We start from the raw sequence: 115,343 nt of genomic DNA, 5'->3' as shown, positions 1-115,343 counted from the left end.
CTCCACTGGTCGTTGATCGGCGGGCACTTCGGCCTCCCGGTCGCCGAACTCGCCGACGCCGGCGGGGAACGACTGCTGCCCGCCTTCACCCGCGCCCGGCTCACCGCGGCCGACTCCCTCCGCTTCTTCACCGAGCACGACGAGGGAGAACTGTCCGGCACGCTCGCCCGACTCGACGAGCACGCCTTCGTCAGCGACATCCGCTTCGCCACGCCCACGACGTCGGTCGACGTCCGGCTCCTGACCTCATTCGTCCGCAGGGGCCCCGGCAACTGGCTCGTCCCCGGCACCCCGCGGCACGCAGGCCGCGGTCCCGTGGCCGACGCGAGCGAGGAACACCATGATTTCCAGGGCGAGTTCCGGGCCCTGACCCGACTGGAGCCCGACGGCGCCACCGGCCTCTACACCGACACGTACGAACTGAACCCTTTCGCGGACGTGAACGCGGCGGGCCTGCTCTACTTCGCCTCGTACCCGCACATCAACGACCGCGGCGAGCGCAAGTACGTACGGTCGGTGGTGCCCGGCGGCGAGTGGGCCGTCGACGCCGTCACCGTCAGCCGGGACATCGTCTATCTCGGCAACTGCGGCCTGGCCGACGCCGTGCGCTACCGCCTGGACGGGTGTCGGCGGGAGTCGGAGGACCGGGTGGTCCTCACCTCCTCCCTCCTGCGGGAACGCGACGGCCGGACGCTCGCCCGCCTGGAGACGGTCAAGCGGCTCGTCCGTCCCGAGGCCTTCACGGCCCTCCCGGGCGACGGGGCGGCCCCGGTCGCGACCGGCTCCGCCCCTCCTGCTCCTGCCGCCACTCCTTCCCAGTCGCCGCGCGCCTCTCTGCCCGAAGACCTCGAAAGTCGGCTCCTGGCGCTGCTGGAGACCGTGCTCGGGGAGCCCGTCGGCTCGCTGACCGCGGACGACGACCTGCGCCCGCGCGGACTGGACAGCCTCGCCCTGTCGGAGGCCGCCGTACGCGCCGAGGACGAGATCGGCTGCGAGATCGACCCCAGCACCCTGTTCCAGGCGTTCACGGTCACCGCCATGGCCCGCGTCCTGCGCGGTGAACGCCCGGACCCGGCCGCGGCCGTGCCGTCGGCGGCTCCGGCGGCCGTACCGCCGTCGGCTAGTGGCACCGCCATGCCCATCGCCGTGATCGGCATGGCCGGCCGGTTCCCCGGCGCGGGGAGCGTGTCCGAACTGTGGGACCTCCTCGGCCGCGACGAGGACGCCGTCCGCGACGTTCCCGCGGACCGCTGGAACGCCGCCGACCATCCCGGTCTGATCGGCAAGGCGGCCCTGCTCGACGACATACGCGGCTTCGACCACGAGTTCTTCTCCATCAGCCCCCGTGAAGCCGCCTTGATGGACCCCCAGCAGCGGCTGATGCTGGAGACCGTGTGGGCGACCGCCGAGGACGCCGGATGCGATCCGGTCTCGCTCGCCGGCAGCCGAACCGGCGTCTACGCGGGCGTGTGCCACTGCGACTACGCCGGGCTGATCGCCCGGCATGCCGGGCGGGACGAGCCGCACCTGAGTGTCGCGGTCTCACCCTCCCTGGTGGCCAACCGCGTCTCGTACGCCCTCGGCCTGCGCGGGCCCAGCGTCGCCGTGGACACCCTGTGCTCCTCGTCCCTGGTCGCCGTCGCACAGGCCGTCGCCGCGCTGCGCGCCGGAGCCTGCGACCAGGCGTTCGCGGGCGGCGTCAACATCCTGTGCGACCCCGCCCGGCAACACGCCTACCAGCGCACCGGCGTACTGAGTCCGCGCGGCCGCTGCCATACCTTCGACGAGGACGCGGACGGATACGTCCGGGGCGAGGGCGTCGCCGCCCTGCTGCTCAAGCCGCTGGACCGGGCACTGGCCGACGGCGACCGCGTACACGCGGTGATCCGCGGCGCGGCCGTCAACCACGGCGGGCAGGCCCGGTCCTTCACCGCCCCCAACCCGGACGCGCAGGCCGACCTGCTCGTCGCCGCCTACAACGAGGCGGGCGTCGACCCGCGCACCGTCGGCTACATCGAGGCGCACGGCACCGGCACGCGCCTGGGGGACCCGATCGAAGTCTCCGGCATGGTCGCCGCGTTCGAGCGGCTCTACGCGCAGTGGGGCCACGCTCGGCCCGCCGCCCCGCACTGCGCGGTCGGGTCGGTCAAGACGAGCATCGGCCACCTGGAGGCGGCTGCCGGAATCGCCGGCATGGTCAAGGTGATCCTGGCCATGCGGCACCGTACGCTGCCGGCCGCGCGCAACCTGAACCGCCCGAACCGGATGATCAGGATCGACGGTACGCCGCTGCGACTCCAACGTGACCGCAGCGCATGGGAGTCGCCCGTGGGCGGCGGCCCGCTGAGGGCCGGAGTCAGCTCCTTCGGGATGGGCGGCACCAACGCCCACGTGGTCCTGGAGGAAGGCCCCCGCGCTGCGGCGGCCCCCGCCACGGCCGCTCCGGTGGTCGTGCCCGTCTCCGCCCGGACCCCGCAGGCCTTGCGGGAGGCCGTGGCCCGGCTGCTGGAGGCGGTCCGCTCACCGGACGCCCCGCCCCTCGCGTCCATCGCGCGGACCCTGTGCACCGGGCGCACGGCACTGCCGTACCGCGTCGCCGTCGAGGCGTCGGACCTCGGCGAACTCGCCGCCCGGCTCGCCTCGGTACTCGACGACCCGCCGAACGCACCCCTGAACGGGCAGTCCGAAGGAGCGGGACCGGCCTGGACGGTCCCCGACGCACCGCCCGTATCCCTGCCGACCTACCCCTTCAGCCGCGACCAGCACTGGGTGGCACCCGTCGCGGGCGCGGAACTCCTCACCACCGAGTGGGCGGACGCACCCGCGCCGGCCACCGGCGACACCGGCCGGCTGCTGGTGGTCACCACCGACCCGGAACTGGCCCGCACGGTGCTCGGGGAACGCGCCGTCGTGCACGTCCCCGGGGGTGCCTTACCCGATCTGGCCGGCCTCGGCGGGATCGTCGACCTCGTCGACTGGTCCGCCCCCGGCACCCTCGTCACCGAGCGCATCGCGCTGCTGCAGCGGACGCTCACCTCGAACCCCCGCGTCGGGCTGCACTGCGTACACGTCAGCGGCGCCGAACGCTCCGCGCTCGCCGGCTTCTACCGATCCCTGCCCGGCGAGTTCCAGGCCCTGCACGGCCGCACCGTCCGCGTCGACGGCGACGCCGCCGAACTCGCCGCCGCCGTCCGCATCGAGACCGCTGCCGTCGACCGGGAGACGGAGATCCGGTACGAGGGCACGCGCCGCCGCCGGCCCGTGGCCGCCTTCGCCCCGGCACGGGCCGCCGAGGACCTGCTCGCCGGCGTGGATCGCGGCGCCGTGCTCATCACCGGCGGCCTCGGCGGCATCGGCCTGCGCCTCGCCGCCCACCTGGCCGACCGGGGAGCCCGCCACATCGTGCTCATCGGCCGTTCCCGCGTGCCGGTCCGCAACCAGTGGGCCGCCCTCGTCGCCGCACCCGCGACGGACCCTGCACTGCGCGCCCGCCTCACCGCGCTGCTCGCCCTCGTCGAGCGCGGGGTGACGCTGACCGTACGGACCGACGCCCTGGAGGACGTCGCCTCCCTGCGCCGGCTGATCGGCCGGGTCAGGAAGCAGGCCGGCGGGATCGACGCCGTCTTCCACTGCGCGGGGGTGATGGACCCGCCCACGTCCTTCCTGTCCCGTACGCCCGAGGAGATCTCCAAGGTGCTGGGGCCCAAGACCGACGGGCTGCAGGTGCTGTGGTCGGCCTTCGGGGCCACACCGCCCCGGCTCATGGTGCTGTTCTCCTCCGTGGCCGGAGCGCTGCCGTCCCTCGCCGCGGGCCACCTGGACTACGCGGCGGCGAACGGCGTGCTCGACGACTTCGCCGCCGCCCACGACACCGGTGCCTCCGGGTGCGTGGTGCGCGCCCTGCGCTGGCCCCTGTGGCGGGGCGTGGGCATGGGGCTGGAGCGTACGAGCGCGAGCGGCGGGCTCGGCATCCCCGACCTCGCTGCCGACGACGCCCTGGAACTGCTCGACCTCGCCCTGCGGGTGCCCGGCGACCCCGTGTCCCTGCCCTGCCGGGTGGAGCGCGCCGCCGTGGCCGCCGACGAGCTGTTCCTGGCACCGCGGCGCACCGCGCAGCCGCGCCCCAGGCAGACCTCCGCCGAGGCCGTCGCCGGTCCGGGCACCGTCGTTGCGGGCCCGGCGCTGTCGGCCGGGACCGCGCAGGCCCCTGCAGTACGGACCGCGACCACACCGGCCGCGACCGCACCGTACGGGGAGTCCGCCACGGCGGCGGCGCCGGACTGGCTGTACGCCGTCGTGGCCCGCACCACCAAGGTCGACCCCGGCCTGCTGGGTACCGACACGCTGCTCGGTGACATCGGCGTGGACTCGCTGCTCATGGCCGAACTGGTGCGCGACCTCGAGGAAATCCTCGGCCACCCGGTCGATCCGAGCCTCCTCCAGGAGCACCCGACGCTCGGCGGCCTCGCCGCCGCGCTCGGCGCACCCCCTGCGGACCTCGTACCCGAGCACGCCGGGCCGCCCGTCCCGGCGGCGCCGACGCAGCCGTCCCCGGCCCAGGCCGGGCCCCGGGCGCGGACGCAGCCCCGGACCCCGTCCCCGGACGGGCCGCCGACGCCCATCGCCGTGATCGGGATGGGCTGCCGCCTGCCGGGCGCAGCCGACCCGGCGCAGTTCTGGGAGGCACTGCTGGCGGGCCGCGACCTCGTCACCGAGGTGCCGGCCGACCGCTGGGACGTGGCCTCCTTCTACAGCCCGGACGGCGGACCGGGACGCAGCCAGAGCAAATGGGGCGGATTCCTGGACGACGCCGCCCTGTTCGACCCGGAGTTCTTCGGCTTCGATGCCGAGGCGGCACGTCACCTGGACCCGCTGGCGCGCAAGGCTCTGGAGGTGTCCGTGGAATGCCTGCGGGACGCCGGTTACCGCGAGGACGAGGTACGGGGAGGGGCGGTCGGCGTCTTCGTCGGCACGCGCACGGGCAACCACCGCGCGCACCTGCAACCCCCTGAGCGGCCCTACATCGCCGGCGTCAACCAGAACTTCGTCGCCGCCCACATCTCACACTTCCTGGACCTGACGGGGCCGAACCTCGTGGTCGACAGCGCGTGTTCCTCGTCGCTGGTGACCATTCACCTGGCCGCCCGGAGCCTGGCGGCGGGAGAGTCGTCGATGGCCCTGGCCGGAGGGGTGGACCTGCTGTTCGACGAGGAGCCCTACCTCATGCTCAGCGCCGGCAAGGCGCTGTCGCCCACCGGCCGTTGCCGTACCTTCGACGAATCCGCCGACGGCCTCGTGCCGGGTGAGGGCGCCGGGATGGTGCTGCTCAAGCGCCTCGACGACGCCCTGCGCGACGGGGACCGGGTGCTGGCCGTGATCGAGTCCTCGGGCGTCAACAACGACGGCCGGACCATGGGGCACACCACGCCGAGCGGCCGCGCCCAACGCGCTTTGATCTCCGACGTATTGTCGCGCGCCGGGGCGGACGCCCGCACCGTCGGCTACGTCGAGGCCCACGGCACCGGCACGATGATCGGCGATCCGATCGAGCTCCAGGCCCTGACCGCCGTGCACCGGACCTACACCGAGGACCGAGGCTACTGCGGCATCGGCAGCGTCAAGAGCTCGATGGGACACCTGCTCAGCGCCGCGGGCGTCGCCGGATTCATCAAGGGGGTACAGATCCTGCGGCACGGCCGGCTCGTGCCCACGCTGCACTGCGACCGGCCGAACCCTCGCTTCGCGTTCGCCGACTCCCCCTTCTTTCCCGTCACCCGGGTCACGGACCTGCCGGCCGGAAGCCGGGTGGGCGTCAGCGCCTTCGGCTTCGGAGGCACCAACGCCCACGTCCTGCTGGGCCCCGGCACCCCCGGGGAACCCGGACGGCCGGCGCTGCCCAAGCCCGCCTACCGGCGCAGCAGATTCTGGCGGCTGCCCGCCGCGCCCGGACCGACCGCTGCGCCGGTCCGCTCGGCCCGGCTCGACCTGACCTTCCCGTAACCCGGCGCGGCCGGGCCCGATCACGCCCCCGCATCGCCGACCACCAGGAGAGAACACGTGGACCGAAGGTCCGTTCGTTGTGCCCTGCACCTGAAGCGGGACAACCCGATCGTCGACGACCACCGGGTGCACGGGGTGCGAACCCTGCCGGGTGTCACCTTCCTCGACATCGTCTACCGGCTGCTCGCCGCCCGCGACGTTCCCCTGGACCGCACCGAGTTGAGCGATGTGCTGTTCGTCGAGCCGGTGGTCACCACGGACTCGTTCGACCGTGAGCTGACCGTCGACGTCGCACCCGACGGCGCCGTCTTCCGGGTGACGGCGACCAGCCGCCGGATCCGCGACGGGCTGCCCGTCGACGACAGCGTGACCACCCACCTCCAGGCCACCCTGCGCACCGACCTGCCCCCGCTCACCGGCGCCCCCGGACCTCAACCGTCCGCAACCCCGCGCGACGTCGGCGAGGTCTACGCCACCGGCCGGTCGGCCGGCATCGAGCACCGGGCGTTCATGCGCTGCGCGGGAACCCTGCGGGCCACGGCGGACCGGGTGCGTGCCGACATCACGCTCGGTGACGAGGCGCGGAGCACGGTGGGGGACTTCCTGCTGCACCCCGCCCTGCTCGACGGCTCGACCATGCAGTCGTACGCGCTTGCCTTCGACGGGGCGGACGCGGACGGACGCCCCCTCATCCCCCTGCACATCGGCTCCTTCCGCGCCGCCCGCACCCTCGGCGACGCCTGCACCGTCGACCTGCGCATGCACCCGGCGGGGGCGGGTGCCGGAGACGACGTGGTGAAGGCCGACATCGAACTGCGCGACGGAGCGGGCACGCTCGCCGCCCGGTTCACGGACCTGACCTTCAAACGCGTCCGCTCCGCCGCGGCGATCACCCGGCTCGCCGCCGAGCGGACGGAGCCGGCCCCGCGCGCCGCGGCCCCGGCCGTTCCCGCGCAACCGGAAGGCCCCGCCGACCCGGTTCGCGCCGACGGCGGACCGGTGGACATCCGGGCCGAGGTGGTCGAGTTGGTCCGCCGGGCGGTCGCCGACCCCGCACTGGTGGTGGAGGGCGACCGGGGCTTCTACGACCTCGGTCTGGACTCCTCCCAGCTCCTCACGCTGGTGCGGCTGTTCGAGGAGCACTGGGACATCGCGCTCTACCCGACCCTGCTGTTCGAATACCCGACCGTCGACGCGGTCGCCGCTCACCTCGCCGGACTGCTGCCCGCCGAACGGGCCGCCCGCCCCGCCCCCGCCGCCCCGGCGGCGGACACCCCTGCCCGGACCCACTGCCTGACCGGCCTGTGGCAGGCGTCGCCGCGCCCCCTCGCCTCGGTCGCCGCCCCTCTCCTGGTCATCGGCGACCAGCGGGTACGGACCGACCAGATCACCGTTCGGCGCGGTCCCGCCTTCCGCCGGGTCGCCCCCGACACCTACGAGCTGCGCCCCGCCGAGGCCGGGGACCTGAGGCTGCTCCTCGCCGACCTCGCCGGGCTCGGCACGGCACCCGAAGCGGTCCTGCACGTCGCGAACCGGGACACCGCCGACCTCCCCGGGGCCGTACGGTCCGCCTGCGGTGAGGTGCTCGCCCTGGCCCAGGTCCTCGCCGACCGCCCGGTCCCCGTCGTGCACGTGGGCCCGCCCCCCGTCGCCGCCGCCGTGGCCGGACTGGCCCGCACGGTACGCCTGGAGCAGCCGCGCCTCGCGATCACCGCCGTCGAGTGCGAGGGCCCCGCCGACCCGGACGCCCTGCTCGCGGAGCTCGCGGACCACGGGGAGACCTGGGTACGGCACACCCCAGGCGGCCGCCACGTCCGCCGCTACCGCGACGCCGACCCCGCCGCCGCCCCGGAGGTCCCCCTCCGGCCCGGCGGCGTCTACCTGATCACCGGCGGCGCCGGCGGCATCGGCCGAGAACTCGCCGCCCGGATGACCACGCGCGGAGCCACGGCCGTTCTCGTGGGTCGCACACCGCGCCCGGGACCGGACCACTCCTACGTCCGCGCCGACATCACGGTGCCCGCCGAGGTCGACGCCCTCATCAGCGGCATTCTCGAACGGCACGGCCGGCTGGACGGTGTCGTTCACGCGGCCGGCGTCCTGCGCGACGGCCTGTTCACCACCAAGCCCGCCACGGACCTCGCAGCGGTCCTCGCCCCCAAGGTGCGCGGAGCCGTGCTGCTGGACGAGGCGACCCGCCACCTGGACCTCGACTTCTTCGCCCTCTTCTCCTCGGTGACCGGCGTCGCGGGCAACGCGGGGCAGAGCGACTACGCGGCCGCGAACGCGTTCCTGGACGCCTACGCCCGCGACCGCGGCCTGCTCTCCTTCGCCTGGCCGCTGTGGGCCGACGGCGGCATGCGCACGGACGCCGCCGCCGAAGCCCTGTTCGCCCGGCAGGGCCAGGCCCCGCTGCCGACCACGGCGGGCCTGGACGTGTTCGAGCGGGCCCTCGCCCTGTCCGGCACCGAGCTGGTCGTGCTCCACGGCGATCCGGAACGGGCCCGCGAAGCCCTGGGCCTCACCCCCGCCGACGCCGTCTCCACCGGCCCCACCCTCACAGCGACCCCCCGGCCCGGGGAGAACCACGGCACACCGGAGGCCGACGACCGGGACGTGGCGGTGATCGGCGTCGCCGGCCGCTACCCCATGGCCGAGGACCTCGACCGGTTCTGGAGCAACCTCAGCGCCGGGCGGGACTGCGTCACCGAGATCCCGGCGGACCGCTGGACCTCGGACGGGTTCTACCGGCCCGACCGCGCACCCGGCCACTCGTACAGCAAGTGGGGCGGATTCCTGGAGGGCATCGACGAGTTCGACCCCGGCTTCTTCCGGATCACCCCGCGCGAGGCCGCGGGGATGGACCCGCAGGAGCGGCTGTTCCTCCAGACCTCCTGGCACGCCCTGGAGTCCGCGGGGCTCACCCGCGCCGACGTGGCCGGCCGCATGGTGGGCGTCTTCGCCGGAGTGATGTTCAACCAGTACCAGATGCTCGGCCTGGGCGCCGAGGACCGGCTGCCCGTACTGCCGACGTCCTTCTCCTCCGCCGTGGCCAACCGCGTCTCCGCGTTCCTCGACCTGCGCGGCCCCAGCCTGGCCCTGGACACCATGTGCTCCTCGTCCCTGACCGCGCTGCACCTCGCCTGTGAGAGCCTGCGCTCCGGGGACAGCGAGCTGGCGTTGGCGGGCGGTGTGAACCTGATCGTCCACCCGTACAAGTACCTGCACCTGAGCCAGGTCGGCTTCGTCTCCTCCGACGGCCGGTGCCGCGCCTTCGGCGCGGGCGGGGACGGCTACGTACCCGGCGAAGGCGTCGGGGTCGTCGTGCTCAAGCCGCTCGCCCGCGCCCTGGAGGACGGCGACCGGGTCCTCGCGGTGATCAAGGGCAGCGCCGTCAACCACGGCGGGCGCGCCGGAGGCTTCTTCGTACCGAACCCCGCCGCGCAGGCCGACGTGGTGCGCCGGGCCCTCGGCAAGGCGGGCGTGGATCCCGCCTCCGTCGGCTACATCGAGGCGCACGGCACGGGCACCTCCCTCGGCGACCCCATCGAGATCACAGCCCTCTCCCAGGCCTACGGCGACGCGCGGAGCCGGCTCGGATCGGTGAAGTCGGGCATCGGCCACCTGGAGTCGGCCGCGGGCATCGCCGGGCTGACCAAGATCCTCCTCCAGCTGCGCCACCGCACCCTGGTCCCCTCCCTGCACGCCGACCCGGCCAACACGAGCATCGACTGGGACTCCGCGGGCCTGCGCGTCCAGCGCCAGTGCGAGCCGTGGCCCGCCGGAGCCGGCGGTGGCCCGCGCCGCGCCGGAATCAGCGCGTTCGGAGCCGGCGGTTCCAATGCCCACGTCATCGTCGAGGAGTTCCAGCAGCAGACGCCGGCCACCGAGGGCGCCACCACCCGCGGACCGCAGGTGGTGCTGCTCTCCGCCCGCACCCCGCAGGCGCTGCGCGAGCTCGCCGAGCGGTACGCGGAGCCGACGGCGGGCGACCCGCTCGACGAGGTGGCCGCCGTAGCCGAAGCGGTCGGCCTTGCCGGCGCCGACCCGGAGGCCGAGCTCGACGAACTCGGCCTGGACGTCGCCGACCTGCGCAGGCTCGCACGGGTCCTCGCCGACCGGTTCCCGGGACGGGCCCCGCACGTCGACGCCCGTTCCACCCTCGCCGGTCTCGCCGGGGCCGTCTCGGCGGGCGCCGGACGGGAGGCGGCGCTGGCCGACATCGCGTACACGACGCAGATCGGCCGGGAACCGCTGGAGGAGCGGCTCGCCGTGGTCGCCTCCGACACGGCCGGACTCCGTACCGCCCTCCACGCCTTCCTCGCCGGTGCGCCCGCGCCCGGCCTCCACCGGGGCACCGTCACCGGGCAGCGCCCCGCCGGAGACCCGCTTGCGGCCGGCCCGCTTCCGGCCGACCCGTCCGCCTGGGCGCGCAGCTGGGCGGACGGCGCCGCACCCGACTGGCGCGCCCTGCACCGCGACCGGCAGCCGCGCAAGGTCGAGCTCCCGCAGTACCCGTTCGCGCGTGTGCGGTGCTGGGTCGACGTACCGGCCCCGCGGTCGGCGGCCCTTGCGTCCGCCGGGGCCGCCGAGCCCCGCGTCGAGACGCTTCCACTGGACGTCCCCACCTGGGAGGCCGTCCCGGCGCCCACCGCTACGCCGACGCCGGACGGCGCCGTCGTGGTGCTCCACGCCCCCGCCCGGGCGGGCCTGGCCCGCGAGCTGGCCGCCCGTCACGAGGGCGCCGTCTTGGCCGAACTGGGCACACCGCTCCGGGTGACACCCCGTCTGGTCTACGTCCTGACCGGGCCCACCGACACCACCGGCCCTCTCGCGGACGAGACCGGGCGGGTCGCGCGCGCCGAGGCCGCGGGCGTCAAGGCCCTCGCCCCGTACGCCCGGGCCTGGTGCCGCGAGCACACCCTCGACTGGGTGATCGTCACCACCGGCGCCGCCGCCCCGCCCGGCCGCTCCGTCACCGACCCCTACGCCGCCGGGATCACCGGCTTCGCCCGGGTCATGGAGAACGAGCACCGGGGCTGGTCCGTCGCCTGCGTCGACCTCGATCCCGCCCACGCGTCCGCCGCGCTCCTGGCGCCCGCGCCCCGGGGAACGCGCGTCGCGTACACCGGAACCGTCCGCCACGCCCAGGTCCTGCGGCCCGCCCCGGCCGCCGACGGGCCCGTCCCGCTGCGCCGGGGCGGCACGTACGTGATCGTCGGAGGCGTCCGGGGCATCGGCCTGGCCATCGCCCGCCGCCTCGTCGAGGACTGGGACGCCCACGTGGTGCTCGTCGGCCGCAGCGAGCTCGCCGACCCCGGCTTCGGGGACCGGATCCGCTACGCCCGCGCCGATGCCACCGACCCGGGCAGGCTGGCGGCCGTATTCGACGAGGCGGGCCCGGTGCACGGCGTCGTCCACGCGGCGCTGGTGCGGCGCGACCGACTGGTGCGCGACCTCACGGACACGGACCTCGCGCAGAGTCTGGCGGCCAAGTCCGGCGTCGCCGCGGCCCTGGCCGACGCCCTGCGCGGACGGAACCCGGACTTCCTGGTGTTCTTCTCCTCCGCCCAGTCCTTCCTCGGCGACCCCGGCCTGGCCAACTACGCCGCCGGCTCCACCTTCCTCGACGCCTACGCCCACGCGCTCGACGCCCGCCTGCCCTACCCGGTGCGCGCCGTCGACTGGGGCTTCTGGGGCACCGTCGGGGCAGTGGCCGACGACACCCACCGGGACCGCCTGACCGCGGCCGGCTTCCGGTCCATCACTCCCCGGGCGGGCTTCGCCGCGCTCGTCGAGACGCTCCGGCGGCCGGCGCCCCAGAGCGTCGTCGTGCCCGGCACCGAGGCCCTGCGCGAGCGCATGGCAGCGAACAGGAAAACGGAGAGCACCGACGTGACGCCCACCAGCGGGCGGCCGAACGCCGCCGACCTGCGCGTGGTGGAGGACTTCCACGCGCTCGACCGACAGATGACCCGCATCGCGGGCGTGGCCCTGCTCGCCCTGCTCGACGACCTGGGAACCTGGCACGGGCCCGACCCCGACGCGGACGAGGTCCTGCGCCGGGTGGGTGTCACCCCCCGGTACGAACGCCTCCTGCGCACCGTGCTCGACGCACTCGTGGGCGACGGCCTTCTCACCTCCGACGCCGGGCGGCTGCGCCCGGCCCCGGACGCCTTGGCCGGCGCCCGTGCGGGCGGACACCTCGGGCAGCTCGCCGCCCTCGCCGACGCGCACCCCGAGTCCGCCGTCTTCGTACGGCTGCTGGCCCTGTGCCTGGAGCGCTACCCGGAGCTGCTCCGGGGCGAACTCCTCGCCACCGACCTCCTGTTCCCCTCCTCCGGCACCTCGCTCATGGAACGCGTGTACCGCGGGAATCCCATCAGCGACCTCTACAACGACCTGCTCACCCACCGCCTCGTCGCGCATGTGCAGGAACGCCTCGCCGGCCTGCCCGCCGACGCCACCGTCCGCATCCTGGAGGTCGGATCGGGCACCGGCGGCACCTCCGCCGGACTCCTGCGCGCCCTCGCCCCGTACGGCGGCCGGCTCGAGTACTGGTACACCGACCTGTCGGTGACCTTCCTCGCCCACGGCAGGCAGGAGTTCGGCGCCCGGTACCCCTTCCTGCGGTTCAAGCGCCTCGACCTGGACACCGACCCCGTCGTCCAGGGTTTCGACGAGGGCGGCTTCGACCTCGTGGTCGGCGCCAACGTCCTGCACGCCACCTCGGACGTCGGCCGTGCCCTGCGCCACCTGCGGAGGGTCCTGCGCAGCGGGGGCGAACTGCTGCTCAACGAGCTGACGACGGTCACCCTGTCCGGCACGCTCACCTACGGGCTGTTCGACGGCTGGTGGGCCCACGGTGACACCGGCCTGCGCCTGCCGGGTTCCCCGCTGCTGGACGTTCCCGGCTGGACCGGAGTGCTCGGCGAGGCCGGCTACGAGGCGGTGACGGCCTCCCCGGACCCCGCCCGCACCACCCGCAACTTCCAGCACGTCCTGGTGGCCAGGGCGGCGGCCGTCGCCACCGCACCCGCCGGCACTGGGGCGACGGGGACCACTCCGGCCACCGGATCCACCCAGGTCACAGGAACCGGACAGGCCACAGGGGCCGCCACGGCCGCCTTCACCGACACGCTGCTGGACCTGACCTCGGACGCCTCCGGCATCCCCGTCGGCGAACTCGACCTCGACCGGCAGATCGGGGACTACGGTTTCGACTCGGTCAGTTACAACCTCCTCGCCAGCCGGCTCAACGAGGTCCTCGACCTGGACGTGACGCCCGCGCTCTTCTACGAGACCCCCACCCTGCGGGCCCTCGCCCACCGTCTCGCACGCGACCACCGCACGGCGCTGCCCGCCACCGCGTTCCCCGCCGCGCAGCCGCCCGCGGCCCGTGCCCCCGAGGACCGGCCCGCCACGGGTTCGGCCGCGCGCCCCGTCGACCCGGAGGCGATAGCCGTCATCGGCATGAGCGGACGGATGCCCGGCAGCGCCGACCTCGGCGAGTTCTGGGACCACCTGGTGGACGGGGACGACCTGGTCACCGACGTCCCCGCGGAACGCTGGGACCGCCACGCGCTCCCGGAGGGCGTACACGCGAGCCACGGCGGTTTCATCCACGACGTCGACCGCTTCGACCCCCTCTTTTTCGGCATCTCCCCGCACGAGGCCGAGGGTATGGACCCCCAGCAGCGATTGGTGCTGGAAGGGGTCTGGACGGCCCTGGAGGACGCCGGCCTGGCGCCGGGCAGCCTCGCGGGAGCCGACGTCGGACTGTTCGTCGGGGCGGGATCGAGCGACTACGACGAGATCCGCAAGACCGCCGGCCTGGCGGTCGACGCGCACGCCGCCACCGCCACCGCGCACTCCATCCTGGTCAACCGGGTCTCCTACCAGCTCGACCTGCACGGGCCGAGCGAACCGGTCAACACCGGCTGCTCCAGCTCCCTGGTCGCCATCCACCGGGCCGCCGAGTCCATCCGCTCGGGCGAATGCGACATCGCGGTAGCCGGCGGGGTCAACCTGGTGCTGTCCCCGTACAACCACGTCCTCCTCAGCAGCACAGGCATGCTGAGCCCGACCGGACGGTGCCGGACCTTCGACGCCGGCGCGGACGGCTTCGTACGCGGCGAGGGCTACGGCTTCGTGGTGCTGGCCCGCGCCGAGCGGGCCGAGGGCCGGCAGGTCCGGGCCTGGCTGCGCGGCAGCGCCGTCAACCACGGGGGCCGGGCCCGGTCCCTGACCGCGCCCAACCCGGCCGCCCAGGCGGCGATGATCGTACGGGCCCACGAGCGTGCCGGAACCGACCCGGCCACCCTGGGCTACCTCGAGACGCACGGCACCGGCACGGAGCTCGGCGACCCCGTGGAGATCAACGGCCTGCGGATGGCCTTCGACGAACTGCTGAGCCGCCGGGGCACGCCCCCGCCGGCCGAGCCGTACTGTGCACTCGGAGCGGTCAAGGCCAACATCGGCCACCTGGAATCCGCTGCCGGCGCCGCCGGAGTGATCAAGGTGCTCCTCGCGATGGAGCACGGCGTGCAGCCGCCCCTGGCCGGACTGCGGGAACCGAACCCGCACCTGCGCCTCGACGGCAGCCCCTTCCAGTTGCTCCGTTCGGCGCGGGCCTGGCCGCTGCCGGCCGCCGGGCCGCGCCGCGCGGGCGTCAGCTCCTTCGGCTACGGGGGCGTCAACGCCCACGTCGTCCTGGAGGAGGCCGGAGCCGCGCCCGAGGTACGGCGGCCGCACGGCCCCTGGGTGTTCCCGCTGTCCGCGCGCACCCCGCACGCCCTGCGCCGGTACGCGGCCGCACTGCTTGCTGCCGTCGAAACGGCGGACCGGACACCGGAACTGGCCGACGTGGCACACACCCTCCAGCACGGCCGCGACGCCATGGCGGAGCGGCTCGCGGTCACCGCCGCCGACCGGGCCACGCTCGCCGCCGCCCTGAAGGCCGCCGCCGGCGGCGCGGACCACCCCGCGCTGGCCCGGCCCGCGGGCGGGACGGACGCCGACCGCTGGGTGGCCGGAGACGCGGTCGACTGGCCGACGGGCGGGGTCTCGATCCCGCTGCCCACCTACCCGTTCGAACGCCGCCGGTGCTGGGCCGACCCCGTGGCGACCCCCCGTCCGGAGGCGGACGCCGCCCCCGCGGCAGCGGTCCCGTTCCCGGTGAGCACGGCCCCGGCGTCGGCGCCCCCGGTCCGGGCAGGTGTCTACGCCCCGCGCCGGCAGCCCGTCGCCGACGTGGCCCTGCGCGGGCCGGTCACCGGCCCGGTCTGGGTGCTCGGCCCCGCGGAGCTGCCGGGGGCCGAGATCCACCGGATCGGCGCGGCGCCGCTGGAGTCCCTGCCGACCCCCGTCGCGGTCCACGCCGTGATCGAGGGCGAGCGCGGGGTCCTCGACCTCTTCCGGATCGTCCACCACCTCCAGGCACGCCCCGGAGCGGGCGGCGAACTCGCGCTGACCGTCGTGACCCGCGCCGCGACCGACCCGGCGTCCGCCGCGGCACTGGGCCTCGCCCGGTCGGTGCGGAGCGAGTGCGAGCGCTGGCGGGTGGCCACCGTCGACATCGGCCCCGAGGACCCGACGGCGCTCCCCGTCGCCGCCCCCGGCGACTACGCACTGCAGGCCGGCCGCTGGTACCGGGAGGTGCTCCAGCCCGTCGACGCGACGGCCGGGGCCGCGCCCGTCCTGCGCGAGGGCGGTACGTACGTGATCGTCGGCGGGACCGGCGACGTCGGTCTGGACATCGCCGAGCAGCTCGTACGGCGTCACCGCGCCCGGGTCGTCCTCGTCGGGCGTTCCGCGCCGGACGAGGACCGGGCGGCCCGGATCAGGGCCCTCGACCCCTCGGGCACCCGGGTGGAGGTCCACCGGGCGGACGCCTCGGAACCGGGTCACATCCGCGCCGTGCTCGACCGGGTGGGCGTCGTCCACGGGGTCCTGCACTCGGTGACCGTGCCCAGCGACCGGTCGCTGGCGGCCATGGACGAGGAGTGGTTCCTGCGGGGCATGGCGGCGAAGAGCCGCACCACCGAGGCCCTCGCCGATGCACTGGGCGACCGGCGGCCGGACTTCCTGGCGTTGTTCTCCTCGGTGCAGTCCTTCCTCGGCAACCCCGGCCAGGCGGCCTACGCGGCCGGGTGCACCGCCCAGGACGCCATCGGCCGCGCGCTCGCCGCGCGGCTTCCCTACCCCGTCCGCGTCGTGAACTGGGGGGCCTGGTCGGGCTCCGCCCTCACCGAGCGCCACCTGGGCCGGCTGACCGCGGCAGGGGTCCACCCGCTCTCGCCGGAGGCGGGATTCGAAGCGCTGAGCCGGGTGCTCGGCCGACAGGAGGTTCAGGTGGCAGTGGTCTCGGGCACGGACGAGTTCCTCGGCCGGATCGGTGTTCCGGCGGCCGGTGCGGACGTACGGCAGCAGCCTGCCGCCGCGGCCACGCCCGAGGCCGGGTCTTCCTGGCGCGCCGCGGCGGCCGACGAGATGCTGGCCGTCCTGCGCGAGGTGGCCGGCATCCGGCCCGGGGAACTCGCGCCGGACGACCTGCTCAGCCGGTTCGGCTTCGACTCGATCACGTACACGAGGCTGAGCTCCCGGATGAACGCGCGCTGGGACCTCGACCTGACCCCGGCCACGTTCTTCGGCGTGGCCACCGCCGACGACCTGATCGGCAAGATCCTCCAGCACCACGGAGCGGCTCTCGCGCGGCACTGGAGCGACGACGCACCCGCCGGGGCCCCGGTGTCCGACGGGACCGCGGCATCCGACGGCACCCCGGCGCCCGGCCCGGCTCCGGCAGCCGAACCGGCCCCCGGACCCGAACCGGCCCCCGGACCCGCACGGGCCCGCGGGCAGGCCGTGGCCGTGGAGGACTTCCCGGCAGCCTCCGTCCGCGCCGCCGCTCCGGTGCCCGTCACCGGCGGCCCCGTCGCCGTCGCCATCGTCGGCATGGCCGGAATGCTCCCCGGCTCGGACGACCTGGACGCGTTCTGGGCGCACCTGACGGCGGGCGACGACCTCGTCGGCGAGATCCCGGCCGACCGCTGGGACTGGCGCCGCCTGCACGGGGAGCCGACCCCCGGCGAGTTCCGCACGACGGCGAAGTGGGGAGGGTTCCTGCCCCGGGTCGACCTGTTCGACCCGCAGTTCTTCGGCATCTCCCCCCACGAGGCCGTGGCGATGGACCCGCAGCACCGGCTCGTGCTGGAGGCGGCCTGGAGTGCGATCGAGAACGCCGGCATCCGGCCGTCCGCGCTCGCCGGCACCGACACGGGCGTCTTCATCGGCAGCAGCACCTACGACTACTTCGAGCTCCAGCACGCCCTCGGCGTCCCGCTCGACGGCTACAGCACGGTGGGCAGGGCCCACGCGATCATGTCCAACCGGGTCTCGTACCTGCTGGACCTGCACGGCCCCAGCGAGACCATCGACACCGCCTGCTCCTCCTCGCTCGTCGCCGTGCACCGGGCGGCCGAGGCGATCCGCGCCGGCGACTGCGAGGTCGCGCTGGCGGGCGGCGTGAACGTCATCGCCTCGCCGACGCTGTTCGTGGACATGAGCCAGGCCGACATGCTGAGCCCGGACGGCCGCTGCCGTACCTTCGACGCGCGCGCCAACGGCATCGTCCGTGCCGAGGGTGTGGGCGTGGTGGTGCTCAAGCGCCTCGACGCGGCGATCGCCGACGGCGACGTCATCCACGCGGTCCTGCGGGGCAGCGCCGTCAACCACGGCGGCCGCACCAACTCGCTGACCGCCCCGAACCCGGACGCGCAGGCCGCCTGCATCGTCAAGGCGCACCGCCGCGCCGGTGTGGACCCGCGGACCGTCGGCTACGTGGAGACCCACGGCACCGGCACCGAACTCGGCGACCCCGTCGAGGTCGAGGGCCTGAAGTCGGCCTTCGCAGAGCTGTACGCCGATCACGGCGCGGCACCGGGGCGGCCGCACGTGGTGCTGGGCGCGGTGAAGACCAACACCGGCCACCTGGAGGCGGCCGCGGGCGTCACGGGCCTGATCAAGGCCCTGCTCGCGATGCGCCACGGTTCGATCCCCGGCAACATCCACCTGGAGAAGCTCAACCCGCACCTGCGTCTCGACGGCAGCCCGCTGCTCCTGCCGTCCGGGAACGAGCCCTGGAACCGGGTCCGCACGGCCGACGGCGCCGAGGCACCGCTGAGGGCGGGAGTGAGCTCCTTCGGCCTCGGCGGGGTCAACGCGCACCTGGTGGTGGAGGAGTTCCGGGAGGCGTCCGTCCTTCCGGCGGCGGGGGAGCGGCTGTTCGTCCTGTCGGCGAAGACCCCGGAGCGGCTGCGCGACTACGCGATGCGCCTGGCCCGTTGGGCCGCGGACCACCAGGACGTGGACCCGGCGGCCCTGGCCCACACCCTGGGCACCGGCCGGGAGGCCTTCCCGGAGCGTCTCGCGGTCGTCGCCGACTCGACCCGTGCGCTGGTGGCCGCACTGGAGGCGTGGCAGGCCGGCAAAGCGGCCCCCGGCGTCTTCGCGGGGGACGGCAACGACGCCACCACCGCCCTGCTGCTGGACGGCCCCGAGGGCAGCCGGTACCTGCGGGCCGTGGTGGACGCGGGCCGACTGGACAAGGTCGCCCGGCTGTGGGTCGGGGGCGCCCCGATCGACTGGGCGGAGCTTTGGCCGGGGACGGCGCCCCGGCGGGTGCCCGCACCCACCTACCCCTTCGCCCGGGAGAGCTACTGGCTCACGCCCGGAGCCCGCTTCGACGCCCACCAGGCGGCCCAAGCCGGCCTGGTCGCCGACACCGCGGTCGAGGCGGATGCGGACACCGCGGTGGCGGATGCGGCCACCGACACCGAGGTCGGACCGCATACCCGTGCCGGATCGGAGACCGCGACCGGCGTCGTGGCCCCGGCGCGGACACCTGCCGTCGTGGAGACGCCCGTGCCCGCGCGGTCGGCCGGGGCCGGGACTCCCGCCGGAGACGACGCCGAGGGCGCCGTCCGCACGCACGTACGCGGGCTCCTCGCGGCCCACTTGGGCATGCGGCCCGAACGCCTGCCCCTGGACCGGGCGCTGTCGGACGCGGGAGTGGATTCGCTGGGCCTGCGCCGGCTGAGCCGTCGCCTCGGCGCGGACTACCAGGTGGAGGTGCCCACCCGGATGTTCGGGGTGGCCCAGACGGTACGGGCGGTGGCCCGAGCCGTGTTCGAGGCGTACGGGCCACTGCCCGTGCCACAAGAGCAGACGCAGACGCAGGAGCAGGAGCAGGAGCTGGGCCCCGCCCCCGCCGCCGCACCCGCGGCGGACCAGGTGGCCGCTCTGCTGGCCGGTCTGCGCGACGGAACCGTCCGCGTGGACGACGCGCTGGCCGTACTCGAAGGAGGGGCGGGCCGATGAGCACCGACCTGCGTGAACTGCTGGCCGCGATCGCCGCCGGCAAGCTGTCCGACGAAGTGGCCGAACTGCTGGTACGGGGCCTGGTCGACACGACCGCACCGGCCGCGGCCCCCGCACCGGCCCTGCCGGCGGCCACCGTCATGAAGGCGCCTTCCGGGCCGTACCCGCTCAGCCGCGGGCAGGCAGCGCTGTGGGCCCTGCACGCCGACGACCCGCAGACCGTCTCCTACAACCTGCCGCTGGGCCTGTGGCTCGGGCAGGACGTGGAGGAGGACCGGCTCGTCGAGGCACTGGCCGCGATGGTGCGCCGGCACCCGGAACTGGGCGTCTCCGTACGCCTGGACGCCACCGGGCCCGTACAGGAGGTTACCGGCCGCGTCCCGGAGGTGACCCGACTGGACCTCGGCCACGTGACGGACGGGGAGTTCGCCACCCGCGTGCGCAACCTGGTGCGCCGCCCGTTCGACCTGGAGCAGGACCCGCTGTACCGGATGTGGCTCGTCACCGCCCCCGGCGGCGCCACCCTGCTGCTCCTGGTGTTCCACCACCTGATCACCGACGGGGTCTCCAGCCACCTCCTGCTGCGCGACATCGTCGCCTGCCACGACGCGCTCGCCCAGGGCCGTGAGCTGCCGCCGGTCGAAGACGCCGCCCCCTACGCCGAGTTCGTGGAATGGCAGCGGACCATGCTCGCCGCCCCGGAGACGCAGGAGCACCGGCGCTGGTGGCTCGACCGGCTGACCGGTGCCTCCACGGGGCCGGTCCTGGACGCGCTCGCAGATCGCCGGCGCACCGGATCCGCCTCGCACACCGGCGGCGAGATGGTGCAGCTGCGGCTCCCGCATTCCACCTGGGCGGCCGTCCAGGACACCGCCCGTGCGGGCGGACTGACGTCCTTCAGCGTCGTGCTCGGCGCGTTCCTCGCCCTGCTGCACCGCCACTCGGGACACCGCGACCTCAGCGTGATGGTGCCCACCGACGGCCGTCCCGCACAGCGCTTCGACCGCACCGTCGGCTACCTGATCAACCCGGTGGTCCTGCGCGTGGACTGCGACCCCGACCACAGCTTCGGCGAGCTCACGGCCGCGGTCGGGGCCCGGATGGCGGAGGCCGAGGAGCACAGTGCGTACCCCTTCGCCTCCGTCGTCGACGACCTGCGCCGCACGGCCGGCACCGCGGCCGGCTTCGACATCGGCTTCTACATGCAGCAGGGAGTCGGCGGAGACCAGGACATGGCGGCCGGGCAGACCGTCTTCCGCGACGCGCTCGACCTGACCCAGGAGGGCGAGAACGACCTCGTCGTCGAGGTGGTCGTGCGCGACACCGGGGTGCTCCTCTACCTCAAGTACGACCCGGAGCGCTTCGACCGCTCCACCGTCGAACGGCTGGCCGAGCACTATCGGCTGCTGCTGGACACGGTGACGGCCGACCCCTCCGTCCGCCTCGGGGACCTCGATCCCGCCACCCCTGCCGAACGGCGCACCGTGGAACGGGCCAACGCCACGCGCGCCGAACGGCCGCGCGACGTCACCGCCGCCGACCTGGTCCTCGCCCGCGCCCGGCGCGGCCCCGGGCGCACCGCCCTCGTCGACGCGACGGGCTCGTTGACCTATGGAGAACTCGCCGGGCAGGTACACGCCCTCACCCGGATCCTCACGGAGCACGGCGTGCGCCCGGGCGACGTCGTGGGCGTCCTCGTCGCCCGCCGGGCCGCGCTGGTCGTGGCCCTGCTCGCGGTCCAGGCCGCCGGGGCCGCCTACGTCCCCCTCGACCCGGAGTTCCCGGCGGCCCGGCTCGCCCACATCACCGCCGACGCGGCACCGGTCGCCGTGATCGTCGATCCGCACCTGGCCGAACGGCTGCCCGAGGACGCACCCGGCGTGCGCGTGCCCCTGACCGGCCTGGAGCCCGAGGCACAGACCGTGGCCCCGGTCGCCCGCCGTGACGACGACCTCGCGTACGTCCTGTACACCTCCGGATCCACCGGCGAGCCCAAGGGTGTCGAGGTCTGCCACGGCAACCTGGTCAACCTGCTGGTCGCGACGGCCGAGCGGCCCGGCTGCTCCGAGGACGACACCCTGCTGGCGGTGACCACCGCCGGGTTCGACATCTCGGGTCTGGAACTGCTGCTCCCGCTGACCCGGGGCGCCACCGTCCACATCGCGTCCGAGGACGTGGTCCGGGACGGGTTCGCCCTGGCCGACCTCATCGGCGCCGCCGGCGCGACGGTCGTCCAGGCCACCCCGGCCACCTGGGAGATGCTGCTGCACGCCGGCTGGACCGGACGCGTGCGCCGGCTGCTGTGCGGCGGGGAGGCGCTCACCGCCGACCTCGCGGGCCGGTTGCTGGACCGGTGCGACGAGCTGTGGAACATGTACGGGCCGACCGAGACGACCATCTGGTCCTCCGCCCAGCGGATCCGGCGGGGCGGACCCGTCACCGTCGGTACCCCGCTCGGCAACACCACCTTCCGCACCGCCGGTCCCGACGGCGCCCCCGTGCCCTTCGGCGCGGTCGGCGAACTGCTCATCGGCGGCGACGGCGTCGCCCGCGGTTACCGCGGCAAGCCGGAGCTGACCGCCGAACGCTTCGTGCACGACCCGGCGACCGGGGAACGTCTCTACCGCACCGGCGATCTCGCACGCTGGTCGGCCGACGGGGACATGGTGCTGCTCGGGCGCGCCGACCGTCAGGTCAAGCTGCGCGGCCACCGCATCGAACTGGGCGAGATCGAGGCCGCCGTCCGGCGCGCCGGAGCGGCGGGCGACGGCGAGGGCATCGGCGACGTCCGGGTGGCCGTACGCGAGGACCTGCCCGGGCAACCGCGGCTGGTGGCCTTCGTACGGGCCGCCCCGGAGGCCGCGGAGGCCGCGGTCGACCGGATCCGGGCCTGGCTGCCCGCGTACATGGTCCCCTCCCGCACGGTCGCCCTGGCGCGCTTCCCCCTGACCCCCAACGCGAAGGTGGACAACGGTCCGCTGACGCGCCTGCCGATCGAGGAACTCGTACGCCGCTTCGGACACGAGGACCGCTCCGGTGAACGGCAGGGGGAACCCGGTCGGCGGCCCCGGCCGGCCGGCCACGGGGACCTGGCGGAGCGGCTGCGCCAGAGCGCGGCGGCCGTCGCCGGGCTGCCCGAGGAGGAGGTCCCCCTCGACCGGCCGCTGGGCGAGGTCGGGTTCGATTCGATCGGCTTCACCCGCCTCGCGGTGGCGCTGCGCGAGCGGTTCGGCGTCACGGTGCGCCCGACTGTCTTCTACGCACGTCCGGACCTCACCTCGCTTGCCGCCCACCTGAGTGCGGCCCACCCCGAGGCGTTCACCACGACGGACCGCCGGGCCGCCCCCCGGACCACGTCCGAGCCGGTGGTCGCGGCGGCCGCCGCGCAGAGCGGGTTCGCGCCGGTGGCCGTCGTGGGCATCGGCGGACGACTGCCCTCCTCCTGCGGCCTGGAGGAGTTCTGGCAGCACCTGGCCGCCGGACGCGACCTCACCCGGCCGTACCCCATGGAGCGGGGCTTCTCCGCGCGGGTGTTCCCGCAGGGCCTGCGCGGCTCCTTCGTCGAGGACGTGGACGCCTTCGACGCCGCGCTCTTCCGCATCTCCCCCCGGGAAGCGGCACAGATGGACCCCCAGCAGCGTCTGCTGCTGCACGCCGCGCACGAGGCGGTGCTCGATTCCGGCCAGGTCCCGGACGCGCTCACCGGCAGCCGCACGGGGGTGTTCGTCGGACTCAGCGGCACGGACTACCTGAGCCTGCTCGGCCCGGGCTCGCCGGAGATGGGCGACCACTTCCTGATCGGCAACGTCCCCTCGATCGCGGCCAACCGCATCTCCTACGTGTTCGACCTGCACGGCCCCAGCGCCGTCTTCGACACGGCCTGCTCCAGCTCGCTCGTGGCCGTGCACCGCGCGGCCCGCGCCCTCCAGCAGGGGGACTGCGACATGGCCCTGGCCGGCGGAGCCAACCTCCTGTTGTCCCCGCACGGGTTCACCGGCCTGCGGCGCGCCGGAATGCTCAGCCCCGACGGCCGCTGCAAGACCTTCGACGAGCGCGCGGACGGCTACGGCAGGGGTGAGGGCGTCGTGCTCCTCGCCCTCAAACTGCTCGACCGGGCCCTGGCCGACGGAGACCCGGTGCACGGAGTGCTGATCGGCTCGGCGGAGAACCACGGCGGGCACACCCATTCGCTCACGGTCCCTAACCCGCAGGCGCAGCGCGACGTCGTGCTCGCCGCACACCGGTCGGCCGGGGTCGCGCCCGACACGATCGACTACATCGAGGCACACGGCACGGGGACCCCGCTCGGCGACCCGATCGAGATCGACGCCCTCAAGGAGGCGTTCGGCCGCCTGTACGCCGACTGGGGGATCCCGGTGGTCGCGGGACGCACCGGCCTCGGGTCGGTCAAGACGAACATCGGCCATCTGGAGGCCGCGGCGGGCGTCGCCGGCGTCGTGAAGGTCCTGTTGGCGATGCGTCACCGCACGCTCCCCGGCCTGGTGGACCTGCGGACGCCGAATCCGATGCTCGACCTCGACGGCAGTCCGTTCCGGATCCAGGCCGCAGCACAGACATGGGAAACACGCGAGGGGACGCCGGCCCGGGTCGGCGTCAGCTCGTTCGGCATGGGAGGCAGCAACGTGCACGTGGTAGTCGAAGAGGCGGGACAGCGTTGATGAGCGGCACCACCGAGGACAGGACCGCCCGACTGGTCCTCCTGTCCGCCGACGGCCCCGAACAGCTCGACCGGTACCGGGCCGAGCTGTGCACCTGGCTGGACGAGCACCCGTCGGCGTCCCTGGACGGCATCGCGTACACCCTGCGCGTCGGCCGGGAACCCCTGCGGGAGCGCATCGCCCTCGTCGTCGGGAGCGTCGCCGAGCTGGCGGCGCGCCTGCGCGACGGGGAAGGTCTCGTGACCGGCACCGCGCCGGCCGACGCCACCGCGGCCTCCGGCGGCGGGGCCGGGCCGGTGGCCACCGACGATCCGGCCGAGGCCGCCCGCCTCTGGGTCGGCGGCCGGGACATCGTCCTGCCCGAGCCCTCCGGCGACCGTCCGGCCCGGCTCTCCCTGCCCCTGCCGCCCCGGCCGACCCGCCGTTACTGGATCAAGCCGCCCGCCGGTCTGGCCGACGGCCCCGGCGAACGGCTGCTGACCGGCGAAGAGTTCTACTTGCGCGACCACGCCCTGGGCCGGATCCGGATCCTGCCCGCCGTGGCGGCCCTGGAGTTCGCGGTGGCCGCGGCCGAACAGCAGGGTCACGGCCGCGCCACCGGCATCGTCAACGTGCTGTGGGCCCGCCCCGTGGTCGTCGAGGACGAGCCGGCCCGCGTGCGCCTGCACCTCGCGCCCACGGCCGACGGGGTCTCGTACGAGGTCCGGCTCACCGACGGCAGCGCCGAAGGCGCGCTCTGCTCCGCCGGCACCCTCCGCTTCGGCGCCCGGCCCGAGGCACCGCGCCTCGACCTGCACGCGATCCGGACCCGGCTGCCCCGTACCGCCACCGCCGAGGAGTGCTACGAGGTCTTCGGCGCCCTCGGCGGCGGCTACGGGCCCAGCCTCCAGGGGTTGCGCTCGGTGCGGTCCGCGCCGGGCGAGGTCCTCGCGCACGTCGCCGTACCCGGCGCGGCGGACCTCCCCTTCTCGGATTTCGTCCTCCACCCCTCCCTGCTCGACGCGATGCTCCAGGCCTGCCTGTGGACCGACGAGGCCCCCTCGGCCCCGCGCGCCCGGGAACTGCCCTTCTCCCTGGACGCGGTCGAGATCTTCGGACCGCTCCCCGAACAGGGCCACGTGCACGCCGTGCGGACACCGGCCGGCCACGACATCGCCCTCGCCGACGACCAGGGCCGGGTCCGCGTGCGGCTGCGCGCCGTCGTCACCAGGCCGGTCGACGGCTCCGCCCGCCTGGACGGCACCATCGGCGCCCACCTGCTCGCACAGCGCTGGCAGGACGCCCCCGCGCCGGCCGCCGGCCGGACCGTGCGCACCCTCCTGCTCGGCGAGGAGACCTTCACCGGAGCCGCACGCACCACCGAGGACTCCGTCTTCCCCCACGACGGGGAACTCCTCCTCGTGCACACCTCGGACGGCGACCCGCTGCCCGCGCTCACCGGGCTGTACCGGTCCTGGGCGGCCCAGCCGACCCGCCACCCGGTGCGCGTCCTGCACGTGTTCCGCACGTCCGGCGGGATCGAGGACGCACGCGCCGAGGCCCTGGACGGGTTCGCGCGGGCCCTCGCCAACGAGGACCCGCAGTTCCTCGTGTCCGCGGTCGACGCGGGCACGACGGGCCTCACCGCCACCGTCGACTCCGAGGGGCGCGCCGCCCACGAGTTCCGGGTCCGGTACACGGCCGCCGGCCGGCAGGTGCCGCGCTGGGAGCCCGTCGCCCCCGACCCGGCACCGCTCGCCCCGCGCGGCACCGTGCTGGTCACCGGCGGCGCGGGCGCCCTCGGCCGCCGGCTCGTCGCCCACTTGGGAGGGGACGCCCGCTACGTCCTGACGGGCCGTTCGGCGCAGGCCGACCTCAGTGAACTGCGCTCCGCCGGTCTCGACGTCCACTACATACCGGCCGACCTGGGCGCTCCCGGCGCCGCCGGGGACCTCGTCGAGCGGATCCACGGCTCCTTCGGGCCGCTCCACGGGGTCCTGCACCTCGCCGGAACCACCCGGGACGCGCTGCTGATCGGCAAGACCGACGAGCAGAGCGCGGCCGTGCTCGGCCCGAAGGTCCGGGGCACCGTGGAGCTGGACCGGGCCACCGCCGGCGACCCGCTGGACTTCTTCATCGCCTTCTCCTCCATGTCGGGGGCCGCGGGAAGCCCCGGTCAGACCGACTACGCGTACGCGAACCGCTTCCTCGACGCGTTCACGGCATGGCGCCGGGGCAGCGGACGGCCGGGCCGCAGCCTCTCCGTGCTGTGGTCGCTGTGGGCCGACGGGGGAATACGCGTCGACGCCGACGAGGCCGCGGCGGCCCGGATGGCCCGTCAGGTCGGCCTGGTGGCCATGCCCACCGACGCCGGACTGGAGGCCTTCGACCGGGCGCTGGGCCACGACGGCGACCACGTCCTGGTCGCGCACGGCAATCTGGCGCGCCTGCGCGAGGTGGTGAACGCACCTGCGCCCTCGGCCCCGTCGGCCCCCGCCGTGCCCGTCCCGCGCGCACTTCCGTCGGTCCCGTCGGTCCCGTCCCCGTCCGGGGAGCCGGCGGCGCCGTCCGCCGACGCGGCCGAGGAGTTCCTGCGCGGGGTGCTCGCCGAGGTCTTCGAGATCCCCGCCGAGGAGATGGAAGCCGACGCGCCGTTCGAGCGGTTCGGCATCGACTCCCTGCTGATCATGGACCTGACCCGTCGCCTGGAGGACCACTTCGGATCCCTGCCGAAGACCCTGTTCTTCGAGTACCAGGATCTGCGCTCCCTCGCCGGCTGGTTCACCGAGCACCACGCCTCCCGCCTCGCGGAACTGGCGCCCGCGCCCGAACCGGCGCCCGCGCAGGCACCCGGGGGGGACGGGATCCCGCAGCCGGCGGCCGCCGCCCCGGCCGTACTGCCGGGTGCCACCGCGTCCCCCGCCCACGCCTCCTCGGGGCCCATGCCGATCGCCATCGTCGGCATCGCCGCCCGCTTCGCCGAATCGGACACCCTCGACCAGTTCTGGGACCACCTCCAGGCGGGCCGGGACCTGATCACCGAAATCCCGGCGGACCGGTGGGACTGGCGGGACTACGACCAGGCCACTCCCGCCGACCGGGCGGCCCGCTACAGCCGCTGGGGCAGCTTCCTGCGCGGCATCGACATGTTCGACCCGCTCTTCTTCGGCGTCTCGCCCCGCGAGGCGGAGATCGTCGACCCCCAGGAACGGCTCTTCCTCCAGACCGCCTGGCACGCGATGGAGAACGCCGGACGAACCCGCGCGGACCTGCGCTCCCACCGCGTCGGCGTGTACGTCGGCGCGATGTACGGGCTCTACCAGCTGCACGAGGCCGAGGACGGCCGGATCGGCGCCTCCTCGCACGCCTCCATCGCCAACCGCGTCTCCTACACCCTCGGCCTCACCGGCCCCAGCCTGGGCGTGGACACGATGTGCTCCTCCTCGCTGACGGCCATTCACCTGGCCGTGCGCGACCTGCGCGCCGGGGACACCGACATGGCTGTCGCGGGCGGGGTCAACCTGCATGTCCACCCGTACAAGTACCGCTTCCTCGGCCAGGGCAGCTTCACCTCCAGCGACGGCCGCTGCCGCAGCTTCGGCGCGGACGGCGACGGCTACGTCCCCGGCGAGGGCGTCGGCGCGGTGCTGCTCCGGCCGCTCGCGGACGCCGTCCGGGACGGCGACCACATCCACGGCGTCATCCTCGGGACCAGCGTCAACCACGGCGGGCGCACCAACGGCTTCACCGTGCCCAACCCCGTCGCCCAGGGCGACCTCGTCGCCCAGGCGCTCGGCGAGGCGGGCGTGGATCCGGCCACCCTTGGCTACCTTGAGGCGCACGGCACCGGCACCGCCCTCGGCGACCCCGTCGAGATCCGCGGACTCGCCCGCGCCCTGGCCGAAGCCGGGCTGCCCCCGCGCAGCCTTCCGATCGGCTCGGTCAAGTCCAACGTCGGCCACCTCGAATCGGCCTCCGGCATGGCCGGGCTGTGCAAGGTGCTGCTCCAGATGCGGCACGGCCGGCTCGTGCCCTCGCTGCACGCGGACCCGATCAACCCGAACATCGATTTCGACTCGACCCCGCTGCACGTGCAGCGCGACCTCGCCCCGTGGCCCCGGCCCGCCGGCGCGCCCCGGCGCGCAGGTATCAGTTCCTTCGGCGCCGGCGGGGCCAACGCCCACCTCGTCGTGGAGGAGTACGTCGCCCCGCCGGCGGCCGGGCAGGAGGCCGGACCGTACCTGTTCCCGCTCTCGACCCGGGTGCCCGAACAGCTCCCGGTCCTCGCCGCCGAACTGGCGGACACCCTGGAGCGCGGCCTGGCGGACGGGTCGTCACCCCGCCTCGCGGACGTGGCGTTCACCCTCCAGCAGGGGCGCGAGGAGTGGGCGGACCGCATGGTCGTCCTGGCCTCCACCGTCACCGAGCTGGTGGCCCGGCTGCGCGGGCAGGACCCGACGGGAGTCTGGACCGGCAGCGCCCGCGGCCGCGCCGCCTCCCGCGGCGCCGCCCCCACGAGCAGCGATCCGGCATCGATCGGCGCCGCCTGGGCCGCCGGAGCCCCGGTCACGTGGCCGGCCGGGAACGGCAGCCGGGTGCCGCTGCCGGGCTACCCCTTCGAGGAACTCCGCTGCTGGCTCACCGACACCATCTGGTCGCCGCCCCTCCCGGCCGCACCGGCCGCCGAGCGGACCGCAGCGGGTCCGGTGCACCCGCTGCTCGACGCGATCGACCCGGCCGAGAGCCTGGACGGCCTGACCTACCGGACCGCCTTCGACCCCGAGCACCCCTACATCGGCGGCCACCGGCTCGGTGAGACCCGCCTGCTGCCCGCCGCCGCGGTCCTGGAGATGGCCCGCGCCGCCGCCGAGGCGGCCGGGGCGGGAAAGCGGCTGCGGCTGTCGAACGTCCGCTGGCTGCGTCCCTTCGTCGTGGCCGGCGCCGAGCGCACGGCCAGGACACGGCTGCGCCGGGGCGAGACCGGCACGCGGTTCGACCTGCGCGACGACACCGGCGAACTCCTCGCCGAAGGCAGGGTGGAGCCCCTGTCCGCGCCCGCCGGGGAGACCCTGGACATCGACGCCGTACGGGTCCGGCTCGGCGGCCGCCACGAAGGCGCCGGACTCTACGCCGACCTCACGGCGGCCGGACTGTTCTACGGCCCCGCCCTGCGGGCCGTCGAATGGATCGCCGCGGGCGACGGAGAGGCGCTCGTACGCCTGCGGATCCCCGCCGAAGCCGCCCGCTTCGCCGGCTTGGCCCTGCACCCCTCGGTGGTCGACGGCGCCCTGCACGCCTTCGCCGTCCTCCGGGACCGGGACAACGGCCCCGCGATGGTGCCGTACGCCCTCACCGCCGCCGAGGTCCACGCCCCGGTGACGGACCTCGGATACGCCCACGTCCGCACCGTCGGCACCGACCGCTACGACCTCACCCTGACCGACTCCGAGGGGAACGTCCGCGTGCGACTGCGCGACCTGTCTCTGCGGCCCGCGCCCGGCGTCGCCCAGGCCCGGCCGACCGGAACCCCCGCCACTGCGGGATCCCCCGGCGCAGCCGCCGTCTCCGCCGCGGCGGCGGCCGCCGCGGACGACCTGATGTTCGTACCGCGCTGGACCGAGCTGCCCGGCCGTTCCCCGCAACCGCTTCCGGACGCGGCCGCCACGTGGCTCGTGCGCGGACCGGACTCGGCGCCGCTGGCAGCCGCCCTGCGCACCCGCCTCGGCGGCGCCGTCGTCGAACTGGACCACGACCGCGTCGCCACCGCGACCGGCAAACCCGACCACGTGATCCTCCTCGCCCCCCGCGCCGGGGGCGGCACCGACGACACCGCCGCGCTCGAAGCGGCCCAGGAACGCGGTGTCCTCGCCCTGTTCCGGCTCGCCAAGGTCCTCCAGCGGACCCGCTCGGCCGTCCGCCTCACCGTGGTCACCGAGGACGCCCTCACCACGGCGGGCGAACCCGTCGCCAACCCGTACGCGGCCGGCCTGCACGGCCTGGCCCTGTCGCTGGCTCAGGAGCACCCCCGCTGGCAGGTCGCCGTCGTCGACCGCTCCTCCGCCGACGCGCCCTCGGCGGACGTCCTGGACGCCCCCGCCGGCGGCCCCTACGCACTGCGCCGCGGCGTGCTCCACCACCGCCGGCTCGCCCCGGTCGCCGTCACGCCCCCGAAGGAGCGGATCCGCCGGGACGGCACCTACCTGATCCTGGGCGGGGCCGGGGGCATCGGCCTGGAACTCACCGAATGGCTGGTGCGCGGCTACCGGGCGAAGGTCGTCCTCCTCGGCCGCAGCGAACTGGACGCCGACCGCCGCGCACGGCTGCGCGCCATCGACCCGGACGGCACCCTGGTCTCCTACCGCCGGGCCGACGCGACCGACCCCGCCGCTCTGCGGGAAGCCGTCGAGTGGACCAGAAGCGCCCACGGCGCTCTGCACGGGGTCTTCCACGCCACGATCGTCCTGCGCGACCAGACCGTCGCCACGATGACGGAGGAGACCTTCCGCTCCGTCCTCGACGCCAAGGCGCACACCTCGGTCGCCTTGCACGCCGCCCTGAGAGGCGTGGGCGGCCTGGACTTCGTCCTCTTCTTCTCCTCGGCGGTCGCCCTGTCAGGCAGCGCCGGCCAGAGCAACTACGCGGCCGGATCCACCTTCGAGGACTCCTTCGCCCACCACCTCGACTGGATGCTTGAGGCCCGGGTCGCCGTCATCAACTGGGGCTACTGGGGAACCGTCGGCATCGTCGCCGACGAGCGCTACCGCGAGCGGCTCGCCGCCACCGGAATCCATTCGATCACCCCGCAGGAGGGGATGGCCGCCGTGCACGCCGTGCTCGGACGTGAGGACCGGCAGGTCGTCGTGGTCAAGGCAGACGCGGCCGCACTCGCCGCGGTCGGCGCCGAGCCGCGTCGGGCCGCCGGACACCCGGTCGGCCCGGGGACGACGCCGACCCATCCGGCGACGCCCTCCGACGACGTGACCCTTGTGCCGTCGCTGTCCCAGCTCCCCCCGGTCGCCCGGCTGCTCACCGAGGCCGACGACGCCCGCCTGACCGAGGTCATGTGCGACTGGCTGTGGACGCTCTTGCGGCGCGAAGGCGTGTACCTGGGCGACGCCGAGAGCTGGCAGCCCGCCGCGCTCGCCGAGCGGCTGGGCGTCGTACCCGCGCAGCGCAGGCTCTTCTCCGAGCTCCTTCGCCAGCTGACCGAGGGCGGCTTCCTCGAAGACCGGGGCGGAGCACTCGTCCCCGCCGGACGCCGGGCCGCGCAGGACCCCGAGGCAGACCTGGTCGAGCTGTGCGAGCGCAAGCCCGCGCTCAACCGCTTCGACCGGCTGCTGCGCCCCTGCATGCAGAACCTCTTCGGCGTGCTGCGTGGCAGCGTCCGCGCCACCGACGTGATGTTCCCGGGCGGCTCCAGCGCCCTCGTCGAAGGCGCCTACCGGGGCAGCCCGGTCGTCGACCGCGCCAACGAACTCGTCGTGGGCGCCGTCCAGGACCTGCTGTCCCGCCACGAGGGCCCGCTCACCGTCATCGAGATCGGCGCGGGCACCGGCGGCACCACCGCGAGCGTCCTCCCCGCCCTCGCCGCGTCGGGCACCGAGGTGACGTACGTCTACACCGACATCTCCCGCGCCTTCCTGCGGCACGGTGAGCAGCGGTTCGCCGAGGCGCACCCGTACGTCCGCTTCCAGCGGCTCGACATCTCCGCGGACCCCGAGACCCAGGGCTTCACCCCGGGCAGCGCCGACCTGGTCGTGGCGGCCAACGTCCTGCACGCGACCGCCGACCTGCTCGCCACCCTGCGCGCGGTGACCCGGCTGCTCAAGCCCGGCGGACGGCTGGTCCTCAACGAGGCCAGCAGCAACGTCCTCACCGCCACCCTCACCTTCGGCCTGCTCGACGGCTGGTGGCTGCACGAGGACGCCGAACTGCGCCTTCCCGGCTCCCCGCTGCTCTCCGCGCCCGGATGGCGCAAGGCCCTCGCCCTCGCCGGCTTCACCCGAAGCCGGGCCGTGCCGGCGGACGAGGGGCTGAGCCAGCACGTGGTGGTCGCGGAGACGGCACCGGGCGGCACGACGCCCACCGCCGTCGCCGCGGCGCCCGCCGCGCCGCCGCGCACCGCCGAGCCCGCGCTCCCGTCGTCCGGACCCTCCGGCACGGAGACGGAGGGCGAAGCGTTGCTGGAGGCCGCGCGGGAGTACGTGAAGGACGCCTTCGCGCAGATCCTCCAGGTGCCGCGCGAACGGCTCTGGCTGGACGAGACGTACGAGAACTTCGGCGTCGACTCGCTGACGGTGCCCCTCATCGTGGACGTCCTCGCCGAGGGCATGGGTGAGCTGCCGGTGTCCCTGCTGTTCGAGTACCCGACCGTCCGCGAGGTCGCCGATTACCTGGTCGAGCGGCACCCCGAGCGGGTGCGCGCGCTCCTTCCCGAGCCCGCCGCCGAGCCCGCCCCGGCGCCGGTCGCCGTTCCCGCCCCCGCGCCGGTCGTCGTCCCGGCCGTCCGCACGCCCGATGCCGACGTACGTCCGGCCGCGCGCCCGGCGCAGTCCAGGCCGGCCGCCGACCACCGCGTCGCGATCGTCGGCGTCGCCGGCCGCTACCCCCAGGCCGAGGACCTCGACGCCTTCTGGGCCAATCTCCGGTCCGGCCGCGACTGCGTGGGCCGGGTGCCCGCCGACCGCTGGGACCACCGGGCTCCCGCCGACGCGGACGGCCAGCCGGTGAGCCGCTGGGGCGGATTCCTGGACGGGATCGACGAATTCGACCCCCGCTTCTTCCAGATGTCCCTGCGCGAAGCCGAACTGACCGACCCTCAGGAACGCTTGTTCCTCCAGACCTCCTGGCACGCGCTGGAGGACGCCGGCTACACCCGGGCCCGCCTGCGGGGCAGCCGCGTCGGCGTCTACGTGGGCGTCATGTACGGGCACTACCAGCTGTTCGAGGACGAGCGGGGCCTCGCCGGCGGCATGGGCTACGCGTCCATCGCCAACCGGGTCTCGTACTTCTTCGACTTCCACGGGCCGAGCCTGGCCGTCGACACCATGTGCTCCTCCTCCCTCACCGCCATTCACCTCGCCTGCGAGGCCCTGGCGACCGGTCAGGCGGACTACGCGCTCGCCGGCGGCGTCAACCTCGCCCCGCACCCGCGCAAGTACCGCCAGCTGGCGGCCGGCGGGTTCACCGGCGAGAGCGGGCGGTGCCGCAGCTTCGCGGCGGACGGCGACGGCATGGTGCCCGGTGAGGGCGTAGGCGCCGTCCTGCTGAAGCCGCTGGCGGCGGCCGAGCGGGACGGGGACCGCATCCTCGGCGTGATCCTCGGCAGCTCCGTCAACCACGGCGGAAAGACGGGCGGATTCGCCGTGCCCAGCCCCGGCGCCCAGGGCGAGGTCATCGCCCAGGCCCTGCGCACGGCCGGAGTGCCGGCCGACGGGATCTCGTACGTCGAGGCGCACGGCACCGGGACCGCGCTGGGAGACCCGGCCGAAATCGCCGGACTCGTACGGGCCTTCGGAGACCTGCCGGCCGGCTCGGTCGCGCTGGGCTCCGTCAAGTCCTCCGTCGGCCACCTGGAGTCGGCCGCGGGCATCGCGGCGCTCACGAAGGTCCTGCTCCAGATGAAGGCCCGTGAACTGGCGCCCTCCTTGCACGCGGACGCCCTCAACCCGGCCGTCGACTGGAACACCGTGCCCTTCCGGGTGCAGCGCGAACTCGCCCCCTGGACGGGCTCCGGGCCCCTGCGCGCGGGCGTCAGCGCCTTCGGCGCGGGCGGCTCCAACGCCCACCTCGTGGTCGAGGAGCACCGGACACCGGACCTGCGGCCCGACGGCGCGGCGGGAGCGGACGTCTTCCCCTTCTCCGCGCGGGACGCGGAGGGACTGCGTCGCGTCGTCGCGGGCATGCGGACCTGGCTGGGCTCGACAGGTACCGGCGCCGATCCCCGGGACATCGCGGCCGCGGCAGGCGTTCCCGTCACGGCGGTGGACGAACCCCTCGACGAACTGGGCCTGGACCCGGCCACCATGGTGCGGCTGATCGGCCTCGGCGACTCGGTCGGAGCGGGTTCTGTGCACGGCGGCACGACCCTGCGCGAACTCGCGGGCCGCGCCGGGGGCGGCGCCGGCGTCGACCTCGTCAGGCTCGCCCGCACCCTCCAGAGCGGCCGCGAGGCCATGGCCCACCGGTTCGCCGTCGTCGCACGGTCGGCGGAAGAACTCGCCGAGGGCCTCGACTCGTTCCTCGACGGGCGTCCCGGCGGCCATACCGGTGTGGCGACGGCCGAGCCGGGTGCCGCTTCCCTCCCCTCCGCGGAGGATCCGCACGGCACGGCCCGCCGCTGGGCCGCAGGAGAGGTCTTCGACTGGGACGCCGGCCGGCCCGGTCCGGTACCGGCCCTGTCCCTGCCCGGATACCCCTTCGCGCGAACCCGCTGCTGGATCGACGCCGTCACCCCGGCCGTCCCCCCCGCTGCGCCGGTGGCCTCCGCGGCCCCTTCGGCATCCGGGACCGCGGGCGCCCCCGCCCAGGGCACCCGGCTCCGGGACGCCGTACTTGCCCTGCTGGGCACGGCCAGCGGTTTCGCCCCGGCCGACCTCGACCCGGCGGGCTCCTTCCACGAGCACGGCCTGGACTCCCTCGGCCTGATCCGGCTCGCCGACGAGGTCTCCAACACCTTCGGCGTGCCCGTCGGCCCCGACCAACTGCTCGCCACCCCCACCCCCTCCGCGCTCGCCGAGTGGCTGGAGAACGAGCACCCGAACGCCGCGCCGCCCCTGCCGGCCGAGCCCGCGCGTGACCGGCCGGCCGACGACGACCCCGTCGTGATCGTCGGGATGGCGGGCGCCCTGCCGGGCGCACGGAACCTCGACGAGTTCTGGGCGGCCCTCCAGAAGGGCGGAGACCTCTTCTCCGAAGTGCCCGCCGACCGCTGGGACAGCCGCGCCCACTACGGGGACCCGGCCCTGCACCCCGACCGGACCCGGATCACCCGGGGCGGCTTCATGCCGGACATCGACCGCTTCGACCCGCTGTTCTTCGGCATCTCGCCCCGCGAGGCCCGCTGGATGGACCCCCGCCAGCGGCTGCTCCTGCGCACGGTGTGGTCTGCGCTGGAGGACGCGGGCATCGACCCGACCCGCCTCGCCGGCACCGACACCGGCCTGTTCGTCGGCGTCGGGTCGTCCGAGTACGCCGAGCTCGTGCAGCGCTCGGACACGGCCACCGACGCCTACTCCTCGACCGGCCTGACCCCCTCCATGCTGGCCAACCGCATCTCGTACCACCTCGACCTGCGCGGCCCCAGCGAACCCGTGGACACCGCCTGCTCCAGCTCGCTCGTGGCCCTGCACCGCGCGGCGGAGGCCCTGCGGCTCGGACACTGCGACACCGTCATCGCGGGCGGCATCAGCCTCATGCTGTCCCCGGTCACCTTCGCCTCCCTCGAACGGGCCGGCATGCTCAGCCCCGACGGCGTGGGCCGGGCCTTCGACAAGGACGCCGCGGGGTACGTGCGCGGCGAGGGCGTCGGAGCCGTCGTGCTCAAGCGGCTCAGCCGCGCCCGCGCCGACGGCAACCCGGTGCTCGCCGTCCTGCGCGGCACCGCCGTCAACCACGGCGGCCGCTCCAACTCGCTGACCGCGCCCAACCCGCGCGGCCAGGCCGAGGTGATCGTGAAGGCCCACCGCGAGGCGGGCGTGGACCCGGCGACCATCGGGTACGTCGAAACCCACGGCACCGGCACGGTCATCGGCGACCCCGCCGAGACCAACGGCCTCCGGCAGGCCTTCGCCGAGCTCTACCGCGACTGGGGCCACCCCGCTCCGGCCGTCCCCCACTGCGCTCTGGGGGCCCTGAAGAACACCATCGGCCACCTGGAGCCGGCCGCCGGCATAGCCGCCGTGCTACGCGTCCTGCTGTCGATGCGCCACGGGCGGATCACCGGGGATCCGCACGGCCCGGAACTCAACCCCCACCTGGCGCTGGAGGGCACGGCCTGCGAGATCGCGGTGGAGGCACGTGACTGGACGCCCGTGGCGCCCGGTGTCCCGCGCCGCGCCGGGGTCAGCTCCTTCGGCTACGGCGGGGTCAACGCCCATGTCGTGCTGGAGGAGTACCCGGCCCACGAACCGGCGCCGTCCGACCGTCCGGCCGTGTTCGTCCTCTCCGCCCGCGACCCGGAGCGGCTCCGGGCCACCGCCCGCTCCCTCGTCGAAACCAGGGACGGCTGGGAGCACGACCTCGCCGGAACCGCCCGTACCCTCCAGTCCGGCCGCACCGAACACGCCGAACGCCTGGCGTTCGTCGCGGAGTCGGGCGAGCAGGCGGTGGACACCCTGCGCCGCTACCTCGCCGGGAACTTCGCCGGCATCCACCAGGGGCGCGTGGAACGCCACGCCGACCGCGCGCCGTTCGACGGGCGGGGCGACGAGGAGACCGCCGCCGCGTGGGTGCGCGGCGCGACGGTCGACTGGTCCGCCCGGTGGGAGGCGACGCCGCAGCTGCGTTCACTGCCGCCGTACCCCTTCGCCTCGGACCCGTACTGGTTCACCGACGGAGCCCCCGCGGCGACTGTCGCGCCGGTGTCCGTCCCGGCGACGGCGACGGCGTCCGTGTCCGTCCCGGCGACGGCCACCGCGTCCGTGTCCGTCCCGGCGACGGCCACCGCGCCCCTCCCGGCGACCGATCCGAAAACCGCCACCGGGTCCGTCGCACGGCCCGCTGCCGGGTCCGCTTCCGCGTCCGGCTCCGGGGCGGCCGGCGCCCCGGCCGGCCGGGCACCCGTCAGCCTCTTCACGGCTGAATGGGTGGCCGAGCCGGTGCCGCCCGCCGCCCCGCACCCGGGCCGGGTGCTGGTGTTCGGAGACCTGCCGGTTCCCGATGCCGTCACCGTGCGGGCCGGATCCGCGTACCTCGACGAGGGCTCCACCATCACGATCCGCCCCGGCGAGGCCGAGGACTACGCCCGGCTGCTCACCGCCGGCGCGGACCGGATTGTGCTCCAGTGGCCGCTGCTCCACCCCGAGCGCCCGGACCTGGGCATCGAGTCGGCCTTCCTGCTCGTCCGCGCCATGACGGCCTCCCGGGCCACAGCGCGCATCCAGGTCCTGGTGCCGGAGGGCGCCATGGCGGAGGCCTGGGGAGGGTTCGACACCTCGCTGCGCGCCGCCCTGCCCGGCACCGCCTTCGGCGTCGTACGCATCGCCGGCCGGGTCGAACCGGCCGCCCTGCTCGCCGAGGTGGCCGCCGAGCGGCTCTCCTCGGCAGCCGTCCGCCTCTCCGTGACCGGCCGAACCGTGCGCGTGCTCACGGAGACAGATCCGAGCCCCGTCACCGAGTCTCCGCTGCGCCAGGGGGCCGTCCACCTGGTGACCGGCGGCGCCGGCGGGCTCGGACTGCTGCTCGCCCGCACCCTGCTGTCGCGCGGCGCCCGGGTGGCCCTCACCGGCCGGTCCTCCGCCGCGGACCGGGCCCGGGAACTCGCCGGCCTGCGCGCCCTCGGCGACGTCGCCTACTTCCAGGCGTCCGTGGAGGACCAGGCCGCCATGGCCCGTGTCGTGGCGGACGTCAAGCAGAAGTGGGGTGCGCTGCACGGGGTCTTCCACCTCGCGGCGACCGCCTCGCGGACACCGCTGCCCGGAAAGGACCTCCCGGAGTTCCGCTCCCACCTGCGGGCCCGCGTCGAGGGCACCCGTGTCCTCGACGAGGTCACGCGTGACGAACCGCTGGACCTGTTCGTCCTGTACTCCTCGCTGGCCGGGCAGCTCGGCGACTACGGCCTGGTGGACTACGCCGTCGGCGCCCGCTACCTCGACGGCTTCGCCGAGGAGCGCACGGCACTGCGCACGGCCGGCCGCCGCAGCGGGCACACGGTCTCGGTCGACTGGCCCATGTGGCGTGCCGGAGGCATGCACGTGGAGGCCGAGGACGAGCGCCGCTACCTTGCCGACACGGGCTTCCGCTACCTGGAGGCCGAGGAGGGCGAACGGCTGCTCGACCTCGTCCTGCGGCTGGGGCGCCCCCAGGTCGCGGTACTGCCCGGAGCGCCCGAGCGGATGCGCGAGCAGGTCGGGGCGATGGGAATCCGGGAGCACGGGCCCCGCGCCCGCCCGGCCGCCCCGGCGCCCGCCGCCCCAGCCGCTCCCCTCCACGCGGGCGATCTGACCGAGCGGCTGCGGGAGCTCGTCGCCGAACTGCTGGGCCTGGCGCCGAAGGCGCTCGACCCGGAGGCCGGCTTCGGGGAGTACGGACTGGACTCCTTCGGGCTCCAGTCCCTCTCCGCGGCACTGGAGGAGCGCTACGGCGTCTCGGTGCCGACGACGACCCTGTTCGGTGAGAACACGGTCGAGAGGCTCGCCCGGCACCTGCTCGCGGAGCACCCCTCCCTCGCGGAACGGGACCGGACGCCCGCCACCGCGAGCGCGGAACCGGCCGCCGCGCCCGCCACCGCCGCCCCCTCCCTGTCCACCGCTCCCACCGCGCCTTCCGCCGTTGCGTCCACCACGCCCACCCGGGAGGATGCCGTCGCCATCGTCGGCATGTCCGGACGATTCCCCGGCTCGGCGGACCTGGCGGAGTTCTGGCGGCACCTCAGGGACGGCGAGGACCTGATCACCGAGACCCCCGCCGACCGCTGGGACTGGCAGGAGGTGTCCCGGCGCTTCGGCGGCACCGCCCGTTGGGGCGGCTTCCTGAGCGACGTCGATCGGTTCGACGCACGGTTCTTCAAGATCTCGCCCGCCGAGGCGGAGGTCATGGACCCGCAGCACCGCCTGTTCCTCGAACACACCTGGGCCGCCCTGGAGGACGCGGGCTGCCGGGCCGACCGGCTCGCCGGCCGGCGCGTCTCCGTCTTCGCCGGCGTCCAGTTCAACGACTACGAGTCGATGGTCCTGCGCGGCGAGCAGGTCAACCCCCACGCGGGCACCGGGCTCGCGCGGACCATCCTGGCCAACCGCATCTCGTACCTCCTGGACCTCAAGGGCCAGAGCGAGAGCATCGACACCGCCTGCTCCAGCTCCCTGGTGGCGCTGCACCGCGCCGTCCGCGCCCTGCGCGCCGGGGAGAGCGAGCTCGCCGTCGCCGGCGGCGTGAGCCTGGTGCTCTCGCCGCAGACCGTGGTGGCCGGGAACCAGCTCGGGGTGCTCTCCCCGGACGGCCGCTGCAAGGCCCTGGACGCGACGGCCGACGGGTATGTCAAGGGGGAGGGCGTGGGCGTCCTCGTCCTCAAGCCGCTCTCCCGCGCCCTCGCCGACGGCGACCGCGTGCACGCGGTGATCCGCGGCAGCGCGGTCGGCCACGGCGGGCACGCCTCTTCGCTGACCGCCCCCAACCCGCTGGCCCAGGCCGCCCTGCTCGTCGAGGCCTACCGGGACGCGGGGGTACCGGTCGGGACGGTGTCCTACACCGAACTCCACGGCACCGGCACTTCCCTCGGCGACCCGGTGGAGATCGACGGCCTCGTCCGGGCCCACAAGACCTTGGCCGACGGACCCGCCACGCCCTGCGGCGTCGGCACCGTGAAGAGCAACATCGGACACCTCGAGCCCGCCGCCGGCGTCGCCGGAGTCATCAAGGTGGTGCTGGCGATGCGGCACCGCACCCTGCCGAAGACGCTCCATCTCCAGACGCTCAACCCGCTCATCGACCTCACCGGCACGCCGTTCCGGCCCGTACGGGAGACGACCCCGTGGGCGCCCACGGACGCCGACGGTGCGCCCCTGCCGCTGCGCGCGGGCGTCAGCTCCTTCGGCTTCGGCGGCGTCAACGCGCACGTCGTCCTGGAGGAGGCACCCGCCACGACGCCCCCGACCCCGCTGCGGGACGACACCGACGAGGTGTTCCTCCTGTCGGGCAGGGACGAAGCCGCCCTGCGCCGGTACGCCGCCGCGATGGTGGAGTTCCTCGACGCGGACCACGGCAGCGGCAGCGGCACGGATGTGCCCGCGCAGTCGCTCGCCTCGCTCGCGTACACCTCCCAGGTCGCCCGCGTCCCCATGGCCGCCCGGCTCGCGCTGGTCGCCCGCTCCACCCGCGACCTGCGCGACCAGCTCGCCGGCCACCTCGCGGCCCAGTACACCCACGGCGGCACGGACGGCGACCACGCCTGGCTGGCCGAACCGGAGGGCGCGGAATACCTCGCCCGGCTGGTCCGTGAGGGACGGCTCGACCGGCTCGCGCGGCTCTGGCAGGACGGCGCCGACATCGACTGGGCCGCGCTGCGCACCGACCGGCCGCAGCCGGCGTCCATGCCGACCTACCCGTTCGCCCGCGAGCGGCACTGGCTCACGCCGCCGACCGCCACGGGGGACGCGTCCGCCCCGCAGGACTCTTCACTGCTCCTGGTCAAGCGGTGGGAGGCCGCTCCGCTGCCCGCCGCCGAACTGCCCGGCGGGATCCTGGTGCTGGCCCGCGCCGAGAACGAGTCCCTCGCCACGAGGGCCTTCGGCCCCGCCGCCGCAGTGCTCCGTGTGGACGACGGAGCCGAGGACTCCGCCCGGCGGATCGCGGAAGCGGCCCGCCTCGCGACGGCCGTGATCGACCTGGCCGACGTGTCGGACGCAACACTCACCGCGCCGGACCCCGACTGGCCGCGCATCGCCCTCCTGCGCGAGCTGGTCACCGAGAACCGCACCCGCGGCTTCACCTACCTCCACATGACCCGGGGGCTCACCACCTTCCGGACCGAGCGGCCCACGCTGCGCGGCGCGGCCTACGCGGGCCTCGTCCGGATGCTCACGGCCGAGTACCGGGGCCTGTCCGCCCGCACCCTCGACCTCGACACCCTGGAGCCGGCCGCGCTGCGCGAGGCGGCCGCGGCCGAACTCGCGGCGACCGACCCGGTCACCGAGGCCTGCGTACGGGCGGGCGTACGACACCGTCCGGTGCTGCGCCCCGCCGACGGGGCGCCCGCCTCCGCCGATTGGTCCGCGGACCTGACCGGCCGGACCGTCGTGATCACCGGAGGGACGGGCGCACTGGGCCGGCTGCTCGCGGCCCGGCTCGTCGAGCGGGGCGCCGACCGGCTCGTGCTCCTCGGCCGCACCCCGCTGCCCGCCCGGACCCAGTGGCCCGCCCTCCTCGCGGACCCCGGCACCGACCCGGCCCTCGCGGCCAGGCTGCGCGACCTCGCGGCCCTGGAACGCCCCGGGGTCCGGGTGGTGGTCGAGACCGGCCCGCTGGACGGGATCGCCGGGGTGCTCGACCGTGCCCGGCGCGAGATGGGCCCGATCGTCGGCGTCGTGCACTGCGCCGGACTCGGCGTCATGCGCGACCCGGCCTTCATCGGCAAGCGGACCGAGGACGTACTGCGGGTCCTGGAACCGAAGACCACGGGGCTCCAGGCCGTCCTGGACGGCTGCGCCGACGACCCGCTGCGCTTCGTCGTGCTGTACTCGTCCGTCGCGGGCGGCGTGCCGGCCCTGGCCGTGGGCCTCAGCGACTACGCGCTGGCCAACTCCGTGCTGGACCGCGTCGCCGAGTACCGCACCGCCACCGGCGGCGTCCGCGCCCCGGTCATCCGGTCGCTGCAGTGGCCGAGTTGGCGTGCGGCCGGCATGCCCGAGGTCGACACCCCGGCCTACCGGGACCTCGGCCTGCGCACCCTGGCTCCCGAGGCGGGGCTGGACCTGCTGGACCGTGCAATGAGCGGCCCCGACCCGGTCGTGCTGCCCTGCGTCGTGGACGCCGGGCGCTTCGACGCCGCCCGGCTGCTGGCCGTGCCCGCGCCGGGCCGACAGGACGGGACGGCCCCCGCGACCGCTCCGTCGGCGGCCCCCAGCGGAGTACCGGCCGCGCAGGGCCTCCTCCGCCGCGTCACCGGGGTCATCGCCTCGACGCTCCGGCTGGACCCCGGGGCGATCGGAGGGGACGAGGACTTCGCCGACCTGGGCGTGGACTCGATCATGATCGCCCAGATCCTCGCCGCGCTGGAGCGGGACCTCGGCGTCGTCGCGGAACCCTCGACCATCCTGGAGAACCCGACGGTGGCGCTCCTCGCCGAGGCCCTGCGAGACCAGGTGCCGGACCTCGCGACCCCGTCGGAGGCCGCCGGCCCCGCCCCGGCCGAGGTCGCCGTTCCGAACCCGGCCGAGGTCACCGCTTCGGCCCCGGCCGAGGCCGTCACATCCGGCGCTGCCGTCGCCGGAGCGGCCGCGCGGCGTGAGGACATCGCCGTCATCGGCATCGCCGCCCACTTCCCCGGCGCCCCCGACCACGGGACGTTCTGGCGGAACCTGATGTCCGGGACGGACTCCGTCACGGAGGTGCCGCCCTCCCGCTGGGACAAGGACCGCTTCTGGCGGCCCGACGCACAGACCGGCACCACCGTCAGCAAATGGGGCGGCTTCCTCGACGCCATCGAGGACTTCGACCCGGAACACTTCCGGATCGACCCGGCCGGGGCCACCCACGTCGACCCCCTGGTCCGGCAGGTCCTGGAGACCGGCGTGGAATGCCTGGCCGACGCCGGTCTCACCCCCGAGGAGGTCGCGGGCCGGCGCGTGGGCGTCTTCGCTGGCGCCCGTGCGGCGAACTTCGGCGCGCACGTGGCCGCGGCCGGTCCGCACTCGATCAGCGGAATGGCGCAGAACTTCATCGCCGCGCAGCTGTCCCACCACCTCGACCTGCGAGGACCGTCCGTCGTCGTCGACACAGCCTGCTCCAGCGCGCTCGTCGCTGTGCACATGGCCGCCGCCGGCCTGCGGACCGGGGAGTGCGACCTGGCCTTCGCGACCGGGGTTGACATCCTCCTCGACGAGGTGCCCTTCGTCGGGATGAGCGGGGCGGGCGCACTGTCGCCCACGGGACGCTGCCACACGTTCGACGAGCGGGCCGACGGCATCGTCCTCGGCGAGGGCGCCGGCACGCTGCTGCTCAAGCGGCTGTCCGACGCCGTGCGCGACGGCGACCGGATCTACGCGGTGATCGAGGGCAGCGCCGTCAACAACGACGGCCGCACCATGGGCATCACGACGCCGAACCCGCGCGCCCAGCGGGAGGTGATCGAAGCGGCCCTTGCCGACGCCGGTGTCTCCCCGGCCCAGCTGGGCTACGTGGAGGCCCACGGCACCGGCACCATGATCGGTGACCCGATGGAGCTGAAGGCGCTCACCGAGGCCTTCCGCGCCCACACCGACGAGGTCGGCTTCTGCGGCGTCGGCAGTGTGAAGACCAACATCGGCCACACCCTCAGCGCGGCCGGCATGGCCGGACTGATCAAGGCCCTGCTGGCGGTCCACCACGCGCAGCTGCCGCCGACGCTGCACTGCGCGACCCTCAACCGCCGTTTCCGCTTCGAGGAGTCCCCGCTGTTCCCCGTACGGGAACCGCGCGGGTTCACGGGCCGCGACGGTACGCGCCGGGCCGCCGTCAGCTCCTTCGGGTTCGGCGGCACCAACGCCCACATGGTGGTGCGCCAGGCACCCGAAGCCCACGTCCCCTCGCGCGGACCGCTGGACCCGCCCCGCTACCGGCGGCGGCGCTTCTGGTTCGACCCGCCCGCGCACACCCCCGCACAACCGCCCGCGCACACCCTCGCACAACCGCCGGCGCGAACGCCCGCACCGGCCCCCGCGCCGTTCTTCGAGCTTGACTTCTCCGCCGTGCCGGAAGGAAAGAAATGAACCCGTTGGACGGCCTGACCTGCTCCGTGGTGGTGCGCGGTACCGACCCGGTGCTGCGTGACCACCGGGTGCACGGCACGCGCATCCTGCCCGGAGTGTCGTTCCTCGACATGATCTACCGGATCCTGGGGGCCCGTGGCGTCGACACCTCCCGCGTGGAGTTGCGCCGCGTGCTGTTCCGCAACCCCGTGGCCGCCGGCCCGGACTTCGACACCGAGCTGCGGGTGGAGTTCACGGCGGACGCGGACGGCTACCGAGTCTCCGTCACCGGAACCCGCCGCCCCACGGGCGAGACCGAGCCGGTCCTCGACTGCCGACTCCATCTGGACGTGCCCTTCCCGGCCGAGGCCGTCGACCTGTCCGCCCTGCGCGCCGGCATGGCCCGTACGGCCGACATGGCCGACCTGTACGCGCTCGTCCGCCGGACGGGCATCGAGCACGGGGAGTTCATGCGCGCCCGGGGCACCCTGCACGTCGGCGACCGCGAACTGCTCGCGGACCTGTCGCTGGGCCCGGAAGCCGCCGCCTACGCGGACTACTTCCACCTGCATCCGGCCGCGCTGGACTCGTCGACGCTGCTGCCGACGCAGTTCGCCACGGCCGGGGCCGGCGCGGCGGCCCGGCCCTACATCCCGATGCTCATCGACTCCTTCCGGGCCCGGGGGCCGGTCGGGGACCGCACCCTGGTCCACGCCACCCCGCCCCGCGCCACCGGCCCGGCCGGTGACCTGACCACTTGCGACCTGCGCTTCCTCGACGCCGAGGGCGGCGTACTGCTGTGGCTGCGGGGCCTCACCTCGAAACGCGTCCGGGAGGAGGACGCCATCACCCGGCTGGACGGCTCCCCGCGCGGGGCGGAACCGGCCGGGACCGTGCCGTCCGGGGCGGTGCCCGTCGGGCTGAGCGCCGCGAGCCTGGTGCGCGGCCTGCTCGCCGACCGGCTCGGGCGGCCCGAGTTCGACGAGGAGGCGGGTTTCTACGAGCTGGGGCTGGACTCGACGGCGCTGCTGGGCATCGCCGCCGACCTGGAGCAGGCGTACGGCACCGACTTCTCGCCCACCCTGCTGTTCGAGCACAGCTCCTTCGCGGCCCTCGTCGAGTACCTGAGCACGTACGAACTGCCCGATGGCGGGGGCCGGCCGACCGTCGTGGCGCCGCAGGAGCAGGACGTACGCGAGGACGTTCCCGCCGAGGTGGTCTGGTTCGAGCCCCACTGGCGTGCCGCGCCGCTGCCGCCGGCGCCCGTACCGGCACCGGCCTCCGTCCTGACCGTCGACGGGAGGACCGCACGCGACTGGGCGGCCCTGCTCACCGGGCACGACGGCTCCGACGTGCTCTGGACCCCCGCCGATCCCCAGGACGTCGAGGGCGAGGCCGTCGCCCTGACCGGCTTCGCGGCCGCCCTGCTGCGCAACCGGCGCAGCCCCGTACGGATCGTCTGCCACCTGCCCCTGGGTGCGGCGGCCTCGGCTGTCGCGGGTCTGCTGCGCACGCTCCACCGGGAGCAGCCCGGCGTACGCGCAGCAGTGGTGTGCTCCCCGGAGCGCGCCGATGCCCTGGCCGAGCTCGCCGCGGGCGTTCCGGACGCTGAAGTGCGCTACGAGGCGGGCCGGCGCACCGTGCGCGAGATCTTGCCCACCCCGGCCCCGGACCACCCGGCCCGGCTGCGTGAACGGGGCGTGTACCTGATCACGGGCGGCCTCGGCGGCGTGGGCCTGTCCCTGGCCCGACACCTGGCGCGAACCGTCCGGGCCCGGCTCGTGCTCTGCGGACGGACGGCCGCCGACTCCGCGGCGAGCGCCGCGCTGAGCGCCGAACTGACCGCCCTCGGGGCCGAGGTGCAGGTGGTCGGCGCGGACGTCTCCCGTGCGCAGGACGTGCGCCGCGTGGTCGACCTGACGCTCTCCCGGTTCGGCGCGCTGGACGGGGTGGTGCACGCCGCCGGTGTGCTGCGCGACGGGCTGATCGCGGGCAAGAGCGCAGCGGACGTCCGTGCCGTCATGGCACCCAAGGTCACCGGCACCCGCCTGCTGTACGAGGCCACCCGGGGCCTGGGGCTGGACTTCCTCGTGCTCTGCTCGTCCACGGCCGCTGCCTGGGGGAACCAGGGCCAGGCCGACTACGCGTGCGCCAACGCCTTCCTCGACGGTTTCGCCGAGGGAAAGCCGGGGGTCGTGTCGATCGGGTGGCCCGGCTGGTCGGACGGGGGCATGCGGCTCGACGACCGCGCACTGCGCCGGATGGGCCTGAAGGCCATGGACACCCCGACCGCGGTGGACATCATGCTGCGCGCCGCCGGCAGCGGCAGGTCGCACCTGGTGGCCCTCGTGGGCTCGGCGGCCGAGATCGCCGAGCGCTTCACGCCCGCTGTTCCGGTCTCCGCGGCGCCGGCCGCGGGCGCGCCGGCGGCCGGCGTCACCGCCGTCACCGCCCCGGCGACCCCCCCGCCGGTGGCCGCCGCCGCCGGCGCCGGCGCCGAGGACGACGCGATCGCCATCGTGGGGATCAGCGGCCGCTACCCGGGCGCCCGCACGCTCGACGCGTTCTGGGAGAACCTCAAGGCCGGCCGTGACGGCATCACCGAGGTGCCCGCCGAGCGCTGGGACCACCGTGCGATCCACAGCGACGCCAAGGGCGTGCCCGGACGGTCGTACGGCCGCTGGGGCGGATTCGTCGACGGGATCGACGAGTTCGACGCCGTGTTCTTCCACATCTCGCCCAATGAGGCCGCCGTCCTCGACCCGCAGGAGCGGCTGTTCCTCCAGGAGGCCTGGCACGCCTTCGAGGAGGCGGGCCACGCGCCCTCCGCCTGGCGAGGCCGCGCCGTCGGCGTGTTCGCGGGCGTGATGTACAACCAGTACCAACTGCACGGTGTCCGCGAGGAACCGGGCCTCGTGCCCTCGTCGTTCAGCGCGTCGATCGCCAACCGCGTCTCCTACTTCCTCGACCTCAAGGGGCCGAGCATCGCGCTCGACACCATGTGCTCCTCCTCGCTGACGGCGCTGCACCTGGCCGTCGAGGCGATCCGGCGGGGCGAGTGCGAGGCCGCGCTGGCGGGAGGCGTCAACCTGCACGTCCACCCCAACAAGTACCTGCTGCTCAGCCAGTCGTCCTTCCTCTCCACCGACGGCCGCTGCCGTGCCTTCGGCGCGGGCGGCGACGGCTACGTGCCCGGCGAGGGCGTCGGCGTGGTGCTGCTGAGGCCGCTGCGCGACGCGCTGCGCGACGGAGACCACGTACACGCCGTCATCCGCGGCACGGCCCTCAACCACGGGGGTCACACCGGTGGGTTCTCGGTGCCCGACCCGGCCTCGCAGGCCGCCCTCGTCCACGACTCGCTCACCGGGGCGCACGTGGACCCTGCCGACCTCGGCTACCTGGAGGCCCACGGCACGGGCACCGGCCTGGGCGACCCGATCGAGGTCACCGCCCTGGAGCGGGCCTTCGACGCCGTCGGCGCGGGCCGGGGACCCTGGCCCATCGGCTCCGTCAAGTCGAACATCGGCCACCTGGAGTCGGCCGCGGGCATCGCCGCGCTCACCAAGGTCGTCCTCCAGATACGCCACCGCGAACTGGTGCCCTCCCTGCACGCCGATCCGCTCAATCCGGCGGTGGACTGGGCGAGTTCGCGGTTCCGTGTGCAACGCACCCTGGAACCCTGGAACCCGCCCGCGGACGCTCCGCTCACCGCCGCGATCAGTTCCTTCGGCGCCGGCGGCGCCAATGCCCACGTGGTGCTGGCCGAACACCCGGTGGCGCCTGATCGGCCGGCGCCGGAAGAGGATCGTCCGCGGCTCTTCGTGCTCTCGGCGAAGGACGCCACGCGGCTCGACGAGAGCGTGGCGCTGCTGCTCGCGCACCTGGACCGGGCCGGCCGCGGCGCGGCCCCCGACGCCGTGGAGCGGATCCTGTCCGAGGTCGTGGGCTTCCCCCTCGATCCCGGTGAACCCTTCGCGGAACTCGGCCTCGACTACCCGCGCCTGTCCCGTCTCGCCCGGCGCGTCGAGGAGGAGTTCGGCGTCCGACTCCGCGTCGACGGGGGGACGACCCCGGCCGAGCTGGCGCGCCGCCTCACCGGTACCGGGGGCGGCGTGGACCCGGCGGCGCTCGCTTTCACGCTCTGGGCCGGACGCGACCACCTCGACGAGCGGCTCGCCGTCGTCGCCACGACGACGGCCGAGTTCGCCGACGCCCTGCGCACCGGTACGGGCTGGCACCGCGGACGCAGGCGCCGCTCCGCCGCACCCGTCCACGCCGGTGACCTGCGCGAGCTGGCCCGGGCCTGGGTCGAGGGCGCCGCGATCAGCCTGCCCGCGCCCGACCGGCCGCGGCGGCTCTCGCTGCCCGGCTACCCCTTCGCCCGCGAGCGCCACTGGGTCGACACCCCCCGCACGGCCGGGAGTTACCCGGCGGCGACCGAGGAGGTCGAACTGCCGGACGGGCACGTGTTCAGCACGCGGATCTCCACGGCGGAGCGGCCCTGGCTGGCCGACCACACCGTCGACGGCGTCGTACTGGTCCCCGGGACGTACTTCGTCGACCTGGCCCTTAGGGCGGGAGCCCGCCTGCACTGCCCCCGGATCGCCGAACTCGTCACCCACACACCGCTGGCATCGGGCGAGGCCGACCTGCGCCTCGTGGTGGACCTCGCCGAGCCCGACGGGACGCGAACCTTCCGGATCCATGCCCGCGCCGGCGACGGTGGTTGGACGAGCCACGTCACCGGCGTTCTCGGGCCCTCGCCCGAGGAGCCCCCGGCCGCCCCGGCCCTGCCCGGGGACGCCGAGGAACTCGACGTCACCCGCCTCTACGAGATGCTCACGGGGTACGGGCCCGCCTTCCGGGGGCTGCGCCGCGCCTGGCGCACCGCCGACGCCGTCTTCGCGGAGGTCGTCATACCCGACGGCGTTGCCGACGGCGATCCCGGGGCGCACGCGCTGCACCCCCTGCTCCTCGACGCCGCCCTGCACACGGTGGCCCTCACCTCGGCCCTCGACGGGGACAGCCCCTACCTGCCGTTCGCCTGGTCCGGCGTACGCGTGCACACCCCTGGTGCGACCGCCGCCCGGGTACGGGTGGTCCACCACCGGGCCGACGCGGTCGAGCTCCTCCTCACGGACCACGCGGGCGCGCCCTTGGCCTCAGTCGACTCCGTGGTGCTGCGCCGGGCAGACGCTCCGGCCGAGCCGCTCCACCACGTGGAGTGGCTGCCCGTCGAGACGCCCGATCCCTCACCGGCGGCCCGCTACGCGGTCGTCGGCCCGGACCCCGAGGGGATCGGCACCGCCCTGGAGGCTTCCGGGGCGCAGGTGGTGCGGGCCCAGGACCTGGACGCCTTGACGGACGTGCCGCCCGTGGTGGTCCTGCCCGTCCCGGCCGCTCCGTCCGGTGCCGCCGAGGGCGCCCCGGCCGCCCGCGCCCTCACCACCGAGGTGCTCGGCAGGCTCCAGCAGTGGCTCGCAGGCCGACGGTTCGCGACCGCACGGCTGGTCCTCGTCACCACCGCCCCCGACCTGGCCACGGCCGCCGCCTGGGGGCTGGTGCGCTCCGCCCAGTCCGAACACCCCGGCCGCTTCGGCCTCGTGGACGCCGAAGACCTCGCGCCGCTGCACCGCGCGCTCGGTTCAGACGAGCCGCACCTTCGCCTGCTCGACGGCCGGGTGCTGGGAGCCCGGCTGGTCCGCGTACCGGCCGCGGTGCCGGCGCCCGGCCCGCGCCCGGCCGGTACCGTCCTGGTCACCGGCGCGAGCGGCGCCCTCGCCGGACCGGTGGTCCGCCACCTCGTGGAGCGGCACGGCGTACGCGACCTGCTGCTGGTCAGCCGCAGCGGCCGGGTCCCGGCGGGACTGGCCGGGCTGGACGCCCACGTCGAGGCGGCAGCCTGCGACGTGGCGGACCGCGCCGCCCTGGCGACCCTGCTGGCCGGCCGCCGGGTGACCATGGCCGTGCACGCCGCAGGAGTGCTCGACGACGGGGTGGTCACCGCCCTGGACGCGGAGCGCCTGGAGCGGGTGCTGCGGCCCAAGACCGAAGGCGCCGCCCATCTCGACGCACTGCTGCCCGAAGCCGAACTGGTGCTGTTCTCCTCCGTGGCGGGCGTACTGGGCGGCCCGGGGCAGGGCAACTACGCCGCCGCCAACGCCTTCCTGGACGCCCTCGCCCGGCAGCGCGCCGCATCCGGCCGCCGGGCCGTGTCCGTGGCCTGGGGGCCCTGGGCGCTCGACGAGGGCATGGCCGCCGACCGGGACCGCCTGGCCCGCGGCGGCATCGAGCCGCTCCCCACCGAAGCGGCCCTCGGCCTGCTCGACGCGGCCCTCGCCGGACCGCACCCGGCGGTCACCGTCCTGCGGCTCGGGCGTGGTCCGGCCGCCGCCGTACCGCACGTGCTGCGCAGCCTGGTGCGGACCTCGGCGCCGGCCCCCGCCGCCGACCCGGGCCTGGCCCGCCTCGGTCCCGACGAGCGGCGCGCCAGGCTGTCGGCGCTGGTCCGGGGACAGGCCGCGGCCGTCCTCGGCTACGCGGACGCCACCATGATCGAATCCGACCGGTCCTTCCAGGAACTCGGCTTCGACTCACTGAGCTCCATCGAGTTCCGCAACCGGCTGGGCACGGCCGTCGGCCTGTCGCTGGAGGCCACCCTCGTCTTCGACCACCCCACCCCGGCCGATCTGGTCACCCACCTCGACGAGCGGTTCGCCGGCGCGTCCGAGGCGACCGACCTGCCGACCCTGTTCGCGGCCTTCGACCGCCTGGCCGCCGCCCTCACGGCGGCAGCCACGGACGACGTGTCCCGCGACCGCACCGCGGACCGCGTCCGCGGGCTGCTCGACCACCTGACACCCCACACCGCGACGGAACCCGTCACCGCGTTCGCCTCCGCGACCGACGACGAGGTCTTCGCGCTGATCGACGCCGAGCTCGGCAGCCCGCTGCCGGGACTGGAGGAACGCTCCCGATGACCAACGAGGACAAGCTCCGCGACTACCTGCGCCGGGTGACCGCGGAACTGCAGTCGACGCGGCAGCGGCTGCGCGACGTGGAGGAGCGATCTGCCGGGCCGGTCGCCATCGTCGGCATGGCCTGCCACTACCCGGGCGGCGTGGAGTCCCCCGACGACCTGTGGTCGCTCGTCGCCGAGGGCCGGGACGGGATCACCCCCTTCCCCGGCGACCGGGGGTGGGACCTGGACACGCTCCACCACCCCGACCCCGACCACCCGGGCACGACCACCGTCCGCGAAGGCGGATTCCTGCACGGCGCCGCCCGGTTCGACGCGGCATTCTTCGGCATCTCGCCCAAGGAGGCGCTCCACACCGACCCCCAGCAGCGACTGATCCTTCAGACCTCCTGGGAGGCCGTCGAGCGCGCCGGCCTGGACCCGAGCTCGCTGCGCGACAGCCGCACCGGCGTGTTCACCGGCGTCATGCACCACGACTACCCGGGCGCCCAAGGCGCCGGCAGCGTCGTCTCCGGCCGCGTCGCCTACCAACTGGGCCTGCGGGGCCCCGCCATCACGGTGGACACCGCCTGCTCCTCCTCGCTCGTCGCCCTCCACCTGGCCGTCCGGTCCCTACGCCGAGGGGAGTGCGACATGGCCCTCGTCGGAGGGGCCACGGTGATGGCCACCCCCGCCGCCTTCGTGGAGTTCAGCCGCCAGCGCGGCCTCGCCCCCGACGGCCGCTGCAAGCCCTTCGCCGCCGGGGCGGACGGCACCGCCTGGTCCGAGGGCGCCGGCGTCATCGTCGTCGAACGCCTCGCGACCGCCCTCGCCGCCGGCCGCCGCGTCCTCGCCGTCGTCCGGGGCACCGCCGTCAACTCCGACGGCGCCAGCAACGGCCTCACCGCACCCAACGGCCCCGCCCAGCAGCGCGTCATCCGCGAGGCCCTCGTCGACGCCGGCCTGACCCCCCAGCAGGTCGACGCGGTGGAAGCACACGGCACCGGCACCCCCCTCGGTGACCCGGTGGAGGCCCAGGCCGTGCTCGCCGCCTACGGCAGGCAGCGCACCCGGGCGCTGCGCCTGGGATCGGTCAAGTCGAACCTGGGGCACACCCAGGCCGCCGCCGGCGTCGCCGGAATCGTCAAGATGGTCATGGCCATGCGGCACGGGGTACTGCCCCGGACCCTGCACCTCGACGCCCCGACCCCGTACGTGGACTGGTCGGCGGGCGGTGTGGAACTCCTCACCGAGGACGCACCCTGGCCCGCCGGGACGGAACCCCGCCGGGCCGCCGTCTCCTCCTTCGGGGTCAGCGGCACCAACGCCCACGTGATCCTCGAGGAACCTCCGCTGCCGGTGGACGACCGGACCGCCGAACGGCACGACGGCCGGCCGACGGACACGGCGGGCGACGGGCGCCCCGCGACGTCGCCCGCCGGGTCCGGCCCCCTGGCCTGGACCCTGTCCGCCCGCTCCGACGCCGCACTGCGCGCCCAGGCCGCCACCCTCACCGCGTTCCTGACCGGGCACCCGCAGGAACCGCGCCCCGAGGACGTGGCCCTCTCCTTGGCCACCACCCGCGCCTCCCACGAGCACCGCGCGGTCGTCCTCGGCGGCGACCGCGCCGAACTCCTCGCCGCACTGGACGACCTGGCCGCCGGCCGGCCCTCGTCCACCGTCGTCGAAGGGACCACCGGGCAGAGCGGCGGCGTCGCCTTCCTCTTCCCCGGCCAGGGGTCGCAGTGGCGGGACATGGCCGTGCGGCTGCTGGACACCAACGCGGTGTTCCGGGAACGGATAGCCCAGTGCGAGGCCGCCCTGGCCCCCCACGTGGACTTCGAGCTGACCGCCGTCCTGCGCGGGGAACAGGACCTGGACCGGGTCGACGTCGTCCAGCCCGCCCTGTTCGCCGTCATGGTCGCCCTCGCCGAGGTGTGGCGCTCCCTCGGCGTCCGCCCGGCCGCCGTCGCCGGACACAGCCAGGGCGAGATCGCCGCCGCCTGCGTCGCCGGGGCCCTCACCCTCGAGGACGCCGCCCGCGTCGTCGCCCTGCGCAGCCGGGCCCTGACCGCCCTCTCGGGCCGCGGCGGCATGATGTCCCTCGCACTGCCCGCCGACGAGGCACGCCACCGGCTCCGCCGCTGGGACGGCAGGCTGTCGCTGGCCGCCGTCAACGGCGCCGCCTCCGTGGTCGTCTCCGGCGACACCGACGCCCTCGACGAACTCCTCGCCGCCTGTGACGAGGACGGCGTACGGGCCCGGCGCGTCGACGTGGACTACGCCTCGCACAGCGCGCACGTGGAAGGCGTCCGCGCGCAGGTCCTGGCGTCCCTCGCCCCCGTCAGGCCGCGCGTCCCCGAAATCCCCTTCTTCTCCTCCGTGGAAGGCCGCTGGATCGAGGCCGCCGACGCCTTCGACGCCGACTACTGGTACCGCAACCTGCGCGAGACCGTCCGGTTCGACGAGGCCGTCACCGCCCTCGTCCGGCGCGACTGCACCACCCTGCTGGAGGTCAGCCCCCACCCGGTGGTCACGACCGGCGCACAGGAGACCGTCGACGCGCTCGGCACCGACACCGCCGTCGCCCACACCCTGCGCCGCGACGAAGGAGGCCCCGAACAGCTGCTGCACGCCCTGGCCCAGCTGTACGTGAAGGGCGTACGCCCCGACTGGTCCGCGCTCTGGCCCGAAGCCCGCCGGATCGACCTGCCCGCCACCACCTTCCTCACCGAGCCGTACTGGCTGCGCCCCGGCCCCGGCGCCGGCGGCGCGGGCGCCCTGGGCCTCGACGAGGTCGACCACCCCTTCCTGCGCGCCGCCCTGCCCGCCGCCGAGGGCCTGGTACTCACCGGCCGGCTCGGCCCGGCCGCCCAGCCCTGGCTCGCCGACCACACGGTCGAAGGACAGGTGGTCCTGCCGGGCGCGGCCCTCGCGGAGCTCGCCTCCCGGGCGGCGGACGAGGCCGGCTGCTCCACCGTCGACCAGCTCACCCTGCTCACACCGGTCCTCCTCCCCGACCAGGGCGACATCCGGCTGCGCGTCGACGTCACGGCCCCGGCCGAGGACGGTTCGCGCGGTTTGACCCTGCACACCCTCAGCGGGGCGGGCCACTGGACCACGCACGCCACCGGCGTGCTCCTGCCCCACGCCGCCGAACCGGTGCCCGCCACCTCCGCGTGGCCGCCGTCCGGCGCCGAACCCCAGGACGTCGAGGCCCTCTACACGACCCTGCAGGACGCGGGCCTGGCCTACGGACCGGCCTTCCGCGGCCTGCGGGCGCTGTGGCGCGGACGCGACGGGGACCTCCACGCCGAGGTCGCACTGCCCGACGCCGACCAGGCCGGCGCGTTCACCCTCCACCCGGCCCTGCTCGACGCGTGCCTGCACCCCGTCGCCCTCGGCGGGTTCCTCACCACGGGCGACGGCCGCCGCCCGGCGGTGCCCTTCGAATGGCAGGGCCTGCGCTTCCACGCCGCGGGCGCCGACACCGTGCGCGTGACCCTGTCCGCCGCGGGCCCCGACGCAGTCCGCCTCACCCTCACCGACACCACCGGGGCACCCGTCGCCTCGGTCGACACCCTTGTGCTCCGCGAGCTTCCGGCGGGCGCCCTCGACCGTCCCGACCGGGGCGACCTGCTGCGCCCCGTCCAGGTGACCCGGCCCCTGCCCGGCGACGGAGCCGAGGACTACGCCGTACCCGACCCGGAACTCGCCCGGCAGCTGGGAAAGCATCCCAGCCGGGAACCTGCGCGCCACGTCCTGGTACCGGTTCCGCCCGGCGCGCCTTCAGAGGCCGTGCGCGGCGCGCTCACCCTCGTCCACGACTGGCTGGCGGACGAGAGCCACGCGGAGTCCATGCTCGTCTTCGTCACCCGCCGGGTCCACCACGACGTCGCGGAAGCCGCCGTCGCGGGCCTCGTACGGTCCGCCCAGCTCGAACACCCCGACAGCTTCCGGGTGCTGGACCTTGCCGACCTCGACGAAACCACCCTCGCCGCGATCCCCGCCGCCCTCGCCACGGACGAGCCCCAGCTCACCCTGACGTCCGGGACCGCGACCGTTCCCCGGCTGGTCCGCGCCCGCCCCGCTCCGGCGGGGCCCGGCGAGCTCGGCAGGACCCTGGTGACCGGTGCTTCCGGCACCCTGGGGCAGCTCGTCGCCCGGCACCTCGTCCAGGCACACGGCGTACGCGACCTGGTGCTGGCCGGCCGACGCGGCTCCGAGGCACCCGGCATGGCCGCCCTCACGGAGGAACTGACCGGGGCCGGAGCCCAGGTCCGGGCCGTCGCCTGCGACGTCACCGACCGTGCCGCCCTCGCAGTACTGGCCGGCGGAGCCTCCTTCACGACCGTCGTCCACGCCGCCGGCGTCCTCGACGACGGGTTGGTGACCGGGCTGACCCCCGAACGCCTCGACCGCGTGCTGGGGGCGAAGCTCGACGCGGCGCTCCATCTCCACGAACTGCTGCCCCAGGCACGCCTGGTGCTGTTCTCCTCGGCCGTGGGCCTCCTCGGCGGCCTAGGCCAGGCCAACTACGCCGCCGCCAACGCCGGCCTCGACGCCCTGGCCCGCCGCCGCCACGCCGAGGGCCTGCCCGGGATCTCCCTGGCCTGGGGCCTGTGGGACGCCACCAGCGGCATGACGGACGGCATCGACCGTGCCCGCCTGGGCCGTTCCGGCTTCCACCCGCTACCGACCGCGGACGCCCTCGCCGCCCTGGACGCCGCCCTGGCCTCGGACGAGCCGGTGCTCGCCCCGATCCGGCTCGACCCGGGCGCCCTGCGGGCGCAAGGTGAGGACGTCCCCGCGCCGCTGCGCGACCTGTCCGGGAAACCGGCGCGCCGCACCGCCGCGCTCGGGGGCGGCGCCGCCGTCTCCGAACTGGCCGCCCGCCTCGCCGGCAAGACCCCCACCGAGCGCCTGCGCACCCTGCTCGAGCTGGTCGTCGGGCACACCGCCGCCGTCCTAGGACACGCCTCGCCGGAGGCGGTCGACCCCGGCAGGGCCTTCAAGGACGCCGGTTTCGGCTCGCTCGCCGCCGTCGAGCTGCGCAACCGGCTCGCCGGAGCCACGGGGCTGCGCCTGCCGGCCACCCTGGTCTTCAGCCATCCCAACCCCGCGGCGGTCGCCCGCCACCTGGACGAACTCCTCGCGGGCACGGCCCCGGCGGCCGCTCCCGCGGTACGCGCCCCGGCCGGCGACGCGGACGACCCCGTCGTCCTCGTCGGCCTCGGATGCAGGCTCCCCGGCGGCGTCCGCACACCCGACGACCTCTGGGAGATGCTGGTCTCCGAACGCGACGGCATCGGCCCGTTCCCCGACGACCGGGGCTGGCCCCTGGAGCGCCTCTACGACCCCGACCCGGCCGCCCCCGGCACCACCTACACGCGGCACGGCGGCTTCATGGCCGACGCCACCGCCTTCGACGCCGCTTTCTTCGGGGTGGCGCCCCGCGAGGCCGTCGCCATGGACCCGCAGCAAAGGATCCTGCTGGAAACCGTCTGGGAGGCCTGCGAGGACGCCGGCATCGACCCGGCCTCACTGCGCGGCACCCGGACCGGCGTGTTCGTGGGCGCCATGTACCAGGACTACGGCCGCCTCCTGGAGAACGCCGCCGCCGAGGGCTTCCTCGCCCCGGGCGTCGGCGGCGGCGTCCTGTCCGGACGGGTCGCCTACACGTACGGGCTGGAAGGCCCGACCGTCACCGTCGACACGGCCTGCTCCTCCTCGCTGACCGCCCTGCACCTCGCCGCCCAGGCGGTACGGGCGGGGGAGTGCGACCTCGCGCTCGCCGGCGGGGTGACCGTACTGTCCACACCGGTGCCCTTCGTCGAGTTCAGCCGCCAGCGCGGACTGGCCGCCGACGGACGGTGCAAGCCCTTCGCCGCCGCGGCCGACGGCACCGCACTGGGCGAGGGCGCCGGAGTGGTGCTCGTCGAACGCCTCTCCCGAGCCCGCGCCCAAGGGCACGAAGTGCTGGCCGTACTGCGCGGCAGCGCCCTCAACTCCGACGGCGCCAGCAACGGCCTCACCGCCCCCAACGGCGCAGCCCAGGAGAAGGTGATGCGCGCGGCGCTCGCCGCGGCCGGCCTGCTCCCCGCCGACGTCGCCGCCGTCGAGGCGCACGGCACCGGCACGTCCCTCGGCGACCCCATCGAGGCGCAGGCGCTCCTCGCGGTCTACGGCCAGGACCGGCCTGCCCCGCTGCTGCTCGGCTCGCTGAAATCAAACGTGGGCCACGTCCAGGCGGCCGCCGGCATCGCGGGAGTGATCAAGGCGGTCCTGTCCATCCGCAACGGCCTGCTGCCCCGGAGCCTGCACATCGACGAGCCCTCCCCGCACGTCGACTGGACCGCCGGCGACATCGCGCTGCTGGACCGGGCACAACCATGGCCCGAGGAGACCGGGCCGCGCCGCATGGGAGTCTCCTCCTTCGGCATCAGCGGCACCAACGTGCACGTGCTGATCGAGCAGGCACCGCACCCCGAGGACGCCCCGGAGCCGCTGCCCGCACTGGACGGCGTGCCCTGGCTGCTGTCGGCGCGATCCGAGCAGGCCCTGCGCGGCCAGGCCGGGCGGCTGCTGGAGTCGGACACCGCCGACCTACCCGCCGTGGCGCGGGCCCTGTCCACCACCCGGGCCGCCCACCGCCACCGGGCCATGGTGACCGGCGCCGACGCACGGCAGCGGCGCGCCGCCCTCGCGGCCCTGGCATCCGACGGCACGGCCGACGGCCTGCGCCGGGCGCGCGCCGCCGGGCAGCGGCTCACCCTGCTCTTCACCGGGCAGGGCAGCCAGCTCCCCGCGATGGGAAAGGGCCTGTACGAGACCTTCCCCGTGTACGCGCAGGCCTTCGACGAGGTGTCCGCGCATTTCCGGCTCGACACCCCGCTGCGCGAAGCGGTCTTCGAGCGGGAGGGACTGCTGGACCGCACCCAATACACCGAGCCGGCCCTGTTCGCCCTCCAAGTCGCCCAGTTCCGGCTGCTGTCGAGCTGGGGCGTCACCCCCGACTCCCTGATCGGGCACTCCATCGGCGAGCTCTCGGCAGCCTGCGTCTCGGGCCTGATGCCCCTCGCCGACGCCGCCGCCCTCGTTGCCCTCCGCGGCCGGGTCCTCGGCGAACTGCCCGCAGGGGGAGCGACGGTGGCCGTAGGGGCGTCCGAGGAGGAAGTCATCGCCGTTCTGGACGGCCGGGGCGACCGTCTGGGAATCGCCGCCGTCATCGGCCCCCGGTCGGTGGTCCTGTCCGGGGACGAGGAGGAGGTCCTCTCCGCGGCCCGGGAGCTCTCGGAGCGCGGGCACCGCACGCGCCGGCTGCACGTGGACGTCGCCTTCCACTCGCCCCATGTCGACCCGGTGCTCGCCGAGTTCCGGGCGGCCGCCGCCGAGGTCCGCTTCGGACGGCCCGCAATCCCGGTCGTCTCCACCGTCAGCACCGCCCACGCGATGGACACCCCCGACTACTGGGTGGACCAGCTGCGCGGCACTGTGCGCTTCTTCGACGCCGTCCGCCGGGCCCACGGCAACGGAGCCACGGCCTTCCTGGAACTGGGGCCCGACACCGTCCTCGCCCCGGCCGTCGAAACGTGCCTGCCCGGCCACCCGGTGCGCCCCGTCTCACTGCTGCGCCGCGACCGCGACGACGTGCGCACCGCCGTCGAGGCCTTGGGGCTCCTGCACACCTACGGAGTGGAGGTGGACTGGGCGGCCGTCCACGCCGGGCGGCCGACGACCCCGGTGCGGCTTCCGAAGTATGCCTTCCAAGAACGCCGTTACTGGCCGGAGCCGGCCGTCGTGGCGCAGGCCGCGCCGGAGCCCCTGCCCGTGCCCGAGGCGGGGGAGCGGGCGCCCGCCCTCGATCCGTTCTGGTCGGCCGTCGAGAGCGCAGACCTCGGCGCCGCCCTAGACCTGCTGAACCTGCAGGGCGACGAGACACCGGCCCAGGTGCTCGACGCCCTCGGCCGACTGCGCTCCGGGGCGGCGGCGCCGGTCCTGGAGGGGGCGCGGTGGAAGCGGGTGCCGGACGGCCCCGCCCCCGAGCTCGCGTACGACGTCCTGCTGCTCGCCCCCCGCCCGGGCGACGAGGACCTGGCCGACGCGGTCGCGGGCGCCCTGGTCCGGCACGGGGCCCGGGTCCGCTCGGGCGGTGCCGGGCGCCCGGACCTCGTGGTGGCCCTGCCCGGGACCGAGCCGGTCGCCGAGGCGGGGGTGCCCCGGTGGGCTCTCGTCGACGACGGCGCCGTGGAGCCCGCCTGCGACCACGCCGTGACCCTCCCGAAGGAGCTCGACGCGCCCGCGCGCAGCCGCCTGTGCGCGGCCGTCGCCGAGGGGTACCGGGAGACCCGGATCGAGCCCGACGGCATGTTCGTACGCGCCTACGAGCCGCTGGGCCGGACCGGCGTGTGGCGTCCCGAGGGGGACGTCCTGGTGGCGGGCCCGGCGGACGCGCTCACCGCGGCGACCGTCGACGCCGTGCTCGCGTCGGGGGCGCGCTGTCTGGTGGCCGGCGGTGCCGACCGCCCGCCCGGGACAATGGAGTTCGGGGGTGCGGAGGGGACCGTACGGCTCACGGCGGCGATCGTCCGGGCCGGCAGCGGGTTCGAGGACGTGACGGCGCCGCTGATGGCCGTCGTGTCGGTGGGGGAGGCCGTGCGGGAAGCAGGAGCCTCGCTCGCCGTGGCGGTCCACCCGGACCTCGACCCGAGGGCGGCGGTGAGCGGGCTGTGTCGGGCCATGTCCACCGAGGAGACGGCCGTTCGCCTCCTGGACGCCGCGCACGTCACGCACCCCGCGCCGGCCGCGGAGTCGGAGACGACCGCAGAAGAGGCGACGGCCCGCACGCCGAAGCCCGAGCCCCAGCCGGAACCCGAGCTGGAGCGCGAACCCGAGCACGAGCCGAAGCCGGAACCCGAACCCACGCCGGAACCCGAACCCACGCCGGAGCCGGACCCCGAGCCGAAGCCCGAGCCCGAGCCGGAGCCCGGCGGTCCGCAGCCCGAGGACTTCGAACTCAGGGCCGCCCTCGAGGGACTGCCGCGCGCAGAGTGGGCGGAGGTCGTGCTCGGCGGTGTGCGGGGCCTCGCGGCCGCCGTCCTCGGGTACGGGTCCGCGTCCGAGATCGACGCCGAGGGCGAGTTCTTCGACATGGGCCTGACCTCGGTCACCGCACTCGAACTGCGCGACCACCTGACCCGGTTGACCGGCTTGGAGTGGCCCGCGGATCTGCTCTACGAGTGCCCGACACCGCAGGTGCTGGCCGACCTCGTCGTCGAGCAGCTGAGCGCGACCCCCGCCTGAACCGCCGGCGGCCGGGGCAGCGGGGCGCCGTACTGATCCCCCAGTACGGCGCCCCGTCCCTCAGGCGGCCTTGCCCTTCGCGTCCGGCTTCCAGTCCTGGGCGAGAAGCCCGAGCAGCACGTCGTCCATGAACGCGCCCCAGGCCGAGGAGCGCAGCAGCCCTCGCGGACGAAGCCGTTGCCCTCTGCGGAGCGCAGCATCGCGGCGTTGTCGGACAGCGTCTCGACCCCTTCGAAGCCCAACAGCGGCCACATGGGTGTACGGGCAGAACGGAGTATCGCGATTCCCCCGGCTCACCTCGGGTCGAGGACCCACTGTCGCGACAAGCACGGTGCCCTTCAAGCCCGGCGGCCTCGACATCGTCACCGGCGACTCCCGCCGCGGCAAAAGCGCCCTGCTGACGATCACCGACGTACTGTCTCGCCAGCTCCGAATACCCAGTGACGTCAGGCAAGGCCCGTGACTACCTCAGCACCTTCGCGATCACCCTGGTCAAGCCCGGACAACAACTCTTGGCCGCCCGCCGCCCGCCGCCCGCCGCCCGCCGCCCGCCGCCCGCCCCGCCGCGCTCCCGCTCCGCAGCCGACTGCGCCTCGCACGCAAAGACCTGTCCGACCACGAAGCGACATTGGCCGCCGCGAGAGTGCTTGCCCCCGCTGCGAGGCGCTTCCACTCCAGCTGGCACGCCGGAAGGCTGTTGACGGCACACTGCGCTGCTGGCGCGGGCAAGCCGGCCTGGCGGTTGTACGCGCCGCCGGCCCTCCCGGCCAGCAGGCACGGAAGTCGCCTCGGTGGTGCTGTGCCATGCCCTATGGACCATCACCAGCGACGGACCGTCCATCCCGCGCTCTGCACCCTCTCCGAGCGCCTGTGGTGGGGAGACGGCTGGGCTGACCGGCCCAGCGAGGCCGCCGAGGGCTTCACTCACCTCGCCGGCGCCGTGGAGGCCCCGGCCCCGGTGGGGGAGAGCCGGCTGCTCCCAGAGCGCGGGAGCGAAGGGCTTGCCTCACGTTGTCTGCCGTGGCGGGCGGCGGAGCCGAAGAGTGGCACGTTTGAAAACGTATGCGCGGTGCAGACGATTACTGACACAAGCTTTATACACAGAGGTAGGAGACGCGTCATGGGCATTCTGGCTTGGATTCTCATAGGGCTGCTCGCGGGCCTCATCGCGAAGGCGATCATGCCGGGCAAGGACCCGGGCGGCATCATCATCACCATGCTCATCGGCATCGCGGGCGGCCTGCTCGGCGGCTGGCTCGGCAAGGTCATCTTCGGCGTTGACTCCATCGACGGCTTCTTCGACCTCTCCACCTGGATCGCCGCCATCATCGGCTCCGTTATCCTCCTCGCTGTCTACCGTCTGGTCACCGGCAACAAGCGCCACCACCACAGCCACGCCTGACCACGCAGCCAATCGCATACGGCAAACGGCTCCCCCTTATCGAGGGCGGAGCCGTTTCGTTCATTGCGGGAACTGCAGCGCACAGCCCGGTACGGAAGCTGGCCTGCCCTTGGAATATGAGGGGAGGCGGATCGGTACCGGGCTGTGTGCTGCGGCTGGTTCAGACGGTGCTGGACCCGGCGCGCTGGAAGCGTGCCGGGTCCAGGGCTGGCCTGGTGGTGTCAGTATTCGCCGTGCTGCTGGCCCTTGTAGTGGCTGTCGTTGTGCCCGCTGGCGTTGATGCAGGTGTTGCCGAAGGCGGGGTTGAGGAGGCCGACGGCGTTGATGGTGTTGCCGCAGATGTTGACCGGGATGTGGATGGGGACCTGGAGGACGTTGCCGGACAGGACGCCGGGGGAGCCGACGGCGGCGCCTTCGGCGGTGGCGTCGGCGGCGGCCATGCCGGCCCCGCCTGCCAGGACGGCACCAGCGGCGGCGGTCACGGCTACGGCCTTGGTGACACGGAACATCAAAATCTCCTTGGCTCTCACAATTTGCCGGAGGAATCCAGCTCGGACGACGCACCCCACAACCGCCGAAACGGCCCGCCCGTTACGGGCACTGGGCCGAACCAGTGACCCGAAACCGGTGTGCCGGTCGCACCGCAGGCGCCGCACTCCTCTGACACGCCGCCCGCATGCCGAGACTCGTACACAAAGAGGACTCGTACACAACGAGGAGAGGACACCGTCCCCGACGCCACGGACGGTGGGGACGGTGTCGGCGGCAGCTGTGGTGCCGGAGGCCACCAGCGCGGGGCGAGGCGACAGCCCCGGGATGACCGCGGTCTGGCAGTGCGCGTACGGGCACGCATCCCTTGGCTGTACCAGCGCGCTTATCTCACGTTTATCCTGGGCATGTCGGGTGGGAGCCAGGTGCGGGGTCGATCTTGACGCGGTTGTCCCCCGCCTCCCTGGTAGGGGAGAGACCCGGCACTTCGCACGACGGAACGGACACCTACCCATGAGTGATGTGAACCCGGCCCACGACGCCGCAGGTAACGACCCGGCCGCGTACCGGCCCTGGCGACTGTCGACTGAGACGAAGTCGGCTTTGAAGACCACCGAGTTCTTCATCTACCTGGCTGCCGTGGTGGCGGTCTTGATCGCTTCCATGGTCGTGGGTAGGGAAGACGGCCACGGCGACTACTTCCGTGCCGACCAGGCATGGCTGTACATCGTGATCCTGACCGTGGGATACATGATCAGCCTTGGACTGGCCAAGTCCGGCAGCCGCGACTCCTACGACGAGGACTCCTCTGCCGCGCAGGCCCGTCACCTCTGAGCCACCCTGCACATCCCTCGCGGCAGCGCAGGCCCCGGTCGGCTCAAAGGGCGGCCCGCTCGGACCGGCAGGACCGCGGCCCCGGCGCATTTCCCCGCAGACCGAGAACAAACCACGCGCAGCAGCTGCGGGCGCACGGATAAGTGCGGTTGGCGGCGCTCAGGACGTCATGTCACCAGCAGCTGGAAGCGGCAGGCTGGTCGGGTGTGCTGCATGGTGGTGTCATGGTGGGAGGAGCCGCTGCCACTGAGCGCCGGGTCCGAGGAGGCACCTGACGCGCGCCCGGGGAGGGCCTCGTGGCGGATGGGGGCGGGAATGCCTGTCAGCACCCTGGTAAGGGCGCCGTGTCGGCCTCGGTAGGGCACGGGGAGGTGTCACACACATGGCAATGGACGAGGGTGGCGCGCAGGCAAAACCCCTGGGACAGCGTGTGGCCGACAGCGGGGTCATGGAGGTCTCCTCCAGGGTCGGGCTCTGCGCCCGGGGAGTGATCTACGTTCTGGTCGGGCTCCTTGCTGTGCGGATCGGGTTCGGCGGCGATGGCAAGGAGGCCGACCGGTCCGGGGCGGTGCGGACCATCGCTGAGCAGCCGTACGGCCGGGTGCTGCTGTGGGCGCTGGTGGTAGGGCTGGCGGCAATGGCCCTGTGGCGGCTGTCCGAGGCCGCACTCGGGCAGGCGACGGCGGGTGGTGACAAATGGACCAGACGCCTGGGCTCTCTGGGGTTGGCCATCTTCTACATCGTGGTCTGTATCGGCGTGGTACAGACCGCGTTGGTCGGCGGATCCGCCGGGACCCGCGCCAGCGACCAGACCTCGAAGGACTACACCGCGCGAGTACTGCAATGGCCCTTCGGACGGGTACTGGTCGGCACGTTCGGTGCCGTGCTGGCCGTCGTGGGCGTGGTGATCGTGATACGCAGCCTGATGCGGAAGTTCGAGAAGAACCTCCGCACGGACCGGATGGGCAGAAGGACGCGGCGCATCGTCGCGGTGCTGGGCGTCATCGGCGGCGCGGCGTGCGGGGTGGTCGCGGTGGCGACCGGCCTTTTCATTCTCCTGGCCGCAGTGCGCTTCGACGCCGGCCAGGCGAAGGGCCTGGACGAGACGCTGCGCTCCTTCGCCGACACCCCCGTCGGGCCCGCGCTGCTGATCGCCGCAGCCCTGGGCCTTCTCATGTTCGGCCTCTATTCATTCTGCGAAGCCCGGTGGCGCAAAGCCCCGGAACACGACGCCCCGGCAGAGCAGCCGACCCGCAACATGCCGGCCGGTCCACGCGGCCATGAGTAACTAGACGGACGGGTAGTCGTACGGAACCGTAGTTCGTGGCATGCGTGCGAAGTGCATGCCGTAGAGACCGCGATCACGCTGGGGACGGCGAGGACCGACGGTATGCAGGCACGTGAAACCGAAGCGGTCGATCTGCCCGGCCTCCCGCGCAAGACCGCGGACGAGCATGCGCGTGAGGTCGTGCGCGCTCTGGTCGGCGCGGTCACCGTCAACGGTGGGCGGCCGCCGTGGAACCACGCGACCGCCCTGTGCCTGGACTGGCACGACCCGAATCCGCCGGCCCGCACGGAAACACCTGATCCGAGGCCTGACCTCACCGCTTCCACGGCACCGCTTTCACGGCCGTTCGGAGCAGCCGGTATGGCGGCGCTCGCGGGGGCGGGTGACGGTGGCTGCATTCGCCGGCACGTCCGCCGGCGCCCGCAGCGTCCTGTCGAGGAGTGTCATGTCCGAACGCAACACCGTCTGGCGCAGCATGCACGATGTGGGCCTGGCCGCATGGTTCGGCGGCTCACTCATGGGCGCCGTCGGCCTCAACGGCGCCGCCAAGGGCCACAGCGACAGCTGGCGTGACAACGCCCGGATCGCGAGTACGGGCTGGGCGAAGTGGACACCGGTCAGCGCCGTTGCGATCGGCGCGCACCTGGTGGGCGGCAGCGGGCTGCTCGCGGCGAACGCGTCCCGGGTCGCATCCCAGCAGGGTGTGGCCGCATCCACGGTGGCCAAGACCGTGCTCACCGGCGTCGCCCTGGCCGCCACGGCATACGCGCGGATGCTGGGCAAGAAGATCGAACTCGCCTCCTCACAGGACCCGCAGGACGCGAAGGAGGCGGCCGATGCCTTCGACATCAACAAGGCGGAACGCCAGCTGTCCTACGCCCAGTGGCTGGTACCCGCGGTCACCAGCGGCCTCCTGATCCTCAACGCCCTGCACGGAGAGCAACAGCGCCCCGACCAGCAGGCACAAGGCATGTGGCAGCGCGCCCACTCCCTGTCCCCTCACATGCCCTCCGGCGAGTACTGGCACCACCTGCGCGACTGAGACGAGGCCGTCGTCTACGAGGCCGCAGCAGTGTCCGCTCAGACAGCTCCTGTGTGCGGTGGTGAGAGACCGCCTCCAGGAGGCTGGCGCGGCCGCCGGGCCCGGAGGGCATCGCCACCGACCCCGCACCCGCACCGTCTACGTCGGCTCGTACGCGGACGGCACCGTCTACCGGGCCCGCCCCGGCCGCCGCGCGGCGGGGTCTTCCTGCCCGCCGGCACCGACGGCTGCCACACGGCGAACGGCCTGCGCGTGGACGGGCACGGCCGCCTGTGGGTGACGGACTCCACCGCCGGCGTCGCCGTCTACGACACCGCCACCGGGGGCCGCCTGGCCCGGTTCGAGGCGCCCGGAGCACCGTCCGGCCACTTCGTCAACGACCTGACCCTCACGCCGGACGGCACCGCGTACCTGACGGACAGCGTCCGCGGGGTGGTCTACCGCGTGACCCCGGCCCAGCTCGCCAGGGTGGTGGCCATCTTCGAGCCGGGAAGTGCCTGGACCAGGTGCCGAGCGTGAGGCCCGTCGTCCCGTCTTTGGCGCCGTCCGCCGTCCGCCGTCCGCCGTCCGCCGTGCGACCGTGTGCCAGGCGAGAGACGGTCGCCGCGAGCGAAGTGCAGGGAAGTCATCGAACGTGCTGCCGATACGGGATTCCACCAACGCCGGCGGGGGCCCGGCCCCAGTCGCAGGAGCGTGCGGCCCGCCGATGCTGGGGTGGGCACCTGCGCGGAGGGGGAGGGGCAGGTGCCCACGGGTGACGACCGGGGCCGCTCACCGCGCCGACCGCCGCTTCCAGCGTAAATTCACCAGGCGCAAGACACCGGCTCAAGAAATCCGCCCGGACTGACCACGAGGTGCGCGGATGTTCCTCAGCCGGTCGGTTGCAGCGAGTCCCGCATAGCAGGGGCGTGTACACACGCGCTGCCGGCCGGGGTGGCGGGGATGCGCATGCGGCGCAGCAGGTCCCGTGTGGTGCGCCCGGTCAGAGTGCTGCGCCAGATGATGCCCGGGTGGCGGGAATGCAGGTGAGACAGGGCACGGGTGGGCAGTCCGCTGCCCAGGAAGTCCGCGTCGATGTCGACACCGGTGATCACACCCTCTGCGCAGGTGGTGCACCGCCGGTAGTGGACCTGGCCGACGACTCTACGGACATGGACAAGGAGCAGGCACTCCTGGCCGGGGCCGGACTCACCTGGGATGCGGGTAGAGAGGAACTCGATGTCGCGGTAGGCGAGGATCCGACGGCGCAGCCGCCTGCCGAACCCCTCGCGGCGCCCGTGCCGCGCTGCGCGCGGTGGCGCTTCTTGGGCGGGCGCGGGGGTGGCGCGGAAGATGGCGCTCGTGGGGCGTGCGTGGTCTCCGGACATGGACCGCGTGTGCCCAGGCATCTGGTCCTGACGCACCCGCGGTGAACGCTCCCGGGCAGCCGGTGTGGCGCTGTGGCTCACCCGGTGATCCTCCTCCTGTGCACCCGTGTGCGCTTTTCAGGCACCCGTCGCAGGCGGGCCGGCGTCCTAGCGCTGGTATGCGCTAGGGCGGCCGTCCTGAGCATGGACGGCGAAAGCGCGCTGGTGCTGCCCGACGAGGGTGATGCGCTGGCCGACCGCGTGCCAGGAGCGGGTTCGACATGGTCCCCGTGCCTCTCCTATGGCGCGAGAAGCCTGCGGCCCGAGACCCAGCCCCGGGCCAGTCCCACCTGAGGGCTGTCCCGCAAAGATCTTGGCTTCCGAGTGCGTGCGGAGCAGCCTGAAGAGCTGGCGGGCTACTCAGCCGGTGGTTCGTGAGGCGTGCAGGGTTAGGGCGAGCCGGCGAGCTCGTGGAAGTCGCCCTCCCCGCACACGCCCTGCCGAGGCTGTATGCGCCAGCTGGCGGCGCCCACCCGAAATGGTGCGAGGCGCCACCGTGCATGCCAGCGTGGGGGCAAGCCCCCTACACCGAGGGAGTCGCCGTTATGGGCGGTAAGCAGGACAAGCGGCGCGGGCCCCGTAAAGGCAACAAGGAGCAGGAGCGTTTGGGACGTCCTGGCAAGGACCTGATGCACCCGGGCCATCCGTCCCCCGAACCAGGAATGGATGCATCCTCCCCCCGCCGCGAGGATGACCAGCAGCGCGACGCAGAAGATCTGCGCGACGAGGAACTTTGACGAGGGTGGCACTCGCGCGGTGAGCGCGTGTCCCGTGTGCGTTCTGGGCCTGACGAGGCCCGGGGCTGCGTCACCGAGATGCGGCGATGTCGGGCCCGGACACAACCGAAGCCGAGCACGAAGTGACCCGTCACGAAGAGCGGATCGTGGTGGAAACCGAAGCTGTCCCCGTGGAGGGCGTTCGTCTGAACACCGAGGAACCGGCCGACGAGGAGACCGTCACCGGCAAGGTGGCAAAGGACAAGATCGCAGCGGACACTCCGGACGACGACATGCGCGACCGCTGAGCCCCGCCCGTTTCCCGAGCGTCCGGCCCCTTCCAATTGAGCCCGGAGGCGGCCGCCCCCCAATTTTGCTGGCGGCCGCCGCGGGGGTTACGCAGTGGCCCTGTTTTGGCTGGGCGTGTGCCCGACAAGGGCTTGGGCGGCGGTGGGGTGGGCGGGCAGCAGGGGGCTGATGCCGGTGAGGTCCAGCATCGGCTGAAGGCGGTCGGGGACGGCGGCGAGGACCAGGGTGCCCTCCACACCAGCACGGCTCATGCTTCCACTCCCAGCTCAAGGCCGAGGAGACGTTTGGTCCGGGCGGCACGGGTAGGCGCCGAAAGAGGTACAAAAGGTACCTCTCCTGTGAAACGTGAAGGAGAGTACGCATGATCACCCGAGAGCAGATCCCGGCCGTGCTGGACCACCCGGTCTACGACACCGACGGGAACAAGATCGGCGAGGCCAAGCACGTCTTCCTCGACGACGCCACCGGCCAGCCGGAATGGGTCAGCGTCAAGACCGGCCTGTTCGGCACCAGCGAGTCCTTCGTGCCGATCCAGGACGCCACCATGGTCGAGGACCACCTCGAGATCCCCTTCGCCAAGGACAAGATCAAGGACGCCCCCAACGTCGACGTCGACTCCGGCGGACACCTCTCCGAAGACGAAGAACACCGCCTGTACGAGCACTACGGCATCGACTGGGACACCGCCTGGACCCAGGCCAATCAACCCGGCACCGGGGGCTGGGCCCGCACCGGCGACACCGGCGACAGCGGCATGCACAGCAGGGAAGGCATGGACGCCTCCGGCGACGCGATGACCCGCTCGGAAGAGCAGCTGCACGTGGGCACCGAACGCCAGGAAGTAGGCCGGGCCCGGCTGCGCAAGTACGTGGTGACCGAGGAAGTCCAGAAGACCGTCCCCGTCAGCCACGAAGAAGTCCGCATCGAACGCGAGCCCATCACCGACGCCAACCGCGATGCCGCGATGTCGGGCCCCGAGATCACCGAAGCCGAACACTGGGTCACCCTGCACGAAGAACGGCCCGTCGTGGAAACCGAAGCCGTCCCCGTGGAACGCGTTCGCCTGACCACCGAGGAACAGACCGACGAGGAGACCGTCACCGGCGAGGTCCGCAAGGAGAAGATCGAAGCAGACACCCCGGACGACGACATGCGCAACCGCTGACCCCCCGTTTCCCGGCGAGTCCGGCCACTTCCTCTTGGGTGCCAGTTGGCCGGCAGTGCTCGCGCACCGGGCCGGGCCCCCCTCGGGGCGCGGGGATCGATCCTTCGATCGACCAGGAGGAGCCTTGAGTGACTTCCAGGACTCGAGCCGCCGGCAAGAGGGCAGCACCGCGGACGTAGCGCAAACGGCTCAGGACAAGGCGCGCGAGGGCGCCGCACTGGTCGCCGGGAAAGCCGCCGAAGTGGGCGGCACGGCGAAGGAACAGGCGTCCAACATCGTCGGCGCCGCCACCGGTCAGGCCCGCAATCTCGTCGGCGAGCTGCGCGGCCGGCTTCAGGGGCAGGCACAGAGCCAGACCCGGCACCTTGCGGAAAAAATGCGCCGGATCGCGCAGGATCTGCGGGAAATGAGCAAGACCGGTAAGAGCGACTCCACCATGGCGGGCGTGGCCCGTCAGATAGCCGACCGGGGCGACCAGGCTGCCGCAAGCATGCAGCAGCGCGGCTCCGAGGGGCTGGTTAGCGACGTGCAGAACTTTGCCCGCCGCCGCCCGGGCCCCTGCCTGGCGGGCGCGGCTGTAGCCGGGTTCCTGGTCGGCCGGGCCGGCAAGGGAGTGAGCGCGGCCGCCTCCACCGGCAGGGGTACGGACCAGGGCAATGGCTTGGCTGGAGCAGGTGTGCCGATGCGTCCGACAGGAGGAACGCCTCCATCAGTCCGGTACCCGGCTTACGAGAGCCCGCCCGACACCTACCGCCAGGCGCAGCCCCCGCACGTGGTACCCAGGGCTACGGCGGCTCCCCGCGGCCTGCGGAAGGGATGTGACCCATGGTCACCGCATACCAGGGCCGGCCGACGAACCGCGTTCCGTCGCGCCCGCACGCTGCCGAGCCGTCGACAGGCGATCTGGTCGAAGCGATCGGCCAGGACCTGTCCGCGCTCGTCCGCACCGAGATCGAACTGGCGAAAGCCGAGATCACACAGGAGTCGGCGAAGGCCGGCAAAGCGGTCGGGATGCTGGGCGGCGCGGGCTACGCCGGCCACATGACGCTGCTGTTCGGCAGCCTCACGGCCGTGTTCACGATGGCCCACGTAATCGACATCGCCTGACCCACGCCTCCCCCCCCCGCATACGGCCAAACGGCTCCCCCTCCCCGAGGGCGGAGCCGTTTCGTTCACCGCGGGAACTGCGCAGCGCACAGCCCGGTACGGAAACCGGCCTGCCGCAAGCTCCGGTCGGCTCCAAGGGCGGCCCGGTCGGACCGGCAGGACCGCGGCACCCGGCGCCTTTCCCCGCAGACCGAGAACAAACCACGCGCAGCAGCTGCGGGCGCACGGTAAGTGCGGTTGGCGGCGCTCAGGTGATTGTGGCCAGTTGGGATTCCCCGCCGGCGGCCAGTTAGGGGGGGAGCCATCTGGCCGCCGGTAGTGACGATCGGTGATCGCAGGGCTGAGGAGTCGGTTGTGTGGTCACAAGGTACGCAGGAAGTCTTCGAGGGCCTTGTTGAAGACGTCCGGGCGTTCCATGTTGGGGTAGTGGGCGGTCTGATCGATCGAGATCGCGTGGCCGTCGGCGACAGTATGGGTGAGGCGTTCGGCCATGCCGAGGTGATCGGGTGAGTCGATGGCGCCGTTGATGGCCAGCACGGGCACGTCGATCTTGGCGGCACGGTTCCAGGTGTCGTGGACAGGGAGGCGCAGGTCGGGTTCGTCGGGGGTGTGCTTGGACAGGGTGCCGCAGGTCATCTCGCGCAGGCGGCCGACGACCTCGGGGTGGAGATCGTCGAGGGTGCGATGCGGGCCCGCGGCGAAGAGCGTGAATGCCTCGACGGCGGCGTTCAGGTCGCCGGCGGCCATCCCCGATTGCCATGCGGTCCAGGTTCGGATGGTCCAGGGGTCGGTGAAGTTCGGCTCACTGGTCCCGGCGCCGCTGACGACCACGGCGCTGACCAGTTCCGGGTGCTCCAGCGCGGTGTCGACCGCGATGCTGGCCCCCATGGAGACGCCCACCAGGATCGCGGGGCCGGTACCCAAGTGTCGTAGCAGGGCGGCGAGGTCGTCGGTGTGCCGGAACGGTCCGGTGGCGTTGGCGGACCGGCCGTGGCCGCGGGCGTCGGGCGCGATAACGCGGTACCGCGCGGCGAGGGCGGGGATCTGGTCGTCCCACATGCGGTTGTCCAAGAAGCCGCCGTGCAGCAGTACGAGAGGTTGGCCGGCACCGCTGTCGAGCCGGAAAAGATCATTCATGACAACCAAGGTGTCATTGTTGGGAGTGGATGACAACCCAGGTGTCATCATGGTGACGTGAATGAGAAAGATCGTGGCCTGGCGTCCGAAGAGCTGACCGACCGGCTCACCGAGGTGTTCGACCTGGTGGGCCCGCTGTACCGGCGCACCCAGCGCAAGGTGGAGCGGGACGTGTCCGTCGAAGGGCTGTCGGTGGGGGTGCGGGCCGTACTCAACTTGCTTCGCGAGCATGGGCCCATGACCGCCCCCCAGATGGGCCGGGCACAGGCATTGAGCCGCCAGTTCGTGCAGCGCATGGTCAACGACGCGGCTGCACGCGGTCTGGTCGAGTCCGCCCCCAATCCGGCCCACAAAAAGTCTTCCCTCATCCGGCTGACAGAACAGGGCCAGACCGTCATCACCGCGGTGATCGACCGAGAACGCGTAGTGCTGCGCCAGGTCGGCGGTGACCTCACCGACGCCGAGGTCGACACCTGCCTTCGAGTCCTCTCCCGCCTCCTCGAACTCATGGGCAACGTCGACGTCGACTGAGCCAGGCCACAGGAGGCCGGCGCAATCGCTTACGAAGAGTGACACCCCAACTGGCCGTACATGGGGAATTCCAGCTGGCCGCTGTCAGTGGAGGCATGACGACGTCCCCCCGAGCCGGTGCCGGTCCCCATCCGGGTCCTGCCGCCAGGGGACCAGGACGTCGCCGGACGTCTGTGGTCGAAGCGGCGGGTGCGTGACGGCTGGCTGTACGAGGTCGGCCTCCCGGCGTTCGCAACAGCCCGGGGGCACGGTGGAGCCGGCCGAAAACCGGGTCTGGGACCGCGCGCCGCAGCACGTGCAGCCGCTGGACGGCGTCTCGTACGACGGCGTGCGCGTCGAGTACCCGGAGAAGCCGCCGGTCGTGGAGCGGGAGCCGGGGCCGCGCCGACCGGCCGGCTGGGTTCCGGTGAAGGCCGGCGGTCGCTGCCCCCGAGCCGCACCCCCTGCGGTGACACCAGCTCCCACGGCCCGAGGCCGCCGACCCCCGGCCCCGGACCCGCCGAACCAGCAGCGATCCCCCCCCGGGGCCGCGGGACCAGCCGGGGCACCGTCCATGCTGTCGACTGCGCGGAGGCGCCGGCCGGGGCGCCGGTGCTCACCCTGGAGCACGCCCTGGACGTGACGCAGCACCCGGGGACGAGGCCGTGCTCCCTGTGCGGTTCTGCGGCCCGAACGACCCGGTCCTCAAGGGCTCCGACCGTGGCTTCGAAGGCGAGCTGGATGTCCTGGCCGTCCGCGGCCTCGGCCTGATCGGCCTCAACGACTCCCTGTTGCGAGCGCATCTGGCGCGGGCCGGGGTGCGGTTCGCCTGTTGCTCCTGAACCCTGAGGCCCCGGCGCTGGCGCAGCGCGCGGCCGAGATTGGAGAGTCGCCCCAGTCGCTGGCCGGGGATCCGGCTCTCGGAGGAGCGGCAGCGGGAGCTGGCCGGGGTGTGCGAGGTGGAGGTGTACCGGTACGCGATGCTCCCAACCTGGCGCCTGATCCGCACCGACGACACCTTGTTCGTGGGGGCGTTTGATGGGCGGGAAGGACATGAGTCCGCCACCTACAAGGTGGTGGCGACCCCGCACAGCCCCCTCTTCCGCGGGCACCGCCGGATGTTCGAAGCGCTGATCGCGGGCGCGCAGCGCACGGTCTGAGAGAAGGGGAAGTACAGGGTGATCGAGGCAGAGCTGAAAGCGCGAGTGCAGGACCGGGGCGCGCTGCTGGAGCAGGTGGAGGGCCTGGCCGAGGGGCGGGCGGGGGTGTACCGGGATACGCACGGCGGACGCCACCCTGCAAGGGCGGGACCGGAGCTGCGGGTGCGCACGGTGGAGAGCGCCGACGGCACGTCGCGGACGGTGCTCACGTACAAGGGCGCGGCCGTGGAGGAGGCGTCCGGGTCTAAGAAGTCATCTCATTTGGCGGCTTTGGTAGGCTGCTGGTCGTGGTGGGGATTATTGAGCGGCTGGTGCCGGATGAGTTGTGGGAGCTGTTCCAGCGGGTGGTGGCGGAAGCGCCGTCGCGGCCGCAAGGCGGTGGCCGGCGTCGGCATGGCGACCGGGAGGTGCTGGCGGCGATCCTGTTCGTGGCTACGTCGGGCTGTACTTGGCAGCAGCTGCCCACGGCGTCGTTCGGGCCGTCGGGGGCGACAGCCCACCGGCGGTTCTCCGAATGGACGAAGGCCCGGGTGTGGGCCAAGCTCCACCGCTTGGTCCTCGACGAACTCGGCGCCCGAGGCGAGCTGGACTGGTCCCGCTGTGCGATCGACTCGGTGAACATGCGGGCTCTGAAAAGGGGGATCTGACGGGCCCGAATCCTGTCGACAGGGGCAAATTCGGGTCGAAGATCCACTTGATCACGGAGCGGACTGGTCTGCCCCTCGCCGTCGGAATCTCCGGGGCGAACCTCCACGACAGCCAGGCCCTCCAGCCTCTGGTCCGCGGCATCCCACCGATCAGATCTCACCGCGGACCCCGTCGCCGCCGCCCCGGCAAGCTCCACGGCGACAAGGGCTACGACTACGCTCACCTGCGGAGATGGCTGCGCAACCGCGGGATCCGTCACCGCATCGCCCGCAAGGGAATCGAGCCGGCGAACAGGCTCGGCCGGCACCGATGGGTCGTAGAGCGGACGGTGTCCTGGCTCTCAGGCTGCCGTCGCTTACACCGGCGCTATGAACGTAAGGCCGAACACTTCCTGGCGTTCGCAGGCATCGCTGCAGCCCTCATCTGCTACCGCCGCTTGAAGATGAACGCCAAACCGGCTCCACGGCTACTGCAAAATGGCTCAAGTGAGCGAATCGGCTGAGCAGGTGCAGACCACAGAACGTCTCTGGCAGGAATTCCGCCAAGAGCCTTTCCCCGACAGCCTGCGACGTGCCACGTTCGAGGGCACAGACGTGTGGCTCATCGAGTTGGACATCGCTGGCTGCGTTCTTCGCTGGCTCGACAACAACGGCACTCTCGACTCGAAGAACAGCATCCTCCTGCAGAGCCGCATCGAGGACCTGGACCGGGTCATCCCCGAGATCAATGACCCTGTAGGAGGCCAGTACTGCCAGCGGTTGCACCAGCTCGCTGTGCTCGTGTCAAGGAACCTGCCCAGCACCAAATGAGATGACGTCTTAAGCTCTTCGCCACCGCGCTGCGCCACCTCCGCGACCCGCTCGAAGTACTCCTCGCGTGGGGCGCCTGGGGAGAAGAGCATGAGCATGGACATAGGCTCGTCGGTCACGTTTTTGAAGGCGTCCCGCTGGTCGAAGAAGCGATGGGCAAGCAGGCCTTGTCCGCTCCGTAGCCGCCTCCCCAGGGGATGGGAATCCATCCACCGATGGAGCCGAGCAGACGGTCTGGCCTCCGCCGTTCGCGGCCGTGGCGGGTGCGACAGCGTCGATCATGTTCAGGGTGCGCCCGTAGTTCACCTCCATCAGCTGCCGGAGCCCGGCGATACCGTGCTCGAGCAGCGGGCCGGAGGCGGCGATGCCTGCCGCGTGCACCATCCGGTACGGAACCCCGAGATCGTGACGTACCCGCTCGACGGCCTCGGCTGCGGGACCTGCCCGCCCCCCAGCACGAGCAACTCCACCGCTACGCCGACGGCCTGCGCAAGTTAACCGGCGGCGTCAACCACTGGAGCAACCACACCAGCCGCTACCTCATTGGCCAACCCACCATCTCCACCGTGCCCACCTCCCTCGCGGGAGACCGCCACCACCTGCGCAATCACCCCAGCTGACCGCACCGGGGCGCCCACCCCAGGAGCAATCCGCGCGCCGGCTCACCATCCGCTCCACACATCCGCCATCCGACCTCTCACCCTCAGGTGGTGCCCCCGCATGACCGCCCTGGACCAGTGGCCGGCCGAGACCGCCCGCAACGTGACGGCCGCGTTGACCGCCGCCGCGCACGAGCTGTCCGCACTCGACGCCCGCGTCGAGCACGTCGAGCACTATGAGTTACCCGACGGGGGGCTACGCGGCGTGGACCGGCGCCAGCGGGTCTGAGGTGGAGCTCCTCAAGCACCAGGGCTACGGCCGCGCGAACCTCGACCTCCTCCGCAAGCGCGTACTCCTCACGGCCTGACCCGCCCGATCACAAGATCAGCGACAGAGCCAGGAAACACCGGTGACGGTAACCCATCCTGCATACAAGTCAGTTGGGCGAAAAGCGTGCCATCCCGCCCCGCGCGCGCTCCCGTTCACCCAGACGCACAACCGGGGTGCCTTCAGTGGCACTTCGGCGCGGTACCGGAAATTCCGCTTGATCACCCCGAACCAAACGTGGGACGCCCGAGGGGAGTTGTCTGCGGGTCAGCCGAGATCGTGGACCTGGGGCATACATAGACCGACCGCCGAAGTCAAGCCTGGTCTCGCCAAACGTAATCAAGTTAGAGTGCGTTCACCGAAGATTCGAGGTGGGCGTTCAGTCTTGGCTGAGATCTCAGCTCAGGCCACGCCTGTCGTGACGCGGGTTGCTTAGCTGACGGTAACGACGAGAGCAAAGAGACAATGCAGCCAGATTTCGAGCAGCGCCTGATTTCTGCGATCCAGCCCATCAGGCACTTCTTTCTCGCCCAGTGTTTAGAGTTCGCCATGACCAGCGGTCTGCTGAGCCGGCTGAGCGAAGCGTCGCCCGCCGGCGGCGACAGTGTCGACAGCCTGGCCCAGGACCTGAACCTCCACCCCGAGCGCCTCACGGGCCTCCTGCGCTACCTGGAGGGTGAGGGCATCGTCACCGATTCCGAGGGCGCGCCGGCCATCACCGCCAAGGGCCGCGAGTTCCTGGAGTTCCGCCCGTGGTACGAACTGCTCATCGGCGGGTACGGCGCCACACTGCGGGAGCTTCCCGAGGTCATGGCCGACCGGAAGCGATTCGCCTCGCGCAACGGCACCATGGTCGGACTCGGCAGCTGCGGCATGAGCCGCTTCGACGCCGTGCCCCTGGTCAAGCAGTTGATCGCCCTCCTGCCCGAGCCGCCCAGCGCCCTGGTGGACCTCGGATGCGGCGACGGCACCTTCCTCCTCGACCTCTGCGAGGGCGGCAGCCCGGGCATCGGGGTGGACCCGACCCCCGGCAGTATCGACATCGCGCGCCGCGCCGCCGCCGAGCGCGGCATGTCCGACAAGGTCCGCTTCGTGAACGCGACCGCCGAGGACTATATGGCGCAGGTCACGCCCGAGACCACCGGCGCCCCCTGCTTCGTCACCGCCTTCTCGCTGCAGGAGGTTCTGGAACAGCAGGGCCGCGACGCCACCGTCGAGGTTGTGCGCTCCGCCTTGGCCCACGCGCCGGGAGCGCACCTGGCGATCGTCGAGGTCGACCACCGCCCGCTCGACCCGGCCGTCACGCGGCACGGTCTGGGCAACGCCTACTACAACCCGTACTACTTCCTGCACCAGATCACCGAACAGCGTCTGGAGACGCAGCCGTTCTGGGAGGAGCTCATCAAGGAGGCCGGCGGGGAGGTCGTCGACTGCCTGACGACCGCGCCCGAGGTCGACTCGACCGGCCTTGAATTGGGATTCCTGGTACGTGGCCAGTAGTACCGAAAAGGAAAAGGTAACGCAGGTGCCTACTGGGTTGTGGCGACACCGGGATTTCCGGAATCTATGGCTCGGGCAGACGTCTTCCATGTTCGCGGCGCACATGGTAGCGGTTGTTTTCCCGCTGCTCGCATCCGTTTCCCTCGATGCCTCGCTCTTCGAGATGGGGCTGCTTTCGGCGGCGGGTTATGTGCCCTACATCGGGGTCAGTCTGTTTGCGGGAGTCTGGCTTGACCGGAAACCGAAGCGAGCCATTATCGTTTTGTGCGACATCGCCCGCGCGCTGCTTCTCCTTGCCATCCCGCTCGCCTGGTGGCGCGACCTTCTGAGCGTTCCCACGCTTCTCGTGGTGGCTTTGCTCGTCGGCTCCTTCAGCGTTGTCGCCGATGTGGGAAGTGCCTCGATTCTTCCCGCCCTGGTCGGGCGCGACGATCTCATCGAGGGCAACAGCAAGCTGGAACTGAGCGCCTCCTCGGCGAGCATCGCAGGAAGCGCGCTCGGCGGCGGCATCTTCCAGCTCCTCGCCGGGCCCGTCTCGATGCTGATCAACACGGTGCTCTTCGCGCTCTCCGCGTTCTTCACCGCGCTCATCCGCGGGGAGCGGAAGCCCGGCGGGGGCCACGAGGACGCCGAGGGCACGGAAGGTACCGAGGGCGGCGAGAAGCCGAGCCAGTCCATCTGGCGCGACATGGCCGTCGGCGTCGCGTTCGTCACCGGCCATGTCACGGTGCGGACCCTGGTCCTGACCACACTCGTCATCAACTTCTTCATGGCGATCGCCGAGCCCGTCGCGCTGGTCTTCGTCACCCGCACCCTTGACATCCCCCCGTACACCGTGGGGCTGATCCTGGCCGCGTCGGGTGCCGGAGCGCTCGTCGGCGCGGTCATCGCGGCGCCGATGAGCCGTGCCATCCCGCTCGGCCGGCTGCTCATCCTGACGGCCGCGATTACCGGCATCGCCTCGCTGCTGACGCCGCTCGCCACGCTGGTTCCGGCGCCCATGGCCGTGGCCCTGATGATCGCCATGTACGTCCTGGACGCGGCGATGATCGTGGTCTACAACATCAACGTCCGCAGCTACCGTTCGGCCATCACGCCGGACGACATGCAGGGCCGGATGAACGCCGCGAACCGGATGGCCGGCATGGGCGTCATGCCCATCGGCGCCGTCCTGGGCGGACTGCTCGGTACCGCGGTGGGCACGCTCCCGGCGCTGGTCCTGGCCTCCCTGGGAACACTGACCGCGCCCCTGCTGCTGGCGTGCACGCACGTCCGTACCGTGAAGCGGGTCCCGGAGCTGGAAGTGGAGCCTTCCGCATGAGCGGGCGACTGAGCGGGCGGGTCACCGAGGACCCGAGCGCACTGGTGCGGGAACTGGTCCTCGATCCGCAATTCCGCTACGAGGCCCGCAACCTGTTGCCCTGGTACGTCGCGATCGAGAAGTCGCTCGTGGCCGAGTACCTGCGGATGGGGCTGATCGGCGCCGGACAGGCGGGCACCCTCGGGCGCCTCCTGGACGACGTGACACCCGAACTGATCGAGCGGGGGCGACAGCAGAGCCTGTCCGACATCGCCCTCGCGGTGGAGCGGAGCGTCACGGAGCGGCTTCACGAGCCCGTCCCGGTCTGGCACGCCGACCGCAGCAGGAACGATCTCCAGGCCTGCGCCCAGGTGATGTTCGCCAAGCAGCGGCTCCGGGAGGTGGCGGCGCAGCTGCACGACCTCGCCGCGGCGGCCCACCGGCTCGCCGACCGGTCGGTGGACGTGCTCATGCCGGGCTACACGCACTTCCAGTCGGCCCAGGTCATCAGCGCGGGCTTCTACTTCGCCGCGCTGAGCGACCGGCTGCTGCGCCGGTCGCGGCGCATGCTGCAGGCGTACGACCTGATCGACGCGTGCCCGCTCGGCGCCGGCGCGATGTCCGGGCAGGAACTGCCCTGGGATCGGGACCGGCTGGCCGCACTCCTCGGGTTCGACCGCGCGGAACCACTGGCGCTCAACGCGGTCGCGTCCCGGGAGTGGGCGGCCGAGGTCACCTCCGAACTCGGCCTGCTCGGCGCCACGCTGAGCCGGTTCTGCACCGACCTGCTGATGTGGGCCGGCAGCGAGCACGGGTTCCTCGACCTGCCCGACGCGCTCTCCGGCATCTCGGCGGCCATGCCGCAGAAGAAGAACTTCCCGATCCTGGAACGCATCCGGGGCAAGACGGCCCACCTGGCCGCCTTCCACTTCGACGTGGTGCTCGGTCAGCGCAACACCCCCTACAGCAACCTGGTGGAGGTGTCCAAGGAGGCGGGCACCCACGTGGCCGAGGCCTTCGACACCTGCAGCGATGTGACACGGCTGCTGACGGCGGTCCTCGAAGCCCTCGTCCTGCGGGAGGACCGGCTCCTGCAAGCGTGCGAGAAGGAGTTCTTCGGCGGGTTCACCCTGGCCAACCAACTGACGCTGTACCACGGCGTCACCTGGCGCACCGCCCAGGTGATCGCCGGCGGCTACGTACTGGCCGCGGTGCGGGCCGGACGTACCCCCAAGGACGGTGCCCCGGACATCCTGCGGGAGCTCGCCGCCGAGCACGGACACGTCATCGAGGACGCCGACGCCCTGCTCGCGGACGCCTTCGACGTCCGCGCCGCGCTGGCGCGGATGCGGTCCTCCGGGTCCGCGAACCCCGACCACGTGAGGGCCGCCCTGGCCGGGCAGGAGCGGGAGGAGAAGGACCTCGCCGCCGCATGGGAGCGGCGCGCGACGGTCGTACGACAAGCGTTGGACGGCACGGACCGGGCCTTGGGCCTCGGCGCCGATACGGAGTGAGCGCATGCGGGGGAACACGGTGGATCAGAGGATGGCACGTGTCCCTGTGCCCACGACCTGGCCGGCGACGGCCACCGAAGAGCCGGGACCCTGGGCGGTCGGCAGTGGCTGGGCACTAGGCACCTTCGGCGAGCTTCTCCAGGGGGTCCTTCCGGATGACCGGCACTTCCTCGTGACGCTGCCGATCACCATCGGCTCCACCGCGACGTTCCGCTACGCGGACGACGCCGCGGGCATCACGGTGGAGGCCGTCCGCAAGCGTAAGTCGGCGCGGGTCGTCGCGCTGGCGCTCGAAGCGCTCGGCCGGCCGGGCGGCGGCGAGCTGCTGCTCGCCAGCGAACTCCCCGAGGGCAAGGGGCTCGCGAGCTCGTCCGCGGACCTAGTGGCCTCGGTGCGCGCCGTGGCGGACGCCTTCGGGACGTCCTTCCCCACCAATGCCGTCGAAGCCATGCTGCGCGAGGTGGAGCCCTCCGACGGGGTCATGCACGACGAGATCGTGGCCTTCCTGCACCGCGAGGTACGGCTCCACAGCCGCCTCGGCCACCTGCCCCGGCTTGTGATCGTCGGCTACGACGAGGGAGGCCAGGTCGACACCGTCACCTACAACCGCAGACCCGCTCCAGTCGACGCGGAAACGCGCGCCGAGTACGCCGCGCTGCTCGACCGGCTGGCCGGCGCCGTCGCGGACGGCGATCTTCGTACGGTGGGCGCCGTGGCCACCCGCAGCGCCGAACTGCACGCCCGGACCCGGCCGCGCGCCGCACTCGCACCGCTGGTGACGGCGTGCGACGAAGCGGACGGCCTCGGTGTGGTCGTCGCGCACAGCGGCACCGTGCTCGGTGTCCTGTTCGCCGCCGACGACCCCGAACTCGACCGGAAGACCTCCCACATACAAGCCCGATGCGCGCGCCTCGGCGGGCCCAGCACCATTTATCACTACGCGCCCGGCTTAGCTGCGCGGCGCGACGCCATCGAGGGGAACGGCGATGTTCTTTGACTCCATGCACGATTCCATCGGGTCGACACCGCTGATACGGCTGAAGCTGGACGCGCCACCCGGTGTCGAGGTAAGCGCCAAGCTGGAGATGCACAACCCCTTCGCCATGAAGGACCGCGTCGCCCGGCACATGCTCCTCGAAGCCCGGCGCCTGGGTGTGCTGGAGCCCGGCGCGCCCGTGATCGAGAGCTCCTCTGGCACGATGGCGCTCGGCATCGCCCTGGTCGGACGTTCCCTCGGCCACCCGGTGCACATCGTCACCGACCCCCGCATCGACCCCATCACGCTGGCCAAGCTCCGGGCGCTGGGCTGCGAGGTCCACGTCGTGGACCGCATGTCCAGCCACGGCTGGCAGAGTGCGCGCCTCGAACGCCTGGAGCAGCTCCGCGCCGACCTACCGGGCGCCTTCTGGCCGCAGCAGTACAGCAACCCCGACAACCCCGGTGCCTACCGGGCGCTCGCCCGGGAACTCGTCACCGACCTCGGCACCGTCGACGTACTCGTCGGCTCGGTGGGCAGCGGCGGATCCCTCTGCGGCACGGCGCGGGCCCTGCGCCGCCACAACCCGGACCTGTACGTCGTTGGCGTGGACTGCGTCGGCAGCGCCCTGTTCGACCAGCCCGACCGTCCGGGGCGGCTGCAGAGCGGCCTCGGCAACAGCCTCCAGCCGGCCAACCTCGACACCTCGCTGTTGGACGAGGTGCACTGGCTCAACGACCACGAGGCGTTCGCCGCCACCCACGACCTCGCCCGGGATCAGCAGATCTTCGCCGGGAACACCTCCGGCTCCGTCTACCAGGTGATGCAGCACCTGGCCCGCCACAGCGAGCCCGGCCGCCGCATCGTCGGAGTCTTCCCCGACCGGGGCGACCGGTATGCCGACACCGTGTACAGCCGGGAGCACTGGGACAAGCACGGCCTGCGGGACATGGAGCGCAGGCTGCAGCCGCGTGAGGTGGTCTACGGCACCGAGGTCCACTCCTGGTCGCGGGCCTCGCTCCAGGAGGTGCGCCCCGTACCCCGCAAGCTGCTCTTCGTCGAGTCGAACACGACGGGTACGGGCATGGTGGCCCTGCGGCTGGCCCGCGAACTGGACTTCGAGCCCGTGCTCCTGACCAGCGAGCCCACCCGGTACACCGGCCTCGACGACACCGGCGCCGACGTGATCGTCTGCGACACCAACTCCGTGTCCGCCCTGAGGGCGACGGTCCAGGAGCACTTCCGGGCGCTGGAGATCGCCGGCATCACCACCACCAGTGACTTCTACGTGCCCACCGTGGCCGAGCTGGCGACCTGGCTCGGCGCTCCGGGCAACCCGGCCGAAGCCATGCGAACCTGCCGCGACAAGGCGAAGCTGCGCGAGACGCTGGCCCGGGAGGGCGTGCGCCAACCCCGCTTCGTGGTGGTGCGGGACGCCGCGGCCGGAGCGACCGCCGTGGCCAAGGTCGGCCTGCCCTGCGTCGTGAAGCCCGTCGACGACTCCGGCTCCACGAACGTCCTGCTGTGCACGAGCGCGGAGGAGGCCAGCGCCCACGTCGCGCACATCCTCTCCCGCACGGTCAATGCCCGCGGCCTGCCCACGGCCGGCGAGGTGCTGGTCGAGGAACTCGCCGACGGGCCCGAGTACAGCGTCGAGATGTTCAGCGTGGAGGGCCGGCACGCCTGTGTCGGCATTACCGCCAAGTCGGTCACCGGCGCACCCTACTTCGTCGAGCACCAGCACCTCTTCCCCGCCCATGTGACCCCGGAGGTCGCCGAGGAACTCACACGCACCGTGCGGGCGGCGCTGTCGGCCGCCGGAGTGCGCTCGGGCCCGACCCACACGGAAGTACGGCTCGTGGCCGACGGCCCCGTGATCATCGAGGTGAACCCCCGGCTCGCCGGCGGCATGATCCCCGAGATGATCCGCCTGGCCACAGGCACGGACCTGCTGGAGCAGCAGGTACGCACCGCGACCGGCAGGGAACCGCTCCTGGAACCGGAGTTCGCCCGGCAAGGAGGCATCCGCTTCCTCATCGCCGACAGGACGGGACGCATCGCCGCCGTCGAAGGGCTCGACCGTGCCGCCGCGGTGGCCGGCGTGGACCGCGTGACGATGACGGTGCGACCGGGCGCCGAGGTACGCCCCGCCCAGGACGCCTACGGGCGACTCGGCCACATCATCGCGACGTCCGAGCGACCCGACGACATCGAGAAGGTCCTCGACGCCGCCGAGCAGGAGATCCGCTTCGTGTACGAGGATGAGGTGTAGGACGTGCGGGACCTTTACCGCGTCGTCAGCAACGACGAAGAGCAGTACTCGATCTGGCCGCACGACCGGCTGCTGCCGCCGGGCTGGCAGGCCCACGAGTCGAGCGGCACCAAGGAAGAGTGCCTGCGCCACATTGCCGAGGTCTGGACCGACATGCGTCCGCTCAGCCTGCGGGCGGGCCACGGCCGGTGAACACACGAACACTTGGCGCACACCAGGACGCCGACCCGTCCGGAAGCCGCCACGAGCCGGGACCACGGCTCTCCCACGCCGCCGTCCAGAAGACCGCGGCAGACCCGCGCACAGCCATACAGGAAAGGAAGACCAGGTGACGGCTCCGGAGTTGTCGGCTCTGCAACGACGCTTGAACAGGGCCGAGTCCCGACCCGGCGAGGACTGGCTGGTCCTCGTCGAGAACGTTCCGGAGTGGCCCGAAGGAGCGGCGCTCCCGGCTGACGTGCCCCAGGCGGCACACACCCGCGCCCCCTTCTCCTACACCACCTCCCAGGGCCACCCGAGGCTGACCGAAGCGCTGGTGAAGCGGGAACACGAGGTCTCCGCGAGCCGTCTCGTCGACGAGTCCAACGTGCTGGTCACCGCCGGCGGCATGCACGCGATCGGCCTGGTTCTGCGCGACCTCGCCGACCGGGGCTACCGCAAGGCGGTGCACACCACCCCCGTGTTCTGCGGCGTGCGCGACAGCATGCGGGCCGCCGGAATGCGCAACAAGGCGCTTCCCCTGACCGGGACCTCAGACGACCTGGCGCTGCTGCGCCGCGAGTGCACCGAGCCGACGGTCGTGTACGTGAACCTGCCGCACAACCCGACGGGCGAGGTGCTGCTGCCCGAGTACCTCGACGTACTGGCCACCCTCGCCGCACAGCCCGACGTGCACGTCGTGTACGACGCGGTGTACGACTCCTTCGACTTCGGCCCCGACCGCTGCCCGACCCCGGTGGACCTGGCCGTCGGGGAGCCCGGAATGACCATCGTCAACTCGGTGTCGAAGAACTACGGGCGCCCCGGGGACCGGATCGGCTGGATCGTGGCGGCCGAGGAGAACATCCACCGCCTGGTGCCGCGCCTGGAATGGGAAGCGGTATCCATCAACGGGCGCGCCCAGCTCGACGCGGTCGCCGCGATCAGCCGCGGCAACACCGAACTCGTCGAGGCGGTCAGGGCCGGGCGGGCCGCCTACCTCGCCCACGCCCGCGGACCGTGGGCGCCGGACCCCATCCCGCACGGCGGCACCCAGCTCTGGCTCGGCCTCGGCGTCCCCGACATCGAGCGGTTCGCCGACTTCGCACTGGAGCGGCACCACCTGGTCCTCACCACCTCGGCGAACTACGCCCCCGTCCTGCCCGGCCGGATCCGCTTCCCCACGGGCATCCCCGCGGAGCGCCTCGTCCGCGGCCTGACAGGACTTCACGAGGCCCTGGAGGACTGGGCGACGTACGACGGGAAAGGAACGGGCGACCATGGCGACAGCCGTTGACGGCCTCAGCGCTACGGAGCGGCACTGGCGCGCCGTCTTCGCGGGAGTCGTGACACTGGAGGGGCTCTTCCCGGCCGGCGCCGCCGAGGACGCGGTGCAGCCCCGGGCGACGCACGTCCTGACCACCGGCGCCGACGCCGGGGTCCGGCCGGCGGACGCCGCGAAGCGCTGGGGCGTCGGCCTCGACACGCTGGTCGGCGGCGCCTGGGCTCTGGTGCTCGCGCTCCGCTCGGGCCGCGACGACGTGGTGTACGGCCATGCCGCCGAGGGCGTGGGCACGGCCCCGCTGCGGGTACGGCTCGACTGTGCCCTGCCGGTGTCCGCCTGGCTGCGGGAACTGCGCGCCCAGTGGGAGGACGCCTCGGCGCACCTCGACGTGGACCTCGACGACATCCGGCGCTGGGTCATTGGCGACAGCGGGGGCGAGCTGTTCGACAGCACCGTTTCCTTCGGCTCCGGCGCGCACGACTCCCCGGGAGTCACGCTGCACGCCGAGCCGGCGCCCGGGGACGGGCTGCGCCTCGAACTTCGCGCCATGCCGGAGGCACTGTCCGTCGCGGCGGCCGAGGACGTGCTCGCGGTGCTGGAACGCACCTTGACCCGGCTGACCGCCGAGCACGAGCCCCTGGTCGGCGACCTGGTCGCCGCCGCGAGCGGGGTCGTCCCCCTCGCGCAGACGGCCGGAACGCACCCCGGCGCGGAGACGGACGCCCTGATGTCCTCCGGGACGCGCGCCGCTCTGCTGGCCGGCGTGTGCCGCGGCGACGACGAGGAGGCCGAGCAGTTCGTCTCCGTCCAGGAGATGTTCGAGGCGATCGTGCGGGAGCACCCCGACGCGGTCGCCGTCGAGGCACCGGACGGCGAGCTGACGTTCGCCGCCCTGGACGCGCGGGCCCGCTCTCTGGGGGAGCGGCTACGCGAGCGCGGCGCAGGCGCCGAGACCATCGTGGCGGTGCTGTGCGAGCGCACCGGGGACCTGGTGGCCGCGATGCTGGGCATCTGGGCGGCGGGCGCCGCATTCCTCCTGGTCGACCCGGCCGAGCCCGAGCGGCGCACGGCCGAGAAGTTCGCCCTGGCCGGGGTGCGCCTGGTCGTCAGCGACGGCATACACGCGCGGGCCGCGGAGCGCACGGGGCTGCCCGTCGTCCCCGTCACCGCGGACGCGGCGAGCACTCCGGGGAAGCCCGCGCCGGGGGAGCCCTCGGCCTACCTGCGGCCGCTGCCCCAGCACCTGGCCTACGCGGTGTTCACCTCGGGCTCCACGGGGAACCCGAAGGGCGTACTGATCGATCACCGGGGCCTGGCCGAGCACATCCGCACCCAGCTCGCCCCCGTGTACCGCCGGGTGAGCCCAGACGGCGCCGGTCTGCGCGTGGGCGGGGCCGCGCCGGTGACCTTCGACTCCTTCATCGACCAGGTGCTGCCCATGGTCGCCCTGGGACACCGGCTCGTCCTCTTCGACGAGATGCAGCGGCGCGACCCGGGCAGCTTCCTGTTCCGCACCCCCGGTACCGAGCTCGACATCGTGGACTGCTCGCCCTCCCAGCTGTCGCTGCTCGTCGAGTTCGGCCTGCTGGGGACACCCCTGAAGCTCGTGGTCTTCGGTGGCGAGAAGCCGGGCCGGGAGCTCTGGCAGGCGCTGCGCGCCGCCGACGTGACGGCCGTCAGCATCTACGGCGCCACCGAGTGCTCCATCGGCTCGGTCGAGGCCGACGTCCACCGCGACGAGCGGGTGTGCCTCGGCCGGCCCGCCGGCTCCGGTACCGTCTACGTCCTGTCGCCCGACCAGCGCCTGCTGCCCCCGGGACTGACTGGGGAGATCTACCTGGGCGGACCCGGCGTCGGGCGCGGCTACGCGGGCGATCCCGCCCACACGGCCCGGGCCTTCGTGCCCGACCCCTTCTCGGACGTGCCGGGGGCGCGCATGTACCGCACGGGCGACGTGGGCAGGGTCGCTCCGGACGGACGCCTGATGTTCCTCGGCCGGGTGGATGACCAGCTGAAGATTAGCGGCTACCGCATCGAACCGGCCGAGATCGAAGCCGCCCTGGACGCGGTGTCCGGCGTCCGCCGCTCCGCCGTCCTGCCGGTGCGGGGCGTGGGCGCGGACCAGCTCGTCGGCTTCGTCGAGTGCGAGGCGGATTTCGACGCGGAGCGCGCCAAGCAGGAACTCGGCGCCCGGCTGCCCTCGTACATGGTGCCCAAGCGCCTGGTGCCCCTGGACTCACTGCCGTTGACGCACAACGGGAAAGTGGATCGCAAACGGCTCGCCGAGATGGGTGGATCTAGTGAGTGAACTGGTGAACCGGCTGAGCGGGGCCGACAGCCGGGTGGTCCTCGGCGACGCGGGCCTCTCCGCGACCGAGTTGCACACGCGCATCACACGGCTGCGCGCCGTGCCGCTGACCTTCCTGGACACCCAGGGCGGCACCACGCTCGACATCGCGGTCGACGCCGACCGCACCGTCCTGGACGGCGCCGACTTCACGGCGGGCACCGGCCGGCTGCACATCGAGGGCACCTTGACCCTCAACCGCGTCCCCGTGCGCTGCACGGCGGACGTCGACCTGGCCTCGCGCACGGGGACCGGGCGGATCTTCGAACAGCGCGCGGACCACCAGGAGGCGGTGTGAGCAGCATGACCGCCGACGCCGTACGGGCGCGGATGACGACCCTCTTCCGGGAGGTCCTCGGCCGGCCGGAGCTGACCGCCGGCACCGACTTCTTCGACCACGGCGATTCACTGCTCGCCGCGCGCCTCATCATGCGGGTGCGCATCGAGTTCGGGCAGGAGGTGCCGCTCACCTGGCTCTTCGAGGGCCGTACCGCGGCCGCCCTCGCCGACCGCCTCACCGGAGCCGACCAGGCCCTGCCGCAGGCGGCGGCGCCCCGGCCCATCCCGCCGGCCGACCGGGGCCTGCCGCTGCGGCTGTCGCACGCGCAGGAGCGGCTGTGGTTCCTGCACCAGCTCGACCCCGACGACCCCGCCTACAACGAGCCGCTCGTCTACCGCGTCCGGGGCCCGCTCGACACGGCGGCGCTGCGGGCCGCGGTCCAGGCGGTGGTCGACCGCCACGAGGCGCTGCGCACGGCGTTCGTCCTGGACGGCGACGCTCCCGCGCTCTTGGTGCGGGAGGGCGTCGAGCTCGACCTGGACACCCGGGACCTGCGCGAGCGGTACGCCGAGGGCGGCGACGCGTGGCTGCGCGGCTTCCTGCGCGCGGAGATCCGCCGCCCCTTCGACCTCACCGCCGCACCCCTCGTGCGCGCCCACGCCTTCCGTGTCGGCGACGACGCCTGGGCGCTGCTCTTCACGCTCCACCACATCGCCACCGACGGCTGGTCCAACACCCTCTTCCTGGATGAGGTGAGCGGCGGCTACCGGCAGGCCGTCGGGTTCGTCGGCGCCGGGGGTGCCGCGCCCCTGCCCGTCCAGTTCACCGACTTCGCCGCCTGGGAACGCCACACGGCGACCGAGGACATGGAGAGCGGACTGCGGTTCTGGGAGGAGGAACTGCGCGGAGCGCCGCTCGCGCCGGCGCTGCGCACCGACACCCCGCGCGGCAGCGCCACCACCACGCTCGGCGAGGCGATCCTGGCCGATCTCGACGCCGCCGAGACCACCCGGATCGCAGACGTGGCGCGGCAGTGCGGAGTGTCGACGTACTCCCTGTCCCTGGGCGTCTTCACCCTGCTGATGCACCGCTGGACGGGCGAGGCCGATGTCGTGGTGGGGACGCCCGTCGCCAACCGCCCGCACCCCGACCTGGAGAAGCTGATCGGCTTCTTCGTGAACACGCTGCCGATCCGCTCCACGTACGACGGCCGGGAGACCTTCGCCTCCTACGTGGCGCGGATCGAGGCGACCGTGCGCCGGGCGGTCGAGCACGAGCGGGTCCCCTTCGACCGGATCGTCAACCTGCTCGGCGGCGGCGGCCTCACCGGCCACAAGCCACTGGCCCAGGTCGTGTTTGCCTTCCAGAACGACTTCGACCGCAGGCTCGCCCTGGAAGGCCTTGAGGTCGAGTTCTTCCCCGTGCCCAACGGCTCGGCGCGGTTCGAGATGACGATGTTCATGGCCCAGGCGCCGGGCGGCGTCCTCGAATGCGAACTCGAGTACAACACCGAGCTGTTCGCCCCGGAGACGGCGGAGCGGTTCTTCTCTGTCTACCGCACCCTGATGGAAGGCGTACTCGACGATCCGCACCGCGCCCTCGCCGGGTACGGGCTGGTGTCGCAGGAGGAACACCTCAGCCTGCGGCAGTGGAATGCCACCGACCAGCCGTTCCCCGACGACCGGTGCCTGCACGAACTCATCGAGGAGCGGGCGGCCTCGGCCCCGGACGCGGTGGCAGTGGTGCACGGCCACGAGCACCTGAGCTACGGCGCGCTCGACGCCTGGGCGAACCGGCTGGCCAGGCACCTGCGTACGGCGGGCGCGGGAGCCGACACGGTCGTCGGGATCTGCATGGACCGCTCCGTCGAGATGGTCGCCGGGCTGCTCGGCATCCTCAAGGCGGGCGCGGCCTACCTGCCCCTCGACCCCGGCACGCCGCGCAACCGGCTGAACACCATCGCGCAGGACGCCGGCTCCCACTGGTGCCTGACCCTCGAACAGCACCGGGACAGCGCGCCCGAGGTGCGGCACACCGTGTTCCTCGACTCGGACCGGGAGACGATCGACGCCTACGACGCGGCGTCCCCCGATGCGGCCGTGCACCCCGACGACCTGGTGTCGGTCTATTACACGTCCGGTTCGACCGGACGGCCCAAGGGCGTGGCCAACACCCACCGCGGCTGGGTCAACCGCATGACGTTCATGCAGCGCCTGCACGGCCTGCGGCCGGGCGAGACCGTCCTGCACAAGACCACACTGAGCTTCGACGACTCGGCGCTCGAACTCTTCTGGCCGCTGATGACCGGGGGCCGGATCGCCCTGATCGACCCCGGACTCCATCGCGACCCGGTGGAAATCCTCGACGCGGCGGTCCGCAGTCGCACGGTGCACCTCCAGGTCGTGCCCAGCATGCTGGCCATGGTGGTTGACCACGTCGATGCCGGCCGGCGCGAGCTGCTGAGCGCCCTGCGGACCACGGTCTCCAGCGGAGAGGCCCTCTCCGGAGAGCTGGTGCGCCGCCACCACGAGGTCCTGCCGGGCACCCTGCACAACACCTGGGGTGCCACGGAGGTGTCCATCGACTCCACCACGCACACCTGCTCGGTCGCCGACATCGACACGGCCGGTGCGGTCAGCGTGGGCCTGCCCTTCGACAACAACCAGATCCACGTGCTCGACGAGCTGCACCAGGAAGTCCCGGTGGGCGTCGTCGGGGACCTGTACATCAGCGGGATCGGACTGGCCCGGGGATACCTCGGGGACCCGGCCAAGACGGCGGCGGCGTTCGTGCCGAGCCCGTACGTCCCCGGCGAGCGCATGTACCGCACCGGCGACCGGGGATACCGGCGCCCGGACGGCTCGCTGATGTTCGTCGGGCGCTCCGACCACCAGGTCAAGATCCGCGGCATGCGCGTCGAACTCGGCGAGATCGACGCCGTGCTCACCCGGCACGCGGGGGTCAAGGAGGCGCTCACCGTCGTCCAGGAGACGGCGTCCGGACTGAAGCGGCTCGTGGCCTACGTGGTGGCGGACACCGGCGCGGCCGGCCCGACGCCCGAAGCGGTGCGCCGGCACGTCGCCGCGTACCTACCCGACTACATGGTGCCGTCGTTCGTCCTGCTGCTCGACGCCTTCCCGCTCACCCCGAACGGCAAGGTGGACCGCAAGGCGCTGCCGGAGCCGGACCGGCTGCGGGACTACTCCGAACTGGCTTTCGTACCGCCTGAGGGGCCCGTCCAGGAGAACCTCGCCGAGATCTGGGGCGACATCCTGGGCGTCGACAAGGTCGGGGTGCTCGACAACTTCTTCTCGCTGGGCGGCCATTCCCTGGTCGCCACCCGGCTGGTCTCCCGCATCCGCCAGCGATTCGGCGTGGAGCTGCGCCTCCAGGACGTCTTCGGGATGCCGACCATCACGGCAATGGGGGACGAGGTGGAACGCCTGCTGGCCGAACGCGTCAACAGCATGACCGAGGACGAGGTCAGGGAGCTGTTCGAGCAACTCGGCGGCTGAGCAGCCCCGTAACGCGTCCGTCCGACCGGATGCGTCCGATACCCGCCGATCCGACACCCGCCGATCCGATACCGGCTCATCCGATACCCGCCCCATCCGACAGCAGAGGGGAAAACCACCCATGTCCAATCCGTTCGAGGACGCCGACGGCACGTTCCACGTCGTGGTCAACGCCGAGGGACAGCACTCCCTGTGGCCGGCCTTCGCAGAGGTCCCCGCGGGCTGGGAGACGATCTACGGCGAGGCGGACCGCGAGGCGTGCCTGAAGTACGTCGAGGAGTCCTGGACCGACATGCGGCCGCGGTCGCTCGTCGAGGCCACCGACGGCGCGTCCCGGTGAACCCCGTACCCCTCCCCTTCCTTCTTTCTTCAGCGAGCACCCACTACCACGGAGTTCCCTCATGACCACCGTAGTTCTGGACGCGCGGGACATAGCCCGCATCATCGGCACCATCGGCCGGAACGAGGTGATGGACCGGGTCACCGACCGCCTCCTCGTCGCTTTACGCGCACTGGCGAACGGCGAGGGCGGCATCACCCCCGCCCGTGACGGATTCATCAGAGAGGCCAACGGCCAGGGCTGCCTGGAGTGGATGCCGCACCATGAGCCCGGGAAGAGCGTCACACTCAAGACGGTCGCCTACTCCCCGGGCAACCCCGAGCACTGCTCGCTGCCGACCATCCTCGGTACCGTCGCCCGCTTCGACGACGTCACGGGCCGCCTGGTGGCCCTGGCCGACGGGGTCGTGCTCACCGCGATCCGCACCGGCGCGGCCTCGGCCGTCGCCAGCCGGCTGCTCGCGCACCCCGACAGCAGCGTGGTCGGCCTGATCGGCACAGGCGCGCAGGCGGTGACCCAACTGCACGGCCTCAGCCGAGTCTTCGACATCAGCAAGGTCCTCGTCCACGACATCGACCCGCGCCACGTCGCCGGCTTCCCGCAACGGGTGGAGTTCCTCGGCCTCGACGTACAGATCGCCCCGGCCGCCGAAGTCGTCGCCGCGGCGGACATCCTGTGCACCGCCACCTCGGTCGAGGTCGGCGCGGGCCCGGTCTTCCAGGACGCCGGCGTGCGCGAGCACCTGCACGTCAACGCCATCGGGGCGGACCTGCCGGGCAAGACCGAGCTGCCGAAGGACCTGCTGGAGCGGGCGTTCATCTGCACCGACCACATAGAGCAGGCCCTGCGCGAGGGCGAGTGCCAGCAGCTCGGCGCGGACGCGGTCGGCGCGCACCTGGCCGACCTGTGCGCCAAGCCCGAGCTGGCGCAGCCGCACCGGACGCGCACCTCCGTCTTCGACTCCACCGGGTTCGCCCTGGAGGACCACGTGGCCATGGACGTGCTCCTCGAGCTGGCCACCGAGCTGGGCCTCGGCACCACGATCGACATCGAGTACCACCCGGCGGACGCCCTCGAGGTCTACCCGCCGCTCCAGGCCGGTGACCGACTCGTCGGGATCACGGCCGGCTGATATCTGGACCACCCGCGAACGAGAGAACAGGAATTCACGTTGAGTGCAAGCCAGTCGGAGGCCGCGACCACGAGCCGGCCGGGCGGCGCCGGCGGCCAGGACTTCTATGTGTTCCCCGCCTCGCGGGCCCAGAAGCGCATGTACTTCCTGCAGGAGCTGGCCGGCGACGCGTCGACCTACCACGTGCCCCTTTTCTACACGCTGACCGGCACGGTCGACGAACAGGCGCTGCGGGAGGCCGCCCAGGGCCTGGTGGACCGGCACGAGGCGCTGCGGACCCGGTTCGCCGTGCGTGACGGCGAGCTGCTCCAACTGGTCAGCCCCGAGGGCCGGGTGGACTGGCGGGTCGAGGAGGTGGCCGACGATGACGCGGCCGTCGCGCGGTGGGTACGGCGCGAGAGCGACCGGCCCTTCGACCTGCTCGGCGGACCGCTGTTCCGGGTCGCGCTGCTGCGCAGGTCCGCCCGTACCTCGGTGCTGCTGATCGACGCGCACCACATCGTCACCGACGGCTGGTCCACCGGCATCCTCCTGGAGGAACTCTCCCGCGGCTACGCGAGCCTCGTCGCGGGCGCGCCGGACGCCCAGGAGCCGCCGGAGGTTCAGTACGCGGACTACTCCGAGTGGCAGGACGAGTGGCTGCAAAGCGAGGCGGCCGCCCGGCAGGAGCGCTACTGGCAGGAGCGGCTCGCCGGTGACCTCCCGCTGCTCGAACTGCCCACCCCCCGGCCCCGCCGGCAGGACGCGCCCGCACCCGGCACCGCCGGGGTCCATGTCTTCGAGCTGCCCGACCGGGCCGTGGAAGCGCTGCGCGGCCTGTGCCTGGAGGCGGGCGGCACGCTCTTCATGGGGCTCCTCGCCGCCTTCAAGGTGCTGCTGAACCGCTACAGCGGGCTCGACGACATCGTCGTCGGCACGCCCATCGCCAACCGCAACCGCGAGGAGTTCGAGAAGACGGTCGGGCTGTTCGTCAACACCACGGTCTTCCGCTCGGACCTGGCGGGCGATCCGACCTTCCGCGAACTGCTCGGCCAGGTCCGCGACCGGGTCCTGGAGGCCCAGGACCACCAGGACATCCCGTTCGAGCGGCTCGTGGACATGAAGAACCCGCAGCGCGCGGCGGCCGCGTCCCCCGTGTTCCAGGTCATGTTCGGCATGAACCGCGCCGGCGACCTGACCTGGACCCTGCCGGGCGTCGACGTCGAATGGCTCCCGACGCCCCTGTCCCAGGCCAAGTTCGACCTGCTGCTCGACGCGACGGACGGTCCGACGGGCGTCGAGTGCTCCTTCGAGTACCGGGCCGACCTGTTCGGCGCGGAGACCGTCGCCCTCCTGGCCGAGCACTACGGCGTGCTGATCGAGAGCATCGCCCGCAACCCCGACGCGCCCGTCTCGGCCCTGCGCGTGCTGACCGACGCCGAGCTCGCACGGCAGGCCCCGGCCCTGCCGCAGGGCCGTACGGCCGGACCGGCGCCACAGCCGTGCCACGAGCGGTTCGGGCAGTGGGCGGCGCGCACGCCCGACGCCGTCGCGGTGGTCGACGGCGGCGAGCAGCTCACGTACGGCCAACTGGACGGCCGTGCCAACCGGCTGGCCCACCACCTGAGGGCGGCCGGTGTCGGGCCCGGGCACCTGGTGGGCCTGAGTATGAACCGTACCGCCGACCTGGTCGTCGCGATCCTCGGCATCCTCAAGGCCGGCGGATGCTACGTCCCCTTCGACCCCGCCTACCCGACCGACAGGCTCCGCTTCATGGCCGAGGACGCCGGCGTCGCCACCCTGGTGGTGGGCGAGGGCGTGCCGGTGTGGTGGGAGGGCGCCGGCGCCCGGGTCATCGACCTGGCCGCGGACGCCGAGGCCATCGCAGGGCAGCCGAGGACCGCCCCGGCCGTCGAGGTGACCGGGGACGACCTCGCGTACGTCATCTACACCTCCGGCTCGACGGGTCGGCCCAAGGGCACGCTCATCCCGCACCGCAACATCGCCCGGCTGTTCTCCGCCACCGACCACTGGTTCGGCTTCGGACCGCAGGACGTGTGGACCCTCTTCCACTCCTACGCCTTCGATTTCTCGGTGTGGGAGCTGTGGGGAGCGCTGGCGTACGGCGGCCGCCTCGTCGTGGTGCCCTACGAGACGAGCCGCGACCCCGAGGCCTTCCACCGGCTGCTGAGCGCCGAGCGGGTGACCGTCCTCAACCAGACGCCGTCCGCCTTCTACCAGCTCATGCGGGCCGACAAGGAGGCGTCCGCCGCCCTTACCCTGCGCCTGGTCGTGTTCGGCGGCGAGGCCCTGGACCTGCCCGCCCTGCGGGAGTGGTTCGAACGGCACGGGGACACCTCGCCGCTGCTCGTCAACATGTACGGGATCACCGAGACGACCGTCCACGTGACCTACCGGCCGATCTCGCTGCGCGACCTCGACGAGGGCCGCGGGAGCGTGATCGGCAGGCCGATCCCCGACCTGCGGCTGCACGTCCTCGACCGGCACGGGCGCAGCGTTCCGACCGGGGTTCCCGGCGAGCTGTATGTCGGCGGGGCCGGGCTGGCGGACGGCTACCTCAACCGTCCGGACCTGACCGCCGAGCGCTTCGTACCGGCGCCGTTCACGGACTGCGACGGCGAGCTCCTGTACCGCACCGGAGACCTCGTACGCGTCCTGCACGACGGCGACCTCGAATACTGCGGGCGCATCGACCGACAGGTGAAGCTGCGCGGCTTCCGCATCGAGCTCGGGGACATCGAGGCCGCCTTGAGCTCCCACGAGGACGTCTCCGACTCGGTGGTGCTGCTGCGCACCGACGAGGCCGGTCACCCCTATCTGGCCGCGTACGCGGCCGCCCCGGCCACGGCTCCCGACGCGCACGCCCTGCGCGGTCATCTGACCGGGCTGCTGCCGGAGCACATGGTGCCGGCCTCGTACACCGTGCTGCCCGCCTTCCCGCTGACCGCCAACGGGAAGATCGACCGCGACAAGCTGCCCGAACCGCACTCCGCGCAGGGCCCGTCGGGTCAGTCCGCGGACCACGTCGCGCCGCGCACCGCCGTCGAGCGCACGCTCGCCGACATCTGGGGCCGGGTCCTGGGACAGCGGGTGGGCATCGACGACGGCTACTTCGCCCTCGGCGGCGACTCGATCCGCAGCATCCAGCTGCTCTCCCTGGCCCGCGAGGCGGGCCTGGACTTCAGGCTCACCGACCTGATGACCCGCCAGACCATCCGCGGCCTGGCCGACGCCGTCACCGTACGCACCCCGCGCGCGGAGCCCGAGGCCCGGCGGGAGGCGTTCGCCCTACTGTCCCAGGCGGACCGCGCCCTGCTGCCGGACGGCCTCGACGACGCCTACCCGATGACCCGGATGCAGCTGGGGATGCTGTTCCACAGCGGGCTGTCCACCGACGGCACGGCCGAATACCACAACACCTCCACCTACCGCATCCGCGCCCGCTGGGACGTCGCCGCCTGGCGGGCCGCGGTCGCCGAGACGATCGGCCGGCACGAGATCCTGCGGACCTCCTTCGATCTGCACTCCCTCTCCGAACCGGCGCAGTTGGTGCACCGCGACGTCGAACTCCCGCTGACCTACGAGGATCTGACCGATCTCAGCGCCGAGGACCGGCGCGCGGCCGTCGAGGCCCGCAGCGCGCGGGAGCAGGAGCTGCCCTTCGACTGGCAGCGGGCACCGCTGATCCGGTTCCACGTCCAGCGGCTGACGCAGGACACCCTCCAGCTTTTCGTCACCGAGCACCACGCCATCCTGGACGGCTGGAGCGAACGCTCGCTCTTCGCCGAGCTGCTGCTGCGCTACGCCCGCGCCGTCGCAGGCACCGGGCAGCCGGACACGACCCCGCCCGCCTCGCGCTTCGTCGATTTCGTCGCCCTGGAAGCCGCGGCGCTGGCGGACGAGGAGACCGCGGCGTACTGGACGGCGGAGCTCGACGGCGCCTCGCCCACCCGGCTGCCGCGCCCGGCTCAGCCCCCGCACTGCGGCGGCGGCTCGGACATGCGCTTCCACGAGGCCCCGCTCGCCCCCGAGGTGACGGCCGCGCTCCCGGCCTTGGCCGCCCGGCTCGGGGTACCCCTGCGCTGTGTGCTCCTCGCCGCCCACCTGCGGGTGATGAGCCTGCTCAGCGGGGCTGAGGACGTGCTCACCGGCGTCGTCTACAACGGGCGCGGCGAGGAACGCGACGCCGACAAGACGCTCGGCGTCTTCCTCAACACCCTCCCGTTCCGCGGCCGCCTCACCGGTGGCAGCTGGGCCGGGCTGATCGAGGAGATGGCCCGCCAGGACATCGACATCCAGCCCCATCGCCGCTTCCCGCTGCCGGAGATCATGCGGCGCACAGGCGGGTCGGAGTTGTTCGAGAGCTTCTTCAACTACACCCGCTTCCACGTCGAGGACACCGTCGCGCGGCAGGGGGACGTCGTCGTCCTCGAAGCGGAGGGCACCGCGCCCACGAACTTCCCCTTCGGCGCCGAGTTCGCGGCCGGCAGCTCGGACGAGCAGCTCACCCTCGGCCTGCGGTACGACGCCGGGCAGTTCCACGAGGAGCAGATCGCCGCGTTCCACGGCTACTACGCCGCTGTGCTCGCCGCCATGGCGGACGACCCCGACGGGCGCTACGAGGACGCGGACCTGCTCACGACCGCCGAGCACGAGCGGATCGCGTCGTGGAACGCCACCGACCGCACCTACGACAAGCCCCACGTCCTGCACACCCTGGTCGAGGAGCAGGTGCGCCTGCGCCCCGACGCGCCCGCCGTCCGCTACGAAGGGGAGGAGCTGAGCTACCGCGCCCTCGACGAACGGGCCGCCCGGCTGGCCCGCGCCCTGCGCGCCCACGGCGTGGCCCGGGGGCAGTTCGTCGGCCTGTACATGGAGCGTTCGCTCGACCTGTCCGTCGCCCTGCTCGCGGTCCTTAAGGCCGGGGCCGCGTACGTGCCCCTGGATCCGGACCATCCCGACCTGCGCCTGAGGCAGGTCCTCGATGCCGCCGGGATCTCCGTGGTCGTCACGGCCGAGCCGGGTGCGACCCGGCTCGACGACGCCCCGGGAATCACGGTCGTACGGGCGGATTCCGGCGCCGGACCGGCCTTGGACGTCCGCGGCGCGGCGGAGCCGGTCGTCAGCGCGCCCGAGGACCCCGCGTACATGATCTTCACGTCGGGTTCGACCGGCACGCCCAAGGGCGTCGTGGTGTCCCACCGGGCCATCTGCAACCGGCTGCTGTGGATGCAGGACGAGTACGGCCTTCGCGCCGGGGAGCGGGTCCTGCACAAGACCCCGTACACCTTCGACGTGTCGGTGTGGGAGCTGTTCTGGCCGCTGCTCGTCGGCGCGACGCTGGTGCACGCCCGGTCCGGCGCGCACCGTGACCCCGCCCGGCTCGCCCGCCTGGTGACCGCCGAAGGGATCACCACGGCCCACTTCGTCCCGTCCATGCTCCAGGCGTTCGTCGAGGAGCCCCTGGCCCGGGAGTGCACCGGCCTCACCCGGGTCATCTGCAGCGGCGAGGCACTGCCGCACGACCTGCAGACCCGCTTCTTCGCGGTCCTCGGGGCCGAGCTGCACAACCTCTACGGGCCAACCGAGGCCGCCGTGGACGTCACCGCCTGGCTCTGCCGGGACGACGGGCGCGGCGTGGTGCCGATCGGCCGCCCGATCGCCAACATGCAGACTCACGTCCTGGACCGGCGCGGACACACCGTCCCGGTGGGCGTCACGGGCGAGCTGCACCTCAGCGGTGTGGGACTTGCCGACGGCTACCACGGCCGCCCCGACCTGACGGAGCGGAGCTTCATCCACCACACCGACCGGCACGGGGTGCGGCGGCGCATGTACCGCACCGGCGACCTGGCCCGCTGGCTGCCGGACGGCACCCTCGAATACCGGGGCCGGGTGGACTCCCAGGTCAAGCTGCGGGGTTTCCGCATCGAGCTCCAGGAGATCGAGGCGGTCCTCGCCGGGCACCCGGACGTCGCCGAATGCGCCGTCGTCCTGCGCGAGGACCGGCTCGTCGGGTACGTCGTCGCGGCGGCCGGCGCGGACCCCGACCCGGCGGACACGGCCGGGTACCTGCGCGAGCGGCTGCCCGCCTACATGGTGCCCGCCACCTGGATGCGGATCGACGCCATGCCGCTCACCGGCAGCGGCAAGCTCGACCGGAAGGCGCTCCCGCAACCGCCCGCGCCCGGCGCGGCCCGCGCCGACGGCGCGCCGACCCCGCCCTCGGACGCAGACGAGGACCGACTGTTGCGCCTGTGGCAGCGGCTCCTGGACGCCACGGAACTCGGCGTCCACGACGACTTCTTCGCCCTGGGCGGGCACTCGCTCATGGCCGTGCGCCTGGTGTCGCTGATCAACGCCGAGTTCGGGCGCGCGCTCGGGGTGGCGGCGGTCCTGGAACACCCCACGATCGCGGGCCAGGCGGCGCTGCTGCGGCGGGAGCCCGGTGCGGCGGACGGCTCGGCGGACCTCGTGACGATGCGCGGCGGCGGCCACCGCCCCCCGCTGTTCCTGGTCCATCCCGTCGGCGGGGGAGTGACCTGCTACCGGGAGACGGCCTCCGCCCTCGGTGACGAGCAGCCGGTGTACGCGCTGCCCGCGCCGGGCCTCGCCGACGGCGAGGAGCTGCCCGACTCGGTCGAGGCCCTGGCCGAGCGGTGCCTGCGGGCCGTACGCGCGGTCCGGCCCGAAGGCCCGTACGCCGTGGGCGGCTGGTCGTTCGGCGGGATGGTCGCGTACGAGATGGCCCGCCGGCTCGCTGAAGAGGGTGAGGAAGTCGTACTGCTCGCCATGATCGACAGCGGTTTCCCGGACGCAGGCCCGCCGCCGGGGGAGTCCGAACTCCTGGAGGCCTTCGCCGTGGACGTGCTCGGCTCCGCCGGCGGGGCCGCCGGCGCCGTCCTGCCGGCCGACGTGGCCGCACCCGTGGAGGGCGGACACGTCGCCGAGGCCCTGGGCGCCCTCGCCCGTCACCTGGACGCCGCGTCCGCGGACACTGGCGTCACCGCCACCAGGCTCGGCCGCCACTACGAGGTATTCCGCACCAACCTCCGGCTGTCGGTGGCCTACCGGCCCCGGCCCTACGACGGGGCGGTCAGGTTCTACCAGGGAACGGACGGCGCCCGCGCCGGGGCCGCCGCGCGCTGGGCTCCCCTGACGCGGGGGCGCATGGTCCTGCGCGAGCTCAAGGCCGACCACTACGACATCGTGCGCGCCCCGCACCTCAAGGCCCTGGCCGACGACCTCGGCGCCGCCCTCGCGGCCGCCGGGGACTCGGCCCGGACTTCCTCGACTTCCCACTGACGAACCAGCTCCAGGAGACACCCCCCGTGATCGAGCTACGCAGCGACACCTTCACCCTGCCGTCCCCCGCCATGCTCCGCGCGATGGTCCAGGCGCGCCTCGGCGACGACGTGTACGGCGAGGACCCGACGGTCAACGAACTGGAGGCCAGGGTCGCCGGCCTGCTCGGCAAGGAGGCCGCCTGCCTGATGCCGAGCGGCACGATGGCCAACCTCGCCTCGATCATGACGCACTCGCCCCGCGGGTCGAAGGTCCTGGTCGGGGCGGAGAGCGACATCTACGTCTACGAGGCCGGCGGCGCCTCCGTCCTCGGCGGCGTCGCCTACGAGCCCATCGCCAACCAGGCCGACGGCCGGCTGGCGCTGGACGACCTGCGGGCGGGATTCCCGGATGACCTGGAGGACCCCCAGTTCGCCTTGCCGTCCCTGATCTGTCTGGAGAACACCCAGAACCGTTGCGGCGGCGTGGTGCTCTCCATGGACTACCAGCGCGAGGTGCGCGCGTTCGCCGACGAGCGCGGGGTCGCCGTCCACGTCGACGGAGCTCGGATCTTCAACGCCGCAGTCGCCCTCGGCAAGCCCGCCGCGGAACTCGTGCGGTACGCCGACTCGGTCCAGTTCTGTCTCTCCAAGGGGCTGTCCGCGCCCATCGGGTCGATGGTGGCGGGGGACACGGAGTTCATCCGGGGCGTCCGCCGGGTCCGCAAGATGCTCGGCGGCGGCATGCGCCAGGCGGGACTCCTCGCCGCCGCCGGCCTCGTCGCGCTCGACGGCATCGGCCGGCTCGCCGACGACCACGACAACGCCCTGCGGCTGGCCAAGGGCCTGGCCGACACCGACGGCATCGAGGTCGACCCGGCCGCCGTGCAGACCAACATCGTCATGTTCCGGGTGACGGCCCCCGGGTTCACCTGGCAGACCTTCGCCGACGCCGCGGGCCGGCTTGGGCTCGCGGTGGCCGAGCTGGGCCACGGCCGACTGCGCGCCGTCACCCACTCGGGCGTCACCTCCGCCGACATCGACGCCGCCGTGGCGATCGTCCGGCGCGTCCTGTCCAGCGGAGCGGAGGCCTGAGATGACGGCACACGAAGCGGCACCCACCGCGTCCGCGATGCGCGACGCCCTCCTGCAGAAGCTCCGTGGCGGCAAGCGCGACACCCCCGCCGCCGGGACCATCACGCGGGCACCGCGCACCGGTTCGGTCCCCGCCTCCAGCGCGCAGAAGCGCCTGTGGTTCCTCGACCAGCTCTACGGCCGCAACGCCGCCTACAACGTGGCGTTCGCCGTCCGCATCGACGGCGCTCTGCGGCTCGACGTACTGCGCGACGCCGTGGGCGGGGTCGTCGCCCGACACGAGGCCCTGCGCACCCGCTACACCAGGCAGGGCGAGGAACTCTTCCAGGACATCCTGCCGTCCCTGACGCTCGACATGCCCTGCGAGGACCTCTCCGCCCTGGAGGAGGCCGAGGCCGAGACCGAGGTGCGCAGGCTGCTGGCCGCCGAGAGCCGCATCCCCTTCCCCCTGATCGCCGAGCCGCTCGTGCGCTCCCGGGTGTACCGCACCTCCGCCACCCGCCACTACCTCTTCGTCAACTTCCACCACAGCATCACCGACGGCTGGTCCGAGGGGATCTTCTTCCGGGAGCTGTGGGCCCTGTACGAGGGCGCCGCCGCTGGGCGGGAGGTCCGGCTCCCCGACGTGCCCCTGCAGTACGCGGACTACGCGGTGTGGGAGCAGGGCGAAGGGGCGAGCGCCGAGGTCGAACGCCAGGTCCGTTACTGGAAGGACCGGCTGACCGGCACCCTGCCCGTCATTGACCTGCCCAGCGACCGGCCCCGCCCCGCCGTTCCCAGCTTCCGCGGCGCCTCCGTCGCCGTGCAGGTGTCCCCGGACCTCGCGCGGGAGCTGGACGAGCTGAGCCGCCGCCAGGGGGTGTCGCCCTTCATGGTCCTGCTCACGGCGCTCAACGCCCTGCTCCACCGCTACACGCGCGAGCAGGACATCGTCGTCGGCACCCCGGTGGCCAACCGCACCCGCCCGGAGGTCGAGGACACAATCGGGTTCTTCGTGAACACCGTCGCCCTGCGCACCGACCTCTCGGGCACCCCCACCTTCGCGGAACTCCTGCGCCGCACCCGGGACGTGACCCTGGACGCGCAGGCCCACCAGGAAGCACCCTTCGCGCGGGTCGTCGAGGAGGTCGCGCCCGGCCGCGACCCGGGGGCCAACCCGCTGTTCCAGATCCTGTGCAACTACCTCGACTTCCAGGACGCCTGGCACCTCGGCGACGTGACCGCGCAGGTCGTGGACATTGCGGACCAGTCCACCCGCTTCGACCTCGAACTGCACGCGGAAAAGCAGGAGTCCGGCTACCTCTGCCGGTTCGTCTTCGCCACCGACCTCTTCGATGAGGCGCGGGTGCGGCGCATGGCCGACCACTACCTCACCCTGCTGGCCTCGACGGTGCGCGAACCCGGGCAGCGGATCGACGCGAGCGAGCTGCTCCCGCCCGAGGAGCGGTCCCTGGTCCTGGAGACGTGGAACGCCACCGCACGGCCGCTGCCGGACCGGACGGTCGTCGAGCAGTTCGAGGAGCAGGCCGCGCGGACCCCCGAGGCCACGGCGCTGATCCTCGAGGACGAGTCCCTCTCGTACCGGGAACTCAACGACCGCGCCAACCGGCTGGCCCGGCTGCTCGCCGAACACGGCGCGGGACCCGAGCAGATCGTGGCCCTGACGATGCCGCGCTGCCTCGACACCTTCGTCAGCATGGTCGCCGTCCTCAAGGCCGGCGCCGCCTACCTGCCGGTCGACCCCGACTACCCCGCCGAGCGCGTCGCCTACATGCTCACGCACACCCGGCCCGCGCTGGCGCTGACGCACGAGGCCCGACGGGACGGCCTGCCCGACGGCACCCCGACGATCTGCCTCGACGCGCCCGCGACGGCCGCCGACCTCGCGGCCCGACCGGCCGGGAACCTGACTGACGACGAGCGCGGCGGCCCCCTCCGGGACGCAGGCCCCGCCTACCTGATCTACACCTCGGGCTCCACCGGGCGCCCCAAGGGTGTCCTCATGCCCCACGCCGGCCTGCGCAACATGCTCGCCGCCCACCGCGAGGCGTTCCCCGCCGGAGGCCCTGGCACCCGTACCGCGCAGTTCTGCTCCATCGGCTTCGACTTCTCCGTCGAGGAAGTCCTGGCGACCTTCCTCCAGGGCCAGACCCTGGTGGTGCCCCCGGACGAGGTCCGCCGCAGCGCGGAGCAGCTCGCCCGCTGGATCGAACGCCAACGGGTGAACGAGCTGTTCGCCCCGACCGCGGTCATCGAGGCCCTCTACGAGAGCGCGCGCGAGCAGGGCCTGCCCCTCGACTCGCTGACCGACGTCATCCAGGGCGGCGAGGCCCTCACGCTCGGCGAGCGGACCCGGACCTTCCACCGTGCTGGGTCCGGACGGCGCCTGCACAACGTCTACGGTCCCGCCGAAACCCACGGCGTCACCATGTACACGCTCCCCGAGGACAGCACGGCCTGGCCGCCCACCGCACCGCTGGGTGGACCCATCGGCAACACCCGCGCCTACGTCCTCGACGACCGGCTGTGCCCCGCGCCCATCGGCGTGACCGGCGAGCTGTACCTCGCGGGAGCCTGCCTCGCCCGCGGCTACGCCCACCAGCCCCGGCTGACGGCGGAACGGTTCGTGGCCTGCCCCTTCGGCGCGCCCGGCGAGCGCATGTACCGCACCGGCGACCTCGCCCAGTGGCAGGAGGGCGGCGTGCTGCAATTGTTCGGCCGCTCCGACGAGCAGGTCAAGATCAGGGGCTTCCGGGTGGAGCCGGGCGAGGTCGAAGCCGTTCTCGCGGCCCACCCCGCCGTTGCCCAGGCGGCGGTGACGGTACGCCAGGACAGGCCGGGAGACTCGTACTTGACGGCCTACGTCACCTCGGCCCACGGCGCTACCCTGGACGTGGGCACCCTGCGCGCCCACCTGGCCGGCCGGCTGCCGACTTTCATGGTGCCCGCCGTCTTCGTCCAGCTCGACGCCCTGCCGCTGAGCCCCAACGGCAAGCTCGACCGCAAGATCCTGCCCGCCCCCGACCGCGGCGCGCAGTCCGGCCGCGCGCCGCGCACCGAGGCCGAGCGCCTGCTGTGCGGGCTCTTCGGTGAGATCCTGGGCCTCCCCTGGGACAACGTCGACGACAGCTTCTTCGCCTTCGGCGGCCACTCCCTGATGGCGACACGGCTGGTCACCCGCATCCGCACCGAATGCGGGGTGGAACTGCCGCTCCGGTCGGTGTTCGAGAGCCCGACCGTCGCCGAACTCGCGCCCCGGCTCGGCGACCGCGGCGCGGCCCGCCCCGCACTGGAGGCGGGCCCCCGGCCGGACGTCGTACCGCTGTCGTTCGCGCAGCGCCGGCTGTGGTTCCTCAACCGCTTCGAGGACCAGCGCGCGGTCTACAACATGCCCTGGGCGCTGCGCCTCACAGGAGCCCTGGACACTGCCGCGCTTGAAGCGGCCCTGGCCGACCTCCTGGAGCGGCACGAGAGCCTCCGTACGGTGTACCCGGAGGTCGCGGGCCAGCCGTACCAGCGCATCCTGCCCCCGCACGAGGCCAGGCCGGCCCTGCTGCGGCACGACGCCGCGGACGCGGACGGCACGGCGGGCGGCCTCGCCGAAGAGGTCGCCCGGGCGGCCGCCGACGGGTTCGACGTCACCGCCGACCTGCCGCTGCGCGCCCACCTCTTCACCGAGGCGCCGGGAGCCCACATCCTGCTCATCGTCGTGCACCACATCGCCTGCGACGGCTGGTCCATCGGCCCGCTCTGGCGGGACCTGGGCGCCGCCTACACCGCCCGGTGCGTGGGTGAAGCCCCCGGGCAGGCCCCGCTGCCCGTCCAGTACGCCGACTACACCCTGTGGCAGCGGCGGATCCTCGGCGAGGCCGACGACCCGCGCAGCGCCCTGGCCCGGCAGAGCGCGTACTGGAAGGACGCCCTCGCGGGACTGCCCGACGAGCTGAACCTGCCCACGGACCGCCCGCGAACCCCGGACAGCGGCCACCGCGGCGGCGTGGTCCCCTTCGAGATTCCGGCCGCCCTGCACCAGCGTCTCGCCGCCCTGGCCGAGCGCACCGGCGGAAGCACGTTCATGGTCGTCCAGACGGCCCTCGCCGCCCTGCTGTCCCGTGCGGGTGCCGGCACGGACATCCCGCTCGGGACACCGCTCGCGGGCCGCACCGACGAGGCCCTGGACGACCTGGTCGGATTCTTCGTCAACACCCTCGTTCTTCGGACGGACACCTCGGGCGACGCCACGTTCGCGGAGCTCCTGCGCCGTACCCGCTCCGGCAGCCTCGCGGCGTACGCGAACCAGGACATGCCCTTCGACCTCCTGGTGGAGGCCCTGAATCCCGACCGCTCGGTCAGCCGGCACCCGCTGTTCCAGGTGATGCTCGCCTTCCAGAACAACGCCGGCGGCGAGCTCGAGCTGCCGGGGCTGCGTGTCGAGGACTACACGTTCGACCTGCGCCACTCCATGTTCGACCTGCTCTTCAACATCACCGAACACCGGGACGCCCAGGCCGCCCCCGCCGGACTCGGCGGGTACGTCACCTACCGGCTCGACCTGTTCGACCGGAGCACGGCCGAGTGGCTCACCGCGGGCCTGGTTCGCATGCTGACCGCCATCGCGGCCGACCCGGACCAGCGCCCCCGCGACGTCGAACTCCTCGACGACGGGCAGCGCCGCACGCTCCTGACGGACTGGAACGCCACCGGCCGCCCGCTGCCCGACGTGGGCCTCGCCGAACTCGTCGAGCGGCAGGTCGCCCGTACGCCCGAGGCCCCCGCCATCGGCTTCGGCGCGCTCACGCTGACGTACGCCGAACTCAACGCCCGCGCCAACCGCCTTGCCCGCCGGCTCGTGGCCGACGGGGTGGGCGCCGAGGACGTCGTCGGGCTGCTCCTGCCGCGCACCCCGGAGCTGGTGGTCGCGGTGCTCGCCGTACTCAAGGCGGGCGCGGCCTATCTGCCGCTGGATCCGCAGCAGCCCGTCGACCGCATCGCGTACATGCTGCAGGACGCGGCGCCGACGTTTACCCTGACCACCACACCGCTCGCCGCACAGATCCTGGACGGGACACCCGCCCGACGGCTGTGCCTCGACGACCGGGAACAGGCCGCCGCCCTCGCCGGGCAGCCGGCCGCAGACCTCGAAGACGCGGACCGGGCGCGCCCCGCCTCATCGCGCCACCCGGCCTACCTCGTCTACACCTCGGGGTCCACCGGCCGCCCCAAGGGCGTGCTGATGCCCGGCACGACCCTGGTCAACCTCCTGTCCTGGGAGGGCCGGACCCAGCCCGGGCCGGCCGGTGGGCGCACGGCGCAGTTCACGACGCCGAGCTTCGACGTCAGTGTCCAGGAGATCCTGGCCACCCTGGTCGTCGGCGACACGCTGGTCATCCCGGACATGGACATCCGCGCCGACTTCGCCGCGTTCGTTCGTTGGGTCGACCGCGAGCGCATCACCCGCCTCTACGCGCCGAACGTCGTCATCGAGACGCTCTGCCAGATCGCCGAGGACGAGGACCTGCCGCTGGCCTCGCTGCGCCGTGTGGCCCAGGCCGGTGAGGCGCTGGTGCTCACGGACCGCATGCGGAAGTTCTTCGCGGAGCGGCCCGAATGCCGCCTGGAGAACCACTACGGACCGGCCGAGACCCATGTCACGACCGGGTTCGCCCTGCCGACGGACACCATGTCCTGGCCCTACACGGCCCCCATCGGGCGCCCCCTGGACAATACGCGGGTCTACGTCCTCGACAGCGGGCTGCGCCCGGTGCCGCCGGGTGTGGCGGGCGAGCTGTACCTCGCCGGCGCGGCGCTCGCCCGCGGCTACGTCGGGCGCCCGGGTCTGACGGCGGAGCGCTTTGTCGCGTGCCCCTTCGGCCCGCCCGGAGAGCGGATGTACCGCACCGGCGACGTGGTGGCGTGGACCGTGGAGGGCCTGCTCGAATACCGGGGGCGCGCCGACGACCAGGTCAAGGTACGGGGCTTCCGCATCGAGCTGGGCGAGGTCGAGTCCGCCCTGGCCGGCCATCCCGCGGTGGCGCAGGTCAAGGTGCTCGCCGAGGACCACCCCACCCGGGGCAGGCAGCTCGCCGCCTACGTTGTACCCGCGACCGGCTCGGAGCCGCCGACGGCGCGGGACCTCCAGGAGCACGCGGGCCGCACGCTCCCCGGCTACATGATCCCGGCACGCTTCGCCGCCGTGGACGGCTTCCCCTCCTCGCCGAACGGCAAGGTCGACGCCAAGGCCCTGGCGGCGCTGGGCAAGGAGCTGCCGTCGGAGGAGGAGCACACGCCTCCCGCGACCCCCGTGGAGCGGGCGATCGGCGCGGTCTGGCAGGAACTGCTCGGCACCGACCGGATCGGCGTACACGACAACTTCTTCGCCCTGGGCGGCCATTCGCTCCTGGCGACGCAGGCGGTCTCGAAGCTCCGTACGGCCCTGGGGATCGCCCTGTCCATGCGCGAGTTCTTCGCCCACCCGACCATCGCCGCCCTGGCCCGCGAGGTCGAGACCCGAGAGGAGTCGCCGGGCACCACCGAAGTCCGCGTGGTCCGCCGCACCCGCACCCGCACCACCTTGTAAACCCAGGACCCGGGCCGTTCGTGGCGCGCCCTCGTCCTCCCGGTCGACGCCGGGGAAGGCGAGGGCACGGCCGAGGGAGGGCTAGTACTCCAGCAGGACTTTGAGGTCTGACCTGCGGGTTTCACTGGGCGGCTGGAGTGTAGCGGGCCGCGGAGGTGTCAGGGGCGGTCTTGGACGGGCCGCCCCTCGATCGTGCGACAGCGCCGCAAGTAGTGGCAGCGGCGGGCGACTGCTTGGCGTCGTCGGCGCCATCTCGACCATCCCAACGCGTGATGTCGTCCTCGGTGGCCACGAAGGTGTGGGGGCCGTGGACGACAAGCTGCCAGGAGTCGCCGAACCTCCGCCACTGTGAACTCGATGACCCCGGGCCGCCTCTTCGGTGCCACCCCTCTTTCCTGGACCTGTTGCGCCGTCACGGCCAGGAAGGCGTGGGCGAGCATCGCGAGCGTGATGTGCCGGTAACCAACCGACGTAGCGACGGACTTCGTACTGGTCCAGCCCGCACTCGTTCTTCGCAGCCTGGAAGCACCCCTCGATCGCCCAGCGTGTCCCGGCGATCCGCACCGAGTTATTGTCAAATCCTGTGGATCTGATCGGCAGCGGTCGGGCTTCGTACGGGAACGAGTGGCGTCGCCAAGGGCCTTGCGACGGCTTCCTGATCCAGGAGGCGTTTGTTGCCGTGGCTTCCTCGGGCGGGGCGTCACCGGATCCGGTCTCACAGAGTGATGCTTGCCTACCGCCTGGTGGATGAGCTGCTAGTTTCCGCGGCATGGTGGATCACAACGAAAGCATGGCTCTCCGGACGCTGGTGACTGACGCCGAGAGCGGCGTCCTTCTGTTCGGCATCACGCCGCCGCGCCTGAGTATCGCTCCTGAGCGGATCCGAGAGATCACCGCGGCCACCTTGGCGCGGCTGGACGTCCTCAATGTGGATGGTCTGGCGCTCTACGACATCGACGACGAGAGCGACCGCAATCCGGAGGAACGCCCGTTCCCCTACCTGCCGACCATGGATCCCGCCGCGTACCACGCGGAATATCTCGGCGAGTGGAACCGCGCTGCGGTGATCTATCGGTGCGTCGGCAAGTACACCGAGGCGGAGTTGCGGACCTGGCTGCGGATGGCCGATGCGGACCGCGTGCTCGGGGTCTTCGTGGGTGCGTCCTTGAAGGACAAGGCTATACATACGAGCCTGTCGACGGCGCACGTCCTGCGCCGCGACGTCCGTCCGGACCTGCTGCTCGGTGGCGTCGCCATCACCGAGCGCCCTGACGAGCATCTGCGGCTGATCACCAAGCAGGAGGCGGGATGCGGGTATTTCATCTCGCAGGTCATCTACAGCGCCGACGCGGCCAAGAGCATGGTCTCCGACTACTACTACGGTTGCCGTGAGCGGCAGCTCGCACCGAAGCCCGTGCTCTTTACGCTGTCGGTGTGCGGTTCGGTGAAGACGCTGGCGTTCCTCAAGTGGCTCGGAGTCGAGGTTCCACGCTGGCTCGAGAACTCCCTGCTTCACGCGGACGACACGCTTGCCGAGTCGTACGAGCATTGTTTGGCGAACGCCCGGGATCTGATCGCCTTCTGTCGCAAGCTCGGCATGCCTTTCGGTTTCCTCGTGGAGAGCGTATCGATCCGCAAGGTCGAGATCGAGGCCTCGGTCGCCCTCGCCCATGAGCTGAGCGGACTGCTCGGACGCACAGCGCGCTGAAGCATCACGCCGCACAAGGCTCCCCACGTTCGACCAGGACGCCGCGTTCGAAGCGTGCTCCGGCGCGGACGAGGGCGACGAGGTGGGGTGCGGTGATCGCACGCCAGCGGGCCTGGGCGGACTCGGCGAGCTTGAACACCATGGCCAAGGCGGCGGCCGAGCTGCCAGCGCCGCGGGTGACACGGGTTCTCAACTTGACTGTGCTGAAGGTGGATTCGATCGGATTCGTCGTGCGCAAGTGCACCCAGTGCTCGGCCGGGAAGTCGTAAAAGGCCAGGAGTTCATCCACCTCGCCGGTGACCTTCTTCACCGCCTTGGGCCACTTCGCGCCGTAGCTGCGCTCGAAGTCCTTGATCGCCTTCTCGGCGTGGTCACGGTCCTCGGCGTTGTAGATTTCCTGGAGCGCCTTCTTCGCGCCGGGCTGCGCGGACTTCGGAAGCGTGTTCATGACATTGCGGACCTTGTGAACCCAGCACCTCTGGTGCCTGGCCTGCGGAAACACCTCGGTCAGGGCCTTCCAAAGACCCATGGCGCCGTCGCCGACGACCAGCTCGGGATCCGTCATGCCGCGCCGGCGGCAGTCCCTCAGCAGGTCGGCCCAGGACTCGGTCGACTCGCGCAGGCCCTCGGCGACCGCGATGAGTTCCATGCGGCCGTCCGTGCGCACGCCCATCAGAACCAGGACACAGGAGTGGGCCTGACCGAGGCGGACCTTGGGGTGAACACCGTCGGCCCACACGTAGACGTAGTCGCTGCCGACAGGGCGCGGTCCTGGAAGGCGGCGTGGTCGTCCTGCCACTGCTTGGTCAGCCGCGTCACGGTGGCCGGAGAAAGACCGGCCGAGGAGCCGAGGAACTGTTCCATCGCGGGCAGGAAGTCACCGGAGGACAGGCCGTGCAAGTAGAGCAGGGACAGGACCTCGCTGATCTTCGGTGACTTCCGGCACCAGGGGGCGAGGATCTGCGACGAGAACCGCTAGCGCTCGCCCGTCACGGCGTCGACGCGCTTGTCGTTCACCCGCGGCGCTTTCACCGGGATCGGCCCGGCGGCCGTCGCGACGGTTCGTTCGTGATGGTGGCCGTTGCGGACAACGAGGCGACGACCGGACTCGTCGCGATTGTCGGTCAACTCGGCTATGTACTGGTTGACTTCAGCTTCCAGGGCGGCGGCAAGCATCCGCCTCGCACCCTCGCGGACGATCTCGTCCATCAAGGAGCCGCTCCCGGTGGTTCCGTCGGCGTTGACTACGCTGAGCACGGGCGGGCCTTCCCGGCCCGCGCTGCAACGCGGGCCTACTCGGTGACCAACAATCGATCACTCGGGAAGGTACGCTCTTCGCATCCCGCGAGGCGCCCTCCCCGAGGCCGATCCACAGGTCCTGATTGCTCATCCGCACCAGCTCCTGAACGGTGGTCTCCAAGGGCGCGTAAGCAAGGTAGTAGGCGATCTCATCGGGCCTGCGGATACTACGGCGGGCCAGTGCCCACCGCATCCGATAAGGGACCTCGCCCTGGTAGTCGAACTCCTCGACGGCCGGCAGCCGCACCGCCGCCCAGTGGTAGACGCGCGGGCCCTTCGCGCCGTCACCGCACGAGATCTTCTCCCATGCCTCGATCGCCTTCGCAGGCATGTCCAGCGACCTGTAGTAACCCTGCTCCCAGTACGCGAAGGGCACCTTGAAGTAGATGTCCTTGCGGGAGCCCTCCGCGTTGCCCGACGGCCGCGTGTACGGGTTCCCAGAGCCGTCCTCGAGCAGTTTGGTGATGCGGGTCATCCGGCCGTCCGGCGCTGTGCTGATCAGCTTCAGGTCTTTCAGCTTGGCCAGGTGCCGAGAGACCGCGGCGCTCGCCGTGCCGTCGGTGGCGAACGAGATCCCCGCGGCGCGCCCCCAGGTCTCGGAGCGACGGGTGACGCCCCATTCGGCGTGCGCGGCGACACAGTGGATCAGCAGCAAGAGATCCAGCCGCCCGGGACTGCGCAGCAGCTTGGGGAACGGGCCGGGCCGCGTGACCAGGCGGGGGCCGGGGTCGGCGTCCTGGATGAAGGCGCGCCGGATCGGCACGGCACGGCTGTAGCGCTTGGACTCGCCCAGCAGCATCCGTATCGTGTCGTCCTGGCCCACGGCCTTGTCCTGCTGGAGTACGGTCAGTTCGGTGTTCACGACGCCAACTATGCGCCCCTGTGAGCATGGGGCGGGTGTCGTTTCGGGTGCGGCCGCCGAGCTGGCCACCCGCCCAGCTTGGCTTATCGGAAACCATGTGAACACTGATGACCCCGGTAGGAAACCTCTGTAGGCCCAAAGCTGCAGGCAGGTCGGCATTCGGTGCTTAGAACTGTTGCCCGCTCAGATCGGAACTGTTGACAGTCTGGACGCGGACTCTTGAGAACTTCGCCTCGTGACTCCGTGCTCGGGAGAAGACGGCCCGCAGATGGGGCAACCCCCGCACGGTGCAGTCCCGAGCGACATCGATGCCTACGCCCAGACCCACCCCCTTCAGCACGCCAGGAGCAGTCTTCCGGACGTGCTGTCAGGCCCAGTCGACGCCCAGCTCCCGGGAGTGCGTCGAGCTGCTCCTGGGTGAGCTTGTCGCGCCGGCTCTTGGTGTTGGAGACCCACACGCCGAGCTTCACGGTCACCGGCTCCGCCTCGCCCTCGACCGTGATCTCCTCGCCGTGCGCGCGGGGCACCGGCCGGTCCGCGCCTTCCCGCTCCACCCATTGAGCGAGGGCCTCCAGGCCCCGCTGGTATGCCTGCTGCGCCTTGCTCGGCCCCTTCGCCCTGCGGCTGGCCGTAGGCGCGGGAGAGGTCGCCTGGTCGGGCTGCACGCCCAGCGTGGACAGCCGCTCCATCCACCCTCAGGACGAAGGCAGACGAAAGAACATGAACGACAGAGACATGATCACAGTGATCGCGGAGCGCGCCGGCCTGACCCAGGAGAAGGCTCGAGCGGCCCTACGGGTCATCGCGGCAACAATCCCGCGTGATGTGGCCTCCGGGCCTGTGCACCTGGATGGATTCGGCAGCTTCACGAAGCATGTGACTGGCCCAAAGAGGGCGAGCACTCCCTACACTCCTGGCATCCCAGGCACTCTCATGTTCAAGCCCGCCAAGAGCCTGCATGCCATGTTCAACCCAGAAACCGACGACCACTGATCGTCGAGAGCAGTGTTCCGTTGCGCCCAGGCGCCCAGGGGCGGCCCCAAAGAGGGGCCGCCCTTCTCGTGGCCGCCGCAGGCTTGGCTGGCTACTCGCGTTAGTGCAGAGAAGCCACGCTCCAACATGCAGATACGGGGTGGGGGCTTCGCCGTTGTGCGCGGCGTGCAAGGAGCAGCGGCGCGCCCAGTACGGCGGTTGAACCGCTCGCGTCCCCGGGCCGTTCGGCTGCCCGGGGGCTACGTCGCGGTGGTGAGTGCGCTGGTGTCGCACGGTCTCCGCCGTCAGCGTCACCACCACAGCCGTAGAGCTCCCCGCCTTCGCGGTACAGGGTGTACCAATGCAGGGTGGCGTGTTCCAGGTCGCGCCACTGCTGGGGCTCGACCGCCAACAGGGTCAGCTCCGCGAAGCCCTGGCCGGGGCGGTAGATGCCGCGCACGGTGATGGTGCCGGTGAAGGTAGCCGTCATCGTGTCAGCGGCCAGTTCGACTCGGTCCCCGGCGATCGGGCGCGGCCAACGCGCTCACGATGCCCTGCCCAGGTGTGAATGGGTGCGCCCGTGACATCGGATGGGCGTCAGCAGAGATGTGTGGTCTTTCCCTGGTCATGGTGCGCGGCGATAGTGATCATGGCTGTCATGAGATGACCAAGCTGCTGTCGCGGGACGCCCATCGGGAGGATGGCCGGCTGCCATGGGAGTGCCTGTTCACAGGTGCAGGCCAGCGTCGGTTTCCGGGGTGCGGCGCACTGTCATGGGTGTGAGAGATCGCGGCGATTTCACTGTCACGGGGCGGTATTCGTGCAGGTCGCGCACTGACACGTCCGAGAGATCGCAGTCAGGACTAGACCATCGGCCTGGACAGCCCGGCCGAAACGCCCCACTGACGCCGAGGCCCCCCACCAGCACTACCGGTGGGGGGCTTTGCTGTGCCTCGGCTCGGCGAGCACCTGCCTGGACCGGAAAGGGAGCATGTCGGTTACAGGATGTCTGCCCGGGTGTCGCAGGTTGAGTACTGCGCAGATTTGCTGATCCACGACATCTGGGGGTGTCCGGCTGGTGTGGCACTCTGGCCGTATTCCTGAGTCTATCCGGATATCACAATGAAGCACCTGCGGCGCTGGGAGAGTCTTCAGGGGGAGGCGCCCACCTTTCCTCCTGGCTGCGGTGTAGAGGACGGTGTCCTGCACTCCTCCCTGGGGAGGAGTGTGGTCTTTGGTTGCGTCTGTTTGGATTTGCAGCTGGAGGGCTGAGGCCGACGGGGGTGGCGCGTGCTGGGTTTCTTGCTGGAGCTCGTTTTTGGCGGTCTGTTGACGTGGGGCATGAGAGGCGCAGGGCCAGGAGGAAGGCTCGGAGTTTCGCGGAGGGGGCGGAGGTGGGTTTCGTTGCCTGCGTTCTTGGTGACCGCCCGTACTGCCGGGATGAGGCGTTGGTCTTCCTCTGGGCTACGGGTTCCAGGCTGCATGTCACGCCGACGGAGCTCGGGGACCTTCACCGAAGTCCACTTCCCGTAGCGCGGTGGGAGCTGGTTCGGGTCCGGTCGAGAGGCCTTTCAGATTCCCGGTTGGTGCAGCACGGCTGGCAGGTGGCCGAGTGTCGCGACGGTGATGCTGTGGTGCTGGTCGGGTGTGCCCCGGCTTCGATGCGGTATCTGACAGCCAGTTTGAACGCTCAGGGAGTCAGCTAGCGAGATCGTGGCACGGTCGCGAGGCTGGGGCCCGTACCCCGCCAAACGGCGTCACCTTCCGGGCGGAGCCATTGGTAGACCTGTGGCGTTGAGGCGGGATCTGGAGCGATCACCACTGTGGAGGGGTTGATGGAGGCGAAGAATGAGTGGCCGGAGCTGATGGGGAAGCCGGCGGAGGAGGCCCGTGAGCAGATCCGGGCGGAGTTCCCGGAAGTTTCGGTCCATGTAGTGCCTGAGGGCAGCATGGTGACGATGGACTTCAATGAGCAGCGGGTGAGGCTGTTCGTGAAGGACGGCAAGGTGGTCCTGGAGCCCCGGCGCGGGTAGTCCCTGCTGCCGTCCACAGCGCGGGCTGGGTCCTGGAGGCGGAGCCGGTAGGACCGTTTGGGGGAGCAGCGTCAGCCTAACGGGCAAGAAGCCCGGGCCCTGTGAAGTGGGGGCATCTGTCGCGCGGAGCGCGAGGCCCTGGGGCTGCCTGGCAGGCCCATTTCTGGTGGAGCGCAGCGGAGCCAGAACCAGTCCGCAGCGGAGCTGCGGGACCCCTGGCCCGAAGCAGGTGTTAGGCGCGTAGCGTGTGGTGGATGGGTAGTCGGGGGAAGTCGCTGATGGATAGGTACTTGGCGGTAGAGCGGGAGTATGGGGCCGGTTGTCCTTGACTCGTTTCCAGGGGTGGGTGACAAAGCATCCGGTCCAGCTGGGTGTCTATATCGCGGTTCCTGTCAGTCTTGGGGGCGTGCTGTTCGCGGAAGAGCCCGCTGGGGTTGTGGTTGCCTTGATTTTCGGGCCGGTACTGGGAGCCGTGTACACCGGCGTGGCTATCGCGGACCGGGCTGTGCGGGTCCGCTTGAGGCGCCGCATGGAGTTCAGGGATGAAGGATGAGCCCGATGCCCCCGTTATGTTTTTCGCGGTCCTGCAACGGGACCGCTGGCCTCCGGGCCCGGTATGACTGTGTCCCCTCTGTCGAACGGATGACCTGGGGGGTGGTGTCGCCGGGCCCGGGAGGTGCCGTCGGAGACGCTGATGAGAGACCCGGCCACCGCCCGGTCCGGCGCAATGCCGGACAGAGACGTGGGCGGCAGGTCTGCATAACGTGGATGCGCGAGCACGGCGCCAACGCCGAGGCCGGCCAGGTCAACCACCCAGGAGAGGTGCGATGTTAGACACCGGCGATGTGGGCGTCTTCCTGGGTATGGACGTCGGCAAGAGCTCCCACCACGGCCACGGGCTGACGCCGGCGGGCAAGAAAGTCTTCGACAAGCCGATGCCCAACAGCGAACCAAAACTACGGGCCGTCTTCGACAAGCTGATCGCGAAGTTCGGCACGGTGCTGGTGATCGTGGACCAGCCGGCCTCGATCGGCGCTCTGCCGCTGACCGTCGCCCGCGACGCCGGCTGCGAGGTCGCCTACCTGCCCGGACTCGCGATGCGGCGGATCGCTGACCTGTATCCGGGCGAGGCGATCACCGACGCGAAGGACGCGGCGGTGATCGCGGACGCCGCCCGCACCATGCCGCACGTCCTGCGGTCGCTGGAGCTGACCGACGAGATCACCGCCGAGCTCACGGTGCTGACCGGCTTCAACCAGGACCTCGCCGCCGAAGCCACCCGCACTTCGAACCGGATACGCGGCCTGCTGACCCAGTTCCACCCGTCGCTGGAGCGCGTTCTCGGGCCCCGGCTGGACCACCCGGCCGTCACCTGGCTCCTCGAACGCCACGGATCCCCGGCCGCACTGCGGAAAGCCGGCCGCCGCAGACTCGTCGAACTCATCCGCCCGAAAGCCCCGCGGATGGCCGCCCGGCTGATCGACGAGATCTTCGACGCTCTCGACGAACAGACCGTCGTGGTCCCGGGAACCGGCACCCTCGACATCGTGATCCCGTCCCTGGCCGCCTCCCTCGCGGCGGTTCACGACCAGCGCCGAGCCCTGGAAGCGCAGATCAGCAGCCTGCTGGAGGCTCACCCTCTTCACCAGGTCCTGACCTCGATGCCGGGAGTCGGAGTCAGGACCGCCGCCGTTCTGCTGGTCACCGTCGGCGACGGCACCGGCTTTCCCAGCGCCGCCCACCTCGCCTCCTACGCCGGCCTCGCCCCCACCACCAGATCCTCGGGGACCTCGATCCACGGCGAACACGCACCACGAGGCGGAAACCGGCAGCTCAAACGCGCCATGTTCCTCTCTGCCTTCGCCTGCATGAACGCCGACCCCGCCTCCCGCACCTACTACGACCGCCAACGCGCCCGCGGCAAAACCCAGACCCAGGCACTTCTGCGGCTCGCCCGCCAACGCATCAGCGTCCTCTTCGCCATGCTCCGCGACGGCACCTTCTAC

Annotated in this window: 44 protein-coding genes and 6 pseudogenes (1 of these 50 running past the window's edge); 41 read left to right on the top strand and 9 right to left on the bottom strand. The window is 72.8% G+C overall.

The annotated features are described in order from the left end of the window. The 6 genes in view from AMK16_RS27815 to AMK16_RS35975 are tightly spaced (at most 57 nt apart) and all read left to right on the top strand, a layout consistent with a single transcriptional unit that may run on beyond the window. Nucleotides 1-6,000, top strand: the 3' portion of a protein-coding gene (locus AMK16_RS27815) for a beta-ketoacyl synthase N-terminal-like domain-containing protein (RefSeq protein WP_073920089.1). The gene continues 87 nt to the left of window position 1, outside the view; the window shows 6,000 of its 6,087 coding nt (coding positions 88-6,087); its start codon lies beyond the left edge, outside the window; its stop codon occupies nt 5,998-6,000. Nucleotides 6,001-6,057: 57 nt separating this feature from the next. Further along, a complete protein-coding gene (locus AMK16_RS27810) occupies nt 6,058-19,380 on the top strand; it encodes an SDR family NAD(P)-dependent oxidoreductase (RefSeq protein ID WP_073920088.1) in 13,323 nt (4,440 codons plus the stop codon). Continuing rightward, on the top strand, nt 19,377-24,059 hold the full coding sequence (locus AMK16_RS27805; protein ID WP_073920087.1) for a non-ribosomal peptide synthetase: 4,683 nt from the start codon (nt 19,377-19,379) through the stop codon (nt 24,057-24,059). The genes AMK16_RS27810 and AMK16_RS27805 overlap by 4 nt, the downstream gene beginning before the upstream one ends. Beyond that, complete coding sequence (locus tag AMK16_RS27800) at nt 24,059-43,660, top strand: SDR family NAD(P)-dependent oxidoreductase (protein ID WP_079191780.1); 19,602 nt, start codon at nt 24,059-24,061, stop codon at nt 43,658-43,660. Before AMK16_RS27805 ends, AMK16_RS27800 begins: the two co-directional genes overlap by 1 nt. Continuing rightward, a complete protein-coding gene (locus AMK16_RS27780; RefSeq protein WP_073920086.1) occupies nt 43,657-50,619 on the top strand; it encodes an SDR family NAD(P)-dependent oxidoreductase in 6,963 nt (2,320 codons plus the stop codon). Before AMK16_RS27800 ends, AMK16_RS27780 begins: the two co-directional genes overlap by 4 nt. Next, nucleotides 50,616-59,900, top strand: coding sequence for a type I polyketide synthase (locus AMK16_RS35975; RefSeq protein ID WP_073920085.1), 9,285 nt, complete (start codon nt 50,616-50,618; stop codon nt 59,898-59,900). The genes AMK16_RS27780 and AMK16_RS35975 overlap by 4 nt, the downstream gene beginning before the upstream one ends. Nucleotides 59,901-59,960: 60 nt before the next feature. On the opposite strand, the pseudogene AMK16_RS37730 reads toward AMK16_RS35975, so the two are convergent. After that, a pseudogene (locus AMK16_RS37730) lies at nt 59,961-60,127 on the bottom strand (GNAT family N-acetyltransferase); the annotation flags it as partial. Between the two features lie 893 nt (nt 60,128-61,020). Here AMK16_RS37730 and AMK16_RS27765 point away from each other — a divergent pair. Further along, on the top strand, nt 61,021-61,302 hold the full coding sequence (locus tag AMK16_RS27765) for a GlsB/YeaQ/YmgE family stress response membrane protein (protein WP_073920084.1): 282 nt from the start codon (nt 61,021-61,023) through the stop codon (nt 61,300-61,302). A gap of 221 nt (nt 61,303-61,523) precedes the next feature. Here AMK16_RS27765 and AMK16_RS27760 read toward each other — a convergent pair whose 3' ends face one another. Further along, nucleotides 61,524-61,811 carry a chaplin gene (locus tag AMK16_RS27760; protein ID WP_073920083.1) on the bottom strand — a complete coding sequence of 96 codons (288 nt, stop codon included), beginning with the start codon at nt 61,809-61,811 and terminating at the stop codon, nt 61,524-61,526. A gap of 493 nt (nt 61,812-62,304) precedes the next feature. Here AMK16_RS27760 and AMK16_RS27755 point away from each other — a divergent pair, with 493 nt between their 5' ends. The 4 genes from AMK16_RS27755 to AMK16_RS37720 all read left to right on the top strand — a co-directional run bounded on the left by AMK16_RS27755 (nt 62,305) and on the right by AMK16_RS37720 (nt 65,474). Next, nucleotides 62,305-62,625, top strand: a complete 321-nt coding sequence (locus AMK16_RS27755; RefSeq protein WP_073920082.1) for a hypothetical protein — start codon at nt 62,305-62,307, stop codon at nt 62,623-62,625. A 388-nt stretch (nt 62,626-63,013) separates the two neighbouring features. Next, nucleotides 63,014-63,913, top strand: coding sequence for a DUF1206 domain-containing protein (locus tag AMK16_RS27750; RefSeq protein WP_443333616.1), 900 nt, complete (start codon nt 63,014-63,016; stop codon nt 63,911-63,913). A gap of 445 nt (nt 63,914-64,358) precedes the next feature. Beyond that, nucleotides 64,359-64,955, top strand: coding sequence for a hypothetical protein (locus tag AMK16_RS27745; protein ID WP_073920080.1), 597 nt, complete (start codon nt 64,359-64,361; stop codon nt 64,953-64,955). A gap of 252 nt (nt 64,956-65,207) precedes the next feature. Beyond that, entirely contained in the window at nt 65,208-65,474 is a 267-nt protein-coding gene (locus tag AMK16_RS37720) for a hypothetical protein (RefSeq protein ID WP_242438958.1), read from the top strand. Nucleotides 65,475-65,824: 350 nt separating this feature from the next. Here the strand turns inward: AMK16_RS37720 and AMK16_RS37715 are convergent, their stop codons facing one another. After that, the gene (locus AMK16_RS37715; protein ID WP_242438957.1) at nt 65,825-66,322 is read right to left on the bottom strand and encodes a hypothetical protein; all 498 of its coding nucleotides are present in this window, start codon (nt 66,320-66,322) and stop codon (nt 65,825-65,827) included. Between the two features lie 584 nt (nt 66,323-66,906). On the opposite strand from AMK16_RS37715, the gene AMK16_RS35380 reads away from it, so the two are divergent. Both AMK16_RS35380 and AMK16_RS27725 read left to right on the top strand, forming a co-directional pair. After that, nucleotides 66,907-67,098 carry a hypothetical protein gene (locus tag AMK16_RS35380; protein WP_242438956.1) on the top strand — a complete coding sequence of 64 codons (192 nt, stop codon included), beginning with the start codon at nt 66,907-66,909 and terminating at the stop codon, nt 67,096-67,098. Nucleotides 67,099-67,184: 86 nt separating this feature from the next. Further along, nucleotides 67,185-67,385, top strand: coding sequence for a DUF2382 domain-containing protein (locus AMK16_RS27725; RefSeq protein ID WP_073920078.1), 201 nt, complete (start codon nt 67,185-67,187; stop codon nt 67,383-67,385). 87 nt (nt 67,386-67,472) lie between these two features. Here the strand turns inward: AMK16_RS27725 and AMK16_RS36355 are convergent, their stop codons facing one another. After that, entirely contained in the window at nt 67,473-67,637 is a 165-nt protein-coding gene (locus AMK16_RS36355) for a hypothetical protein (protein WP_158071253.1), read from the bottom strand. 110 nt (nt 67,638-67,747) lie between these two features. Here AMK16_RS36355 and AMK16_RS27720 point away from each other — a divergent pair, with 110 nt between their 5' ends. After that, on the top strand, nt 67,748-68,551 hold the full coding sequence (locus AMK16_RS27720; protein WP_073920077.1) for a DUF2382 domain-containing protein: 804 nt from the start codon (nt 67,748-67,750) through the stop codon (nt 68,549-68,551). An 825-nt stretch (nt 68,552-69,376) separates the two neighbouring features. After that, a complete protein-coding gene (locus AMK16_RS27715) occupies nt 69,377-69,658 on the top strand; it encodes a phage holin family protein (RefSeq protein ID WP_073920076.1) in 282 nt (93 codons plus the stop codon). Nucleotides 69,659-70,018: 360 nt separating this feature from the next. Here AMK16_RS27715 and AMK16_RS27710 read toward each other — a convergent pair whose 3' ends face one another. Next, the gene (locus tag AMK16_RS27710) at nt 70,019-70,795 is read right to left on the bottom strand and encodes an alpha/beta fold hydrolase (protein ID WP_107417270.1); all 777 of its coding nucleotides are present in this window, start codon (nt 70,793-70,795) and stop codon (nt 70,019-70,021) included. A 57-nt stretch (nt 70,796-70,852) separates the two neighbouring features. Here AMK16_RS27710 and AMK16_RS27705 point away from each other — a divergent pair, with 57 nt between their 5' ends. From AMK16_RS27705 to AMK16_RS27610, 22 genes and pseudogenes are all read left to right on the top strand, one after another. Further along, nucleotides 70,853-71,326 (top strand): MarR family winged helix-turn-helix transcriptional regulator, encoded by a 474-nt coding sequence (locus tag AMK16_RS27705; protein WP_073920075.1) that lies wholly within the window; start codon nt 70,853-70,855, stop codon nt 71,324-71,326. Between the two features lie 117 nt (nt 71,327-71,443). Then, nucleotides 71,444-71,932, top strand: a pseudogene (locus AMK16_RS37710) (hypothetical protein); the annotation flags it as partial. Nucleotides 71,933-71,970: 38 nt separating this feature from the next. Then, nucleotides 71,971-72,147, top strand: a complete 177-nt coding sequence (locus AMK16_RS38395) for a hypothetical protein (protein ID WP_338014491.1) — start codon at nt 71,971-71,973, stop codon at nt 72,145-72,147. Nucleotides 72,148-72,186: 39 nt separating this feature from the next. Next, complete coding sequence (locus AMK16_RS37705; RefSeq protein WP_242438955.1) at nt 72,187-72,465, top strand: hypothetical protein; 279 nt, start codon at nt 72,187-72,189, stop codon at nt 72,463-72,465. Nucleotides 72,466-72,761: 296 nt separating this feature from the next. Next, nucleotides 72,762-73,615 (top strand): IS5 family transposase gene (locus tag AMK16_RS34495; protein ID WP_199885627.1). Its coding sequence is split into 2 segments (ribosomal slippage): nt 72,762-73,101 and nt 73,101-73,615, totalling 855 coding nucleotides; the frame shifts between segments, so codons are not numbered across the junction. Beyond that, the gene (locus tag AMK16_RS36775; RefSeq protein WP_199885616.1) at nt 73,599-73,922 is read left to right on the top strand and encodes a hypothetical protein; all 324 of its coding nucleotides are present in this window, start codon (nt 73,599-73,601) and stop codon (nt 73,920-73,922) included. The genes AMK16_RS34495 and AMK16_RS36775 overlap by 17 nt, the downstream gene beginning before the upstream one ends. 720 nt (nt 73,923-74,642) lie before the next feature. Then, entirely contained in the window at nt 74,643-74,810 is a 168-nt protein-coding gene (locus AMK16_RS36350; RefSeq protein ID WP_158071252.1) for a hypothetical protein, read from the top strand. A gap of 504 nt (nt 74,811-75,314) precedes the next feature. Further along, nucleotides 75,315-76,349, top strand: a complete 1,035-nt coding sequence (locus AMK16_RS27680) for a 2-ketoarginine methyltransferase (RefSeq protein WP_073920072.1) — start codon at nt 75,315-75,317, stop codon at nt 76,347-76,349. Beyond that, the gene (locus AMK16_RS27675; protein ID WP_073920071.1) at nt 76,339-77,670 is read left to right on the top strand and encodes an MFS transporter; all 1,332 of its coding nucleotides are present in this window, start codon (nt 76,339-76,341) and stop codon (nt 77,668-77,670) included. Before AMK16_RS27680 ends, AMK16_RS27675 begins: the two co-directional genes overlap by 11 nt. Beyond that, a complete protein-coding gene (locus AMK16_RS27670; RefSeq protein WP_073920070.1) occupies nt 77,667-79,163 on the top strand; it encodes an argininosuccinate lyase in 1,497 nt (498 codons plus the stop codon). The genes AMK16_RS27675 and AMK16_RS27670 overlap by 4 nt, the downstream gene beginning before the upstream one ends. A gap of 31 nt (nt 79,164-79,194) precedes the next feature. After that, complete coding sequence (locus AMK16_RS27665) at nt 79,195-80,160, top strand: GHMP family kinase ATP-binding protein (RefSeq protein ID WP_242438953.1); 966 nt, start codon at nt 79,195-79,197, stop codon at nt 80,158-80,160. Nucleotides 80,161-80,164: 4 nt separating this feature from the next. Continuing rightward, nucleotides 80,165-82,411 carry a pyridoxal-phosphate dependent enzyme gene (locus AMK16_RS27660; protein ID WP_242438952.1) on the top strand — a complete coding sequence of 749 codons (2,247 nt, stop codon included), beginning with the start codon at nt 80,165-80,167 and terminating at the stop codon, nt 82,409-82,411. A 3-nt stretch (nt 82,412-82,414) separates the two neighbouring features. Next, complete coding sequence (locus AMK16_RS27655; protein ID WP_073920067.1) at nt 82,415-82,603, top strand: MbtH family protein; 189 nt, start codon at nt 82,415-82,417, stop codon at nt 82,601-82,603. Between the two features lie 136 nt (nt 82,604-82,739). Further along, a complete protein-coding gene (locus tag AMK16_RS27650; RefSeq protein ID WP_073920066.1) occupies nt 82,740-83,906 on the top strand; it encodes a beta-methylarginine biosynthesis bifunctional aminotransferase in 1,167 nt (388 codons plus the stop codon). Further along, nucleotides 83,890-86,202, top strand: a complete 2,313-nt coding sequence (locus AMK16_RS27645) for an amino acid adenylation domain-containing protein (RefSeq protein WP_073920065.1) — start codon at nt 83,890-83,892, stop codon at nt 86,200-86,202. The genes AMK16_RS27650 and AMK16_RS27645 overlap by 17 nt, the downstream gene beginning before the upstream one ends. After that, complete coding sequence (locus AMK16_RS27640) at nt 86,195-86,539, top strand: hypothetical protein (RefSeq protein WP_073920064.1); 345 nt, start codon at nt 86,195-86,197, stop codon at nt 86,537-86,539. The genes AMK16_RS27645 and AMK16_RS27640 overlap by 8 nt, the downstream gene beginning before the upstream one ends. Before the next feature lie 5 nt (nt 86,540-86,544). Next, nucleotides 86,545-90,036, top strand: coding sequence for a non-ribosomal peptide synthetase (locus tag AMK16_RS27635; protein ID WP_242438970.1), 3,492 nt, complete (start codon nt 86,545-86,547; stop codon nt 90,034-90,036). 121 nt (nt 90,037-90,157) lie between these two features. Then, nucleotides 90,158-90,376 (top strand): MbtH family protein, encoded by a 219-nt coding sequence (locus tag AMK16_RS27630; protein WP_073920062.1) that lies wholly within the window; start codon nt 90,158-90,160, stop codon nt 90,374-90,376. Between the two features lie 61 nt (nt 90,377-90,437). Further along, nucleotides 90,438-91,508 (top strand): ornithine cyclodeaminase family protein, encoded by a 1,071-nt coding sequence (locus AMK16_RS27625; protein WP_073920061.1) that lies wholly within the window; start codon nt 90,438-90,440, stop codon nt 91,506-91,508. A gap of 39 nt (nt 91,509-91,547) precedes the next feature. Beyond that, nucleotides 91,548-98,813 carry an amino acid adenylation domain-containing protein gene (locus AMK16_RS27620; protein WP_073920060.1) on the top strand — a complete coding sequence of 2,422 codons (7,266 nt, stop codon included), beginning with the start codon at nt 91,548-91,550 and terminating at the stop codon, nt 98,811-98,813. A 26-nt stretch (nt 98,814-98,839) separates the two neighbouring features. After that, the gene (locus AMK16_RS27615; protein WP_073920059.1) at nt 98,840-99,886 is read left to right on the top strand and encodes a GntG family PLP-dependent aldolase; all 1,047 of its coding nucleotides are present in this window, start codon (nt 98,840-98,842) and stop codon (nt 99,884-99,886) included. 1 nt (nt 99,887) lies between these two features. Then, nucleotides 99,888-106,463 carry a non-ribosomal peptide synthetase gene (locus tag AMK16_RS27610; RefSeq protein ID WP_073920058.1) on the top strand — a complete coding sequence of 2,192 codons (6,576 nt, stop codon included), beginning with the start codon at nt 99,888-99,890 and terminating at the stop codon, nt 106,461-106,463. Nucleotides 106,464-106,873: 410 nt separating this feature from the next. Here AMK16_RS27610 and AMK16_RS37700 read toward each other — a convergent pair. Then, nucleotides 106,874-107,021 (bottom strand): annotated as a pseudogene (locus AMK16_RS37700) (IS701 family transposase); the annotation flags it as partial. A gap of 211 nt (nt 107,022-107,232) precedes the next feature. On the opposite strand from AMK16_RS37700, the gene AMK16_RS27600 reads away from it, so the two are divergent. Beyond that, entirely contained in the window at nt 107,233-108,171 is a 939-nt protein-coding gene (locus tag AMK16_RS27600) for a methylenetetrahydrofolate reductase (protein ID WP_073920057.1), read from the top strand. A gap of 4 nt (nt 108,172-108,175) precedes the next feature. On the opposite strand, the pseudogene AMK16_RS27595 reads toward AMK16_RS27600, so the two are convergent. The 3 pseudogenes from AMK16_RS27595 to AMK16_RS37695 form a co-directional block, all read right to left on the bottom strand. Continuing rightward, a pseudogene (locus AMK16_RS27595) lies at nt 108,176-109,428 on the bottom strand (IS256 family transposase). Nucleotides 109,429-109,555: 127 nt separating this feature from the next. Further along, a pseudogene (locus AMK16_RS38610) lies at nt 109,556-109,783 on the bottom strand (IS701 family transposase); the annotation flags it as partial. A 916-nt stretch (nt 109,784-110,699) separates the two neighbouring features. Further along, nucleotides 110,700-111,018, bottom strand: a pseudogene (locus AMK16_RS37695) (helicase associated domain-containing protein); the annotation flags it as partial. 34 nt (nt 111,019-111,052) lie between these two features. On the opposite strand from AMK16_RS37695, the gene AMK16_RS27580 reads away from it, so the two are divergent. The 3 genes from AMK16_RS27580 to AMK16_RS27560 all read left to right on the top strand — a co-directional run. Further along, nucleotides 111,053-111,325: an HU family DNA-binding protein gene (locus AMK16_RS27580; protein ID WP_073920056.1), complete on the top strand. Its 273-nt coding sequence runs from the start codon at nt 111,053-111,055 to the stop codon at nt 111,323-111,325. Nucleotides 111,326-113,139: 1,814 nt separating this feature from the next. Then, a complete protein-coding gene (locus AMK16_RS27570) occupies nt 113,140-113,337 on the top strand; it encodes a serine protease inhibitor (protein ID WP_143196900.1) in 198 nt (65 codons plus the stop codon). A gap of 827 nt (nt 113,338-114,164) precedes the next feature. Further along, on the top strand, nt 114,165-115,343 hold a 1,179-nt coding region (locus AMK16_RS27560), incomplete at its 3' end, for an IS110 family transposase (RefSeq protein ID WP_073920175.1).

Source organism: Streptomyces sp. CB00455, assembly GCF_001905445.1.
Lineage (GTDB): Bacteria > Actinomycetota > Actinomycetes > Streptomycetales > Streptomycetaceae > Streptomyces.
Note: the sequence above shows the minus strand (reverse complement) of the source record. Positions and strands in the feature narration are given on the sequence as shown.

Bases quoted from the DNA above. Each gene is read 5' to 3' on its own strand.
- AMK16_RS27660 (WP_242438952.1), top strand. From the start codon at position 80,165: ATGCACGATTCCATCGGGTCGACACCGCTGATACGGCTGAAGCTGGAC.
- AMK16_RS27750 (WP_443333616.1), top strand. From the start codon at position 63,014: ATGGACGAGGGTGGCGCGCAGGCAAAACCCCTGGGACAGCGTGTGGCC.
- AMK16_RS27610 (WP_073920058.1), top strand. From the start codon at position 99,888: ATGACGGCACACGAAGCGGCACCCACCGCGTCCGCGATGCGCGACGCC.
- AMK16_RS27805 (WP_073920087.1), top strand. From the start codon at position 19,377: ATGAGCACCGACCTGCGTGAACTGCTGGCCGCGATCGCCGCCGGCAAG.
- AMK16_RS27570 (WP_143196900.1), top strand. From the start codon at position 113,140: ATGGAGGCGAAGAATGAGTGGCCGGAGCTGATGGGGAAGCCGGCGGAG.
- AMK16_RS27625 (WP_073920061.1), top strand. From the start codon at position 90,438: ATGACCACCGTAGTTCTGGACGCGCGGGACATAGCCCGCATCATCGGC.
- AMK16_RS37715 (WP_242438957.1), bottom strand. From the start codon at position 66,322: ATGTCCGGAGACCACGCACGCCCCACGAGCGCCATCTTCCGCGCCACC.
- AMK16_RS27720 (WP_073920077.1), top strand. From the start codon at position 67,748: ATGATCACCCGAGAGCAGATCCCGGCCGTGCTGGACCACCCGGTCTAC.
- AMK16_RS36355 (WP_158071253.1), bottom strand. From the start codon at position 67,637: ATGAGCCGTGCTGGTGTGGAGGGCACCCTGGTCCTCGCCGCCGTCCCC.
- AMK16_RS27715 (WP_073920076.1), top strand. From the start codon at position 69,377: ATGGTCACCGCATACCAGGGCCGGCCGACGAACCGCGTTCCGTCGCGC.
- AMK16_RS27780 (WP_073920086.1), top strand. From the start codon at position 43,657: ATGAACCCGTTGGACGGCCTGACCTGCTCCGTGGTGGTGCGCGGTACC.
- AMK16_RS35975 (WP_073920085.1), top strand. From the start codon at position 50,616: ATGACCAACGAGGACAAGCTCCGCGACTACCTGCGCCGGGTGACCGCG.
- AMK16_RS27745 (WP_073920080.1), top strand. From the start codon at position 64,359: ATGTCCGAACGCAACACCGTCTGGCGCAGCATGCACGATGTGGGCCTG.
- AMK16_RS27760 (WP_073920083.1), bottom strand. From the start codon at position 61,811: ATGTTCCGTGTCACCAAGGCCGTAGCCGTGACCGCCGCCGCTGGTGCC.
- AMK16_RS36350 (WP_158071252.1), top strand. From the start codon at position 74,643: ATGACCGCCCTGGACCAGTGGCCGGCCGAGACCGCCCGCAACGTGACG.
- AMK16_RS27580 (WP_073920056.1), top strand. From the start codon at position 111,053: ATGAACGACAGAGACATGATCACAGTGATCGCGGAGCGCGCCGGCCTG.
- AMK16_RS27600 (WP_073920057.1), top strand. From the start codon at position 107,233: ATGGTGGATCACAACGAAAGCATGGCTCTCCGGACGCTGGTGACTGAC.
- AMK16_RS27645 (WP_073920065.1), top strand. From the start codon at position 83,890: ATGGCGACAGCCGTTGACGGCCTCAGCGCTACGGAGCGGCACTGGCGC.
- AMK16_RS27665 (WP_242438953.1), top strand. From the start codon at position 79,195: ATGGCACGTGTCCCTGTGCCCACGACCTGGCCGGCGACGGCCACCGAA.
- AMK16_RS27755 (WP_073920082.1), top strand. From the start codon at position 62,305: ATGAGTGATGTGAACCCGGCCCACGACGCCGCAGGTAACGACCCGGCC.
- AMK16_RS27800 (WP_079191780.1), top strand. From the start codon at position 24,059: ATGAGCGGCACCACCGAGGACAGGACCGCCCGACTGGTCCTCCTGTCC.
- AMK16_RS27670 (WP_073920070.1), top strand. From the start codon at position 77,667: ATGAGCGGGCGACTGAGCGGGCGGGTCACCGAGGACCCGAGCGCACTG.
- AMK16_RS35380 (WP_242438956.1), top strand. From the start codon at position 66,907: ATGGGCGGTAAGCAGGACAAGCGGCGCGGGCCCCGTAAAGGCAACAAG.
- AMK16_RS27680 (WP_073920072.1), top strand. From the start codon at position 75,315: ATGCAGCCAGATTTCGAGCAGCGCCTGATTTCTGCGATCCAGCCCATC.
- AMK16_RS27765 (WP_073920084.1), top strand. From the start codon at position 61,021: ATGGGCATTCTGGCTTGGATTCTCATAGGGCTGCTCGCGGGCCTCATC.
- AMK16_RS27725 (WP_073920078.1), top strand. From the start codon at position 67,185: ATGTCGGGCCCGGACACAACCGAAGCCGAGCACGAAGTGACCCGTCAC.
- AMK16_RS27710 (WP_107417270.1), bottom strand. From the start codon at position 70,795: ATGAATGATCTTTTCCGGCTCGACAGCGGTGCCGGCCAACCTCTCGTA.
- AMK16_RS27630 (WP_073920062.1), top strand. From the start codon at position 90,158: ATGTCCAATCCGTTCGAGGACGCCGACGGCACGTTCCACGTCGTGGTC.
- AMK16_RS27635 (WP_242438970.1), top strand. From the start codon at position 86,545: ATGACCGCCGACGCCGTACGGGCGCGGATGACGACCCTCTTCCGGGAG.